Consider the following 109,379-nt stretch of genomic DNA (forward strand, 5'->3'; position numbering starts at 1 on the left):
CGAAGGTCATCCTGAAGCGGGCGCTCGAGGGCGCCGCGGCGGCAGGACGGCGGGGGAACACCCCGTTGCTGGACGTGGAGGATTGGGCTCAAGCCCCCTGCGAAGCGTCAACTCGAATCGCTCCGGAGCGGCTCGATGCCGCCGCGGAGCGACCGGAAATCCCCGTCTCTTCAGGGCGGGGAAGATGTTAAGGAAAGGCTCGGCGCGGAGACACCGCTCTTCCGCGGCGACTGGCTCGTCGGGTTCTTCTTTCCGGGTGACGCCGCGCCGGAGAGTTTCAAGCTCTCCGACGATAAGGTAAACGGGCGCCCGCGATCATTCCCAACCGCCGAACAAAGGCCGGGAAGGCGATCCACGTCGAGATGCAAACCCTCAGGATGATCGGCTGGGAACAGTTCGCCGAGATGTTCGGCGGGCGGCATGTCGTGGAGAACGAGACCGGCCCCACTGGTGGCCGCTACGTTCGCGGCCCGCTTTACACCGAGGTCGGGAGCGAGACCCTCTTCGGGTTTCCGAAGGGCGTGGCGCGCGACAGATGCACGATCGATCTGGCGGCGCTCGAGGCGGTCCCCCTGTCGCAGATCATCGCGGCTATCGAAGCCATCGAGGCCGAGGACGCAGATCCGGCCCCGGAACCGGCCGGAAACTGAAAGCGGCCGATGCGAGCCTCCCGCGAATACCGAAAATGGATCAACCACCTGCGGCGGCGGTTCGGCAAGGCGTCCGGGGTCATCCCGGGCGCCCTGCTCGACTGCCCGGCGATGGAGCGCAAGCGGTCCGGCGCCAAGGCCGCCGCGCGCTCCGGCAGGACCGGCCGTCCGGCCGCCAGGACGGCGGATGCCGAGGACTGATCAGGCCAGCGCCGGCTCGTCGTCGACGGAAGCCTCGAAGCGGATCTTCACATCGTCGAGCTGATACATGTAGGCGAGGGTCGGTACGCGCGGCGTGATCTCGGTCACCGTGACGCCCGCCTCGTCGATCTCGAACCTCGCCGATCCGAGGGCGTCGGCGCCGGCCGGCAGGTGCTGCGAGCCATTCATTGCGCCGAAAAGGCGCGCGCAGTCGAGCATCTGCGCCTCGTCCAGGTCGCGGTCGGAGGTGACCGTCAGCTTGTCGCCATAGCCAAAACCGCCATTGGCGTTATCGCCGTGCCTCAGAACCTTGAACGCGACCGTGCTGGCGGCATCGAGGATCCGCCGCGCCACGATGCGCGGATTCTCCTCATCGACAAAGGGATCCTTCGGCCCGGCGCCGAGGAGATCCTGGATCACCCTAAACACGCCGCCCTGGCTGCGACCGGAAACAAAGGTCATTTTCTGCACGATAGATCCTTTCTGGTGGCATGGATTGTCTTTCATCCATTTATCCGGTTGGCGCGAAAAAAAACCATCAGACCCTAAGGCGCCGGCGGCAGAATAGAACGCTTATTTGATGGTCGCGCGGAAAACGATCTGCGCGGACCCGCCTGCCTGGAGCGCATTGACGATGCCGGTGATCCTGTCGCCGGCCACCGAGACGCTGTCGAACCCGGCCGAGCTCAGAACCGCCACGAAATCGATATCCGCGGGCAGCATGTCGACGACGGTGAAGCCCACCGCATCGACCGCGCCGTTGTTCGCGCTGGAGACCGTGATCCGGTACTCGATGCATGTTCCCGGAAGCGCCGCGTGGGTGCCGGGCAGCGCCGCGCCGGAAGCGCAATCGAACGGAAAGTGATGGTCACTGACCGCGACACCGGTCTTGCTGCTCGTGATCACCGGCATGACCGGATCGTAGATATCTGCAACCGTCACGCTCAGGGTCTGGTTCACCACGAGGCCACCGGCATCGGTGGCCCGTACCGTGACCACGTAGACCCGGTCGAGGTTGCTGTCGGTGGGGTTCTCGTAATCCGGCGCGGCGATGAACGTGAGCACGCCCGTCGCCGGGTTGATCGTGAACTTGCCGGCGTCGGTGCCGCCGCTGATCGACCAGGTCACCGGCTTGTTGGCGGTATAGGTCGTCACCGCGGTCTGGTTCTCGTTGACCGTGATCGCCGCGGCCGTCGCCCCGGCGACCCCGCCCGGCCCGGTGATCACCGGCTCGAGGACATCTGCAACCGTCACGCTCAGGGTCTGGTATGAATAGAAGCCGCCCGGCTCTGTCGCCCTGATGGTCACCACATAGACCTGGTCGAGGTTGCTGTCGGTGGGGTTCTCGTAATCCGGTGCGGCAATGAACGTGAGCACGCCCGTCGCCGGGTTGATCGTGAACTTGCCGGCGTCGGTGCCGCCGGTGATCGACCAGGTCACCGGCTTGTTGGCCGTATAGGTCGTGACCGCGGTCTGGTTCTCGTTGACCGTGATCGCCGCGGCCGTCGCCCCGGCGACCCCGCCCGGCCCGGTGAGGACCGGCGCGGTCGACTGGAACTGCGCGAGATAGGAGTTGAGGCCGCTGACCAGCCCGGAGGCCGAGGCGTTGCCGGAGACGTTGGACCCGTCCGTGTAGAAAAGCGTGGAACCGATGACCTGGGCGCCGAAGTTGCTCGACGGACCAATCTGGTAGGTCCCGCCCGGATAGGTGATGGTGACGACCGGGTTGGTCGAGGTGGGAATGTAGCCGAAATACTGGATGGTGCCCTTGTCGGTGATCCGCCAGTTGAGCGCGCCGGGGATATTCAGGGAGGTGCCGTCCGGCCGGTAGAGGCGAAGGATGCCCGACAGGTCGTTGCCCTGTACGCCACCGAACTGACCGGTGGTCGACTGCTGCTCGAATGTCGCCCGGGCAAAGCCGAGGGTCGAGAAGAGCACGATATTGTCGGCCTTGCTGGTGTTCTGGCCGACAGCCCCAACGAAGCCGTCCATGAACGGCACCGAGACGGTCTGCGCCACCGCGGGGAAGGCCAGGATGAGCGCCAGGGAGACCTGGATGGCAAGGAGGGCGCGCCGCAACCACGATGCCGATGCCGCGACGGGTCCGCGGGCTTCACCGGCACGCGGGCGGGGGGCTTCGGGTTCCTGCATGTTCATCACGAGTTTTTTCTGAAGGCCGGGGTTGAGACAAGGGTGCCGGGAGTATGCGAAAAACATACCTGATGATTGCCCGTCAGTCCAGCCTCGGCAGCGCCGCCGGCGCCGGCCCCGCGGCAGGACAGGCGATCCGCCGCGCGATTGTCGCCGGACGCTCGAGGCCCTGCGCGGCATAGGCGCGATGGAAGGCCGGCCGGGTCGCCTCGCGCTCGCCATCGACGTCGATCAGCCGGCGCATCGCGAGACAGCCCTGGACGAAGCCGAGCCAGCGCGAGAGCTTGTCGAGAGGGAGTGCCAAGGCCTCCACCTCGCCCTGCCGGCAAAGCCAGGCAAGGTTGTCGAGCGAGAGGCGCGGATCGGCCGCGAATGGATCCCCTGTCCGATCCGTCGCCGCGATCACGCCGCCATAGCGGCGGAAGAGGTCGCGCGTGACCTCGCGCAGCATCGGCGCATCCGGAATCAAGGGAGACCCGGCTGCGCCGCCGCCTCATCCACCTCCGCTCGCGCCGTGACCCGGTCGAGATACCTGTTCCAGGCGTCGCGGGACGAGGCGGCGGCGCAGGAAACATCTTCCTCTCCGACGAAGATCCGGTAGTGCCGGACACCACCGTTACTCGACAGCCGGCACGAGGCGTTCGGAACAAGAGCGAGCACCTGATCCTTCGCTTCCATGTATCCTTCGCCGGGACCTTTCTGGAACATGGCGCGTCCTACGCGACCCCGGTCGAGCCGAAGCCGCCGGTGCCGCGCATTGTCTCGTCGAGGCTCTCTGCCACCTCGAACACGCCCTGAACGGCGGGTGCAACGATCATCTGCGCGATCCGGTCTCCGGTGCGGATCTCGAAAGGCTCGGAGCCGAGGTTGACGAGGATGACCCCGAGGGGACCCCGGTAGTCGCTGTCGATCGTTCCCGGTCCGTTGAGCACCGTGACGCCATGCTTCAGCGCGAGGCCGGAGCGCGGACGGATCTGCACCTCCCAGCCTTCCGGGATCGCGAGACGCAGGCCGGTCGCCACGAGGCAGCGCGCTCCCGGCACGATCACCTGCGAAACATACCCGTCCGGCATCACCGCCCGGATATCTGCGCCCGCAGCACCCGGCGTCTCGTAGGCCGGGATTTGCGCGGCGGGATGGTCCTTCACGAAAAGGATCTTCGGTTTCATTGAGGTCTAACTCCTACGTGGGCTTCCCGCACACATCCGCAGCGCCTGCGGCCAGTCCTGGCGCCTTTCGCGGACCCTTCTATCATGGATAATTCAGTCATGTAATATGTTTTTCGCATTGTTGATTTACCGTCGCCCTCCGGAGGCGCGCGGCCCGCCAGGCTCCACCGGGAACCTCCTCCGTGTCGCGTCAGGCATCAAGGAAGCGGCTCGGGCCATCTGAAGTCTATGGTCGCCCGGGTATATTGACCGGTGGCGAAAAACCTCTCGCAAGCTTTCGTAGCGTCATGTAGGAAGCGTCACGAATCAAAAGGTTCCCTTCCGCACATGACACGCGACGAACTCATCTCGGCCCTCTCAGGCCGCCCGGCCATTCTGTGCGCCACCCATCCCAAGCATGGCCGTCTGGACGCCTGGCCGGTGCTGTCTCTCGATGGCCATACACTCTATGTCGCGCCGCTCGGCGCCTTCGCGACTGACGCGTTCTGGATCTATCGTGGCAGGGACGACTTCGTCGGCCGCGGCCGCTCTGGAAGCTGGGACGATCTCGGCCGGGAGATCGCCTGGGCGGTCGAGGGTGGGGCGAAACTCTGGCCGGACGTGACACCCACGCCAGCGGAAACCATCATGCGCCCTGCAGCGGGACCGGACGTCGAGACGCGGCCCGCAATCCTTCACTGATAACCGCGAGCCGGATCCGCTCTTACCGACAAATCGCTTCCGGGGGTGGCAGATCACTCCTGAGGACCGAACGGACAACCAGGAATTCCATGAAATCATCCTCGAAAATCGAAAGCGGATTCGAGCGCCTGGCCGAACTTGCGCCCGCCGGCTACGGCGCTGGCTTTCACATCAGCTATGCCTCTCCGCTCCTGACCCGGTGGTCCTACCCGAAGAGATGGGTCGACCTCTATACTGAACGGGTCTATGCGCTGCGCGATCCGACAACCCTGTGGGGAGTTGCCACTCAGGGTGCCACGCGCTGGAGCGAGATTCGCCTGCCTGATCCGTTCGGCATCATGAGAGAGGCCGCAAGCTACGGGCTGAACTTCGGCGCCACGATCTCCTGCGGCCCGGTCAGGTCGCGGAGCATCGTCAGCGTCGCGCGAAGCGACCGCGAACTGACCTGCGAGGAGATCCGGAACGCCGAGGTGATCGTCCAGGAGCTGCATCTCGAATGCGTCCCGCCCGAGGCGCTGACGCCGCCGCAGAAGGATGTTCTTCATCTCCTGGCGCTGGGTATCTCGCCGCAAGAGGGCGCAAGCCGCCTGCGGATCTCGGAAAGGAGCTTCAATTCCCGCCTCTCCGGCGTGAAGTCGGCCCTCCTCGCGAGAACAGCCCCGGAAGCCGTCCAGCGCGCCGCGGATTACGGGCTCATCGACTGAGCGATCCGCAGGCCTGGCGGCCACATCAGGCCGCCAGCCGCACCGACACCCCGCTGCTTCCCCCGCCCTGCCGCTGGACCCGCACCTGGACCGGGATCCGGTCCTTCATCGCCTCGACATGGCTGATCACGCCGATCGTCCGGCCCTGGCTTTGCAGGGTTTCGAGCGCGTCGATCGCGATGTCGAGGCTCTCAGCATCGAGAGAGCCGAATCCCTCGTCGATGAAAAGCGTCGCCGCGAGGCCGCCGTGGCTGCCCATGCGCGACAGCGCGAGCGCCAGCGCGAGCGAAACGAGGAATCGCTCACCACCCGAAAGGCTCCGCGTCGAACGGATCTCGTCACCCATGTCCCGGTCGATCACATGCAGCGCCAGGTCCTCGCCGCCCTGGACCAACCGGTAGCGCGGCTTCAGATCGGCGAGGTGCTGATTGGCACGTTCGACGAGCATCGCCAAAGTCACGCCCTGGGCGATCTGGGCGAACTTGCCGCCGCTCCGCGACCCGACCGCCTCGTTTACCGCCGCCCAGGTGTCGCATTCGCCCCGGGCCGTGAGGATCTCCGCCTCGAGCCCGGCCAGCCGCGCGCGAGTCGCGTCGTCGCCGGCAACCTGACCGGCGATGGCGCCGATCCGCTCGCGGCGCGCCGATTGCGCGGTCTCGGCGGTGGCGGCCTCGGCCTCGAGCGTGGCGGCATCCTTTTCCGGCACCCCCGCTTCCCGCGCCGCCACGAGATCCTCCGCCCTCTGGGCAAGAGCCGCGGCCGCGGTGGTCACCGCATCGTCGAGCGCCTTGAGCCCGGCCCGAAGGCGCGCGGCCTCCCCGGATCCCCTGGCGAGAAGCCCGGCAAGCTCGTCCGCATCGAGACCGGCCTCCGAGAGCTTGCCGTGGAGCACCCTTTCCGCCTCATCCCTGGCCAAGGCGGCCTTTTCCTGCTGCTCCCTGGCGGAGGTGACGCGTTCGACCGCGGCAGACGCCCGGCTTTTCGCCTCGGAAAGCGCGCCAGCGCTATCGTCCTTGGCCGTCTGGGCGGCAAGCCGCGTCTCGTTCCAGCGGCTGCGGTGCGCATCGGTCGCCTCGCCGCCGAGCAGGCCCGCGCGTTCGAGCTTCAGGGCTTCGAGCGCGTCCTGCCGCGTCTTGTTCGCGCGCGCCATCTCCTCAACCGCGTCCGCCTGCCCCGACAGGGTCGCCTTCAGGACGCCGATCCGCGGCTTGAGGTCGGCGATCTTCCCATCCAGGTCCTTCAGGTCGGCGCTGAGCCGCCGCCACCGGTCGACAATGGCCTGCAGCTTCGCTCCGAGCGCCACGGCATCGGCATCGAGATCGGACGGGGCATGCCCGCCGGCGCCGAGCGCCGGCGCGATCTCGAGGTCGATCGCCGCGATGCGCCGGACAGCATTTTCCGCCTCTTGCGCCGCGAGCGCGGCCGATCGCTCGAGCCCGGCGATCGCGCCAGCCTCTCCCTCCCTTTGCCTGGCCCTCTCCTCGATAGTCCTGGACAGCCCCCCGGCCCCGGACCGCCTGGCCTCGATCGACCGGCGGAGCCCCGCGGCCTCGCCGATCAGCGCCTGGATCTCTCCGCGCCGGATCTCGAGCCGCGCGAGCAGCGAACCGAGCGCCTCCCGGGCCCCTTCCGGGCCCGCCGGGAGGAGGTCTGCGAGCCTCGTCTTCGCGATCCCGCCTGCAGCTTCCGACCAGGCCACCCTTGCCGCGTCCTGGCGCAGGCGCGCCGCCTCGATCGTCTCTTTCGCACGGACTACCCCGGCCCGGGCCGCCGCCGCCGCTCCCCTGGCCTCCGTCTGTGCCTGGCGGGCGGTCTCGAGGGCGCGGCGCTCGAGGTCGAGGCGGGCGCGCAGGTCGCGCGCCATCCCCGCAAGCGCGTCGTCGGAGTGGACCGGGTGGTCGAGCGATCCGCAGACCGGGCAGGGCTCGCCATCGGCGAGCTGGCGGCGAAGCCTCTGCGCCGCCTCGGACACCGCGGCCTCGGCCCGGTCGACCGGCTCGGCGAGCGCGGTCACGGCCGCCGTCGCACGGTCGATCTCCCGGCTGGCCGTCTCCTCGACCCCGGTGGCCGCCTCGAACTCGCCGGCGGCCTTGCCGCGCGCGGCCTCGGCCCTGCCGAGATCGCCGGTGGCGCTTTCGAGTTCGTCCGCGGCGCGCGACATCTCCTTCACGCCAGCCACCGCCTCGACCAGGCGGGACATGCGGTCCTGGGGATCGTCACGCTCGATGTCCACGAGCCTCGCCCCCTCCTTTCCGGCCTCCTCCTCAAGCCCGGCGATGGTGGCGCGGTCCTTCGCGTCGAGCGCGTCAAGCCCTTCGATGCCGGCCTTCTTCACGCCTGCCTCGGCGAGATCGGACGCGGCCTTGCCGCGCGCCGCCTTCTCCGCCGCCCTGAGGTCAACGCGCTCGCCGATGCGGGTGCGGACGGTTTCCCAGGACGCGGCCAGATCACCCGCGCCTGGCGCCTCCTCAAGCTTCTCCAGGACGCTCCTCCGCGCCGCCTCGGCCTGGTTGAGATCGGCGTCGAGACCGGTGAGCGCCAGCTCGGTCGCTTTCCGGCGTTTCTCGGCGGCCTCGAGGGATTGCGCCGCCGTCAGCGCCTCCGCCCCGGCATCCCGGATCCGTCCGTCGAGCGCGGTGGCTTTCGACCAGACCGGTCCGAACGCCTTGAAGGCCTCCTCGGCCTCCCGGTGCGCGGTCATGGCAGCGTTCCAGGCCTTCTCCGTATCGGTCACGCAACTCGCGGCCTTGACCTCGGCATCAGCCGCCCGGGTGACGGCCGCATCGGCCTCCTTGAGCGCGCGGACCGCGGCCTGCACCCGCTCATGGTCGGACCCGAGCGGCAGGGCGGTCTCGAGGCGGGCGAGAAGCCGGCGGTCCGGCTCGGCCGCCCCTTGCGCGTCCCGCGCCTTTCGGTCCGCTTCCGCGGCGCCGGCCTTGCGGCGCTCAGCCTCCGCGATTTCCCGGTGGCGCTGAAGATCGGCGCCGAGCGCCCTGAGCAGGGAGGCGGCCTCGGCGGCTTGGCGCTCGAGGTCGGCGCTTTCACGGCCGAGTTCGGCGCGCTCGGCATCCGACATGATCCGGTGCTCGCCGCGGCGGGCTTCGAGCGTGGCGAGAACGGCCCTGGCCGCCTCGTGGCGCTCGAAGATCCGCTTCGAGATCTCTCGGTAGATCCCGGTGCCGGTCACCTTCTCGAGGAGCGCGGCGCGGTCGGCGGTATTGGCACGCAGGAAGGCGTCGAAATCGCCCTGCGCGAGCAGCACGGTGCGGCGGAACTCGTCATAGGTGAGACCGGTCAGGCCGGCGATCCGGGCGTTCACCGTGTTGATCTGGGTCTCGAGAACCTGGCCGTCCTCGATCCGCATCAGGGACCGGTCGACATTCTGCAACCTGCCGTCCGCCCTGCCCCGTGCGCGCCGCGCGCCCCAGCTTGCCCGGTAGGAGATCCCGTCGGGGGCCAGGAAGTCGACCTCGGCGGAGCCCGCCGTCGCGCCGCGGCGCAGGATGGCGCGGGCGTCGCGCGACTTGATCGCCTCCCCGCCGGAATCGGGAACGTCGTCATTGACGCCGCCGATCGAGAGCCGCGGACAGTCACCGTAGAGCGCCAGACACATCGCGTCGAGGATCGTCGACTTTCCCGATCCGGTCTCGCCGGTGATCGCAAAGAGCCCTGCCGAGCGCAGCGGCTCGCAGGTGAGGTCGATCTCGAAGCTGTCGGCGAGGCTCGCGAGGTTCTGGCCGCGGATGGCGAGGATCTGCATGTATGTCAGGCTCCGTTGATCGTGTCGCGGAAGGCGGAAAGGTGGCGGGCCTCGGGATCGCTGCCGTTTACCTTGCGGAAGGCGGCGACGAAGAGGTCCTCGGGGTTCGTCTCGTCGAGCGTCAGAAGCGACTGCGCGGCCGCGCCCTCCTCGAGCGCCCGCTGGATCCGGATGCCGCCCTGGCGCACCGGGTATTCGGCGAGGAGCCGCTCGGCCTCTGACAGGAGCACGCTCGCCGGGCCCTCCGCCTGCAGCGTGGCGTAGACGAAGGGCTGGAGATCCTTCGGCAGGCCGGGATCGAGATCGAGACCGGCCAGCGCCTCCTCGAAGGCCCCGAGCCCGATGGCGCCGCTCGCGGGCAGGCGATGGAACGCGGCCGGGCGCGGGATCGCCACGTGGCGCGCCGCGATCCCGTCCGCGTCGAGATCGAGGATCGTCACGCCGTGATCGTAGCCGATCTCGGACGAAGAGAGCGGAAAGCAGGAGCCGGAATAGCGGATGCGCCCGCCGTCGAGAGACTGGGGGCCGTGCAGGTGGCCAAGTGCGACATAAGCGAAGCTGGCGGGAAAGACATCAGCCGGAAGCGCATGCTCGCCGCCGATGAGGATACGGCGTTCCGCCCCCTCGCTCTCGGTCCCGCCGGCGCAATGGAGATGGCCGGTCGCGATGACCGGCAGGCCGTCCGCGACGGCGTCAGCGGCCGCCGCGATCCCGGCATGAAAGGCGCGTGCCGCGGCGACGACCGGCGAGACGCCGGTCTCCTCACCGGCGAAGGACAGGCCCGGAAGGTCGGCCGCCCTGAGAAACGGGATCGCGAGGACATGGGCGCGGACATCGCCTTTGGCATCGCGGATGGGAACCAGGTGATGACCGATGTCGATCTCGCCATCGATGCGCCGGACGGTGCCAACGACATGGACGTCGAGGCTCCGGAGAATGGCGCTCGGCGCCTCGAGCCGGCCAGCGGGGTCATGATTGCCGGCGGTGATGACCGTGACGAGCGAGGGCCGGCGCTCGCGAAACGCGCGCAGGGCCTCGTAGAGAAGCCTTTGCGCCTCGCCCGAGGGGTTGATCCCGTCGAAGATGTCGCCGGCGACGATGAGGACGTCGATCTCCTCCTCGCCGATCAGCTCCGCGAGACGGCCAAGCCAGGCCCGGTGCTCGGCGTCGCGCGGCCAGCCGTTCAGCGAATGGCCGAGATGCCAGTCGGCCGTGTGCAGGATGCGCATGATATCCCCCGTTCAACCTGCAGGGCTGAAAGTCCGCCCGCGAAAAACAATCGGCTTCCCGATATCGTTAGCGGCATCCGGCCCACTCGGCCAGAGCTCTCGTCGCGGTTCGGGCCGCAGCGGGGTTTGATGTTGAGATTGTCCCGCCAATTTGCGAAAATCCTATTGCATGATGGGGTATCCTGTCTAGTATATGGAAATCTTTTTTCGCATAGGTCCCCACGATGAGCAACGACAGGAACCTGGTGGTCTCCAGCGGCCAACGAATGAACCGCATCGAGCGTCCCGAGGAGATCATCGACCCCGGCACCTGGTGGCGGGTTGCCGAGCCCGCAAAGCCCGCGTCAGATGCCGGCGAGGCGCTCCTGGGGGCCTGGAGTAGTGCGAAAACCGTTACTGAATCGATCCGCTCCAAGCAATGGGCGGAAGGCCAGTCCGAGCCGGATCACGGGCTCGTCCTGCTCCTGAAGGAGGTCCGCGAGGTCGATGGCGAAATCCATACGCTGGTTTTCGAGGGTCATCCCGGCTGGCGGCATGCGGGCAACATCCGGATGCTGCGGCAGGACTTCGCGCTCTGCATGATCCATGAGCCCGATGGGGCGGAGATGCGGAAATCCGAGGAGGACCGCCTCATGGGCCGGATCGAGCTTCTCACCCATGACATGGCCCGACCGCCCGCAGAGGCGGAGGTGCAGGCCATCGTCGCGCGCAAGGAGGCCGAGGAGGAAGAGAAGGCCGCCCGCGAGCGCCAGCGCATGATCGGCAAGACCGGCCCCGACCCTGATGACGCGAAGCCGGAGATGGGAACCGCGGCCGGAATCGACGCGGACCGCGCCTCCCTTGTGCCGGCAGCCCTCCTGCCCTCGCGCGACCTGCAGATGGCCGAGCGTGTGGTAAAGACCCAGATGCGGATCGCGGAGGCGCATTCCGAGCTGATGCAGGCCAAGGTCGAGAAGGTGAGGCGCGGCATGGATGTCGTGACCCGTTTCCAGGAGGAGAAGGTCGCCACCGCGCTCGCGGGGATCTCGAAGCAGCGCAAGTTCGCCGAGACGATGCTCGGCAGCGTCCATACGATGAAGCTCTGGCTGGGAGAGGGTGTCGGCATCTCGAAGATGACCGATGGCGCCGGCGCGGCCAGGGACGAGAAGATCCGCTTCATGCAGCAGCTCCTCTATCTCGACGAGGAGATCTTCGTCGAGGATATGCTCGGCCGGGGCTTCGATGCCGGTGATCTCGCCGACCTGCCCCGCCTGCTGACCGCCAACCCGGAAATGGTGAGCCGCATGCTGCCCTACGAGCGCTGCGTGGCGATCACCAGGGTGCGGCGCAAGGAGCGGCAATTCGAGATGCCGACCAACATGGCCGGTGTCTTAGAGATCTTTGCGAAAAGCAAGGCCGACAAGCTCATCCAGATCTTCGTGCGCGACGGCGAGCGGGTGACGATGATCACCGCGGACGACGAGACCTCCGGTGCCCGGCGCCTCTTCCCCTCGACAGCCGAGATCGACGGGATCTTCACCTCGAACGACTGGAACGATCGCGGCCGCACGATCGACATGCGCGACATTCGCTACACCGACAGCCGCGAGAAGCATGACCAGCGCGCCCTCTTCTACAAGCGCTTCCTGCTGATCCTCTGGGGCGCTCATGAGCGTGAAGGCGTGTTTGGAAGCCTGCCGGATGGCATGAACTGGCTGACCGAGGAGACCCACCGGGCCCGGTTCGACTTCATCCATGACGAGGAATACGGGATCGGCGACGGTTCCCTGCCTGTCCGCGACTGGATCGCCGGCCACAACGCCCGGATCCGCGCGGGGAGCCGTGTCGTTGCGACCTGGAGCGAGCTGATCAGCGAGGAGACGGCTCCGGGCGCCTATTCGAACCACGTCCTTCATCAGAGGGAGCGGAACCGGGCGCCGCTCGCGAATGTCGAGATCGTGACGGTCCAGCGCAAGGGCGACGAGCTCACCTCGGTCTGCCAGACAGAGGCGCGTTACAACTGGGAGCACGAGGGCAAGACCTTCAACGTCAACGTCCGCCTCTGCGACCGGGTCGGAGATCCGCGCGCCCTGCAGGGCGACGGCCTCATCTGCATCGACCACATGACGAGCCGCGAGATGGAGGCCTATGCCAACGGCCGCCGCCACCGGGAGAGCTACGCATCCTGGCTTGGCCAGATCAAGCTCGCCATTCCCGAGGTCCGCGCCAGGGAGCGCCTCGAGGAGGCCCTCGTCAACCGCATCCGGTCACGGATCACCGGGCTCGACGCCGCGACCCTGGCGTGCCTTCCCGCCGTCGCCCACGAGGCCATCCTGGCCGCGGGGTGGGAGATGCCGGATGCGGCACGGGACGCGAAGCTCGTGATGCAGGCGCAGATCCTGGCACGGCTGGACGGGACCGAGACCGGCGAAGATATCCAGGTCCGGCTGAGGGCGAATGGCGAGATCCTGCGCCTGCGTCCCGCGCCGGTCCTCTTCGGCGGGCGCGTCATCGAGCCGTTCTGGATCCAGGAGGGCTTCACGATGCGGGCGGGCGGCGGACTGGTCTCGAAGTCTAGCCGCATCATCACCGCCGCCGCCACCCCGGATGCGGGCGACATCCTGGTTGCCAGCCGCGCCGACAGCGCCATGATGGCCGGGTACTGGAAGCGTGGCGGGCACGGGCTGCCGGGCCTCGCCGACCGGGCTCTCGTCGAAGATCTGCAAAGCCCCGAAAGGATCGCCTCCAGCCTCGAGTTCCTCAGCCAGGCCGAACGGCCGACAGAGGCGGTGGTCGCGGCCTGGCTGAGGAGCGTCATCCACCATAACCGGTACACCAGAAGCGTCGAGATTCCGCTCCTGCGCACGGTGATCGGCGTCGCCGTCATCCCGAACGACGACCGTCTCGGCACCGACAGCCTGCAGGTCGTATGCGCGACCGTGGACCCGGTCTACCATGCCTGGCTGACAGGCCATCACGCCGCCGTCGATGACTTCCTGAACAAGCTCTACAAGCACCCCGCAACGGCGCGCGGGCGTCTCGAGGAGCGGCGCACCGCCGGCCACAGGTCGGCGACGGTCTGGTTCTCGCTGGACAGCGGGAGCGGCGGCCTCAAGATGCTCCATGACGCCGCCCTGAAGGGGCATATGTCCGAACAGCGGTGGATCCGCTTCGACGATGTCGAGGTGACGTTGCGCGGCGATAGCGTGCGGGTGATCCCCTCGCCCGGGCCTGGCCTCGCGGCGGGTATCTCGCAGGCTCTGCTCCAGAGCCTGGCGTCCTACCGCTACCGGCCGACCGAGGCCGATCTCGAGCAGAGTCTCGCCCGCTACGCGACGGTCGATCTGCGGATCGATCCGCGCGTCGAGGCGGCGGCGCTGCGCCTTGTCGGGATGATGGAGGGCGCGGAACCCGGCCGGGATCTGCCGCAGCCCTGATAAGTCGCCGGCGTTCCGAGGGACGCCGGCGACTTCGATCAGGTCTTGAATATCGCGCTCTATCAGGCGCTTGCTCTACCTGGCAGAGATATGATCTGGTCAATCCCGCCGGTGCAAGCCCACCCCTTCTTCGGGGGGGGTGGGGCTCGACCTGGCGATCGCGCGCCATTTCGGGCCGCGGTTGTTTCGAGCAGGAGACCCGGAATGACAGATCGCTTCGTCCTTGCCCACTTGAAAGCCTTTCGGGCCAGGGCTGCGATTGGCGCGTGGACGGCGCAGGCACCTGAGGCCTGGGCGACCAGTGTCGGCATTCCGGCATTGTCCCCGTCCTTTTCCAGCAAAACCATGACGAGGGCCGTTCTGAAATCCGCCTCCACGGACGAAAGCGTGAGTGATCGCGACCTTCTTTGGGGGGTCTTGGCATGGGGAAAGATGCGTCGCGACGCGGCAAGAAGGCTTGCGAAGAACGAGGCGGCGTGGACCGAGGTGGTGAACCGCCTCAGGAACGGCGGATTGACGCGGGCGGAAAGCTACAGGCTCTGTTCTGACGCCGTCGCGCGCATGCCGGCGGGTGGCATCGGGCCCGCGTACTATACCAAGCTGATCTTCTTCGCCAACCCGCGCCACGATGGGTACATCATGGATCAATGGACCTCGCGTTCGGTGAACCTTCTCGTGTCCGGCGATCCGGTCGTTCGGATGAGAACGAAGACCCACGTCGATCCGCGCAACGATGATCTGGTATTCGAAACATACTGCCAGATTGTCGAAGACCTGTCCGGGAAACTGACCGGCAAGACCGCAGAGGAAACGGAGCAATGCCTGTTCTCGGAAGGTGGCAGAAATCGGCAACCGTGGCGAGACTATGTGATGTCGCACGGCTGATTTCTTCCCGCCTTGAAGGACAGGACCTCAGTCCGATCCGAGATGGCGTCTCCAGGCGGCCTCGAGCCTGTCGCGCAGCGCCGCCTCTCCGCCATGAGCCGCCACGGTTTCCGGCCTGATCCTGCTGATGTTCCGAAGATCGATCCCTGCCGCCCAGCAGGCGAGGCGATCCCGCGCGGCCGCTGCCTCGGCGCGCTCCGCCTCGAGCATCTCCTCCGAGCAATAAGCAACCACGATCAGGCGCTCCCCGGAGCGCCCGCCAGCGCCGCGGCGATCTCGGGGCGCGCCACCGTCCGCCCGCACCGTCCGTTGCAGATGGGGCAGGGCTTGAAGCGGATGGGTGAGACCGAGGCCAGCCGGTGGCCACTCCCCGAGCAGGCCCAGCAGACATGGATGACGACGGGGCGCGCGGCGCCTTGGAGCGTGACGGAAGAGCCCTTGATCCTCACGGCATGACCTCCGCCGCCGCGCCGCCAAGCTCCACGTTGCATTCCGCCAGCGCCCGGGTCAGGAGCGCCGGGGCGGCGCCGCGCTCATGGAGCATCATGGCGAGGATCGCGATGTCGAGGAAATTACCCTCGTTGCCCTTCGGCAGGTGCCCGACCAGCATGGTCGCGAGGCGCTCGGGAGGACAGAGCTCCGGCATATGCCAGCCGTCGCGGCCCTTCTCGCGCGAGCGCGCGAGCTTCTCGCGCATCGCCTCGGTGAAGCGCGCAAGCGCGGCCTCGTCGACCTCCTTCTGGTTCGCGATCATGGCGCCCTCGATTTGCGAAAAAGCATTTCTGGCAATCTCGCATGGGACGAGGCGTTCAGCAATACGTTTTTTCGCATACCTACCAGAGGAAGCGTGTGTCGAGCACCGTGGCGAAGGTCTCGACGGCGACCGCGTGATGATTGAGCCCGTCGCCGTGGTAGGCCGAGAGCCCGGCCTTCGGCCCCGACAGCATCGGAAGCGCGGCCCAGGTGCCGGCGAGGCAGTTCCCGAGCGGGACGATCCCGGCCTCCGGGTCGTAAAAGCCGCAATCCCGCATCAGGATCCGAGCGAGGTAGGTCTGGATCTCCTCGTCGAAGAGGAGATCGCGGCCGATCCCATGCTCCTCGACGAGTCGAAGGAGCGTCTCGCGGATGAACTGGTAGCGGCCGACGGCGGTCGAGCGCGTCCCCTGGTCGAGGAGACCCTGCTGGAAGTCGAGGACCTCGGAGATGGTCATCCCGGTCAGGACCTCGTCCGGAATCGCCGGAGCGTAGTCCGAGACTGTGCCGTAGCCGCGGTAGCCTTCGCGGTTGCCGATGAGGTTGAGGAAATCGACATCATTGGCGGCGAAGCGGCCATCCCCGGCGGCCACGCCGGCGGGGGAAGCGGCCAGGAATGCCGCTGCAAGGAGGACCGCGCGGATCATCCTTCCTCCGGAAAACGGTAAATCATTGCGTTGGTCTCCGGCGCTCCGTTATGCGGCATGTGGCGAGAATAGGAGGCGGCGGAGCGCCAAGCAAGGAATGTTGCGAAAATTATTCGCATTGTGTCAACGCGACGTCCGACCCGGCCAGACCGATCCCGGGCCATGCGGACGCCGCGGCCAAGAGCGTAACGCCATTTTCCGGATTTTCATGTTTATCGAACAACCCTGTAACACCCATATCGTTATTTATCAATGATTTGAGCGGAGCGTAACGCTGTAACGGGTGTAACGCCGGAGGAGAATATATAGCTCTCTCCCTCTTCCTCTCTCTCGGGAACAGTCCCTCTATCATACTATACCTATATTCACGTGTTACATATAAAGACACTTGTCTTTAGAGGATCATTTTCAATGACTTGCGAGCGTTACTTCATCCGTAACAGCATGTAACGCCGTTACGGCGCTGATTTTCTTATATTTTCATTTTTCGCGCAATTGATCTGCGCTCGAATCCGCGCCTCCCTGCATGGCGCCAGCCACCGGGGCGCCACCACGGATAAAGAAATTACCCGGCATTTACAGTTATGTAACAGACTTATTGCAAAGATCGAGCCGATCCTGCCGCGGTCGTCGCCGAATCGTGACGTTTCGCGTTTTCGCAGACCCATCCTATGCTCGCGGGATCCGGCAATCCGCCGGTTCATGATCGAGGTAAAGCGAAATGCAGGGATTCATGCGCTCGGTGCGTGCGAAGTCCAGAATGGCGGCCTGGGCGACCGGCGTGCTTGCAACCGGCGCCCTCGCGGCCTATGCGGCCGCGGTCGGTGCGGTCGAGCGGATGAACGCGGACAGCATCGCCGAGTTTCACGCCACCGTCTCCGGCCCTGCGATGATCCTGGCCGGGGCGCGGATCGAAGGGGCCGTCAGCGCGCTTCCGACCCTCAGCGACGCGACCCTTCACATGCAGGCGGCGCTCGCGCGCCAGATCGTGGAGCGGACCGAAGCCATCGCGGTCTCGCGGCCGCGGATCGAGCAGGCGCGCGCCGGCGGCGCCAGGGACGCGGTGGAGTTCGGCTACTCGGATGCCGATATCCAGGACATGATCCTCTCCGTCAACTCGCTCAAGGAGGACCTCCTCGAGATCCGGGCCGAGACCTCGATCACGCTCGTCTCCGCCGGCCTCGACCCCGCGACCGCCATCCAGGTCACCGACCGGTCGATCGCGGTGGGCGTGCAGTCAGCCCAGACCGGCCGGGACGAGGTGATCGCCGGCCTGTCGGGCTACGTGGGCTCTGACGAGGTGGCCGCCAAGTGCATCTCCGGCGGGGAGGACTGTCATGACACGACGGTCACGACGGCTTTGAGGACCATGCTGTCGACCGCCTACCTGGTCGATGTGGCGCTGCTCCACGAGATCAATGCGGCGCGGCTCGCCGCGACCGCCGTTGACCGGGACGATTTCGAGGACCTGGATTTCGAGGGCCTGGAGATCGCCGGCGAAGATCTTCCGGAACCCGCGCCAGGGCTCGACCTCTGAAAGCCACCTCGCGGTTTCCGCAAACCTTCGGCATCTGCCGATCTATGGCGCGAATTCGGGATCCCGTCCGCGCGCATCGCGCCGCGGCAATCTCGGCCTCCGTTGCGGGACGGTGGCAGGCGTAGCGCACCGGTCGTCCGGCGCGTTCCGCCCGGCCCGAAGGCCGGGCGAATGGTGACGCGGGACACCTTCGGCGCGCAGGCCCGGCCTCAGAAGCCGTAGCTGACCTTGAGGCCGGCACCGAGGCCGCTGTTGCCGCGGAAGTCTCCGCCGACAACCATGGTCGTCGCATCGCCGACATCGACATAAGTCATCCCGCCGGTGATCGTCATGCCGCCGCGCATGTAGCTCGCGGCGACCCCGATGCTTCGGTAGCCGTCGGTGGGCGCCAGGTTGCCCATGAGAGCGCCCGATGCCGGCTCATAGCCGAACGTCACCGCGCCAGCCCAGTTTTCGCTGAAGCGGCGGCCGATCCCGAGGTTGTAGGTGACGGTATCCTTCTCGATGTCGGAGATGGCGTATCCCGTCGCCGCGAGGAACGCCGGCGGCGTGATGTCGAAAACCGACCAGTCGACCCATCGAACCGAGCCAAAGAGAAGCGTGTCACGCGCAATGCCGGTCTGGAACTCGAGATTGACCGATTGCGGGATCTCGGTTTCGAAGGCCGTGGGTGTCGGCGAGAAGGTCTCCTGGGCGCGCAGCTGGTGCCTGATCGCGGAATTGTAGGTCAGCGCGACCCGCGCCGCGATCTCCGGCTTTTCCCAGCCGACGCCGAGCACGTAGCCGATCTCGCGATCTGTCCTGGTCGTCATCCCGTATCCAAAGAGCGGGATCGATACCTCCCCCTGGACCGGCTGCGCCCTGAGACCGCCATGAACCGAATAGCCCTCCGCGATCTTGAAACGCAGGAGCGCCGTCAGCGCGAGCGCATCGAGATCGGCGGTCGATCCGGCAAGCGGATAGGGCGCGGCGCCGGCCGGGTAGGCCACGTTCACCCCGACCGGCTCGTCGAGGATCACGGCCATGTCGAGCCGGGTGCTCAGGGCCTCCTTGTAGCCGAACGCGAAGGTGCCGTATCCCTTGGCCATGTCGCCGCTCGTGACGGCGCCGCCGGCGACCGTTCCGCTCACGTCGGGATTGAAAGCCCCCATGGAAAACTCGACATGGCTGCCCTTCTCGAACAGGATTGCCACCGATTGTGTCGAGCGCTCGATACCGCCCGCATGCGCGGACAGGGTACCCGCTAAAAGGGCGCTCACCGCGCCAAAAGCCCGCTTCATTGTTATTGTCCTTGTGGAGTTGCCGTCGACCGTTGACCTTGGGTCAACCTCGGTCGGGCCCGCGATTTGTCCGAGTTTCTCGCGCACGTCAAGCGGTAGACCGCCGCGGACGATCGCTCATCCGCGAAATCAGGCGGCGAACTCCGGATCCGGCTCGCCGGCGTCGTGTGCTGCGGCCTCGCGCCTTGCGGCCTCGGCGGCGATCTCGGCCTCCGTCGCCGGCCGGTGATAGGCGTAGCGCACCGGCCGCCCCACGAGTTCCGCCCTGCCCGATTTTACGAGCTTCGCCGCCCCGGCAAAGACCGCTCCGAGCTGCACGACGGTCACGAGACCCGTCTCCGTCTCGAGCAGATGCCCTACGGCGACACTGTCGGCGGCGACCAGGAGGCGTGGCGTGGGCACCGCGGATGCCGCGGCCTGGCGCAGATGCCGGTCTGGACCGAGGATCCGATCGACCTCTTCCAGCGCCCTCCGGACCGCGTCGGTCCGCCAAGCATCCATGAGCCAGCCGCCGGACGGCCCGTCGTAGTGGGCGCTCCGGTACTGGCGCAGGCGGTCGACCGCCTCCCGATTGAACGGGAACCTGAGGACGTAGTGCCGCCCGACCTTCACGGCCAGGACATCCGGCGCGATCTCGATGCGCTCGGGCAGTTCTTCGGGTCTCGCGGTGGTCTCGGGCATCGGGCACCTCCTCGGGGGAGCCTAATCGGCGCCCGCGAAAATGCGAAACCCGCCCGTTGCCGGGCGGGTCTCATCCGGCGCTGCCGGCATCAGCGGCGCGCAAGCCAGGCCGCCGCTTCGGAGTCCGCACTCTTGGCGGCGAGATCGTGGATCATCCCGCGGCTCAGGCCGATGTCGTTCAGTTCGCGGTCGCCCAGCCGGGCGAGATCGCAGAACGTGGCCGTAAAGACCCGGCGGCGGATAAACGCGGCGCAGATCCGGTCGAAGAGATTCGGGCGGCGGCGGGCGCGCCCGATGGCGATCGTGGTCATCTTGTGCTCCTGTCTGGAAGAGAGGGATATCTACCATGAGAATGCGGAAAACTGAATGAAATAAGGGCCATTGGAGTTGCAGACCCGGGCTGACGCCAGCGCATATGTTCATTTTTCGCATTTTTTCATCCGGATCGCATTTTCCCCCTTTTCAGATTCGCAAAGCTCGTTTAAGTTCATCCTCACAGATCGACCGGAGATGATCCGGGCCGCTTGTTGGAAACCAGGTCTCGACGGGTGTCGGGCCGCAGGATGGAAAGGAGGATGCCAAGTGAAACGCCTGACAGCGAACATCATGACGATGCGCAGCCTCCGGGCCAATCCGTGGCATGGCATTGCGTCGCCTTGCGTCAATTCGCAGGGATATGATCCGCGCGGGTCCTTTGAGGGGACCGCGACCCAACATCCGGCAGCTGGGGCCCTGATGGCCTGACGATCAGCAGAACGCCGGAACGGACCGCCCCTGACGGGGAGATCCACCAAAATCCGGCGATCAGCACCTTCCCAAGAGAAGAGCATGCGGAGAGCCGGTCAGCCCGGGGAAGATCCCCATTCAGGCTGCGCTCTTTGACATCGCTGGCGGATGACCCTGTTTCCGGTAGAGTATGAGCTTCACGGCTTAACTCGATGATCCGGTTGCCAAATTCAGGGTCTCAAGGTTCGAGGGCCCGCATCGCGGATCCCTTCGGACAATCGTGTGAGGCCCCAGGACCGGCAAACCGGCCGGTCCCGGGGCACCTCGCGGAATTCCCGTATCGCCTTCCGGCGAGGCGCCGCGGCGCTTCTCCCGAATGCGGTGAGATCAAAAGGCGGTCGCGGACTGGCGAACGGTGAGACACCAAAAGCATAAAGGGCCCGCCGCCGCATTCGACACTTCCCGGGGTGTAGCGCAGCCAGGTAGCGCGCCAGTTTTGGGTACTGGATGTCGGAGGTTCGAATCCTCTCGCCCCGACCAGTCAACCTTTTGGATCGCAAGGAAAATCGATCATGGGTAAACGAGACGCTAAGGGGTCGCTGGCCCCACGAAACGGCCATGTCGCCACGATGATCCTTCGCAAGAAGGGCGCGCATGGCAAGACGGTGAAGGCGCTCCGCCGCGAGGCGCGGGTAACCTTCCTGAAACAGGTCTCGAGCGTTCATCCGAACGGCGCCGCGGCGCCCTTCCGGCGAGCGCTCGGGATCCCGAGCGAGATGTCTGCCTTGGAAGGATCGGCGGCCCGCGGAGGGCCGGTTCGTTCCAGCGGGCGAAGCCGGCGCGCTGGAACGCGCCGGCGGGACCGGTCCTTCTTGGCCAGACATCGCCTCGATACCGTTTGCGGTCATGTGAATAATGTATTTCACATTCATTTTTCGTAACGGCTTCGGGACCGGTTTTCTTTCCTTACGCCTTGCTTCTTCGGGGTGTGGCGCAGCCTGGTAGCGCACCTGGTTCGGGACCAGGGGGCCGGAGGTTCAAATCCTCTCATCCCGACCAAGGCGTAAGGAAAGAAAATTCGACCTTCCGGTGGACGGTCGAAAGACCCCGAAAGCCATCGGCAGATGGCGGGGCCGGAGGGTCAAGTCCTCCTGCCCATCGAATGGAGTTGTAGCTCAGATGGTTAGAGCGCCGGCCTGTCACGCCGGAGGCCGCGGGTTCAAGTCCCGTCAACTTCGCCAATCCTGCTGGTCGAGCGCTTCGGGCGTTCCCGGCGCTGCTTTCCCGCCCTGGCGACGGAGCATGGCGCAGCCTGGTAGCGCGCCTGTCTGGGGGACAGGAGGCCGTGGGTTCAAATCCCGCTGCTCCGACCAGGCGAGGGAAGCGGAACGGTCCAGACAACACGCGCCGCGGTCACGGCGCATGCGGGCATGGTATAGTGGTTCGTGCCTCAGCCTTCCAAGCTGATGACGCGGGTTCGATTCCCGCTGCCCGCTCCAGAAACACACGCGTCGGTAGCTCAGCCGGTAGAGCACCGGATTGAAGATCCGGGTGTCGCAGGTTCAATTCCTGCCCGTCGCACCAGATGCCGCGCCAAGGCGCGCCGGGTCCGGCCCCCGTTCAAAAGGTCGACGAAACACAGTGCGGGTGTGGTGAAATCGGTAGACACCCCGGATTTAGGTTCCGGTGCCGCAAGGCGTGGGGGTTCAAGTCCCTCCACCCGCACCAGGTTGCTCGCGTAGCTCAGTGGATGAGAGCGTCGCGCTACGAACGCGAAGGCCGGAGGTTCGAATCCTTCCGCGAGCGCCAATCCCCTCCTGCCCGGGGTAATGGGCAGGTCATGGTGGCGGGACGGGACGGTAACGTGACGGACTGCAACTCCGTAGCCCCGAGAAGGGACCCGGTTCGACTCCGGGCGCCACCTCCAACCTACCCGGCGCGGCTCCGAGAAGGATGCCCCGGGAGCGGATCAAAGATTACGCCGGCAGTGAGCCCGGCCGCCACCATGGGGGCGGCTGGAACCGAAGCTCCGACATCGCGCATGTTCCGGGTCGCTCCGGCTGCCGGCTCCAGTTTACGGGCCCTTAGCTCATCCGGGAGAGCGCCTGCCTTGCAAGCAGGAGGCGGTCGGTTCAAGTCCGACAGGGTCCACCAATTCGCGGCCGAGGCCGCAGGAGACGTTCGTCGCTTCGGCCGGGCCCGGCCGAGGGTCCAGCCCGGGACTGCAGCCCGGGAGAGATGGATAGCGGCGAGAGAGCGTAGCTCAGATGGTAGAGCATCCTTAAGGAGGGTCGCGGGTTCGAGCCCCGCCGCTCAGGCAATTCCAGACGACATCGGGCGCTTCTCCGGGCAGGTGGCAGAGCGGTCGATTGCAGCGGTCTTGAAAACCGCCGGGCCCGAGAGGGCTCCGTGGGTTCGAACCCCACCCTGCCCGCCATTTCCCGGCCGCCCCGGACGATGGACGCTTAGCTCAGCTGGTTAGAGCACCTGACTTTTAATCAGGGGGTCCTGGGTTCGAGTCCCAGAGCGTTCACCACCTTTCACCCCCGCCGACGGGGTCCAGTACCGCTTTAGCTCAATGGGAGAGCATCGCGTTGTGGCCGCGAGGATCCAGGTTCAACTCCTGGGGGCGGGACCATTTCACCTCACATCCGAGCCGCCCCGAGGGGGCGTCTTCGATGCGCGGTGGAGCAGTTGGTCAGCTCGGATGGCTCATAACCATCAGGTCGCGGGTTCGAGTCCCGCCTGCGCAACCACTATCGAGGCTCTGAGTCATGTTGGTGACGGGGTGCTTGCCTGAGTCCGGCAGACCGGATCCGCGAGCGTCCAAGGTCATGGCCAGGGGATCAGCCGGCGCCCGCGAGGGCAGCGGGGTATCACCGCCCTGCCGGCACCAGTTCTGCTGCAACCCGCCAGATGTGCCGGGTTGCGGCGAAACCGTCCGTTGGCCCGTGGCGGTATAGCAAGTCCCTCCGGACCGGAGGGGGTCACCGGCCGGGTTCCAACCCGGGCCAGGCTAACGGGTCGCCAATTCAACATCTTCCCCGCGCTGAAAAGACGGGGATTGCCGGCTTCATGGGGCCATAGCTCAGCCGGGAGAGCGCCTGCATGGCATGCAGGAGGGCTTTCGACGGTTTGCCATCGGCAAATGAAGGCTCCGGTGGAGCGTTCAAGGAAGAAGGCGCGCCGGCCATGCCGACGCAGGAAGGGTTCGATCCCCCCGGCTCCACCAATCACGGGAATGGCCCTTCGGGGCGGATCCCGGTGCCGCTGTCTGAAGGGAATACCCGGTAAGCGGCGGAAGCCCCGGACAAGCCCGGCATCGCACCGATGCCGGGCGGGGCACCTTTCCGATGCCGAACCCATCTTCGGCATCCGACACGATCTCCCTCCCGCCGCCCCCAGGGTGTTCGGGATGTTTCCCAGTAGCTCAGTTGGTAGAGCATCCGGCTGTTAACCGGAGTGTCGCAGGTTCGAGCCCTGCCTGGGGAGCCAACAATGAAACGATCCCCAGGATCGTTTCAGTCTTTCCCCGGGCGGGCGGGACACGGCGGGGAGCCGGATGCGCAACGCGCACCGGCGACCATGCCGCCGTCTCGAGCCTGTTCGGGGGTTTGATTTCCGCCATCCGGACCGGCTCCGGGCGCGGACTGCCCTTGTAGCTCAGCCGGTAGAGCAGCGGTTTTGTAAACCGAAGGTCGGCGGTTCGATCCCGTCCGGGGGCGCCAGTTTCAGATCCAGAGCAGGAGTGACAACCTTCAATGTCGAAAACGGATATCCCATTCACCCGCGCTACGAGCGCGTGAAGACGGACGGATGCCATCACGGCAGCCGGACCGCCCGGGCTTCGGCCGCTGAGCCGGATCAGCGGCCATCCACCTTACGCGGAGCGGGGGCAGGATGGTAATGCAGCGGATTGCTAATCCGTAGGGCCCGCAAGGGCTCACCGGGTTCGATTCCCGGTCGCTCCGCCAGTTTTCGGACCATCGGTCCTGTAGGGGTGTAGCTCAGCTGGTAGAGCGCCGGTCTCCAAAACCGGATGTCGCGGGTTCGAATCCTGTCGCCCCTGCCAATTCACCGGCCGCCTCGCGGGGCGGTCATCCTCCTGTCCCGGCCGCCAGCCGGACCAGGCTAATCGAAGTCGGGAAAGGAGTATCATCATGCTGACTTTCGAGGATGTGATCGAAGAGCATCGCAAGGCCGTCGGCGCCGACAAGGTTCACGTGAGCCTCGGCGACGAGGCGACGCCGGAGGGTCTGCGCGACGTGCTCGCGAAGACCCGGGTAATCGGTTCGCGCTACGCGGCCTATACCGACGCCGAGAAAGCGGAAGCCGAGGTCGCGCGGCTGCGCGACGAGCTTCGCAAGATCCGGGTCATGACCGGCAATGCCGAGTTGAGCCCCGACGAGCGGCTCGACAAGATCTTCTTCCTGGCCGACATGGTTCCGGACGTCGATCTCGACAAGGACATCGCCTGGATGGAGGCCGAGCGCCGCCGCAAGGGGATCGCCCTTCCCTATCCCGAAACGGCCTGAGGGCCGGACGGAAAACTCCGGCCCGGGGAAACCCGGACCGGATTGCCCCTATCGCGTTTTCCCGTGGGCCGGTGGCATGAGTGGTTGATGGCACCGGACTGTAAATCCGGCTCCGAAAGGACGCGCTGGTTCGAATCCAGCCCGACCCACCAGAAAGCGCGATCTCGTCTCGTAGCTCAGCGGTAGAGCGGACGGCTGATAACCGTCAGGCCGGAAGTTCGATTCTTCCCGGGACGACCATGCTACGCACGGCGGCAGCGACATGCCGTCAGATGCCCGGGTGGTGAAACTGGCAGACACACCATCTTGAGGGGGTGGCGGCTTCGCGCCGTGCGGGTTCAAGTCCCGCCCCGGGCACCAGGTATCTGCGCGCGATCCCTTCGAACGGGGCGCGCGCTCCGCGCAGCCATGGCTGCGCCATGGCTCCGGGCGCGGCGAGCCGGCAAATCGCGGCGCAACCCATTTCGGACCGCATCTCATGGAGGGATGGCAGAGCGGTCGATTGCACCGTCTTGGAAAGGCGGCGGACCTTCACGGGTCCCGCGGGTTCAAATCCCGCTCCCTCCGCCAGTTTCGATCAGCAGCATTCAGCCATGAAGGAGATCCAGATGAGCCTGCTCGAGAAGATCCGCGCCGACGCCCTTGCCGCACGCAAGGCGAAGGCGCCCGAGGCAGGGGTCCTGGTCACGCTGAAGGGCGAGATCGACACGAAGACGAAGCTCTTCAACCCGGCCCGCGAGATGACCGATGACGAGGTCGTCGCGGTCGTGAAGAAGTTCCTCAAGGGCATCGAGGAGACGATCGTGGCGCTCGAGGGCGGCCGCAACCCCGACGCTCTCGCGAAGGTCATCGCGGAAAAACGGGTCCTCGAGGGCCTTCTTCCGGCCCAGATGACGGCGCCGGACATCGAGGCCTTCGCCAGGGCGAGGATTGCCGCCGGCGCCGATCTCGGCGCGGTCATGGCGGCCCTGAAGGCGGAGCATTCAGGCCTCTATGACGGCAAGCTCGCCTCCGGCATCGTTCGCGGCCTCCTGGCCGCGGCGGCATGAAATCTCCCGCCTGATGGCCAGGCGGATCCGGGAGCGGAAGACAGGTCTTTGGCGTGACAGCACATCGAGGACCCCGGAAAATGCTGCAGTGGCTCAGTGGTAGAGCACGTCCTTGGTAAGGACGGGGTCGCGGGTTCGATCCCCGCCTGCAGCACCAATTCGAAGGAAAGCCTGCGATGAAGGCGATCCTTTTCACCAGGCGGTGGTAGGCATCCTTCAGGAAGTGGTGGCTCGGAAGAGAGGATCAACATGTTCAAAAGTCAAGGCCGCATACCCGTCACAAACGAGACCGTCCTGAACATGGTCTCCAATCATGACGGTTTTCACCTGAGCTACAACCCGATGGTCCGCGACTACGGATGCCAGACCACGGCTATCGTGCTTGGCAATCATGCCTTGTTCTTCGTGCTGAATGGCGATCACAGGAATCCGCTCTCCCAGGCCGTGGAACGGGGCGGGAAGCAGGCGGTCATCGATTACTTCATCGAGAATGTCGGTCAGGCCAATAGTCTCAGCGACCATACCCATATCTTCAAGGATGCGACCTTTCTTGAAAGAGACAAGTATGCCGCAGAGCATCTCGGCCATGAGAATATCGCCCGTATCAAGCAGGCGCTGAAGGAGCTCGAGGACGCCGGGCCGGAAGCGAGCCCGGAGCCCTGAGCCCGGGTCTTCGCCAAACACGGATATCGGACCGCATCTCATGGAGGGATGGCAGAGCGGTCGATTGCGCCGGTTTCGAAAACCGGAGGACGTGAAAGCGTCCCGTGGGTTCGAACCCCACTCCCTCCGCCAGTTTCCCCTACCGGCCGCGCGCCGGCAAGGAAGGGCTTGGCTCCCTGAGCCGATCAGGGGGCACGATCCTCACGGATCGCTGCGGGCGTAGCTCAGTGGTAGAGCGCCACCTTGCCAAGGTGGATGTCGCGAGTTCGACTCTCGTCGCCCGCTCCAGTTTCCAGGGCCGCAGCCCAGCCGCGCGATCAGCTCGCGGCAACGCTTCGGCCGGCCAGACATGACGCCGGCGCCGCAAGGCGGTCACCGGCATTCCTTCGGGGGCTTAGCTCAGCTGGGAGAGCGCCTGTTTTACACACAGGATGTCGGCGGTTCGATCCCGTCAGCCCCTACCATCAACCGGCCCTTCTCCCACAGGGCAACAGACAGCGCCGGCCGCTCCCGCGGCCGGTCCTCTTGGGGCGTGGCCAAGCGGTAAGGCAGCGGTTTTTGGTACCGCGATACGCAGGTTCGAATCCTGCCGCCCCAGCCAACACCTCCGGGCTCTCCCATGACTGCCCGGATCATGGCCCATTCGTCTATCGGTCAGGACGTCAGGTTTTCAACCTGAAAAGAGGGGTTCGATTCCCCTATGGGCTACCATCTTCCACGGACCTCGCGATGCGCTACGCCTGCTCGGGAGGTTTTTGCCGACCCTGGTTTTCACCTGGAGCCTGTACGCTGACACGAGGCAGCCCAGTCGAGGGAGACGACTTATGACGACAGAAAACCTGTTTGGAAAATTCATGAAACACGGGCCCGGCGAGCACCGGATCGAGGATCTCGCGGCCAACTGTCCCGAGGTCTCGGGCAATATCTCGAAGCTCGCGTCGAGCTTCCTTGCCGAGAAGGGTCTCTCGGACGAGTTCGAGCGCAATCTCTCGAAGCTCGCGTTGCGCCTCATCTCGGCGAAGGGCCTTTCGGACGAGTTCGCGGATCTCCTCGAGACGATCGAGGCGAACGCCGGAAATGCGCCGGCTCCGTGAGCCCCTCATTCTGAGGGCGCGCTGTCGCGGCTCTTGCGGCGCCAACCCATCCGGCCCAGCGTCCGCTCCGGCGCCGGATCATGACGACTTCGCGAATGGGCCTGCGGCTCGGATCGCGATGCCCTGCCCCGACACCGCTTCGGCGATGGGCAGGACCGCCTCGGAAGGCGCTCCCGGTAGCGCGAGGCATGACGCCACCACCAGGTGTGGATGGCGCAGAGGGGCCGTCCTTCGGGGCGGCCCCGAACGCGCGCCCGTAGCTCAGCCGGATAGAGCAGCTGCCTTCTAAGCAGCGGGTCGAAGGTTCGAGTCCTTCCGGGAGCGCCAGGCATTCGTTGCGGCGGCTGGATCAATCCCCCCCAGATCCCCCCGGGGAGCCGGAGCGCGCAGGCTGCGCGGCCGCTCCCGAACCGGGTCCACCCCGCGTGCCCGGAGGGCCGCCGGCGGACCTTCAGGAAACCAGACATCATAAGGAAAAGAACATGGCTCTGGAAATCATGCATATCGATACAAACCGGGTCGAGGGTGTCCTCGACGGCGTCCTGCCCTTCGCGCTCGAGCGTGAGGGCACGAACCTGATCGCCCGCATCAACAGCTGGTCGCGCCGGATCGCGGACCGTTCCATCACCACGATCGCGGAGATGCGCCTCACCGCCTACGAGGCGCTTGCGCGCTACCGCGAGGATCTCGCCCGCGCCTGAAGGGGTATCCGCTCCTTTCGGGCTGGGCACCCGCTGCCCGGGATGTCTCCGGCGGCGGCTCAAGCCACCAAGGCGGCACGAAAGGAGCATATCATGACCTTGGCATACCCGGCACTGGTCCTGAATGCGGACTTCGCGCCCATCTCGACCTTCCCGCTCTCGACCTGGGACTTCGGGAGGACTTTCCGCAACGTCCTGAAGGACCGCGTCATCGTCCTGGAGGAATACGACCACGAGATCCGGGCGCCGCGGCTCACCTACCGCCCGCCCTCGGTCGTGGCGCTGAAGGACTACGTGAAACGCCCGGACAGGGTCCCCTTCACCCGGATGAACCTCTTCCTCCGGGACGGGTTTCGCTGCCAGTATTGCGGCGAGGAGCACGCGCCGAAGGATCTCACCTTCGACCACGTGATCCCGCGCTCGAAGGGCGGCGGCACGAACTGGGAGAACATCGTCGCGGCCTGCGTTCCCTGCAACACGCGCAAGGGGCACCGGCAGGACATGAGGCCTATCGCGCCGCCGAAGCGGCCGTCCGCCCATGCGCTGATGCGCCGGCGCGGCGGTGATCTCGGCCATCTCCACAAGAGCTGGACCGACTATCTCTACTGGAGCGGCGCGCTCCAGAGCGACTGAACGACGGCGGGCGGCGGCGCCGCCCGCCAATGCCCGCGTAGCTCATCCGGATAGAGCGCCGGTTTCCTAAACCGGAGGCGGCAGGTTCGAGTCCTGCCGCGGGCGCCAACGATCTGCCAGGCAAGGAAAATTGCACTTTTCCGGCCCGGCATGCTAGATTTGCGCATCGCATGGCTTCGGCCACGGCGTGACACGACAGGAGCCGGACCGGATGGATTTCCAGACCCGCCAGGCACGATTGACGGAAGAGCGCCGCCGGCTCGCCCTGGCGGCCTGGGAGCACATGCGTGCCATGGCCGCTGCCGCGGGCTTCGATCTGCGGCTGTTCGGCTCCCTCGCCAAGGGGGATTTCATGCTCCACTCGGATCTCGACGTCATGGTGATGGACCGGGCCGGATCCCCAAGACGTGCGATCATGGAATCCATCGCGGCAAGCGCGATGCGCGGAACCGGGATCGCTTGCGATCTTCATTACCGTTCGGATCTTCCAGATGCGATCGCGGAGGAGATGCTGCATGCTGCAGCTTAGGCTTCCGGCCCTTTCCAGCATCCCCAAGAAGCTCGAGGACGCGAATACCGAGATGGGAAACCTCGAGCGGTTTCTGTCCCGCGATCCGTTCAAGGGTGATGACGATGTCATGCGCTGGTCCGCGCTGACGACGGCCGCCACAGCCGTCCACAACGTCTATAACGGCATCGAGGATGCCTTGAAGGTCATCGCGAGGAACGTCGACCGGTTCGTGCCGGAAGGGCCGACCTCGCACCAGGATCTCCTCGATGCGATGCGATCCGCGATCGAGGATGTGCGGCCCGAGGTGATCGGAGACGCGCTTCATGCGGATCTTTCGGAGCTGAAGCAGTTCCGGCATCGGGTCAACCACAACTATGCCTACGATCTCCGGGAGGGGCCGGTGATGGACAATGTCGTCCGCCTGCGGCGCGCCTTCCCCGAGGTCCTCGAGGCCGTCCGGAAGCTCGACGAGCACCTGGCGCCTCCCCCGCCCCCGCCCCCGGCGGCGGGAGATGAGACCCCTCCGGATCCGTTCAGCCGGTAGCGCCCGCGCGGGCGCCACCAGGCCTTGCTGGCGTAGCTCAGATGGGAGAGCGCGCCCCTCGTAAGGGCGAGGTCATCGGTTCGATCCCGATCGCCAGCACCAGTTTGCCCGGATCCTTGGCTCAGCCGGGAGAGCGCCTGGTCGACATCCAGGAGGTCGCCGGTTCGAGCCCGGCAGGATCCACCAGGCTTTCGGCTGGAAGGTCGCGGCAAGTGCTGCGGCCCTTCCGGCCAGCCCCCTCGGGATGACGCGCTTCCGGAGCGCGAACAAGCCCGCGCAATGCGCAAGCTCCTGGCGCCGCGGATCCATGAATCCCGGCTCCGGCCATCGGCGCGGCCGGCATTGCGACCAGTCTTTCTCTCGGCCCGGACGACCGGACGGGCCACGATGTCGATGCGCGGTGCGCCGGAGGTTCAACTCCTCCACTCTGGGAAGGCCTTCCGGATTCAGCGGGTGGGACGGGTTCGATTCCCGTGATCGGCACTATTTTCCTTCGATGCCTCTCCGGCTGGCGCGGGGCATGGTCCCAGGCGATATACAGTTTCGTTTTTTCGCATCCCCGACCGATCATGCCAGGGAAAGCTGAAAAGGACCTTTGGCCATGCAGACGCGCCCCCTCACCCAGCCCCGCAGAGGCATGATCATCCATGCGCCATTCGAAGAAGGGTCAACCAACGGCAATTACGGCACAGTGACGAAGGTCCGGCCGGACGGGTTCGACTACCATGTCCATAACGGGGATTACGACGTCACCGTCGGTCCGAACGGGTCGCTCGCCGTGGAAAGCGGAGGGCCGATCCGCAATAGCGGCTTTTTCGAGATCCTCTCGTTGACCGCGGAGGAGGCGCATCTGACCTATCTCGCCGGCGTGCGCGGCGTGTCGGCGCTGATCGACACCGAAACGGTAGAACTCGACCAGGTTATCGGGCATCTCCCGGAGGAATACCGCCCGGAAGAGGTCAGACTCGAGGAGCACGCAATCGCATTCATCCGCGAGGCTGGCCTCGACAAGCATTTCGCCGGGTGGCTCCTGAAGAAGGAACAGGCGGAGCCCGATCTCGAGGACGAGACCTGTGACCCGGCCTTTTGATGCAAGGCGGGATATGAAGAAACGCCTCCATGTATCCACGGATCCCACGGATCCCGATGCTCGCGAAACCTGTTGGCGCGTCGGCGCGATCCACCGCTGCTGCGAGCGCTACGGCAAGGACCGGGACTGGGCCCGCGAGAAGCTTTCCGAGTTTCTCGGCGAGTATTACGGGGAGCGGCTGTCGACGATCTGGTTCTCGAACCGGCACATGGAGCAGTCGCGCGAGCGATACGCCGAGCATCTCGAGGAGCGCCGTCATCTTGTGGCGGCCGCCGAGACCGCCTGCCCGGCGCCCTGACGGCCGCGCCGCCTTCACCTGCCTCCGTGGCGAAACTGGCAGACGCGCCGGCCTCAAACCCCGGTGCCTGGAACGGCGTGCCGGTTCGAGTCCGGCCGGGGGCACCAATTTCCGAACCAGGAGAACCTGATGAAATCCGACGACGCCTTTCTCGCGGCCCTGGAGCGCGGCGTCGCCGCGCTCGAGCTGCACCGCCCGATCGCGCTCGAACTGCCGGAAGGCGGAATCGTCAACGTGGTCGTTTTCGCGCTCCATGCCGACGACCTTTCCGTCTATCTCCTGCATGGCGATGCCGGGGGGCGTCTCGGCGCCCTGTCCCATCGTCACGAGCTCGAGACCGCGCCGCGCTGCGGCCGCGCGGGCGAGACGCTCCCGGCCTGGGAGAACGGTCCGCGCTACCGCCACCGCAAGGGCGGGGAATACCGGCTTCTGGGCTCGCTGGCGCTCGACCGGCCCGCCGGCCGGATCATGACGGCCCTCTACCGGGCCGAGGCCGACGGCACGCTCTGGCTCCGCGATGCCGCGGAGTTCTTCGATGGGCGCTTTTCTCCGATCTGACCGGCAGCGCGCCATCCCCCGTTTCCGACGGCCTTTCGGCCGTCCTGCCCGGCATCGAAAGCCGGGCCAATGCCCGCATAGCTCAGCGGATGAGAGCGTCGCCCTCCGAAGGCGAAGGCCCCAGGTTCGAGTCCTGGTGCGGGCACCATTTTCAGCCGCGCTGACGGCGCCGGATCCCGGCTGCTGCCGCAGCCGGGTTCCGGCCGCCGCCTGATGCAACACGGGCCGGCGCCAGCTTCGGCTCTTGGCATCCGCACGCATGTTCGCTATCCGTTCTCACCTGGAGCGGAGTTCATGTCCAACCCCACGATCCCGAAATACCAGCTCCGCGTCGGCGACATCGATGCCGCCGATGCGATCGAGGTTCGCTGCATGTGCGGTTCCGGACCCTGGCGGCTCACGCCCCGCTGGCTGAACGACCGGCACGGGCGGCACGAGTTCGTCCGCTGGATCGTCGGTGCCCTCACCTGCCCCGGCTGCGGGGTGCTCGGCGTGATGACCTGGAGCAGGATCCGCGCCCGCCGCTGATCCAGGTCGGCCGCCCGATCACGCCGGATGAGACCTTGCCGAACCATGTCGGCCCGGCCATATCTTCATGGAAGGACAAGGAGAACGAAGATGGGCCGCTCCGAAAAGGGATCCTCGATCCGTCCGATCCACGGCATGGTGACCGTGCGGCAGATTCTCGACGGCTTCCTCGCAGGAAGCGTGACCGATCACGAGGCGATGGATGCGCTCCACATGGAAACCTATGCCGACCTGATCAACGCGCTCGCGGATATCGGCGAGGCGCCGCCGCTACCACCGAAGGCGGAGGTCGAGGCGGAGGTCGAGGCCGCATTGCCGCTGATCAGGAAGCGATTGCAGGAGGTCGCCGATGGCGCTTGAAATCGTGATCCCGGATTCCGGCCCGCTCATGTCGCTCGGCCGGATCGATCGCCTGGATCTCCTCGATCGCTTCAATTGCCCGATCCTGATCACGGACATGGTCGCCGACGAGATCTTGCGTGGCAAGCCCGGTGCTCCGGATGCCAGCGTATTCGAGGCTTGGTTTGCCAAACGCGGGAACCGGATCCAGACGATCGAAACCAGCATCGGGATGATGTGGAAGGCGATACCCGAGGATATTCGCGCGACCCTGAAAAGGGTTCGGGATGCGGGCGAGACCTCGATCTGGCAGTTCTCCAATACGATCCGGGACACCATGGCGGCCGACGACGAGGCTCTGGTTCTGTTCGAGGATGCCGCTGTCAAGAAGATGGACTTCGGACCGCACATCCGGAAGTTGTCAACCTGGAGCTTCCTGATCGCGCTGGAGCGCGCCGGCGTCATCCCTTCGGCCCAAACGCTGCGAAACGATATGATGGCGGCCAACCGCACCATCCCCAGTGATCCTTTCGACCAGCCATCCCCCAAGATGGCCGGGCGGGATGAGGACTGGATCGCCGGCTACGATGCGAGGCCGGACATGGACGATCCCACCCCCTGATCCCGGAGGTCCCCGCCTGGATCGGCAAGCGCCGCCGCCGCGGCGGCCGGCGCTCCGCCCGGCCTCTCCCCCGTGAGCCCGACAATCACGGGGGGCACCCCGTTTCGGTGCGGTAGCTCAGCGGTAGAGCGTCGGTCTCATAATCCGAAAGTCGGCGGTTCGATCCCGCCCCGCACCACCATCACGATATCCGCCAGCGACGTCGAAGGATCTTGAGTTGCGATTCTTTTTCGCATATATGGATTCCAGGTAGGGGCCTGTAGCTCAACGGTCAGAGCTGGGCGCTCATAACGCTTAGGTTGGGGGTTCGATTCCCTCCGGGCCTACCATTTTTGTTTTTGTGGGTCGCGGATCGTGCGGGGTGCTTACTGAGGATCTAGGCGATTGCGTTTGTCAAAGCCATCGGGATATCTCCGTGACAGGCCATTCGGGGCCTCTCTCCCAACCTCCAAACCTGGCATAGAAGACCCGGCACCCATCTCACTCTGAGTATCGCCAATTTTCTTGACTTGGCATTGCGAATGCCACATCATTGTTGCTTATTAGGTCCTATTCACATTAAGTGGGAGGGATAGTGTGATGAGGAAGCTGCTCTTTGGTGGTATTCTGGCAGCCATACTCACGACATCTCACGCCGCACATAGTCAAGACTGCAGAGGAAGCGGGCAGTATCAAAACGCATTATACTGTATCTCAACTGGAGTAAATAATCAGGGAACACCTTACTGGACAAATAACTGCCATCACTTCGTACATCTCCAATACTGTTATGATCGCCGCGGTGACTACTCCTGTCTTTCGAGTGGAAATAAGCCTACCCAGTTTACTGGACTCGGTCCTGGAGATACGTCCTTTAACTGGGATGGGCGCCCAACCACCTACTGGGCCTTCGTCTGCCGATAGTTTTCGCAGATTTTTGTCATGTCTAATTCATTTTGGCTGTACAGCCTGCCAGGTCGACATAGCTGAACAGCGACCGACTCACCTCGCCCGCCTCCGCATCATAGCCCCCGCCTCTGACCTTTTCAGGGTGAGTCACATTCCGAATGCTGAGTCGAGGCCCGACTATTTCAGCACCCTTCTAGTCAGTAAATTGGCATGTTACCCTGATCATGCGAATAATTCCTCGCCACTTGGCGACACTGTGGGGTTGGATCGTATCCCGAGCAGTTCCAGCAACCATTTCGACTTCAACTTTAACCGGCCGCGAAGTTTTGTTGAAAACGTCAAAATATGAGTATCTCTCGGTTCCAGGAACAAAATGTCCTGCATAAATTTCAATCATCGGTCCGCTCTTAGTATAGCAATATGGCCTCGCATTCGCGGTCGTGGCAAACGCTGCCACAGAGAACGCCAATAAAACAAGGAGAATAGCCAGTCCCTTTAACCGCTTCTCCGTCACTATTGCAAAGTAGTGATGCATAAACCGCCCCCAAAGCCAGGGTTGTTCCACAACGATACCCGTTTTTTTCTTTCAAGTCATGCTTGCCGATATCTTTCTAGATTTCTGCCAGCAACACCTTCGCCTGGAGTTCCCCTCCAGTGCCAGCCGTGCATCCTGCTGCATCCTCTCGCCGAAATTCTTCAAGCAGCTCATCCGGGCCTCGACCCGGCTTCGGACATGATAGCCAGCCTATTGCTTTCAGAGCGCCCGGCCCAGATGGCGTGTGGCGCGTAGAATCTCGTTGCGGGGCGAGGCATTGCCCGACATTGGTCCGAGGATAATGCCAAGCGCGGCCGGATAATACCCCTTCCAGGCGCGCCAATTGCGCCGAAGGTGCGTGTCCTTCCTGGCGACCTCCGGCGGGCTTGGGGCCGAATTGCATCGCTTATCGAGACTGCCACCCTCGAAGCCATCGCCGCCGGCCATCCGCAAAGTCGGATCGACGATCTCCTACCGTGGAACTTCAAGCCGTCAAGGTGAACCCTGGTGGCGCGCAGACGCCGCTGCCGATCACGCTGAATCGTACAATCAGACAGATGTATGTTGTGGTCCTTTACGGGCGGGTGCGCCAGGCGTGCCATCCAAGCGTGCCATGTCGACTGGAACAGGCAAATCTACCTTTATCGGAGAGTCGCAGGTTAATTGCAGCGCTCAATCTGGCCTTTCTGCGCCTCATCGACAATTGCTTCGGTTGTGACTGCAATACGCTCAAGGATTTCCTTCTGGCGAATAGTGGCACTTACCATACGTTCGGGCAGGCCGCCCGATTTCATTGCCTTGATCGGCTCGTCCATGTCGGCAGCCGCCTTCCGGTTCACTTCCGTGACCCCGGAATATCTGGAGAGGAGTCTGTTACTGAGTTCGCAATATGCAGTAGCACCATCCGAGCAGGTCTTGCAGGTCGCCGGTCTCTCCAGAATAGGCTTCCGGCCATTCCACATGTCATGGTCAATCCATTCTTCTTCCACACCGCCCTGGATAATTGAAATCTGCTCATTAACTGGGGTTCCGTGCTCTCTATCCCAAGTCGTCGTGAGGTAAAAAGAGACCCGAGCACAACTCTTATCTGTCGTGATTCTGAGGAGTGATTGCGCATTTCCGCTCTCAACAGTAACGTCAGCTTCGCAACCACCAAGTTCTGCGCTGCAATCGCAGCCTATTTGCGACAGCGTGTTAGTCAACTGTTGCCGCTCAGCCTCCATCTGCGCCGCCTGAGCCTCAAGGTTGGCGTTGGTTTCTTCCATGATGGAAATGATCTGCGCCGTGGCGTCATCGACTGATTGCGCGTCGGCTGACCGAGTTATCAGTAGCAAAAAACATACTACCACGGCTGTCGCAGAAAAATGCGCTCCCATCCCGACGAGTGCCAAGGATCTTACGGTGATCAGCTTTCGCCAAATCCGTACAGAGCAGTCCGGTTCCAACAACATTGCCACTTTAGATTACTCCTTATGACCCCAACTAATCGATGTACTTAGAGATTGCTCGATTGATCTAAACATGTTCCGGGCGCTTTCTGAGTGGTTCTCCGACTCAGTTAAGCCACCATCGCTTCGGGCATCGGCTGGTTGAAGTAGGCCTGATCGGGGGTTTTTCCGTCAAGTGATCCATGCGGGCATGACGGCGGGCCGGAGTACGTGCTTCCCCGGGGCGGCCTCCGCGCGATTGCGAGGATCGGCGGCTGCCGGCCTGTCGATGAGCGAGGGGCTCCCGCCCGCGGCGGTTGCGCGCAATGCCGATTGACAACGCATTCGGGTGAAACAATAGATTTGCATATCCTGTCGTTCGACACGCCAGGGCAGAAGGACGGGGTGCTGTTTCCCGTCAAGCCGGGCCGGGATGGAGCCAGGCATCATTTCCGCCCCGTGATCGCGGTGCGGCTTCAAGGAGTGACCGCCATGCGCCGCCTTCCCGTCTATCTCGTCCTCGATGTTTCAGGTTCAATGCACGGGGAGCCCATCGAGGCGGTCCAGAACGGCATGCAGATGCTTGTGAGCACGCTGCGGACGGACCCCTACGCGCTCGAGACGGCCCATATCTCGGTCATCGTGTTCGACGACAAGGCGCGGCAGGTGGTCCCTCTGACGGAACTGATATCCTTCCAGCCCCCAAGCGTGGAGGCCGGGTCGACCACGTCGCTTGGGGACGCCCTCAGGGTCACCAAGGAGTGTATCGCCCGCGAGGTCCGGAAGACGACGGCCGACAGCAAGGGGGACTGGAAGCCTCTCGTCTTCCTGATGACGGACGGCCAGCCGACCGACGACTGGCAGAAGGGTCTGGCCGAATTCCGCACCATCAGGCCCGGCATGGTGATCGCCTGCGCCGCGGGGCCTCAGGCGGACACCTCGGTCCTGAAGCAGATCACGGAGGTGGTCGTTTCCCTCGATACGGCGGACAGCTCCACCATCAGCGCGTTCTTCAAGTGGGTATCCGCCTCAATTTCGACCAGTTCGAAGAAGATTGATCTGTCGAAGTCTGAATCGACCCAGCTCAGCGAGCTGCCGCCGCCGCCGCCCCAGATCACCCTGGTCTGATTATCTTGTGAACGATGGAGTTTGCGTGAGACGTCTTCCGGTTTACCTTCTGCTCGATACGTCAGGGTCCATGCGCGGCGAGCCGATCGAGGCCGTCAATACCGGGATAAGGGTGATGGTCAGCGCGCTGCGCCAGGACCCCCATGCCCTTGAAACGGTATGCGTGAGCATCATCACCTTCGACGCGGACGCGAACGTGGTGGTCCCGCTGACCGCGCTGGATGAGCTGCAGGTCCCGCAGATCTCCACGCCGCAGTCCGGCCCCACCCATCTGGGCCGCGCGCTCGAGACGCTCGGCACGCGGATTCGCCAGGAGATCCGGCGGTCCACCTCGGACCAGAAGGGGGACTGGGCCCCATACCTTTTCGTGATGACGGACGGGAAGCCCTCGGACCTCATGGTTTTCGAGGAGCAGTGTCCCAAGATCCGCTCCATCGGTTTCGCGAGCATCATCGGCTGCGTGGCCGGGCCGAAGGCGCGCAAGGAGGATCTCGCGCCCCTATGCGACCATGTGGTCGCGCTCGACACGATGGACAGCGCGGGGTTCTCCAGCCTTTTCAAATGGGTGACGGCGGCGATCTCCGGGGGGAACCGCTCGATGGGAGCGACCGCCACGGTGAGCTTGCCCCCGCCACCGCCAGAAATCCAGATCGTGGTTTGAGGGGACGATCATGCGGCGCCTTCCGATCTTTCTTCTCGTCGACGTGTCCGAATCCATGGTCGGAGAGCCCCTTTACAAGCTCGAGGAGGGCATCGGGGCCGTCGTGTCCACGCTCCGCAAGGACCCTTACGCGCTCGAGACCGCATACCTGTCCGTCATCGTGTTCGCCGGCCGGCCGCGGACCATCATCCCGCTCACGGAGCTGTTCGCCTTCCACCCGCCCGAGCTCCCGGTGGGCGGGGGGACCGCCCTCGGCGCCGCGCTCGATCATCTGATGAGCGAGATCGACCGGACGGTCGTCACGACCACGCCCGATCGCAAGGGGGACTGGAAGCCCATCGTCTTCCTGCTCACGGACGGGGCCCCGACCGACGACGTCTCCGGCGCCGCGGATCGCTGGAACCGGTCGTATCGGACCCGCGTCAACCTGGTTGCGGTCTCCATCGGGGGCGGTGCGGACCACGCCCTGCTCAAGAGGCTGACCGACGAGGTGATGGTGTTCAACGACGCGGCCCCGGACGCCTTCGCCCGGTTCATCCGCTGGATCTCCATGTCGATCGTGAGCCAGAGCCGCAGCGTAAGCGCGGGACATGGCGACAGGGTGAGCCTCGCCAAGCCGGAGGCGGACCTGATCGTGCCGGTCAGTCCGGGCGGCGGGGCCGGTCCCTTCGATGGCGTCGACGACCGTTTCGCGGTATTCGTCGGGCGCTGCGCGCGAAATCGCCTTCCCTACGTGGTCAAGTTCGAACGCCACCTCGGCCGTTTCGAGACGCAGGACCCGAAACTGGCCAGCCTGCTCGAGACCCGCAGCTATCTGCTCAATACCGCCGTCCCGGTGAAAAACAGCTACTTCGACCTCTCGGAGGAGGGCCGCAGCGGGCATGCGGTGAGCTCGGACCAGCTCGTCGGGCAGCCGCCCTGCCCGCATTGCGGAGCCCGGTTCGGTATGGCGGTCTGCGGGTGTGGAGGGATCCACTGCGTCAGCGGTGAAGGGGCCCAGACCTGTCCCTGGTGCGGCAAGACCGGACAATATGCCGCGGCCGAGGCCGGGTCGGGGTTCGATATCGGCCGGGGGCGTGGATGATGGGGCGCGACGGGAGCGGGTCCGGGATCGGGGACGCGTTGAGGGCGCTTTGCGAAGCGGCGCGTGCCGATGGGCTGAAGGTTCCCGAAGACGGGTTCCGCGGCTTTCATGGTCTCTCCGAGGATCTGCGCCTCCTTCTCGCGCTACTGGACAGGGAGGCGCAGATCGCGCAAGGCGATCCGCTTTCGGGCGGCGACGCCGCGAAAGCTGTGGTGCCTGAACCTGGGCCGGAGATGATCCCGGAGGAAGCCGCGTCAACACCGGCCGCGGAGAACATGGAGGATCGGCGGGCGGGACCGGACCAGGCCGAACCGAAGCGGGCCGCCGGCCAGGAGGCGGCCGACGCGCAAGAGTTGAATGCCGGCGCGGTTGAGCCGTCGCTTCCCGAGACGGCGGCGGGGCCTGACGAAGGGGACCCCGCTTCGAAACGCGAGACGCCGGCCGAGCCGACCGCGGAAGAGCCGGAGGCCGCGACGGCGCGGGTGGCAGACGATGCGCGCGGGCCCGCACCGGATCCGGAGGCGCCGCCGGCCGGAGCGGCCCAGGACCGCTCAGACGATGCCGTCGCGGAGGATCTGGCCGAGGCCCCGCAGCCGGGCGGGGTCCCCGCGATCCCGGGCCAGGGCGGAAAACAGCAAGGGGATGCCGCGGTGACCCCGCTCGAGATCATGAAAAAGACCATTCATCTTCGCAACGCCAAGGTCAACGAGCCCTATTGCGAAGGGGTCGGGATGGCGGGCATCCGCGGCCTTCGGCTTCTGGATGACGGGGGGACCGGGTTGCGCCTCGATGAGGCGACCGGGAACCTCGACGGGGCGATCGCCGCCAGCGGGGATTTCGTGCTGCGGCTTCACGGACTTCTGGACGGGCGCCGCTGCGACATCATCGCCAACCTCGCGGTCATCCCGGACCCGAAATCGCTCTGGGTTTCAAGGGACAGCGACCGGACGGCCCCGTTCTGGAAGCCGGACGAGGACAGCGGGATGAGCCGGGGGGATCTCCTCTGCGTCGCGGCCAGCAAGCGGGGCCGGTCGCACGCGCAGGAGGGGCTTTTCCGCGACGACGACTTCCGGCTCTGGACCGGCGGCCCTGGCGGCTGGAGCATAGCCGTCGTCGCGGACGGGGCCGGTTCGGCGCACTACTCGCGGCGCGGATCGCAACTCGCGGTGAGCGCGATCGTGAAGGAGTTGCCCCGTCTTCTCGATGAGCATCTGACCGGGCAGATCGACGGGCTCGTGACGGAGTGGAAGAGCGGCGTCGACGGGGCGGAGGGCCGGATCCGGACCCAGCTGTACCTGTCCCTTGCGACCGCGGCATTTCGCGCGGCGACGGCGATCAGCGACGAGGCGGCCCTGGTCAGCGAGCGCGCGTCGGCCTTTTCGACGACACTTGTCGTGAGCGTGGCGCGCAAGGGCCCCCATGGCTGGTTCATCGCCGGCTTCTCGATCGGCGACGGCGGCGCGGCGGTCTTCGACCTCCCGTCGCGCACCGTCGTGCCGCTGACGCTCGCGGACAGCGGGGAATTCGCCGGTCAGACCCGGTTCCTGCAAAAGTCGGAGTTCGCGGCCGGCTACGAGGAGGTGTCGAAACGGATCTTCTTCGACGTCCGGGACGAGTTCACCGCGATCTTCGCGATGACCGACGGGATCACCGATCCCAAGTTCCCGACCGATGCCGCCTTCGCGGACGCGGAAGCCTGGGGGGCGTTCTGGGAGAGGGATCTCGCGCAGGGGGTCCTCCTCAGCCGGGACAATTCAGACATGGAACGGGAATTACTGGCCTGGATGGACTTCTGGTCTCCCGGAAATCACGACGACCGCACGCTCGCGATCATGTTGCCTTGAGGAGGGTCCGTTGACGATCGTCAGGCTTACCACGATCGACGGGAAACCCGTCGAGTATCGGGATGAGATCATCGGCCAGGGGGGGATGAAGGACGTCTACTTCAGCCCGGACCGGTCCTATGTGGTGGCCTTCTTTCGGGACCAGCTCGACTACCACGGCAAGGAACGGCTCAAGTCGATCGTGGGGACCTATCGCGACGGGATCTACAATCAAAATGGCGGGGATTACTGGCAGAACCTCTTCTGCTGGCCAACCGGGATCGTCGAAAAGGACGGCCGCTTCGGGGTCGTCGCGCCGGTGTATCAGCCGCACTTCTTCTTCTCACACGGGTCCGTCAATGACGACATGCTCGGGATCAAGGGCAAGGAGAAGGAGGGGAAGTGGTTCGCCAGCGCGTCGAACCGGGCCAAGTTCCTCGCAACGGAAGAAAAGGGGAGCTGGCTTTCCCATCTACAGATCTGCCTGATGATCAGCCGGGCGGTGCGGCGCCTGCATGCGGCGGGGCTCGCGCATTCCGATCTCTCCTACAAGAACGTCCTCGTGGACCCGTCCACCGGGAAGGCGTGCATCATCGATATCGACGGGCTCGTGGTCCCGGGCAAGTACCCGCCGGACGTCGTGGGCACCCCGGACTTCATCGCCCCGGAGGTGATCGCGACCCAACACCTGGACAAGTCCGACCCGAACCGAAAGCTCCCGTCCGCGCTCACCGACCGGCACGCGCTCGCGGTCCTGATCTACATGTACCTGTTTTACCGGCATCCGCTCCGGGGTGGGAAGGTCCATGATCCGGATGCGACCCGGGACGAGGAACTTACGATGGGGGCAAAGGCGCTCTTCATCGAGCATCCGACCGACGCCAGCAACCGTGTCCGGGCGGATCATCTGGGCAAGTTCCAGCTCCCCTGGGGGGATCCGGCCCGGATCCCGCATACCATCTCGGGGCCCTTGCTGACCGAGCTTTTCAGGAAGGCGTTCGTCGACGGGCTGCACCACCCGCAGGACCGACCGACCCCATCCGAGTGGGAGAACGCGCTCGTCCGGACGATGGACCTGATCCAGCCCTGCTCGGCGAAGTGCGAGATGGGGTGGTACGTTTTCGACAACACGACCGCGCCCCGGTGCCCCTGCTGCGGAACCCCCTATCACGGGCAGCTTCCGGTCCTGAACCTCTACTCCAGCCGGCACGCGGGCGCCTATCAGGCGGACAATCACCGGGTGATGGTCTGGGACGGGCAGTCGCTGTTTCCCTGGCATGTGAACCGCCGCGTGTTCCCGAACGAGCACCTGACATCCGACCAGCGCAAGCGGGTCGGCTACTTTCAGAGGCATCAGGGCGAGTGGTTCCTCGTCAACGAGGGCATGCCGCAGATGCACGACGTCACGAAGAAGCAGGACGTCCCGATCGGCGGCAACGTGAAGCTGACCGACGGCGCGCAGTTCCTCCTGTCCCGCGAAGAGGGAGGCCGCCTCATCCATGTTCAGCTCGTGAACGGGTGAGGGCATGCGCTTGCGGTGCCTACTTTCCTCCGGAATGCAGTCGTGAGCGCCTCGGCGGTCTCGTCCGGGCGGAGCCGGGCGATTGCGCTCCTGTTGTGCCCGGTCGGCCTCTTCGGAGCCCATCGCTTCTACCTGGGGCGGTACCGGTCCGGATTGGCCATGCTCCTGGCGGTCCTGCTCGGGGTGTTCGTACCGCAAACCGGAGCGCGGTCCGATCAAACTGCGATGGTCTCGCTCTTTTTTCTCTCGGCCATCATCTGGCTGACGGTGGACCTGATCCGGATCGTGTTTGGCAACCTCACGGACGCGGAGGAACGGCGCCTGGACTGGATTGTCCGGTCCGGCACCCAGATCCCGGAGCGGAGCCGGAAGGTGGCGCTCCTGCTCGGCCTGTTCGGCTTTCTGGGCGCGCACAGGTTCTACACCGGTCAGATCTGGTATGGGCTGCTGCATATCCTGACGCTGGGCGGTTTCGGGGTCCTGTGGGTTCTCGACCTGGTTCTGCTCCTGAGCGGGCGGATCCGGGACAAGGAGCGCCGTCCGCTCCCCTGGGGCCGATCGAACGCCTCCGTCCCGAAGCCGCCGGTGCCCGCGCCGAGCCCGCCCCCCGCGCCGGCCAAACCGCAGGCAGTCCGTCGCCCGCCGCGGAAAGGGGGCGCGCCCGGCCCTTGGGGATCAAAGCCCCCCGCACCGGCGCGAGATCCGACCCCGCCGCCCCTGCCCGCCTCACCTTGGGAGCGGGGCCACCCTCCTGATGGCCCCGTCCCCAAGGCGGTCCGTCCCGCCGTCGAGCGCAGGCTCCCGGTGTATCTCGTGATCGACACCTCCGCCTCGATGCTGGGGGAGCCGATCGAGGCGGTGAACAACGGGATCCGGGTGCTGATCGGGGCGCTGCGGCAGGATCCGCACGCGCTCGAGACGGTTCACATGAGCATTCTGACCGTCGGTACGGAGGTGACGGTGGTCGCGCCGCTGACCCCGGTCGATGAAATCACGGCCCCGCAGATCAGCGCGTCCGGCTCCGGGTCCGCGGATCTCGGCCTCGCCCTGCGGACCCTTGCGGCACGATTGCCGGAGGAGGTCCGGCGCGGAACATCGGAGAGGCGGGGGGACTGGTCGCCCTATCTGTTCCTGATGACGAAGGGTGTGGTGTCGGACGAGCCAGCCTTTCGCGAGGAGATCGCCCGGTTCCGGGAACTGGGCTCCGCCAGCGTCATCGGCTGCCTGACCGGACAGAGCGCGCGCGTGGAGGACATCGCCCCCTTCTGCGATCACGTGGTCGCCCTGGACACGATGGACACCTCCGGGTTCGCCAGCCTGTTTCGCTGGGTCACCACGACGATCGCGAGCCGGGATCGGAGCGTCGAAGGCGCCACCCCCACCCCGCTCCCGCCTCCGCCTCGCGAGATCCGGCTGATCATGTGATCCTCGCCGCCCGCTCGAAGGCATGGTCCGCGTGGTGTCGGTTCACCATCGCTCGAATATGATAAACATACTTTACATTATGCTTCTCTTTGCCCATTTATGTAAACTATATGAAACATATGGTGGCGCAATGGACCTCTTCGACATCAGTGACCGCATCCGAGAGGCGCGCAAGGCGCGCGGGCTGACCCAGGAAGAGCTCGCCGAACGCGCCGGGCTCAGCCGGGTCCGGCTCAACCAGCTCGAGAACGGTGCGGTCTTCGACATGAAGTTCGGCTCGGTCATGTCCGTGCTCGAGGCGCTCGACCTGACGCTCCGGATCGGCACGGCCAATGCCGGCCGGCCGACGCTTGACGACCTCCAACGTGAGCAGGAGGAGGACTCGGCCCCGGGCCTCTGATCGGTTCGTTAAGCCCGTTTAACATTCTTTGGGTTTTCGGGGCTCTATGTAAAAACTGGATAACATCATCTGGGAGCGACGGACATGGATACCTTGCGCGTCTGGGTCAATGACAAGCCGGTCGGCCGGCTCGCGCGGCATGGCCGCGGCTCCAGCTTCGCCTATGACGAGGGCGTCGACCCGGCCGATGCGGTCTCCCTGACCATGCCGGTCCGGGTCGCCTCCTACGACACCGACTACGGCATGCTGCCGGTCTTCGACACCAACCTCCCGGAGGGCGCGCTGCTCGAGCGGGTCCGCAAGGCGATTGCCAAGACCGAGACGGGCCGCGTCGACGCGCTCGACGTCCTTTCGGTCACGGGGGGCAACCAGATCGGCCGGATTCGCATCCTGCCCAATCATGAGCGGCCCGAACGGCGCGTCCGGATCGGCAGCATCGACGAGATCCTCGACCAGAAGGCGAGTGCCGCCCTCATCGCCGAGATCACCGACCGCTACGCGCTGCGGTCAGGCGTCTCCGGCGCCATGCCGAAGGTTCTGGTGCCGGAGACCGGACCTGATGCGGCTGAGGGCCGCCGGACGACACTTCAGACCCGCGAGTACATCCTGAAGTTCGATGACGAGGACTACCCCGGCCTGTCGCTCAACGAGTACCACTGCCTGCAGGCCGCAGGCCGGGCCGGCAACAGGGTCTCGGACGCGCGGCTCAACGCGGACGGGCGGATGCTCTCGGTGCGCCGCTTCGATGAGGATGGCGACGGCAGGATGGGGTTTGAGGATCTTGCCTCGCTCAACGCCAAGACCTCGGAGCGGAAATACGAGGGCAGCATCGAGAAGAGCCTGTTCAAGACCGTTTCCGATTTTTCGGGAAGCGAGGCGCGCCAGAACCTCGAGGAACTCTACCGGCTCGTGGTGACGAATATCGCGCTCCGGAACGGCGACGCTCACCTGAAGAACTTCGCGATCCTCTACGGGGATGCGCAGAACGGCCCGTTCCGCCTGGCGCCGGCCTATGACATCGTCACGACTCGCGTCTGGCTTGCGAACGACCTCATGGCGCTCACGCTCGGTGGCACGAAGCGCTGGCCTGACGCCAAGACGCTGAAGCAGCTCGGCGCCCGGGCCAAGCTTGCGCCGGCGCGCGCCCAGGAGATCATCGGCGAGGTCGCCGCGGCGGTCGCCGGTTATATCCCTGAGATGCGGCGCGACCTCGCGGCGCGCGGTCAGGACGTCCTGGGGGAGGCGCTGGAAGAGCTCTGGCTCGAGGGGCTCGAGACCTCTCTCGGCTGGGCGCCCGCCACGCCCGGGGCGGACCCGGAACCCGAAACCGAGGAACCCGGCCTCTGAGCCAGGCAGACGGGAAAGGGCCTGCGAGCGCCAACTCGGCAGGCCCTTGGGTAGTATTATCGATAGATCTTCGATACGCTGCTTATCCCCAAAGTCTCATCCAGTGTCAATTCGGGATCGAGCGGTGGTGGGCGGATGCGGTCTCGGCAATCAGGCTCGCCTAACCACATGGATTCGCGATGCGAATCCTTGACGGACGTACTATTCGACACTATCGCGCGGCGTCGCCTCCCTGCAAAGGCGCGGACTCATCTCGACAAGGAAGTCGGGACGCTCCGTCACCTGCAGGCTGTCGCCGCAGAGCTGATGCCCCTAAACCGCTTTCGGACCTCGGCAGATCGTGCGCCACAAGGAAAGACCGTGTCCGATGGACACGGCCCGGGATCCGCGACGCTTGCCGCGTGGATGCGTCAGGTCCGATCGCTTCCGGCCTCTGGCCGGCCGACCGGACCGAGATCATTCTTAGCCAGGATCATGGAGCGGCAGCTCGCCGCGCGTGAGCCCATCGAGCTCGGCGCCCTGCTTCGGCCCTGCGAAGAGATGCGCCTGCGCGATCTCCTTCGTGCGGGAGGTGGACGGGAAGACGTGACGCATCGGCCTACTCCTTCTTTGTCGCACCCCCATCATCCGGCATGACAGAGGAAAATCAAAACTGTTTTTTTCGCAATCCACAGCCATACTGCGAAGAGCGGCACCGAAGCAGGGAGCGCAAGGAATTGACTTTCGACCAGATGATCCGGGACCCGAGTCGCGTGCTTCTCGACAAGTCGCTCGACCTCGAGGCGCTCGCGACCCGGGTGGGGCTGGGCATCACCCTCGAGCGCGCAACCGAGCCCTATGCCGAATGGCTCCATGTGCGAAGGGCGGGCCAGCCATACATCTCGATCGTCGACGGCTACGGGACCATGGCCTTCGATGACCGCCTCGGCCGCAGCGGGCGCCGGGAGCAGCGGTTCGAACGCATGGTCTTCGCGGAGGTCCTCGTGACCGCGGCCGAGTTGCAACTCGCCCGGCCGCTGGCCGCCAGCGCTCCGGAATGTGCTCGTACGCCAGGGATCAGGCCGGAATCCGAAGACATGTCCTGGTTCTGATGGCGCCACGGGAGGCGGTGACGCATTATGGTGGAGGCGAAGTCCCCTCCCCGCGCGGGCAACCGACAAAGACAAGCCAGTACATTGGAGAGGCCGATGGCGAAGAGAATATGCGAGATCGATGGCAAACGATATGAGGACACGGGATGGCAGTCCTTTTGTGCGCCTCCTCAACAGGAACGACACCACGAACTGCTGGATTGGCGTGGGTAGCCCCATGGGGCAGCGCGTTCTTCGGGACCTCGATATCGATCCGGCGGCGGATCCGGATCTGGCGCGAATGCTGGGTCAGCAGGAGAACGCCATCGTCGGGAAGGTCGAGGTCGGACCCGAGATGGTGCAGAACTGGGACGTGCATGCATCATTCGATTTCGACTGAGGCGCGGAAACGGACCTGAATTTATCCTTTCGGTTTTTCGCATTCTCCTCCGATCCTCCAGGGGAACGGAAGGAGATGCGTCATGCTGGTCAGGATCGTCGGCGCGGCAGGTCAGAGCCCCTGGGAGGCGTTCCCCACTCTCCAGGCCGCCATCCGCTTCAAGAAGGACCGCCAGCTCGACGCGGGATGGACGATCTCCGACGAGCGTCCGGTCGCCTTCCGCGATCCGCTCCATGACCCGCTCCTCGAGATCGGCATCCTGATCCAGGACGGATTGCGGCCGATCTGGCGCGCAACCCAGTATGACCGGCTTCTCAATCGCGAGACGGCCGGCATGCCGAAAGCCGATTGCGAGGGCCTTGCACGCGAAACCGCTCTCGTGGTGCTCGACCTGCTCGATTATGCCGGCCATGCCGGCTGGCAGGCGCGCTACGGCCAATTCCGGCATGACGGGCGCGAGACGGGGCATGCCTGGCTTCGCCACGAGAGCGGCGTCATCCTCGATCTTGCGGGCGAGCAGTTCGGCATGCAGCCGATCATGGTCGTCGAGCCCGGCAGTCCGCACCGTATACGCTACGATGACGCCTGCGCGGCGGTTTTCGACGTGCTGGCCCTGCGCCGCGCGGACTGGCTCGACCGCTGCGGAAGCGATCTCGTCCGCCGGATCGCGGAGATCCGGCCGGAGATGCCGGCGGCTGCTCGTGATGAGCTCGAACCGGCAGGTCCCTGATCCGGCAGCACCGGACGGGCCGGCAGGAACCTGTGGACAGGCGGGTCTCCCGGCTGGGAATGCGAAATTCGAACAAGTATCATCCGGTCGACAAAGACAAGGCGACACCCATGAGCAAGTTCGACACCCCGATCCCGGCCGGCCTGATGCCGCATATCCTGAAGCTCGCCGAGCGCGACCTCGGCGAGTTGCAGCGCGATCTCGGCATCTCCGCCCAGATGATGCGCGACATGCGCGATGGCGTCCTCGATTTCTCGCCGTTCAAGGCGGGCCGCCTGGCCGAGACCTGCTCGATCAGCCTCGACGACCTGCGCCGCAAGGTCGAGGAAATCGCGCGGCGGCCGATCAGGGTCGAACTCCGGGAGGGGAGCGAGGTCAACCACCCCATCCGCGGCCCGGGCCGGATCGAAGCGCTCACCACGGACCGCGCCGACATCCGCTTCAAGGAGAAGGGCCGCCTGGTGAAGGGCATCTCGCGCCTCGTATTCGCGCCGATCGGCGATGTCGCGGCCTTCCTGGCTGCGCCGGCCGCGCCGGAGGATGAGGCTGCGAAGGAGGCCACGGAGGGGGTGTCCGCGCCGGCCGCCAAAGCGCCCATCGCAAAAGCCCCCGTTACGAAGGCCCCTGGCGCGAAGACCGCGCCAGCGGGCTATCTTCCCGTCGAGGTCGCGGCGCATGTCATCCGCAATTGCGGCCGCAGCCAGCCGAAGGTCGGCGAGGGGCTCGGCGTCAGCTCGGCGATGATCAGCCATTACGTATCGGGACGCTCGAAGGTCCCGCTCGAGCGCAAGGCCGAGCTCGCGGTGGCCTGCGGGCAGGTTCCGGCCTTTCTCGACGAGGTCGTCGCGGCCCACGCCGCCGGAGCCCCGCTGCCGATGCCAGCGGTGGAGCCCGGGCGAGCCCCGAGACCGGCGCGGGCACCCGCGGCGGTGAAACCGCAGCGCCCGAAGGCGGTCGTCAGCGAGGTGAAGCTCCGGGCGGCGCGCCCCGTGGCCGCCGTTCCGGCACCCGTTCCGGCACCCGTTCCGGCACCCGCTCCGGCACCCGCTCCGGGAGCCACACCGGTTCCCGCCAGGACTCCCGAGGCGGAATCCCCCGCCGCCAGCCATGCCCCGGTCCTGCCGGCGCCGGCCGAGGCGCGGATAGAGGCTCTGCTGACACGGGTCGAGACGCTCGAAAAGGGCCTCGCCGAGGTCGTCGCCCTGTTGTCCGCGCCCCCCGCGCCGGCGGCAATCCCTGCAGATGCCGGTGTGGTTGCGGCGGCCGGGGTTGGCCCCGGAGACGCCCCGATCCGCGACCGGATCTTCCGGGCGATCCTGCGCGTGCTCATGGAGGATCCGGCTTGACCGGAAGTGCGAAAACGGAATTAATTCAATCCGACGCCGGCCGCCGGAGATGGAAAGTCTCCCCGGCCGCCGGCACGAGCCGGCGCGTAGCTCAACCGGATAGAGCAGCCGCCTTCTAAGCGGCAGGTTTTGGGGTTCGAGTCCCTCCGCGCCGGCCAGCGCCCACCGATCCGGACGGCTCCGACGGTCTTGCACAGTGGTATGGCAAACCAGCGTCAATTCGCCTATGACGGGATTCGCACGGCAAGATTGCACCTTTCGGCCAGTGATGCGAAAATGTTATGATAGAAAAATTGGTCACACGGCACAGCCGACGGAACGAGGGCAGAAACGCATGACTGAGCATCTCCGGCGGCCCAGCCAGCCGCGGCGGGCCTCCCTCACCGGCGCCCACGGCGAGAACGTGATCGACAGGGCTGCGATCTCGATCGTCAGGGCTGGCAGCAACAGCGTCTGGACCGGTTTTCAGAGCATCCCCGATGCGCTCCGTTTCAAGGCGGAGAACGGGCTCGATCATAGCTGGCGCGTCTCCGACAAGCGGGGATCCGGCCCGGAGGTCTGTCTGGACCACGATCGGCCCGAACCTGTCGCCGACACGATGCTCCTGATCGGATCGATGATCCGCGATCACGCGATGCCGCTTGTCGCGCATCTCGGCCGGGCCTTCCCGGCAGGCGCAGCGCCGTTTCCCGGCCATGATCTCACCGCTTTCGCGGCAACCCTGCTCTTCGAACAGGGCCTTGCCGCAAGCCGGGATCCCGGCCGCTGGACGGCGGTGAAGGGGCGGATCTGGTCGCCGGACGGTGCCCGCACCAGGCGCGGCGGCGCTTGGCTCAGATCCGACGATGGCCATATCCTCGATCTCGCGGCGACCGGCGATCCGTCCGGGCTGGCTTTTGGCCATGCCGAGAGCGAGCCGATGCAGCATTACATCGAGACGGGCTTGCTGCACAGCGGCGCGGATTCGCCGATGGTGCGGATCTGGCGGGCCGAGATCGCCGGCCCGGAGGATGGCGAGACCATCGATACGGTCGGCCTTCGCCTGCAGCGCCTGCGCGACCGTATCGACCACCTGCTTTCCTCCTGTGACGCATTTCCCTCCCGGCAGGGCCCGGACACCCCCGGGGTGTGACGCGCATTTCCATTCGTTTTTTCGCATATGCGGCCGGAGATCCTCCCGATATCGAAGGAGGACCGGGATGGGCGCATCCGGCAATGTCGTCAAGGGACCCTGGCGGGGCCGTGCGGACATGGGCGTGCCGGACGGGACGATCCTCGATTTCGCCGCGGACCGTCTGGGCGGCGCGCCTTTGCGCGTCATCGCGCCCGGGGATCCGGCGGCGGAGATCTATCGCGATGGCCGTCCGGCCGCCATGCCGGATGACGGCGTCCCGGTTTGGGGCGAGGGCATAGCCGAGCGCATCGGCGAGGTGCTGCCGGCACCGGACCCGGAGACCTCACCCTGCCCGTCCTGATCCAGATTTGCGAAAAACCTGTTTGCACTCGGGTAGGCATTACGGGTAATGTCCGACCAAACCATTTTTCGCACTCGGAGATACCGTATGCCGCCGCCCCCTGTCAGGAAGGCCGTCTTTCCGGTGGCTGGACTGGGCACCCGTTTTCTGCCCGCCACCAAGTCTGTCCCCAAGGAGATCCTGACGCTCGTCGACCGGCCGCTCATCCAATATGCGATCGACGAGGCGCGCGAGGCGGGGATCACCGAGTTCATTTTCGTGACCTCGCGCGGCAAGTCGGCGCTCGAGGACTACTTCGACTTGGCCCCCGAGATCGAGCGCAAGCTGATGAAGGCGGGCAAGCAGGATCTGCTTCATCAACTCCGCGCGACCAACATGCCGAGCGGCGCCATCGCCTATGTGCGCCAGAACCAGCCGCTCGGGCTCGGCCATGCGATCTCCTGCGCCCGCCACCTGATCGGCGATGAGCCCTTCGCCGTGATCCTGCCTGACGATGTGATCGCCGCGCAGACCCCCTGCCTCAAGCAGATGGTCGACGCTCACGCGAAGACCGGCGGCAACATGATGGCGGTCATGGATGTGCCGAAGAGCCGCATCTCGTCTTACGGCGTCATCGACCCGGCAAGCGAGGATGGCGACATCATCCTCGCCCGCGGCCTTGTCGAAAAGCCCACAACGGAGGCCGCGCCCTCGACGCTTGCGGTCATCGGCCGCTACATTCTCACCCCTGCGATCCTTTCTAATCTCGACCGTGCCGAGCGCGGCGCGGGCGGTGAGATCCAGCTGACCGACGCGATCGCGAAGGAGGCGGTCGAGGCCGGCAATGTCCGCGGCTTCCGTTTTGACGGCATCCGTTTCGACTGCGGCTCGAAGATCGGCTTCCTCCAGGCGACCGTGGCCTTCGGCCTGTCGCGCCCCGACCTCGCCCCAGACTTCGCCCCCTTCCTCGCCGGCGTCACCGGCATGAGCATCGCAGCAGAATGACCGAACCCCTCACGATCGACAAACTCGCCGACGAGGTCCGCCCGATGGCTGGCCAGGTCTGTCTCCTCTATCGTTCGGAACTCGCCCGCCTGATCGGCGTCGCCGAGGATCGGGATGACCTCTACTATGTCGTCCGGCTCAAGAGCGGCTCCGAGCCCCTGTGGCTCTCCGCGGTTGGCCATATCGACCCTCTCAAAGGGCACGTTCCCGACGAGGTCTACGAGGGCCTGAGTGCCGTGTTTACCCTCAATGGCGCGGCGCCCGAGGAATTCCAGGTCATCCGTCACGATCCGTCCGCGGAGGACAGCGCCTCGCCGATCATGGCCGCCTGATGTTCAGCCGGCTGCGACTTTGCCACCGATGAGGGCGAGCGCCGCATCAAGGCGCTCTTCCGGAACCGCCGCCGCGGCAGCGGCTATGATCCGTCCCGCCTCGTGCGTGGCGAGATCGAGGCCAAGCCGCACGGCATCTGCCTCGGCGACATGTCCGTCGATGCGCAGGTAGGCGCTCCCAAGCCTTTGCTCGGCCATCCGCATCGTGATCTGCTCCTGCGCGGCGAGGACCGTTCCGAGAATCCGGTGCCCGGCCATCCAGCCGAGGATGCCGAGGTTGTCATGCGCCGGCGCCTTGAGGCGAACCGCACCGCTCAGCGCACCGATGCTCAGCATGCGGATCCAGGAAGGCGTGGCGCCATGGGCGAACTCGGCCTCGTGCAGGGCCACGAGATCGGGGGCTGTGGCAAAGACCGCGCCGTCGGCATGGGCCTCGCCACCGACCCGGGCTGTCGGGAACATCATCGGCGCGGCCGATGTTGCCATCGCGACATCGGTGACAAGGGCGCCGGGATGGGAATCCCGCGTGAAGATCACCGGCGCGCCGTCGAGAATCCGCACCGCGGGCAACGCCACCCGGACCGGCAGGTCCGCGAGGCGCATCCCCTCCCCCGTCATCCGCGCGATCGCCTCCCGCAGAGGGGCCGCATCGTATTTCGGACGGGACAGGTGGCGCAGGAGGCTGCGGGCCGAGGCGAGTCCCAGGCCAGGACTTCCGCCGTGCGGAAAGATACGGCGGCCCTCCGTCCGGAAGGCGTGGACCAGGTCGCGCATCGGTACGCCGGCCGCGACGGCGAGGGCTATGACGCCGCCGATCGAGGTGCCTGAGACGATGTCGAAACGGTCGCGCAGCGGCCCGCCGGCTCGCCGCTCCAGCCGTTCGAGGATGATCGCGGTGAAGAGACCCTTGTAGCCGCCGCCCGAGAGGCAGAGGATCCTGAAGGGCCGGATCTCATCGCGATGATCCTTCATGACCTGCCGGTCCCTCCGGCTTTTTTTTCCGCCCTCATCCCGGCACCGGCAGCGCGTCGGCCACCTGGTCGCGCCCCGCGAGGAAAGTGCTCACGCGCTCGTCAATGAGCACGTGCTTGTCGAGGAGCGGCGCGGCGAGACTGAGGCCCGAGACCCGGGTCGCGCGGCTGAGCGCGACGTAGGCCTGACCGGCCTCGAAGATACCGCGGGGATCGACATGGAGCCGGTCGATCGACATGCCCTGCGAGCGGTGAATGGTGATCGCCCAGCCCGGCAGGAGCGGCAACTGATGATAGCCGCCCCGGACATGGCGCTCGAAGGCCTGGCCGTTGCTGCCCGGGAGGAACTCGACGGACTCCCAGAAATGCTGCTTGACCTGGACCTCGGTGCCGTTGTCGAGGCGGACGTGGGCGATGGGCTTGCGGCTGCCGTCGCGCGAGCAGGACAGGAGCGTCCCGGTCGAGCCATTGGCATAGCCCGCCTGCAGGTCGTTGGCGCAGATGATGACCCGCGCGCCGGGCTTGAGGATCAGCTCCTGCGGCACCCGAGCGTCGCGCTCGGCAAACGAGCCGGTCAGCCGCCCCTCGATCCGGTAATGGCCGCCCGGCAGCGCCGCCATGGCGCGGGCATTGATCTCCTGGGCGGCACGGTTGGTCGAGACGAGATGGGTCGCCCCCTCGAGCGGCGGGCAGACGCGGGTGTTGATCCAGTCGAGATCGGGGATCCGGCCCTTGCGCATCTCCTCGAGCCAGCGCGCGAAATCCCGGTCCTCGGACTGGCGGTGGTTGGTGTTGAGCACTTGCGTCTTCAGCCCCGGCCAGTAGCGGGACTGGAAGGCGAACTGGTTACTCTCGCCGTAGAGGTGCGAGATCGCCGGCAGTTCGGTCTCGGTGATCACCGGCGGAAGCTGCGCAAAATCGCCGACGACGATCAGCTGGTAGCCGGCGAAATCCCCGAAGCCGCGCGCGGCGCCGTAGAGCCTGTCCCGGACCGCCTGGAAGGTGTCGATCCTGAGCATCGAGATCTCGTCGATGATGAGGGTCTGGAAGCACTTGATCTTCTGGCGCAGGCGATCCGGCATCCTGAGCTCGTGCGGCCTGTGGATGTTGGCGCCGACCTGGAAGAAGGAATGCACCGTCTGGCCGCCGATGAGCTGCGCCGCCGCGCCGGTGCTCGCCAGCCGCGCGATCGGGCGGCGCGGATGGCGGCGGACGAACTCCTCGATGGTCGCGGACTTGCCGGTGCCAGCGCCGCCGGTGAGGAACAGCGACTCTCCAGCATCCATCCGGCTGAGCGCCTCTTCCTGATCTTCGCTGAACCGCATCGCCTCGCCTCGCGTCCGTTTTTCGCACTTTACGCCAGAGTATCGTGCTGGTAATTGTTTATCAAACACCATTATTCGCATATCGTGCCGGATATGCGTGAAACCTGAAAGAGAGAAAGATGTTCATCACCTTCGAAGGCATCGACGGCTCCGGCAAGTCGACCCAGGCGCGGCGCCTGGCCGAATACTTCCGCGCCGAGGGGCGCGAGGTCGTGCTGACCCGCGAACCCGGCGGCTCGCCCGGCGCCGAGGAGATCCGCCGGCTTCTGGTCGAGGGCGAGCCCGAGCGCTGGTCGGCCGAGACCGAGATCCTGCTCTTTACCGCGGCACGGCGCGACCACCTGGAGCGGACCGTGCTGCCGGCGCTCGAACGCGGCGCAATCGTCATCTCCGACCGCTTCGCGGATTCGACTCGCGTCTACCAGGGGGTCGCGCAGCCGGAGCTGCGCGTCCTTGTCGACAACCTGCATGATCTGATGATCGGCCGCGAGCCGGATCTGACCTTCATTCTCGACATCGACCCCGCCGAGGGCCTGGCGCGCGGCATGCACCGGCTGGCAGGCGCCGCGATCGACGAGTCGCGCTTCGAGAAGCGCGGGCTCCCCTTCCAGGAGAGCCTCCGGGAGGGATTTCTCGGCCTCGCCGCGGAATTTCCGGACCGGTTCCGCGTCATCCCGGCCGAGGGCGGGCCGGAGGAGGTCTTCGGCCGCATTGTCGGGGTGGTCGAGGCGGAGAGCCCCTGCCCCGCCTGACGTCCATCCCGCGGGCCGGTCGCCGCAACGGTTCGGCCCCGCACCGAGAGATTTATCGAAAGAGAGCCAAAGTGTCAGTCAAGGAAGTCCAGCCCCCCGCCATCGCCCTTTCGGGGGTAGCCGCCGCGCGCATGATGGAGCACATGAACCAGTTCTCGTCGGTCCTGATCGGCGCGGGCGACAAGCCGAAGTGCGAGATCGAAGAGAAGCAACTGCGGCTGATCGCGCTCCTCATGCCGGTCGAAAGCGATGCGCTCCGGCTGATCGCGGCGCGCCTGATCACGCACTTCGTCTTCGATCCGGACAGGCTTGCTGACTACAGCCGGCTGCGCCACCACGATATCCTTGCAAGCTACGGCTGGTTCGTTCCGGCCGATCCGGAGGCGAAGATCGACCCGGGACAGGCGGAGGGCTTTTCCGATTTCTGGCTCTTCCGGGCAACGAACGAGATTCTCGACCGGCAGGAGGCGGCCCATGTCCCCGCCATGGCCGGGGCTTTCGCGCAAAACGACTTCCAGGTCTACGCCACCCGCGCCTGGCTGCGGCTGCAGGCCGTCCATTTCGACGTCACCCATCTCGGTCTCGTTTCGGCGATCTCGTATGCGCATTGGGGAGACGACAGGATGGCGAGCAACTACCGCCCTTGGATCGGGACGGAAACGCTCGCCGGCGCGCCTCAGCACTGATGGGAGGTTCGTGATGCAACCGGCCAAGTTCCATCGCGCGGTCGATGCCGCGATCAGGCGCCGCCTCTCGATGGGCGACAATTCGCTCTTCACCGCCGCCCTGGTCCGGCGCATGGAGCGCGAGTGGCGGCGGCGCGTGCGAAGGGAGGGCGACCCCAGGACCGGCGACGAGACCTACGGCTACGCGCATGTCGAGGACCAGCTGTCGTATATCTCCGATCGGTGGTGCTGTGGCATCCGGCTGCGGTGGCTGCTCGATGGGCTGGCGCGCGGTGCTATCTGAAGAGGAATATCCAGCAATGAAACTTTGCCCGGCATGCGCGAAAGCGCTCGGCACGTCCCTCACCTCCTGCCCTTGCGGGTGGAGGAAGCCGACGGATATCGAGCTGGCGTCATCCGTCAGGCGGGAGGCCTCGATCACGGTTGCCCTGGACTTCGCCCTCGATCCGCACCGGGCGAGGACGCAAGCCGCGCAGCTCGGGCTTTCGCTCGAGGTCGCGAAGGCGGATGTCGAGCGCCAGTTCGGCCCCGAAGCGGCCGCGGCATGGCAGAACATCGGTTTCTGGCGCGACGAGTTCGTCAGGCTGGCGCGTGCGTCCGCCGGAGGAGGCGTTTGATGGCCCTGCACTGGAGGCGGCCATTATGTTGGCGGCGCCTATGGTCTGCCAAGTACGCGAGGTGTTGTGGTGGATTTTGCGGCGGCGTCCGCTGTCCGCGGCTCAGGAACCGGGAGTGACGAGCTTGGCCTTGAAAATCGTTGTAACGGCGGAACTTCGGGCGCTGCTTGACCGAGCGGTCGCCTGGGTGGCAGATCAGCCGAAACCCATGCGCGAGCAGTTGCGCGCCTATGCGCGAGATGAAGGAAAAAACGAATGAGCCACCCTGGCACCGGAGCATCGACGGCGCCGCGCCGGACCGCCCTGCGCGACAGGATCCTTGCCGAAGTCAGGGAGGCCTGGAAGGGCCGCGAGATCCGGCCGGACGATCATGCGGCCGCCGCGGAGATCGTGACCTCGCTGAGCGCCTGGATGCTCACGCGGGACGGCCTGAACGCGACGCTGGACCTCTACCGGTCGGTCGACCTGATCAATGCGGTCGGCGCCTGTCCGATCGACATCCGCCGGGAGGCTCTGGAAGAGCTCCGCGACGTATTCGACCGGTTCCGCCGCGCCGATGTGAAACGCATCGATTTCGCGTCACCCCTCCTGCGCCTGGCCCGGGCGGTCGACCGCCGCCAGCAGCTCGGCCGGAACCTCTACGTCACGACATCCGACGGATCGACCTTTGCCGGAGACAACTGGATCTGGTTCCGTTTCTGGGCGCTCAGGGAGGCGCTTCGCGGCGAGGCCGTTTCTCTCGTCCTGCGCAGGTTCGAGAAACTGCGCGATCCTGGCAGCGGCCTCCCCCTGAAGACCGTCTGCGGCGTCTTCGCCGCACCGGAGGGCATTGTACCCATTTCGGGAGACGACATGCGGCGGTCGCACATGACGGACGCCGTGACCGGCAAGCCGCTTCCGAAAGAGCCGAGCCTTGTCTTCAAGGACTTCATCGATATCTTCCCGGAAGAGGAATGGTCGGACGGCTGATCGCAGCGACCGATGATCAGGTTCCCGGAGCGGTTCCGGCGAGGCTTTCGAGATCGGCGCAGAACAATCCCGGCTCGGGCAGCATGTCCTCGACGAGGACGCCGTGGAACGGCGCCAGGGAGAAAGGCTGGTCCTCGCGGCAATCCCCGAGATCGAAGAGGAAGAGCGCGGTTCCGGGTTCGAGCATGACCGCGCGCAGGCAGATCTTCCCGTCCCGGTAGGCGTGGCCGGTCAGGGGCTGCGGCAGGATGCCGATGAAGGGCGCGCCGCTCCCCGGCTCCGGCATCGCCATGCCGATCGCCAGGCCCGCCCGGGTCTCCATCTCGATCGCGACCGGCCCGTCATACCAGGCCAGCGTCCGGCCCATCCGCGCCTCGAGGGGTGCCGCCGCGGCCCAGAGCCCGGCGAGCCCGGCGCAATCGGCAGGCGCGGCCGCCATCCCGTCGATCTCGATCGACATGGCGCCGTTACTGCCGGCCTCGATCCGGTAGCCGAGCGGATAGGGCCCGTTCTCGATCGAGATGCCGCCGATCATGGTCGGGAAGATCCCCGCGTGACGGATAAGCTCGGGATGTCTGCCGACGATCTCCCGCACCGCGTCGAGCGCCACGGGCGCGATCCTCTCGCCGGCGCCGTGGAACCAACCCGGCCGGAGCGCCGCGATCTCGTCGAGGCGCGCCAAGGCGCGTTCGGCCGCGAGCGCCGGGCGGGTCAGGCCGGAGGCCGGAAGATCGGCCATCGTGGCTTCGCTGGTGCCGGTCATAGAAATGTTCCCCTAAGGCTGTCGAGACGCGCCGCCGAAGCGGCCGAAAGGCCGGATCCCGGCTTGGTCTTCCTCAGCGCGGCGAGGAAGACCTGCTCCTGGCAGGTGCCGGACGCCGCCGCGTCGAGAAGGCGCTCGAGGCGGACCACGTCCGCGTCCGAGGACGCCAAGGATCGGGATGAGTTCACCATGCTCGCAATGCTCTATTTTTCGCATTTTTACGCCGCGTAGGTGACAGTTGCAATGCGAGACTTTCGATGAGCTTGGCAACTTTTTTCGCATATCATATTGAAGCGACCGGTTTCCATGTGTACGATCTGCGAAAATCCGTATTCAAGCAGGAGAAACACGCATGTCCTTCGAGACCCAGATCCAGGAGAGCCAGCGGCAGGTGGCCGAGTTCCAAGCCCGCGTCCGGGACGTGTCCGCGGCGATGGATCGCAGCCAGGCGGCCGCGACGCTCGATATCGAGAACGCCACGCTCGAGGAAGTCCACGCCCATTCGGCGACGATGAACGCCAACATCGCCGAGCTGATCATGGGGCTCGACGACGTGACCTCGAAATTCTCGCGGGACTTCGACGAGATGCGTTCGAAGACGACCACCGAGAAGCTCATCGGCTTCTTCGCCAAGGGCAAGTCCGAGGTCATGCGCCAGGAGCGGCTGAAGACCGCCTCGATCGACGACAAGCTGCAGGACCTGATCGGCAAGTCCGACGTGATCGTGAAGCTCCTCGATGGCCAGCTTGCGGTCCTGATCGACCACAAGGGCCGGGTCGAGACGAACCTTACCGAAACGCTTGCCGAGCGCGAAACGGTCGTGGCCGAGCTCGAAACCCTGCGTGCCGACATCCAGGACCTGGATCCGAAGGTCATCGAGATCGAGAACCGCATCAGTGTCGAGCAGGACGCGGCGGCGCGCACCCGGCTCGAGAGTGAGCTTGCCGATCTCAACAAGCGCTACAACGCGATGGTGCAGGACGAGCAGGTGAAGCTCGCGAAATCCCAGACGCTCGAGCGCTACATCGAGAAGGGCAAGACCTGGGTCGACAGCCTGCAGAACCAGGCAGCGACGCAGATGGTGCTGATCAACAAGCTGCAGACCGACACCAAGCAGCGGGTCGTGCTCTACGACGCGCTCACGAAATCCCTCAAGACCGCGCAGCAGCAGGACGTGGCGCACCGGATCAACGAGATCGGCGTGAAGACAGACCAGGAGGCCCAGGCCGCCATGGCAGGGATCGGCTCGGCCACCAACCGCCGCATGGCCGAGATGATGGAGGCCCATGAGGGGCACATGGTCTTCGCGAGGAAGGTGCTCGAGGAGAAGGCCAAGGCCGACGAGCGCTTCGCCCGCCGCTTTGCCGCCATCGTCGAACAGCACGACAAGAACGCCTACGGCGCGTGATGGAGCGGATTGACCTCACCCGCGGCTTCGCGCAGATCGGCGAGGATGCCGATCTGCGCGCCTATCTCGCCCTCATCGCCTCGCTCGCCGACGCGGTTCCGGGCGCGATGGAGGAATGCGCGCACCGCGAGGATCTCATGCCCGAGGAATCCGGGGAGCTCCGTGCCCTGACATGGCTCTGGGTGAATGGCCTCAAGGCCATCTCGCTCAAATACGCGATGGCGGCGCGGTCGGGCGCCGAAGGCGCTTGCCTCACGATCGACCGGACCGGCAGCGGCCTGCCGATCTGGCAGGAGGTCGTGACCATGGCGCAGGAAGCCGAGGCGGCGGAAGCATCGCTCGCGGAAATGCCGTCGGCCGGGGAGATCCGCGCCGCGATGCTGCGCCAGATCCTGCGCGACCAGGTCTCACCGGCCCGCCTGCAGCATGCGATGAGCCAGCGCCTCTACCGCGAAGCCCTCGCCGAGAATCCGGTCCTGCCGCCGAAGACGCGGCTTGCGATCCAGCCCCTTGGCCAGGTGGCCGCTCGCCGGGAACGGTGCCTCCTGAGCTGGGCGATCGTCGACGTCCAGTCAAACCTGCCCGTCATCTACCTGATGGACCTCCACCATCCCGCCGGGCGCCCCCTCGCGCAGGAGGACCCGCGGCTTTTGAAAATCAGGGCGCTGCTTTTCGGCATGTCGGATCCTGATACCGATCTGGCCCTGATCGCGGAGAGCCTCGACGAGGCTTATGCGGATCTTCACCCCAAGCAGCTGCGCCGCTTCGTTCTTGGCCCCTTCCATACGCCCGTTTTCACCGCCTCGAAGTCACCGATCCTCGAGGTCCTGCACGCCACGGGACCCTCGGCAGCAAGGGAATGGGCGCTCGGGATCCGCTGCGAGACGATCAGGGCGGCCCGCGAAACCGTGCAAGCCGGGGTCTTCAGTTCGACCTCCCGGCAGGTCTACGCCGCCCCGGTCAGCCGCCAGTCCTACCTGATGACGCCCCTGCCCTTCCAGATGATCTGCGACAGCGACGGGCCGGACTTCACCGGCATCGCCAAGCATGTCGTCGGCTCCGATGGCCGCGTCACGACCAGGGTCTGACGATCTGCGAAAAGACTTTCACAGGATAGAAAGAACATACCCATGACCCACGACGAGATGGACCTTCCCGAGACCGAGATCCGCCCGCATTACACCGCGGCCTCGGCCGTCCTCTCCGGCCTCAGTCACACGCCGCGCATCGCGAAGCCGGCCGTGAGCGAGCCGCTTCAGGCCCGCTCGCCGGGGATCGGTGCCCGCCCGATGCTGCGCTCGACGACGCCGGGCCTTGCCGCGCGCTCGACCGCGCGCCCTGACGGCGTGCGCCTCATCGAGCGCATCAACGGGATCGGCGGCGACGACCTCGCAGGACCGCTCCAGGCCAGCGCGGTCCGGGCCCTGCGCCGCGCCATCGCCGTCGCCTATGCCGTCGGCGACGCCTTCTCGCAGCGCTCGGGGCTCGCCGAGCTGAAGCGCATGAACAAGGAAGGCCGGGTGCCGCCCGCGCGCGCCGCGGAATTCGGCGAGCTTGTCTCGGCGGAGGCGCTCGCGGTGCTGTCGGTCTTCGCCAACGCCACCGCCTTCCTGCTCGCGCCGCATGCCGGAGAGGCTCAGGTCGAGATCGGGCCGGTCGAGGAGATCCTGACCGACAACGCGCCGCTGGCGATCCAGGGCGCGATCTGGGAGCTCGACCAGGACATCGCCGCCTTCGCCTCCGACGAGACCCGCCTCGTGCCGGTGATCCTCGCCTATTGCGAGGGCCTGATGGCACGGGTGCGCGACCGCGCCGCGACCGCGCCCCGGACCGAGGCCTTCACCGCCGCCGCCTGGCGCGTCGCGGCCGACGATCTCCCGATCGCGGGCTTCGAGCCGGCGCGCAAGGCGCGCGGCACCGTCCTCGCGATGAGCTTCAAGAAGCCCCACGAGGTGATCGGCAACCATATCGCCAAGTCGCAGTCGATGCGGCTCGCGAAGATGCTGATGGCCTATGACTTCGAAAGGAGGCTCAATCCCTTCGCCGAGCTCGGCGGCTTCATCTTCACCTTCATGGGGGACGGCAAGCCGGGGACCGGCAAGACCACGCTGATCCAGATGATGGCCGGGCTTCTCAACGACTATTGCCAGGTGGCAGGCTACCCGTTCCGCTACCAGAACCTCTCGATGGACGGGGTCGACAGCTACCAGGGCAAGTCGGGGCAGAACGCCAAGGCCTTCATCAACTCGGTGATGGATCCCGCGGTGATCGGCTTCGGCACGATCGACGACATCGACCAGATCGCCGGAAAGCGTGGCGACCGGCAGTCCTCGGCGGGCCAGCAGGAGATCACCGCGGTGCTGATGGAGAGCTTCGCGGGGGCCAATACCGTGGTGCGCGGCAACTGCACCTTCGGCATGTTCTCGAACTATCCCGAGAATGTCGACGACGCGCTGCGCCAGCGGGCCGGCGCGCGCTTCCTCGTCGACGGGCCGAAGAGCCGTGAGGATTACATCGACATCCTGTCGCTCCTTCTCGGCAAGAACCATGACATCCCGCTCGGCGAGCACGACCTCTTTGCCGCCCAGGAGATCCAGAAGGCGGTCTCGGCTTCCTACGAGGCGCATTCGCGGCCCCAGGAGCCCGGCCTCCGGAAGGTCTGGGCAGAGATCGAGGCCCGCATGGGGCCGCTCGACACGATTGCCAAGCTCGGATCCTACCTGAAGGCGATCCAGGAGGCGGACGAGCGCTTCACCGGCCGGGCGATCAAGAACATCACCGACGCGGTGAAGGTCCGGGCGATGGATTTCGAATTGCCGGACGAATGGATGGAGACCCCCGATCTCTTCCTGGTGAAGGACTACGCCACCAAGCTCGCGATGATCACCGAGCTTCGCAAGCCGGTGACCGTCGAGATGGTGGTGCAAGAGATCAACCGCTACGCGGATTCGGAGTTCCGCTACGCCGACAAGTCGGACGAGGCGGCGATCGATGCGGCGGTGCGCGACATGACCCGCGCGACCGAGGCGCGGCGCCGCTTCGCGGGGACGGCGGCATGAAGCGGCTCATCGAGAAGGGGCTGATGTTCGGCAATCTCTTCGCGGTCGACAGCCCGACCCTGGTCGCCCGCTACAACCGGGCACTGAAGGAGCTGACCGGGCGCGAGACCGCGCTCGAGGACTTCCATGTCGACATCTCGGGCTACAGCCCCGAGATCGGCCATGAGTTCGGCGACGAGCTCTATCTCAACCACCTCGGCTGCAACCGGCAGTTCATCCTGCTCTCGACCGCGCAGAAGACGGCGCCGCTGCTCAACGCCGAGTTCTCGGTCTCGCGCGAGATCCTGCGCCGCTTCATCGAGGCGAACGAGGCGCAGCTCGCGAGCCTCACCGCCCGTGACGCGGTGGCGGGAGAGCTCGAGAACTCCGTCTACAGGCTCGACATGCCGGACCGGCTTCTCGACCTTCGGCGCATCGAGATCGTCGCGGACACGACCTCGAACCATGTCGCCGAGGCGGCGGAGCTATCGCGCCTCATCGGGCGGTTCGAGACCGAGCCCGGGAGCTGGCGTGACGACGTGCTGATCGCCGAGATGGTGCGCATCGCGCGCAAGACCGGCGACATCACCCGCCATCCGGTGGCCTTCACGGCGACGAATTTCCCGACGCCGGACTTCTGGACCTCGCATTTCGGCGGCGCCTATGTCTTCGCCAGCGCATCCGTGCCGACGGTCATCGCGAGCCGGCCGGGCGCGCTCGCCGGCCTGGCCGCCGCCGCGGTGACCGATCTCACGCGACGCAACGAGGTGGCCGGGTTCCTCACCGCGAACAGCCTTGTCGAGAACCTGTTCTCGGTCCGCCGCGACAAGGCTATCAGGATCCTGCGCCAGAAGATGGACTTCATCCTGATCGGCGCCGCCGCCGAGGCCGGCGTCTTCGCGGGCGGCATCTCGCGGCGTGAAATCGGCGCCTTGCCGCGCCTCCTCGGATCCGCGATCCCGGATGCCTGGCACGGGCTTGCCGAGGTCATGGCCTGGGCCGAGGCTGACGGCCGCTGGCCGGCGATCGACTCCACGCATCCGGCCTGGTTCTACCTGATGCGCGCCGCGCCGGGACCGAACCGCGACCTCGTCAACATGCTCCTGAGCGAGCTTTGCCCACGCGACGTCCAGAAGATGTTCATCTTCCACAAGGCGATGTTCTACCGGACCTATGCGGGCTGGAGCGAAGAGAAGAAGGAGTTCGTCTCCGCCTTTCTCGAGCGCTCCTACCAGATGAACAAGGCCGGCGTCCGGGCCGATCTCTTCGGTGACGGGGCAGAGCCTTCCACGACACCAGGACTGGAGACCATGTCATGATGCAGATCATCCGCTTTGCCGTCCTGATCGTCGCGATCATGTCGCTGCTCTACCCGGTCATCGCGATCTTCTCGCGCTCGCTGGCGCTCGAGGCGCTGGAGCGCAAGTGGGAGGCGTCCCATCCGGGCGTCGTCGGGGTCGAGCGCGACAATTTCCTCGCCGAGGGCATGGCCGCCTACCGCAAGAGCCTGCGCCGCCGGATCGTTCCCTTCGCGGCCCTTCTCCCGGCCGTTGCGGTCGCGGCCATCGCCTATCTCGTCAATCACACCTGAGGATCATTTTCCATGACAATCCTGAAGTTCCTGAAGCTCCTGAAATGGTCCTTGCGGATCGTGGCCTTCCTGTCCGTCGCCGTGGTGCTCCAGTACACCCTGCCGAGCCGCGACATCGTGCTGGTCACGGACACCTACAACCGGATGACGACGATCGGCGACAATGCGATGTTCTACGCCACGCCCGATGTCGGCTCAAACGACCACGAGACCCGCGACATCCGCTTCGTCGAGGCGGCCTATCCGGACGGCAGCGTGATCGTCTACCGCAACGAGGACACCGGCTGGGTCTGGCCGCCCTACTTCAAGTACGACAGCTCGAACCTGCAGGCCGAGGCCTCTCAGCTGCGTTCGACACCGAAGGATCCGACCTGGGTCGCGATCACCCATTACGGCTGGCGGATCCCGTTCTTCTCGATCTACCCGAACGCGGTCGCGGTGACCGCGATCTCCGGGCCCGACGTGAAGCTCTTCCCGTGGGTCAATATCGTCGTCATCGTCATGATCGCGCTCGCGGCCCTCTTCCTGCGCGCCCTGTGGCGGCAGTTCCTCGAGCGCACGATCCTGCCGGTCTTCGGCCAGGCGCGGGCGCAGGTCGAGGCGATCGAGGCGCAGGGCGATGCGGTGGCCGGCGTCGCGCGCCGGCGTTGGTCGCTCTTCTCGGGCTGGCTCGGCACCTGGCGCGGCAAGCCGCGCATGTGACCGGCGCCGCAGCACTTGCACCTTCAACGCCCGGCTGAAGCCGGGCGTTGCCGTTTCAGAGATCAGGGCGCGAAGCGCCGCAGGATCCACCTTGAATCCGGCGGGTGCCCAGCGTGGACCGATTTTCCGGTTGATTGAAGCGTGGACCTGGCGTTCAATCGATAGAGGTTTCCCAGAGGTATCCGGTGCCAGACTTTGACCCCCAGGTTTTGGTCGAGCTCGCCGTTCAGATACTGGATGCCAAGATGGCCAGAATAGAGATACACGACGACCTGCTGGCACAGTATGGCAATGAGCTTGAAGCCGCGACGAAAAACGGGCAGCGACGGCTACAGCTTGAGCGTTTTCTGTTCGCTCCGGGACAACCGCACAGCAACCGGTTGACCGACATCCTCGATCTGATCGATGCGGACCTTGCCACCGCGATCAGCACATCCCTGGAGACCGAAGAAGGTGCATCCCAATCGTCAGACCGCATGGGGCGTCTCCTGAGCGGCACGATAGCCTCGACCGTTGGGTCTGGTGCCGGAGCCGTCACGGTATATGTTATCGGAGCGTCATCTGCTACGTTGTTCGGGCCGGTTCTCCTGGTCACGGCGGTAGTGGGGGCGGTGCTCTGCGGCACGTCCTGGTACTGCCACAGATCCGCCGGGCAGACGAAACGGCAGCACTCGAAGTATGCGCGTGACGCCACCGAGCTGCGTACGATGCTTCGCGCGAGGCGTTAGCGCGACAATATTTGACATGCCGGGCAGAAGAGAGGAGCGATCATGATACACGAACCAACAATCGGGGTTATCGCGATCACGGCTTTTATCGCCATGGCTTTCGCCGTGATCCTGATGGCGGTTCGGCGCGAGATGTCGTGGTTGCGGGAGAGCAATCGCGTCTCACCATTTGTCCTTGCAGCCTTCACCCATCGCGACAGCAAGGTGTTTTGGGCGCCGCCTGTACGTGAGGGCACTTCGATGCCTGAGACTGCTGAAGATGATCGGGATCGGATTAAGAAGGTGATTATGAAAGAACTGACTCGTCGGAGTCTGGTTAAAGTGCCTTTCGGTGACGAGAGGGAGGTTACTTTAAAGAACCCGCCGGTTCGATTGTCACCTATGGGCGATAAAGCCGATGACCTGACATTGATCAAGGGTATTGGTCCGAAACTCAGTTCCATGCTGAATGGTATGGGGTTTTACCACTTCGAGCAGATCGCCGCATGGACCGAGGCAGAAGTCGCTTGGGTCGACCATAATCTGGATGGATTCACGGGTCGCGCATCGCGAGGTAAATGGGTGGCCCAGGCTAAGAAACTCCTCGAGAAGTCGGCGGCGCGACGGAATGACCGAACCGACGCAGCCCAGGAAGGTCGCTGATAGCGCTTCCACCTTCAACGCCCGGCTTCGGCCGGGCGTTGCCGTTTCTGAGATCAGGGCGCGAAGCGCCGCTCAGAGAGATGGGACCGCATCAGCCATGGTCTCGGGCACCCAGCGATGCAGGATCTCCCCCTCGAAATCCTGGACCGAGATGGCAAGCGTCTTCTCCCGGATCTCGTCGATCGACCTGAACCCGAACTGGTGCGGCAAGCGGCCGAGATCCTCATCGCCGACCTCCTCGCCCGCGATGCGGCACCGGCAGATCTCCGCGAGGCGCAGCGCCTCTTCCCGGTCGTCGCGATAGCATGCGACCTCATCGTGATGTTCACCCTCGAAGATCACGTAAACACCGGCAAGGGCTGGAGGATCGGGCGTCGGCCGGTACTCGTAGCTGCCAGGATCGAGGCGGTTGAAGGCGATGGCCATCGGGTTCAGCGCGTCGCGGAACCGCGTGAGAAGATCCGTCGCCGCGCGGGCGCCGTCCGCCAGGCCGGCCATGCGCGACCGGGCGAACCATCCGTTGGCGAGAATGGATTTCACCATCTCGCCGAGACGCGCGGTGTCCGCATCCGGCGCGAAGGTGATCCGGTCGCTGCGCTCATCGGGCTGCGCGATCTCCTCGGGCTCAAGCCGGGTCTCCGGATCGAGCCTGCGGGCAAGCTCCGGGATCACCCGGAAGAGCGCCCACTCGTCGTAGCTATACCGCGGATCGGTGCTGTACGCGCCGCTCGCCCGCATGTCGCGCGCGATCCCGACGATCCGGGCCGCGAGATCCCGGTCGCTCATTGCCACCATCTCCTCGGCCCGGGACAGCGCGGCGCTGTAGTCCTTTCGCGAACGCGGCGAGACAAGTTTCCTGAAATCCAACGACATCCTGCGCTTCTCCTGCCATGAAATATCCCTTCGCAAGTTAAGCGGTCCGACCGAAAACCGGTGCATCAAGTAGCGTCCGGCCCAGCCGGCGCCTCAATGAGCGCGGCGGGCGGCGAAGCGGTTCGCCCGGGCCAGGCGCCGGATCCGGTAGGGATCGGCATCGCCCATGTCGCGGCGCCCTTGCGCCCAGGTGACGGCGAGCTGGGCCGCAATCAGGGCGAGGCCGAGCTTGACGAAGATCCAGGCCTCCGGCCGTCCGGCGCGGACGAGGGTGATGATCGCTGCAAGGATGATCATCCAGACATAGATCCGCACCAGGTTGCCGGCGATGTCGATCAGGGGGCGCAGTGTATCACAACTGCAGGTAATGTTTTTCGCGTATCTCTTCACGGCCGCGGCTCCGGCAGGATCGACGGAGTGCCGTGCTCCCGAAGCGCGCGCCGGAGCCTGTCGATCTCGCGGCGGAACTCCAGGTGGAGCTCCTGATACCTTTCGGTCCAGCAAGCGCTGACGACGCGCTCGGCGCCGGCGGCGTAGTTTGCCACGGCATCCGCATCCCAGGCATCAAGGGTCGATGCCATGTCCCGGATATTGGAGATCTGGTCGGCAAGCTTGATCAGCCGGGCGCTCGGCGAGGCATCCTTCATGCGTGCCGCCTGGGCGGCCTTATAGGGCCGGTTCGATCCGCGGCGGACCTGACCCTTGTGGCCGCGGGAGGCGAACTCCAGGGCAGAGAGGAACCATGGCGCGGTTTCGAGATCTTCCAACGGATTCTTCGGCAATCTCTACTCCATTTTTCGCAATTCTATGCATGGAGCGGGAAAGCCGCAACGGGCCGGGCGCGATGCGCCCGGCCCGTCCACAGGTTCGGTCCCGAAGGTTAGCGCAGCCGGTAGCCGTTACCGGTGTCCGCAAGCCCGATCCGGATGCCGTCCCGGCAGGGCCCGGAGAACAGGGCGCCGGCCGCCAGGTCGCGGGCGACGCCGGCGATCTCGCGGCGGATCGCCTCGGGCTGGCCGAGCCGCGCGGCGTGCTCGATCGCCGCCTGGTCGAAGACCAGCGAGACACCCATCTCGCGGAAGCTCGCGGCCAGCGCCTCGATCTCGCGCAGCACGACCTTGACCGCGCCGTCCCGGCCTGGCTTGCCGAGGCCGATCACGCAGCCGATCGCCGCAAGGAGATCCTTGCGGAACGCCTTCTCGAGCATCTCGCGCATCCGCGCCTCGAGATCGCCGTCGCGGCCGAATCCGATCCGAGACTGTGCCAACTCCTGGCCGGTCGAGAAGGTCACGAAGACCCAGGCGCCGCGCAACGACAGGAGCCGCCCGTCCGCGCCGCGGAAGGTCCCGGTGGCGATGGCCTGGCTCAGGAGTTCCTGCACCGAGGGATCGGAGCGGTCGAGATCCTCGAGGAAGAGCACCATGTCGCGATGCGCGTCCGCCGCCTCGACGAGGCTGCCGCCACGTTCGCTGCCCGGGCCGCCCTGCAGGCCGACGAGGTGCGAGAGCGCGCCGCGGTCGCCGAGTTGCGTCATGTCGATCCGGACGAGCGGAAGCCGCATCGCCTCGGCGAAGGCGGAGACGATGCGGGCCTTGCCCGCGCCATGCGGCCCGGCCAGCAGGATCGAGGCGCGGGTGCCGGACGAGGCGAGGTTGAGCGCCGCGGCCCGCGTCTCTGCGGCGAGTCTGCCGAGCGCCTCGTGATGGTCGCCGATCATGGACCTCAGCGCCGCCTCGAGTCCGGCGAGACGCGCCATTTCCTGCGGATCCGGCATCTTCGGGCGCCGGAGGCCGAGGCGGTCGGCCGCGGCATGGACATGCGGAACCGTGAGGGTCATGCCGCCGACCCGGTGTCCGGCGCGTTCCTCGACCGCCACCACGCAGGCGGTGTCGAGCAGGTCGAAGGCCTTGTCCGGGAACCGCCGGTCGGGCTGGTAGAGATCGGTGACCCGGCAGATCTCGCCGATCACCTCCGGCGCGGCCGAGAGACCGTGGTGGTCGAGATAGGTCCAGCCGGCGCCGTTGAGGATCGCCGCGGTCTCGGCACGGTCCGGTTCGCGGATCCTGAGCGTATCGAAGCGCCGCATCAGGGCGGCGTCCTGGCGGATCTGGCGCATCTCCGCGGAGGTCGTCGCCCCGATCACGGTGATGTCGCCGCGCGCCAGCGCCGGCTTGAACATGTTGGCCCCGTCCATGCCGCGGCCATAGGTCGACCCGGAGCCGACAAGCATGTGGATCTCGTCGATGAAGAGGATCGCTCTTTCCGCCCGCATCCGCTCCAGGAGGTGCTTCATCCGTGCCTCGAAGTCGCCGCGGAACTTGGTCCCGGCCACGAGATCGGGCATCGAAAGCTCGTAGAAGGGCCGGTCGGCGAGCTGACGCTCGATGAGCGCGTCGCGCAGCCGCAGCGCGACACCTTCGGCGATCGCGGTCTTTCCGACACCGGCATCACCGTAAAGGATGATGCTGCTCTTGCGGCGCCGGCGCAGTACCGAGATGACCGTGTCGATCTCGGCGTCGCGGCCGAGCACAGGATCGATCTCGCCGCGCGCGGCCATGCCGCCAAGGTCGCGCAGCGTCGCCGCGACGGCCTCCTCGATCTCGGCGTCGGATTTGCTCTGCTTGGCGGTCTTCTGCTCGCGGCCGACCGTCTGGCGCCCCGCATCACCGCCCTGCTGCTCGGCCCGCGCGGCGGTGTGCCTGGCGATCATGTCCGAAAGCTTGCCGCTGCCTTCGGGCGGGCCGAAGATGTCGGGATCGCTGAAGCTGTCTGGCGGCGGCAGGAAGGCTTCGTCCGGATCTTCCGCCGCGGCTGTCCGGCCCGGGGTCTCGATACCGTAGAACTCATCCTCTCCGAAGGTGATATCCTCGATGAACGAGGTATCCTCCACCCCCATGAGCAGCGAGGCCGCGCCGCATTCCGCGATCGCGGTCTCGGCCAGCATGCTGCCGTCGACCGCCTCGATGGCGCTGACGAAGAGATCCGCCAAGGCGTCGCTCGCCCCGCAGTCCGGATGGCTGCTGCGGAACTCCCGCATGCGCCCGATGACCTTCATGACCCCCTCGCAGAGGTCGGGCGGGGCCGGGTGGGCGGAAGAGAACTCGGCATGCTCGCGAAAGGCGCGGGCAAGGGCGCCGCGGCAGGCGTCAGGATCGCCGCCGCCGGATCGGATCATGGACCGGAAGCCGGGCTCGGCCAAAAGCTCATGGATCAGGTGCTCGACCCCCATGACGCGGAAGCGGAAGCGCGCGGCCAGCTGGTGGGCGCGTGCGAAAAAGCGTATATGCTCCGGATATTCGGCCAGGTCTGGAAACCGAGGATCGAGCCCGTCGAAGGCGCAGGACGACGACATGTCCATGACTTCTCCCTTCCTGTCGCATTTCCATATGCATAGCCCAGGCAAGGGAGAAATAGAAGATCGATTTTCCGGAATATTCACTCTATGCGGCGAGAATGTGGCACCGCCATCCCCCGGTGGCGCCGGCGATTACCTCAACGCCGGTAGGCGGGCGCATCCCGGGCCGGATCGAGCGCGTCGGCATAGCCCGCGGCGGCCGCCACGACCTCCGGTCCCGCGCCGAGCGCGTCCAGCGCCCGCAGGAGTTCCGGCATCCGGTCCGTCTCGAACGCGTCCGGATCGATATCGTCGGGCGCTGCAAGCCAGGCCGCCTCCGGATCGCCGCGATGGACCAGGGCATCCGCGATCGCCATCTCGGGCCGCAGCATGCGCCGGCCATCCGCTTCGATGCTCCAGTCGCGCAACACCGCGAAGTGCCGGTCGTCGCGGCGCAGGATCCTCACCTGTCCCAGTCCGGCGGTCTCCGCGATCTCCCCCTCCGGCAGGATGATCTCCGTCAACCGGTGGATCTGCGTCGTCCAGCCCTGAAGCCAGAGCGCGGATCCTCCCGCGAGGAGCCCGTCTTCGGTCAGGCTCAAAGGCCGCATTCGGCATCCCTCGACATGTCCGAGACGAGATCCCGTCCAAGCTCGAAAGCGGGCCGGAACGCGCCGAAGAGCGCATCGAGGTGGCCGTCAGCCCGCATCCGCGCATGATCCTCCGTCGAGAACCAGCGCGCCATATCCGCATCGAAGGCGGCGCGGTCGGTCCCCGCATCGTGTACGAAGTCCCGCTCGAGGCCGTCTCGGATCTCGTCGGGGCGCCGCCCATAGATCCCCATGCTGGCCGCGAGCGCCGCGGCGCGGTCCGCATCGGCCGGGACCATGGGCGCGATGAAACCGAGATCGTGGATGTCGCGCTGCTTCAGGACCGGCCGCTGCGCCAGCGCGACGATCTTGTCGGCCCAGATCGAGACCGGCGCGGCGCCGGCGATCGGCGACCGGGAGGTGAACCCGCGGACCGCCGGAACCCGGGGCGCCGCGAGATAGGCCGCCAGCCGCTCCTCCGGGCAGGTGTAGAACTCGACCTTGATGCGGATCGCCCCGAGCTTTTCGGGGTGTTCCCAGCGGACGTTGAGGCGCTCGACCGTCCCGGTCCGGTCCGGATCCCCGCTACCCTTCACGCTCAGCCCCACCGTCGCGCCCGGCGTGGTCAGCGAGGACTGCATCTGCAGGGCCGCGCCGATTTCCCGGGCCCGGCCGAAGAGCCGTGACACCGCCTCCGGGGTCGCCATGAAATCGAGATCCTCCGACCAGCGCGGAGAGCCGTGCAGGAGCGAGATCGCGGTCCCGCCATGAAAGACGAGGCCCGGGGCCTCGCCCTGGAGCCGGCCGATCTGCTCGAGGACGCGGAGCTGCAGGCTTTCCGCGATAGCGATGCGCTCGTCATTGGTCAGATCGCTGCGCCTGATCCTGCTGGTCTTGTCCGCCACCATTCATCCATCTTTCATCGTGTTTGGCCGGGATGCCGGGATCGCTCCCGGCATCATCCATGTCCCTGAGGCATATCACAAGATCGCCGCCGCTCCGCCACGGCCGCCTCAGGGCTCCACCCCGAGGGTCCCCGCGATGCGCTCGTGGATCGCGGGGCGGTTTGCGGCCAGCCAGGTCATGATCGGGACCTCATCGGTTTCGACCGAGAAGCCCACAGGCTCCCGCATGAAGCCCATCGTCGGATTGAGCGAGAGATAGGCGAAGAGCCGCGACGCGGTCGGATCGCCGAAATGCTTGAGCCCGCGGGCGACCCACTCCGAGGCTTCGCTGAAGGACCAACCCTCGGCTTCGAGCCCCTCGATGTCGTGGGTCTCGGCATTGGCGAGCCAGGGGCGGATGTCGACATTGGCGGAGATGGCGCGGTCTTCGGAGTTGAGCCGGCCCAGGACCGGCGGGCTCAGCGCATCCTCGGCGCGCACCCAGACCGCGTCCTGCGGCAGCCTCATGTTCGCGGCGTGGCTGGTCTCGACCAGGTCCTCGGTGCGGATCCGCCCATCTTCGGGAATTTCCGCCCAGCCGCCATCGGCCTGGCGGACGGTGCGGGGCGCGTCGATCTTCACCATGCACCAAAGGTCGATCTCGCGGCTCTCCAGCGGCAGCGAGATCGCCGCCTTCAGGAGCTCGGGATCCCTCTCGAATTCCGCGACCCTCGCGCGCAGGATCTCGAGGAGGTGCGCGCCGGTGACATCGCCCCCCTCCTTGTCGACAGACACCCCGACCTTCAGGGGAAGTGTGAAGACATGCGTGTAGCCCATTTTGTTTCCCGTCTTGTTTCCGGTTTAGCTCAGGCCGAGGGTTCGTCGCTCTCGGCCTGGGCCGCGAGCCACTCCTCGTGATTGGCCTCCATCTCGGCATGGAAGGGCGGCAGGTAGCCGAGGTCCCAGCTCACGGCCTCCATCTCGCGGATGAAGGTGGCGATGTCGCGCGGATCGGTCGGTACCTCCTCGGTGAGCCCGATGTCGTCGATGAGGTGAACCGGGTGATCCTTGTCCGGATCCCATCTCGGCCTGGTGGCGGCCATCCCGGCGCGCAGATCCGCATAGCGCTGACGCTCTGCCGTATCGATGCGGTTCACCACCGGGGCCGCCTCATCCGAGGCGAGAATGGCGTCGATGACCTCGATCTCCCGGACGTAGAAGCTCTTCTGGAGGTCTGGAAGGCCGACCTGGCCCGGAATGAACTCGAGGCGATCGTCGGCATCCCCTCCGATCGCCGCCATGGCGATCCGGTCATGACCCTCAAGTGTGATCGCGCCCGCAAAGACGACGCGCCGGCGGACCTTGTAGTTGTCGCCGTCGCAGTAGAGGTACTCGATCCCCGTATTGTGCGGATCGTGAGGATCCATCGTCTTTCCGGAAACTTCGTTCGCCATGGTCGCTGCCCATCGATCTGCCGTTCCGTCCAGGATAGTCGCCTGTGCGAAAATTCGAAAGCCGTAACGATATCATGGATATTCTTTCTTCTTTCGGCCGGCCCGGCGATTTGTCGCCGGATCCACACTCCCCCGACCCGGGCGGCGGCGCTACATCCGGAGAGCCAACCAGCCAAAGGAGTTAACATGGCGAAATACAGCGGCAAGGCCCACAGCAAGCACGAGAACGACACCCATTCCCGCCAGCTCGACCGCACGCAGCCCGACTACTGGCAAAGCCGGGGTTACGCGGGATTTCCGGACAAGGGCCGGCGCTGACCGGGATCCCGGGACTATGCAGGCGCCTGTTTCCAGACGGGCGCCAGTCTCGCCCGGAATTCCGGGCTGCGCAGGACCTCCCAGTCATCGAACGGCATCATCGGATCGAAGCCGGGGAGATCCGGCGCGGCCTCCGCGCAGAGGCGATGGAGCTTCTGCAGCGATCGCGCGAAGTACCCGAGGACCGTATAGTCCTCCTCAATCTCCGCACCGATCTTCTTCGACGCCACGAGATTGCGCGTCATCGCCGCGCACCGCTCGAAGGATGGAATCGTCCTTGCGGCCCGGAAGGCCCTGCCCTCCGGGCGCCGCGTATCGGGGTCGGTGCCGAAATCGGCGAGTGCGGCATCGAAGAACCCGTCGAGGGTCTCGAAGCCGGCCTGGACCCTCATGTCGTCCATCCAGTACCGCACCGCCCGGATCTCGCCGCTCTCCTCGTCACGGGAACGGATGAATTCATCCATGAACAGGGAGAACCCCTCGTCGTCCTTGTCCACGACATGGGCCGAGAGGAGGGCGAGAAGGCTGAGGGCATGGAGCGGAAGGAGCCGGGATGGGGCCGGATCGTTCGTCCCGCGGCGGAGTTCGCCGAGAAACCAGCGCATGGTCTCCAGCTCGCCCCAGCCGAGCAATTCCAGGCTTTCGATGATCCTTTTGGTTTCTCCGGCCGCCTGCATGGTCCGGAGCGCCACGGAGGCGCGGTCCAGCCGGATCATCAGGGATGACAAGGCCGGGGACTCCCCGCTGCCATTCAATGCCCATGCGAGGCCGCCCCAGCCATCGTCATCCCGGAAGAACTCCGGAACCGGCTCGGACAGGACCCTGCCAAGGCCCGGAACGCTACCCTCGATCCTGGGCAGGAGATCGCGAAACGCGCGGGCGCGCGACACCGGCCGCACATCGGTCAGTCCGCGCAGGAGAACCTGGTGCTGCGCGGCATTGCCGCCCGCGCCTGGCATGCGCTTGTCCAGGATCAGGCTCGGCAGATAGACATCGAGGCGGTTCAGGATCTCGTGCGGGTATTGCGGCAGGAGCATGGGGATCCTCCGGGGGCGAAACGCCATGCTGCATTATCCCGCCGGAAGATCAAGCGGCAGCGCGATGATCTTCAGCCGGGCTCGATGGGTGCGTCTCCGGTGTCGTAGTTCGGTTTTTCAGGCGCCGGTCCCGCGGCGGACTTGCGCAGATGGGCGCGCAGGACGCGCCGCGCCTCGCGGATCTCGGCGGCATCGAAGGCGCCGGAGATGGCGATCATGTCCGCGCGCGCGATCGGGACGCATCGCCCGCCCCTGGCGGCCGAGCCCTCCGCAACCCTGTCGATCGGCATCGTGCCACGGATGTCGTGGGCGAGACCCGCAGCCGGATCGGCGGCGAAGGCGTGGTGCAGGTCGCCGTTTTCGTCGCGCAAACCCCAGAGCTCGAGCCCGGTCGCCCGGACAAGTTCGTCCGCGAGCACCCAGCACCGGCCGCGCAGGTAGCGGCGCCGGACATGCTCCGGCGCGGTCGAGACGAAGCGGCGCGGCATCATCAGAGTCCAGGCGTGTCGTCACGGAAATCGACGATCCCGGCCATCACTTCAGTGATGGCGTCGTTCAGCGCGTCAGCGTCAACCTCTTCCGCGGTCAGGCCGAAACAGGCCAACGCCCGATGCGTCGCCTCGTCGGCAGCATCATCCACGCCTTTGGCGTCCTGCGGCGTCGCGGCCATGTCGAAACCTGGGGTCTTGGCTGGGAATACGTGATCCTCGTCAATCAGATCTCGCATCACCTCCTCGATGCCATCATTAAGCTGCTCCAGCGTGGCGGGATGGAACCGATTGATCTTGTCGGCTTCCATGCCGTAGGCCGAGAGGGCCGCATGGGTGGCGTTATCCAACGCGTCGTCGAAGTTCTTCCTGAAGTCGCTCATGTCGCTCTCCTCATAGTTCGAATTCATCTCCCTCGTCCGGCTCATCCTCGTCCGGCTCGTTATCGTTCTCCGGCCGATGGCCGTAGACGATCTCGTGGGCCCGTTCGACCCCGTCGCGATCGTCTTCCTCGGCCACGACGAGAAGGCCTGGCTCCTCGGTCGCGAAGAAGACCGAGGTCTCGGTGTCCTCGTCGAACCCCGCGCCGTCGAGCATCAACGCGGGAAACCGCGCGGCCAGGGCCTTCAGGAAGGGGATAGGCACATCGTTCACGGTGTCGAAGCGGACCGAGAGCGCGCCCTCCGCATCGAGCCTGAAGAGCCCCTCCTCCGCGTCACAGCGCGTCCCCCAGTGCTTCTCGCGCCAGGGCAGCCAGTTGAAGTGGCCTGTCTCCTCGTAGGCCCGGATGGCGATGCGCCCCGCCTCGATGGCCTCGGGAAACCGCGCTTCGCCTTCGGCAAGAAGATCGGCATCCTGGAGGCCGTCGAGCCCGTGGCGCTTCAGGATCGCGGCGCGGGTCCTGGCCATCTCCGGCGGCATGAGGTCCTCGAAGGGATCCATGCCGGCCAGGAGCCGGATGTAGTCGCTATCCGGACCCGAAAGGATCGCGAGGCCAAGTTCTTGGCCTTCCGTCTCTCCCGTCGCCGCCAGGCTCTGGGGTTCCGGCGTGACACCGCCGAAAGCAAAGGGGAGCCAGGCGCCGTAGCCAGGCTCCCCTTCTTCTAGACGCCTGCGCGCCTCTCCCGGCTCGAGACCGGTGAGAAGAGCGAGGATCTCCTCGAGGCGTGCCTCCGCGAGGCCGCCGGAGCCCGAGGAGATCGTGACCCGGTTGGAGACGAGGTTGCCCATCAGGGTTCCATTCCGTCGTCATCTTCGGGCTCGCCGTCCTCCGCGAGGGTGGGGAAATCCGCCACGAGGCGGTCCCAGACAGCATCCATTGCGACCCCGAAGGCCTCCTCGGGATCGAATTTCTGCGATTCCGCGTAGATCGCGGACTGGATGCCGGCATCCGGCACATCCTCCAGCCCGGGCTCGGTCTGGCCAAAGGTGTCGCGGACATCCGCCACCGAGATGCTCAGGAAACCGACATAGGCGCCCGTCGCCTGTTCGAGGACGATCTGGGCGTGCTGGATGACATGCGGGTTCGGGATTTCGGCGACCTTGGCCGCGACCGCCCGCGCATGTGCGATCCGGTGCTCGTCATGCGGCGCCGAAAGCAGCGCCTCGCAGTCCGCAAGCGGCAGCTCCCAGGAGCCGAAGACCTCGGGGCGTCCGGGGCCTTCGGTCCGCCAGTCACTGACCTTGAAGCCGTTGTTGGTGATCGCATCATCCGTGTTGATGGCCATCAGGACACCCTCGCCATCCGGCAGGATCGCGATCTCGCTGTCATCGGCATGACCGCGCGCGCGCCCGGATTCGATCCTGCGCATCAGCTCCGCGGCGCGGGCCTCGGCGACGAGGTCGAAGACATGGAAGCGCGGAACGCCGAGCTCGCCCAGGTCATCGAGGAGCTCGTCGAAGTTGTCCGCAGTGATCAGTTCGGCCATCTCGCCCTCCTGGACCGACATGGCCAGGTTGGCCGGCCCCTCCCCGTCCAGGTCCGAGCGGCGAAGGAAAAGCGGAATCAGGATATGCTTTTCAGATGACATAACGGACCTCTCATGGCGATTTTCGCAAGAGTAGGGCCTGGCACCGAAAATCCAAACGGGGGAGAGCGGCGGCGATCCCGCCGCCGCTACCGCCTGCGCGACCTACTTGACCGCCGAGCGGAGCCAGCCATCGACGAAGGGCCCGTTATGGGTCTCTAGCGTGACGGTCATGTCGTGCATGAGATTTCCGCTCAGCTCGGGCGTTACGCGCGCGTGGCCCTCGTAAGAGCGCAGACCCTGGAAGAGCTCCACGATCTGGGCGAAGGGCGCCTCCTCGGTCTCCTGTCCCCAGAGGAACCGGCAGCCGACCGCGCGCAGATCGCCATTCGCGATCTCGAAGACGCCCTCCTCGCCATCCGCCAGGATGAGCCGGTCGAACTCGTCGGCCGCGACGCGGCCGATCGCCATCAGCGAGACGGCGCCGGCCAGCCCGCTCGTATCGGAGGGGAATTCGACGACATCGAGCCAGAGGTCGCGGTCCCGAAGCTCGCTGCGGAACTTCATGCCGTTCGCCATCGGCGAGGCGTTCATGAAGGCGTCGAGGCCGGCTGCGGGCACCGCAAAGGCGGTCAGGTCGCCATCCGCCGGAACATGGCCCGCGACGCCCGAGCAGTCCGCATCCGCCAGGACGGAGGACGCGAGCGGAACGGACATGACCGCAGCGGCGGCCAGGATGGCGGACAGGCGGACGAAGACGGGATACGGCATGCGAAAACTCCTTTTGATGACAAACTTTTTCGCAACGCATTTCGGTGACGTCAAGCGAAAAATCGCGGCGGAGGCCGGAAACGAAAACGCCGCCCCGAAGGGCGGCGTATCATGCGATTCCCGAGGGAATTACATGCCCGGGCCGGCCGGCTCCTCTTCCTTCGCCTTCTCGGCGGCGCGCTCGGCCATTTCCGCGCCCATCTGGCCGAAATAGGCATAGGCGAACGACTTGCCGTCCTTGTCGAAGGTCGCGCCGATGAAGTTCACCTCGTGGGACGCGCCATCCTTCTCGACCTTGCCGCCCAGGTCGACGCTGCCGGCCTCGACGAGGACGCGGGAGGCGTCGCGATCGGCGGCGCGGGCACGGCCGGCCTCAGCGCGGCCGGCCTTGGCGGCCTCGAGCTCTTCGGGGGATTTCTTGGCCGTGGGCTCGCCCTGCTCGCGGACGGTCGCGACCATGACATGGGCCACGTTGCCCTGGGTGAAGTACGCCGGGCCACGGAAGACATGCGGCTTGTCGGAGCCGGCGACCTCCTTCAGCTTCGTCTGGGCGGCCTCGCTGAACGCCTCGACGATGCTTTCCTTGCCTTCCGCGTTGACCACGAGGGCGCGCAGAGCGTCCTTGTCGTCCTTGGTCTTGAAGGTCTCGAGCGAGCCCGCCTTGATCACACCGACGCGGGTGCTCCAGTCGCGGTCGTCCTTCTTGCCTTCGGGTTTCTCAGCCATGATGTCCTCCGTGGATGGGCTGTTGATGTTCCAGTTCGAAATCTAGGGCAGATCGAAGAAAATTGAGAAACACTTTTCGCATATTCATGGCGCCGGAGCCGCCGGTTCCGGCTCGGCCGCCTCTTCAAGGGCCGGACGGGGCTGCCGTGCGCGCTCCATCAGGATCGCCGCGGCCTTCGGGCTCATCGCCGCGACGAGGTCACGCGCGCCCTTGTCGCGGAAAAGTACCTCCACGGAGGGAGATTTCCCGAAAGAGCCGCCGATGATGTAGCGCCATTCCTCCCAGGCGGCCTGGCGGCGCTCGGGCTCTCTCCATTCCATCCCGATCACGCCTTTCCAGGTCACGACATGGGCATGGTTCTTTTCCTTGCCGAGGCCCTGGGCGCGGACATGCTCGCGCCAGGCGGTCAGTTCCTCGAAGTTGATCCAGGCAGCACCATTCCTGATGGTGCCGAGCCATTCGGCACAGGCTGCCGCGGCATCAGCCGAGGGATCTCCGTTGCCTTTGGAGCGGTGCTGAACGACCGTGAAGTTCTGCCGCGCCTCGGTCTCGGTCTCGCCGCGGATGGCGGAAAGCTCGATCGTGGAATAGCTCTCCTTGCCATCGGGTGACTGCACCGAGAAGATGTGGCAATTCGCCTGGAAGGCCTTGGAGAGATAGAGCCGGCCAACGCAGTGGTTGAGCCGCTCGGATTCGAGCCGCATCAGCCCGAAATTCATCAGCGGCCTCACGACGCAGCCGTTCGAGGCATGGAAGTTGTCGGCGAGCCGCGGGAAGGACTCAACGCCATACCTTTCGAAGCGTCCGGTCAGCGCCGCGCCGTCGTCGACCGCATATCCGGTGGCCGCGTTGAGCGCCGGGATCCGCGAGGCGTAGCGGCGCGCAAGCTCCATCACGCCGGCCGCGACATTCTTCGCCTCGCCAAGAAACACCCGTGACGCGACGCCCGTGGCGGCCGCGAAGAACTCGTTCGAGACCTCCGGGATCTCCTCCGCGGTGCTTTCGATCGAGCTCAGCGCGAGCGGGATGACCGCGGTGCGCGAGAAATCCTCCACCGCCTCCATCGCGTCGATCGTCGTCAGCGCGATGGCCCGGCGGTCGTAGGCCGCCGGCTCGAAGTCGGCGGCCTTTGCGAGCGCGGCATGAAAGGCCACCCAGTCGCCCTTGCAGGCCGAGAGCGTCTTGGCCACCGGCACACCGAGGCCGTTCTCGAGCGGGATCGCGCAGCCCGCGAGGATGTCGTGGAAGATCCGCCAGGAGCGGTCGTCCTGTGGCACCCGGTCGGGCGGCAGGTCGGAAAGGTGCTTCAGCGCGAGATCGAGCGAGACCTCGCCCGAGACGGTGAAGCGGCGAAGCCGGTTCACGCCGAGCGCGTCCTCGCCGCGCGCCTCCTCGCCCTCATTGAACAGCCGCCCGACCGGCAGGCCGACCTTGAGCTGGGAAAGCCGCTTCAGCGCGCCCTTGCCGAGCCCGGTGCGTTCGATGATGAGCGGCTGCAGCGGCTCGCGGCTGTCGACGGCGCGCGCGAGGATCGGGTTGTCGGCGATCATTCCGGCGAGGACCGGGAAAGAGGCCGCCGCCTGCATCCGGTCGCGGGCCGCCTCTCCCGTTGCCGAGGCATACCAGTGGACGGCGCGCGCGCTCGGACGCTCGACCGCGGCGAGCGCCGTACGGGCCGCCTCGATATCTCCAGGCGCCGTTTTCGGAATCGCCTTGAAGACGGAGGAAACCGCGGCGCGAATCCGGGCCGACTCGAAGCCCGAGACCGGCATGCCTACGCGCAGGGCCGGATTGCGGATTGGTGTCAGGTCCCCGCCGCGATCCTTCACCAGGCGATTGGCGATCATCCAGCCCGCCTGGTCCCTGCCGAGAAGGATCACCTCGGGATCGTCATCGGCCCGGCCCGCACTGGCATCTCCCGGACCGCCGGAGAGAAAGGCCTCCCACGCGTTGACCTGGCTCGAGAGCCCGGCCCGGACCTTTGCCCCCTCGATCGCGGCGCGCAGGTTGGAGGCGGCAAGAAACGACCAGAGACCGACCGACCCCACGGTGTCGGGCCGGACCAGGGCACCTCCCATGATCACCGGCCGCACCGTCGGCAGGCCGTCGCCGGACGGTCCGCCGAGATAGCCCGACAGGCGCTGATCCGCCTCGCTCCAGCGCAGCATCATCCATGACGGGTCCTTGCCGTCGCCGGCGAGGAAGATGTCCGCCCCCCCGTCCCGGGGCCTGAATTCGTTCAGAACCCTCATGTCCTACCTCCACTCGATGTTTTCATAGTCCGGTTCCGCGTCCGCCTCGGCTTCGGCGGGATCTGCCGTCAGGACCGGCGCATCAGCACCAGGCGCCTCCGTCTCGGCGTTCTCGGGATCGGCAATGACTTCGGGTTCCGCCTCCTCCGGCTCCTCGCCGCTAAACTGGCGCACGGGATGGCCGCTTGCCGCGTCGAGGTCGATCACAGCCTGGTTGACGAGGCCGCGATACTTGCCGTCGGTCAGCATCATCGACTCGCCGAGACGCTCCAGGATCGCGATCGCACGCTCCTTGCCCTGGCGGCCGTCAAGCCGGAACTCGACGAGATGCACGCTCTTGGCGCCCTGGCGGCGATAGGCCCGGTCTGGCGTATCCTCGAAACTCGGCAGCGGCCGCCCGTACATCAGATCATAAAGACCGGGCCTGGCGGCGAAGAAATGCCGGGTGCTCTTGCGCAGCGGCATCATGTCGAGCTTGAATGTCCGCTGCGTGATCGAGATGACCATGTCCGCGTACAGGCGTTCCCCCGGGACGCGGTCGTTCATCACGCCGCCCCAGATCTTCATCATGCGAGGCTCGTCGGAGGTCTCGGGCGCCTCCATGTGGCGGTAGGCGATCTCGGCTGCGATCCGGCCGCCGCTGACCGGCACCGGCAGCTTCTCCAGGTCGACCTTGGCGCGGGCAACGACGATGCCGCGATGGACATGGTTTTCCATGTCGCGGTAGAGCGAGACGGTGCCGAGATCGTGGCGCGTCGCCTCGTTGATCGCCTGGAGGATATTGCCCGAGAGCACCTGGACCGGCAGCCTGCGGGTCAAGAGGCCCTCGCGGTCGAACTCCTCGAGATAGGATTCCTCGAAGCTCTCCGAGAGACCCGGGCGGAAGAAGATCCGCTCATGGTCCATCGAGGAGATACGCGAGATCGAGGTGGTCTCGGGGTTCGCCATGCCAGGCGAGATCGTCTTGATCTTGTAGGCCGACGGGATGTCGTAGAACGCGGGGTTCGTCGGCGGCACAAGGCCCACGATCGTGCGGGTGATGAGCGCGTTCGGGTCGAACTCGGACGGGTAGCGGATCGAAACGCCGGGTTTCATGTTCTCGAGGAGCCAGGCAAGGTCGGTGAAGCGTTCATGGCGCACCTTGAAGCGCGACCCCATCGCCTGCGGGTTTTCGAGCGCGGCCTCCATGGAGATCCCCTCCGGAAGGTAGGGACGCATCAGCAGCGGCAGGTTCTGGTGGATCCGTTCGGCCCAGGGGGCAAAGCCGTCCGCGCCATAGAGCCGGCGGCAAGCCTCGACAGCGGTGACAAGCTTGTCGCCGTTCCAGGCCTCCTCGTTGAAGTGATGGATGCCGGTCGAGATGTAGAGCGGAGAGAGGAAGGCCGAGGTGTCGAGATCGTTCTCTTCGCTTTCCATGCCCGAATAGAGCGTCGTCGCCCTGATCTCGACCTGGCCGTCGAGCTGTTTCGGGCGCAAGGGGTTCGCGTTGCGGCTCTCGAGCTCTTCGATGATCGCGTCGAACTCCATGCGGATCCGGCTCACGAGGTCGTCCTGCTCGAGCGCGGTGAGCACGATCGAGCGGGCGAGGACCTTGTTCGAGAGCGAGTCGATGCCGGAGGTCGCGGTGCCCGATCCGGTGTCGACCGCGTCGTTGCCCTGGCCCTGGTTCTGGTTGCTCGGGTCCTCGGCGAACTCGGGGAAGCCGAGCCGGCGCGCCAGCGACGGCATCGCGAGAAGCACGTTGCGCGTCGCCTCGTCGCCGACCCGATTGAGGAGATCCGGCACATCGTCGAGCAGGAGGGGATGCGCGCGGTTGCCGTCGACCGAGGCGCCGAGAGAGCGGAGCTTTCGGTTGCGCTGCTGCAGGATCCGCATTTCCGGCGTGAGGCCGGTCATCACCGATACCACGCGCGGGTTCGCGACCTGACCGTAGCGGTTGCCGCGGCCCTGGCTCTGGACATACTTGATCACGTCGATCGGGGCCTCGAGCTCGATCATGGTGCGCGGCCGCTGGTCGGCGAACTTGGGCGAGGCGTGGTAGGAGCCGCCCGTGGCGCCGGCCGAGTTGTAGATCAGGACATCGAGGCCGCCCGCGTTGAACGCGTCGATCGTGTCGCGGCGGTTCCGGCCCTGCCGGCGCTGGATCTGGTTGTCGCGGTAGCACAGCGTCCGGCCCGAGATCTCGCCCACCGTCACCCCGTTCTGCTCGAGGCGCTCGACGAGCGCGTCGACCGGGGAGACCGGCAGGTTGTCCGGGATCTCGCCGATCTGGCGGTCGATCATCTCGAAGGTCCGCGCGACATCCGGATAGACCTCACGCGCATCCCTGGTCTCGCCGTCCACCTTGATGCGGTACATGCCCTCGTGAATCCGGCGGATCTGGTCCTTCAGCGTGAGGCCTTGCGCATTGCGCATCGCTTCTTCGGAGACCTTGCCGTCGGCGCCGCGAGACATCTCCTGCAGGAGGCCGACATTCGTCGAGTGGAAGGTGATCAGCGGCTTGCGGCCCTCCTGGATTTCCTGCAGCGCCACGTCGACCACCTGGTCGATCTTGATCGCGTTCATGGTGATCCGCGCGAGGTTCGCGAGCGGCGAGCCGAGCGCGATCGAATACTGGTTCATCTCGTTGGTGCGCGCCCGCGCCGCCTGGGCGGAGAGGCCGCGGGCGATGAGGGCGTTGTATTGCGCGGTCTGGCGGCGGCCGAGATGCTCGCCGATCTGCGAGGAGCACTCGATCATCAGCTCGACCGCAGGTGAGAAGCGGTTCATGATCTCCTGGTAGCGCAGCATGCGCTCGTCATCGGGAAGCGAGACCCGGAACTCGATGTTCGACAGGTCGTGGTCGCGGCGCAGCAGTACGCCGTCTTCGGCGAGCATCGTCGCGAAGGCCTCCTGGGCGACCTCGCCTCCCGAGGCCATGTTGTCGAGGAGCTCGTCGAGGCGGCCGTCCCCGGCCTGCGGCAGGAGCGGCTTGTAGAGGTTCATGCCAGACGGATCGCGCGACGGGGTCGCGGTGCCGTAGATCACGTTTTCCGGCCCCACCTGGGCAATCGCGGCACGGATGTTGCGGCCCTGCTGCGAGTTCGGGTTCAGCGCGTTATGCGCCTCGTCGAGGACGAGGAGCGTGCGCGCGTCGAGCGCGTTCGCCAGCCAGATCGAGGAGGGGTCATCCTCCTTCGAGCGGAACTGGGAATAGGTGGTGATGACGACGTTGTAATCCTCGGGCCAGGCTTCGCCGTTGAAGATCGCCTTGCGAACCGAGGCTGGCGGCGAGACGATCTCGCGGGAGATCTCGAGGCCTGTGACCGGATCGATCGTGACATCGGTCATGTGGCTGCCGGAGGTGAGGAAGAGTACCCGGATCTCTGGCCAGGCTCCCACGTCCTTGAGGTCGCGGCAGACGTCGGGAATGTTGATCTGCGCGGATTCCGTGAAGTAGAGCACCCGGTTCCCGGCATCGGCGCGGATATGCTCGCGCGTCATGGCCGCGAGGCTTCGGCCCTTGCCGACGCCGGTCTGGTCGCCGAGCAGAAAGCCGCGGCCGCGATCGCGCGCGTTCAGCCGCATCGCCACGGTATCGACCTGCTCGGCGGTCAGGATATCGCCGAGGCCGTCGAGGCTCTGGCCGAGTGCCGAGGCCACGACGGCATCGACGCCGCCGCGGTCATCCATGTCGCGACGCACCCGGTCGAGCGCCTTTGTGGTCGCGCCCTCGAGCGCCACCGGGATCATCGTGAAGGGTTCCTTGACCTGCGACAGCGGCTGGTACGGCTTCTGGCGGATATTCTCTTCCCGCCCATCCTCCGCCTCCGGCCCGGCTTCCTCGACCCCGTCATGGAAGTCGCGGATCCGCGAGCGCGAGCGCGCGATCTCGCGCTCGAGGTTCATCAGGTCGTCGGTGGTCACGACCTTGAAGGTCCGCAGCGCCGCCTGCGGCAGCGCGTCGAGCGGCTCGGGGCGGCGCTCGCCGATGAAGACGAACAGGCTGGGATCGCCGTCCTGCACCCCGTCGGCAACCGCCGAGCCGATCTCGGCCACCGCCTCGAGCGCGTAGTTCCGCCCGATATCGGAGCGCAGGCGCTCGAAGGTGTCGGCGGTGACAGAGCCAGGAACGCGCAGGATCGTCCGCCCGTCGGCGGCGCGGCGCGCGAGCACGTTTGCGGCGTAGGCGCCGATCCCGTCCGCGGCGATGCCGCCGAGATCATGAACCTGCAGCGCCGCGCCTTCGCGGAAGATCCGCGGCATGGCGATCTTCATATCGTCGGAGCCGCGGAAATCGACGGCGTTCTGGCCGCGGGTCGCGCGGCGCATGAAGGCGACCATCGCCGGAGACGGCGAGAGCGCCTCGCCGTCGCCGGAACGGCGCGACAGCACGAAGCCGGTCGCCGAGGCAACGCGCATGGCGGCGATGAACTTGTCGCGCGAGGCATCGTTCTCGACGGCGATCGCGGAGATCTCGCGCAGCATGTGCTCGCGGATCAGGCCCATCGCCGTCTCGCGGTCGATGTCGAGCCGACCGTGCGGCCCCTCCTCGAGCGCCGCGTCGGCCACCCGCTCGAAATCGGCCGTGTGGAGCGTGCCGCGGCCCGCCATCACGACGAGGCTCGAGGCGATCGCCTCGAGATCCTCGCGGCGCCCGGCGCGCAGGAAGAGCGTTGGCTTCTCGCCTTCCTGCTCATGGACGAAGTCCGCGCGCCCGTCGTCGTGATTGACCTTTCGGAAGAAGCGGCCGGAATTGTCCCGCACCACCTCCTCGCCGCGCAGGTTGAGGCCGATCGTGCGGATGCTCTCCGGATCTGGCTGGATGCGCTGCGGCTTGGCGGCAGCCACCGCGGCCGGGGCGCGGTCGGAAAGGTTGATGGTCCACTTGTCGGACAGAAGATCGTCGCGTTTCAGCGCAATCATGGAGCCGCCGAGGCCCTCGGACAGGACCCGCGCGGAGAAGGGGATGTTGCCGTCAGGAAACAGCATGCGCAGCGTGCCGCGGGTCTTGAGCTCCGTGAAACCGAACCCGAGCGCCTTTTCCCGGACCGTTTCTCCAGCCTCGCCCGGCCCGGTCCGAAGCAGGAGCCCCTTGGCGCCGCCCGGCACCAGGACCCGCCGCAGGATGGCCGAGTTCTCGGCAAACCCGACCCAGGCGACCATGTCCTGGGGTTTCGTGCCGCGGTCATTCTCAGTGGCCATGACGTGATCCTTCGTTGGACTGTTCAATTGTTCTACTCGTCATTTTTTCGCACTCCGACATGAAAACGACAAGCAAGACCCGACGAGATGAAAGCGGTCCGGATCCGATTTTGCGAATAATTAATACATCACGATACGATCATGAGCCGGCGCCCGATCCGCAGGGGGCGGGCGGCCCAGGGTTGGCGATCCTCTGAAAAGCGAAAAGGCCGCCCGAAGGCGGCCTTTCCGGTTTCAGGTTTTCGCGCGGATCAGTTGAGCGGCTCGTCGGCGATGCCAGCGAGCAGATCGTCGATCCCGGCCTCATCCTCCGCCGACATGGCGGCGGCAGCCGGGGTCTCCGCGGCGGCGTCAGCGGCCTTTTCCTCGGCCTTCGGTGCGGCGGCGGCGGTTTCCTTCGCCTCGTTCGCGACCGCGGGCGAGCCGACGACGGCGCGGACCGCCTCGGTCAGCTCGACGTTGTAGGCCTGGCGAACCTCCTTGCAGCACTCGAGCGCCGGATAGGGCGAACCGAAGCGGTAGGCCTCATGCGTCTTGGCCGCGAAGAAGCTGTCGCCGCCCTCGTAGCGCTGCATGTGAACGGCGGCCAGGTTCCAGGTCTTGGTCTCGTGCGTCTTCAGATCGACGCCGTTCGCCTTGAAGAAGTCCTTCAGGTCGATGTCGGAGACGGCGCGCCAGCCATCCTTGTGATAGGCGGCCTTGGCATCCTCGGCGGCGGTCGCGAGGAAGGCGTCCTTCAGCCGCTCGGCATATTCCTTCGGGATGTCGAGATTGCCATCGCGGTCCTTGCGGGCCAGGGCGCCGGCCAGCCGCACGCCGATCGAGGGGGCCTCGTAGGCGTAGGGGTTGACCGTCATGATCCGGGCCTGCTTGCCCTTGCCGTCGGCATTCGCCTTCTCGACCAGCTTCTTGGTCTCGTCGGCCGAGGTTGCGCCGAGATAGACACTCCGCAGCGGCACGATGGTCATGCCCTTGTCGGCCAGGAGCGTGGAGAAGAGTGCCTTGGTCTCATCGTTCATTTCGTCGATGAGCTTCTGGGCGAACTCGGCCGGATCCTGGCTGACATAGCCCGCTTCGGTCTTCGTGCGCGGCATGAAGTATTCCTTCGAGAAGAAGCCCTCGGAGGTTTCGATGACCAGCGCCGCGCCGGTGGAGCCAAAGGCCTCGGCCAAGGTGTCGCGCATCTCGTCGAGGCTCGCGACCTTCTTCTCGGCATGGATGTCGATCACGTGCAGGCTGATGATCGGCTTGCCGTCCTTGTTGGTCTGTCCTTTGTCGATGTAGGAGACCATCTGGTCGATCAGCACATGGTGATCGTCACCCGGGTGCTTGATCCAGGCATTGGTCCACTTCGCCTTGTAGCTGCCGTCCCTTTCGGCGGAAACGCCGTCGAAGCGCAGGATGCCGCCCACCGGGGTGTAGGAGCTGGTCTGGGCCTTGGCCGGCTTCGAGAAGTCCTCGACCTTCTTGTTGCCGGGGTTGATGTCACCTTCCTGCCCTGCGATCGGACCGTTCAGGAATTTCACCTTGATGGTCTTGTCACCATAGGAGATCACCTCGCCCACCAGGTTCGCCGTGCCGAACAGCGTGCGCGGCGTGTTCTTCTGCATCGACTGGGTCAGGGCCTTGAGCAGTTTCGACATGTGTTTTCCTTTTCACATCAGTAGATGTCCTGACCGGAAAATCATTCCCCGGTCGACGCACCCATATTTCGGGCGCTGTCCAGAAAATCGCAATGCGAAAAATAGTACTTCGTTATATTTTTCACGCCGTTGCCTTCCTCCGCGCCCCACCCTTCGCCATCATGGAATCGATGAAGGCCGAACACTGCCGGCCATCCGTCTCCGCGGCCACCGGCAGCCTGGCACCGTTTTCCTCGGCAAGCTTGCGCGCGAAGGCGAGCTGCTTCTCGGACGGCGGGCGTGGACCGGATGAGGGTTTCACGCCGTCGATCCAGGCCGAGAGAGCGCGGCCCGAGGCGCGCGCCTCGGCGGGGATCTCCTTCCCGGTCTCCCGGGCGATGCGCTCGGCGAAGGCGATCTGCTTTTCGGAAGGCGGACAGGTGCCGCCCTGCCCCTGCGGCGCGTTCGGGTCGCGCTTCGGCAGATGCTCCTCGAGGAAGGACCGGCAGACCGAGGCGTCCGTGAGGCATTTCGGCGGCAGCTTGATCCCCTTGCGCTCGCAGATCGTCTTCGCGGCCGCGGCCATCTTCTCGGTCGGCTTCGGGCTCTTGCCGATCGCGATCGACACCGCGCCGGCATTGGCCTTGATCCGGTCGATCTCCTTCTGGGTCTCGCCAAGGATCTTCAGGACCGCCTGCTCGGCCGAGAGCTTGCCCTTCTCGACCATGTCGAAGATCGTCTCCCACATCGCGGTCCGGGCCGGGTCGACGACGTTCGGACAGACCGCGACAAGCGTCTGGTAGAGCTTCATGCCGCCTTCCGAGGGCATCAGCGACTTGCCCTTCATGACGATCTGGCCCTGGGTGAGGAGGCCCTTGACGACATCGCCGCGCGTCGCCGGCGTGCCGATGCCCTTGGCCTCCTTGAGCCGCGTCCGCATCGCCGGATCCTCGACCAGGCGCCAGGCCTCCTGCATGACCTTGATGAGCGAGCCTTCGGTGTAACGGGCGGGCGGCTTGGTGGTCACGGTCCGGAGCGCGGCCGAGACCACCTTGCCGGTCTCGCCGTTCTTCACCTCGGGAAGGTCCGGCTCCTCGTCGGCATCCTTCAGTCCGAGCCCCCCGAGGATCGCCTTCCAGCCCGGCACCAGGGGCACCCGGCCCGAGGCGCGGAAATCCCAGTCATGCCCCTTCCAGGGGAAGGTCATGTCGATCGTGGTCTGGCGGTATTCGTAGTCCGGGGCGAGCGCCGCGAGATACTGGCGCGCGATCATGTCGAAGAGCTTCGCCTCGTCATCGGAGAGCGAGGGGACCGCGCGGGCGAATTCGGACGCCGTGTTGACGTTCGGGATGATCGCGTAGTGCGACATGCCCTCGAGCGCCTTGTCGGAGAAATGCCCGGACTTGCCGCGCCGGGCCTCGGGCTTGGCGAGAAGGCCGGCATGCTGGCCATAGCCGCCGAGCCGGAGAAGGGCGGGCACGAGCGTCGGGATGTCGGCGATGTTGTTCTCCGGCAGATACTTGGCCTCGCCGCGGGGATAGGTGATCAGCGTGCGCTCCGAATAGAGCTTCTGGGCGACCGAGAGCGTCTTCTCGCCGCCCCAGCCGAAGCGCGCGGAGGCGGCCGACTGCAGCGCGGTGAGATCGAAGAGCTTCGGCGGGCCCTGACGCTTCTTCTCGGCCTTAGAGCGCAAGAGGCCCGAATATCCCTCGACCGCGGAGCGGAGCCCATCGGCGATCTCGCGCTTCAGGATCCGGCCGACCATGGATTCGGCCTCCTGGAGCGCTGCCTCGTCGGCCATGAGTTCCTCGGCCTCCTCCTCGGCCGTCTGTTCCTCCTTCACCAGCGATTTCGGCAGCCGCCCGCAGGTCAGTGTCAACTGGCCAGCCGCGACGCGCGTCAGCGCGTCGATCTCGTACATGTCCTGGGGCTTGAAGGTCTCGATCTCCAGTTCGCGCTTGCAGACAATGCCGAGAACCGGGGTCTTGACGCGTCCGATGCCGATCGCGCCCTTTGTGCCGGGCTGTTTCAGCGTCACCGTCGCGGTGCGGGTCAGCGACAGGTTCGAGGTCTGGTCGGCCTGCTCGCGGGCCTGGCCCGACATGTAGAGGCCGCGAAACTCGGAATTCGGCCTGAGCTTCGCGAAGGCGTCCTGCAGCGACTTCGGATCCTCGGCATTGAAGATGCAGCGCTGGACCTGGCCGCGGAAGCCGATGAACTCGACGATCTCGTCGCCGATCAGCTGGCCCTCGCGGTCGCAGTCCGTGGCGATGATGATCCGCTCGGCGCCGCGGGCGGCTGCGCGGATCGCATCGAGATACTTCTTCGTGTTCGTGACCGGCTTCTTTTCGTAGAACTTCCCCGGCCAGAGAAGTTCGGCCGACCATTCCTTCCAGTCCTCGCGGACATCGTCGGGCTCCTTGAGGGTGAGGATGTGACCCACGGCGGGCAGCACCTCGCCGTAGCGCGACCCGATCGCCGCGCGGATCGCCTTCGCCTGGGATGGCTTTTCGCAGATGACGAGAGATGAACCCATGGTTCCTCCGATTGCCCCCCCCCGGATCAGAAGGAGGGTTCCATTTCTGTTTTCGCATTTTTATACGAGGAAACCGGCCGGGTGCAATCGTCGATGAACCCGGCATCGAAACCGGCGGATATCTCCGCTGTGGACTCCGCGTCCTGGCCGCGGATCGCCTGGGCGTAGCGCAGATCCATGAGCCCCTCGATCAGCGCGTCCCGCATGTCGGTTCCAAGGAGGAGATGCAGGGTGGCGGCGCGGCGGAAGGCGAGGCCTGGGCTCATCGCGCCATCGGGATGGATCGAACCGAGCAGGTTCTGCCGGCGGCCGGGAAGGCTGCCTCCGAACTCGTCGAGAAAGGCCGCCTCGGCGGCCCAGGCCATGCGCAGATGCGCGAGAAGATCGCGCCCGGTCCGGACCGTCGCGCCGCAGGCGGCGAGCCGCTCCGCCCGCTCAGGCCATATCTCGCGGATCGTTGCGGCAACGGCGTCGCGAAAGGCCCGGACGAGATCGAGATCGGAGATGCCGGGCGCCGGGAACCGCCCCGCCAGTTCCGGCAGCCGGCTCGCGCCGGCGCCGGGTGGCTGCGCGACGGGCCCGGCTCCGGCCCGCTCGAGGACGGTTTTCGGCGAGGCCAGGAGCTCGGCCTCGAGATCGACGAGATGCTCCAAGCCGCGCTCGGAGAGATCGCCGACACCGATCGCGAAGGCGCCGGGCGAAAGCGGGGTCCCGGAGAGCCAGGAACCGAGGCTGCGCTCGTCGCCCTCCGGCCCCGGCCCGGGAACGAGGAGACCGAGGTAGTCCGACGGGAGGTCGGCCATGACGACCGCGTCATCGCGCGGGTAGAGCGTGAGGTCGGGCGCGGCCGCCGCGGGGGGCGCGGCGCGGGTGGTTTCCGGCGCGGATCGCGCCTCCGTATTTGCGCTTTTCGCGCTTCCCGGTGCGATCATCGGATCTGCCGGGGTCGCGGCGGGTGCCGCGTTCCTGGACGAGGCCATAACCGCATCGGTCAGGAGGCCGGTGATGAAGTCCCTCTTGTCGCGGTAGTCGGGAAGCATGTCGAGGCGCAAGCGGCAGCCGGTCAGCAGGTTGCGCAGTGCCGCGTCATCGGTGCCGGGCGCATCCTTCAATCCGAATTTCGCAGCCGCGGCCGCGTGCAGCCTGGCGCGAACCGCGGTATCCGTGATCGCAGCGATCATGTCTTCGAAGCGCATCGCATTGAAGGACGCGGCGACCCGCTCGGCCACGTCTTCGCGGGTTTCCGCGCTCATGGCTCAAACTCGAAACGGCCGGCGCGGGGAGGCTCGGCGGCGGAGCGCCGGAGGGCCCCCGCGCCGATCAGCTTGCGGATGGGGGTGACCGTGACCATATCGCCCCCGTGGCAGATGACGGTGCGGCACAGCAGCTTCTCGTCGTCACCGGTCATATGCCAACCTTCGATGAGAATATCCTGGCCTGGCGCAATCAGCCGGCGCGCGAAGTCCTCCAGATCCGATCTGGAGGCCTCGAGGCCATCCCTGTCGACGAGATAGCCAAGAACGCCCGGCCCCTGCGCGGTGATCACGAAGCCGTCGCGCGTGCCGCGCGCGGAATACGCGGCCCCCTCGTCCCGGGCCACATGGAGGTTGTACTTGAGCATGCGCCGGAGGAAGTCCGTACCGTTGATTCCCTTGACGGGACCGATGGTGATGAGTCCATCCATCATCTGAGCGGAGGCTTCAGGATTGCTTTCCATCGTGATCCTCAAAATGGCAATTCTGGCTGGGTCACCGGTGTCCTGCAACCGACTTGCGGATTTACCTGAGCCACTAGTGCAGATTCTGGCTTCGCGCCAGCCTGTTTTTCGCGTTCCTGCGGTTTTGTCACCTTCATGCCGCGAAAGCCGATCGTGTTGATTGCACGCTCGTCGGTCTCCATCTTCTGGATGAGCGAAAGCCCCATCTTCACGTCAAGCGAGTTCGGCACGAAGAGATAGCCGATATCGCAGGCCTGCTCCTGGCCGATGCGCCAGATCCGGTCCTCGATCTGGACCATGTTGGACGGCGACCAGTCGGGCTCGACCACCCGCATGCGCGCGGAGGCGGTCAGCGTGATGCCTGTCGCGCCCGCGAGCGACATGATGAAGAGCCGGGCATTCGGATCCTCCTGGAACTCGTCGATGCGGCTCTGGCGCTTGCTGTTGGAGACCGAGCCATCGTAGACCCGCACCGCGCCGGGAAGCTCCTGCCCGGCGAGTGCCGCGATCGTCGCGATGACCTCCTTGTGATGGGCGAAGACCACGGTCTTGCGGCGCTGATCCTCCGAAAGTTCGCGATCCTCGAGAAGCTCGTCGACGATGAACCGTGCGGCATGCGGCGCCTTCAGCACGCCGAGGTTGCGGCGCACGCGGGCAATTTCGGAGAAATGCGGGCTGTCGAACGACAGGCCCGCGATCACATCGATGATCTCGCGCGCCTCGCGGCTTTCCCCGCGGCGTATCGTTCCGCCGCTGATCCGGGTGTGGATCTCCTCGAGATCGGCCTCCGCCTGCTTGAGGATCTCGAGATCCTCCTTCGAGAGCCGGAACGGCATCTCGATCGGGGTGCGGAACTTCGGCGGCAGATCGGTGTCACGCTTCAGCCGGCGGATGAAGGAGCCCGAGCCGCGCAGCCGGAGCTGAAGTTCGAGCTCGCGCTGCGGCTTGCCGGGCATCGGGATGATGATCTCGCGCTCGCCGCGCCCGTATTTCGACGGCATCTTCTTCTTGATCAGGACCGGCGGCTCGTAGCGGTTGAGAAAGGCCTGGCGCGCCTCGGGGCCCCTGCCCCAGATGTCTGGACGGCTCGAGGTCAGGAGCGGCCAGAGCTCGGAGACCCGGTTCGGCTTCGGCGTGCCGGTGAGATGGACGATCTGGCCGCCCTTCGTCATCGGGACCGGGCCGAGCCCCTCGATGCTGTCGAGATCGCCAAGGATGGCCTGGGTGCGCTGCGCCTCGAGGTTCTTCAGGTTGTGGGCCTCGTCGGTGACCACCAGGTCCCAGGCGATGCCGCGGATCGTCTCGATATGGCGCTTGGCGATGTCATAGTTGATCACCACGACATCGGTATCCGGGAACGTGCTGCCCTCGGCATGCCCCACGCTCAGGGATGTGTCGATCTTCCATTTCTCGATTTCACGGACCCATTTCAGCCGCATGTTGGCCTGGCAGAAGAAGATCGCCCGCCTCACATCCGGCCGCCCGTTGAGGATGCCGATACCCTGTATGGTTTTTCCCAACCCCATATCATCGGCGATGATCGCCGATTGACCCGTGTCGATGACCTGCTGGATGCCGCTCTTCTGGAAGTCGAGATAGTCGAGTCCTTCGGGTGCCGGAATCGAGAATCCGGACGGCGCTTCCTGCGTTTTGCTTTTCGCGATGTTCTTCTGGGCCGCGCCGAGATGCTCGCGCATCTTCACCTTGACCGGCGGGGGCATGAACGTCTCGAGGTTGGCGGCGATGAAGGGGTCTCGGGTCCGGTAGGGGCGGCTGCCGAACCTGGCTTCGAGCGCCGGGCTCACCTTGTCGATCGCCAGCCAGCCCGCGCCCTCGAGGAGCTGGCGGCGGTCATAGTCATCCTCGCTGCAATTGGCGATGAAATCCTTCGAGCCGGCGCTGATCGCGAGTGCCAGGTCACCGGCCGGGCGGGTCTTCGGGGCGCCGAGGAAATGCTCGAGCCCGTCCTCTGCGACACGTTCGGATCTCGCAGCCTTCAGCATCTTCTCGAGGTCGGTCTTGAGGGCGCAGCCGTATTTCTCGCGCAGAACGGCCGCGAGATAGAGCGGCGGCGCGCCGATGGCGGGGCGCGACGACCAGACCGAGAAGTCGCCCTCCTCGTTCATCGCATTGAGCCCCTGCAGGAACAGGAACTTCTCGAGTGCGGGGTTGAAAAGCTCGACCGGTCCGCTGACCACGATGTTCCAGCTCGGAAGATCCCCTTCGAATTTCTTGTCTTTCTTCTTCAGGTTGACGGTGATGGGCATCGGCTTCTCCGAGGTATTTTCCCATTTTATATGCGCGGACCTTGAAAACGCCAAGACACGCCAGGATGCGAATGCCGAAACCCCCGATTGCCATGTTGCCCGTCATCCCTTGCCGGCCGGGACACATCACGCCACCTGTCCGAAAGCGCACCGCACCCTGTCCGAAAGGACAAATTGACACGACCGGGGGGCTGTATTGAACACGAAAAAGGCACAAATCGCATCAGGCGGATGGGCGAGATCTCACCGGGAATCGCCGCAAAAGTCGAATTTTCCGGATAATTATGGCCATGAAGCGAAAATACTGTGGACAATCTTCGCAATCCGTGGTGAACAGGAATTGCGAGCGGGAAGTCAATCCGGCCGCCAACCCGCACCAAGCGGGAGATCAGGAGATTGCATGGGCATTACCGGCCGAACTGTCGGCGCGGAACCCATGAACAGCTTGACGGTCCGCCAACAGGGCGCGGACAGGATGCAGGAAAGGAACAGAGGAATGTCCTCTCAAGGTGACATCGCCCAGAAGGGCCGCACGAAAAGCAAGCGGTCCGGAACTGGAAAATCCATAAGCGAGACCTCGGCGGAGGTTACGTTCGCGGTGGAAGATATCACTCCCGAACGTGCTTCCGAGTTGCTCGAGAGGGCGCGCAACGCGGTCGCGGACAAGAAGGCGGTCGAGACCTACGCCCAGGCGATGAAAAACGGCGCCTGGATTCTCAATGGTCAGCCGATCATCCTCGATCAGGACGGCCGGGTGATCGACGGCGTCCAGCGGCTCAACGCCTGCATCAAGGCGGACACGCCCTTCCAGACCATCATCGCGCGCAATGTCCGCTCCGACACGCTCCACACGATCGACCAGCACCGGCGCCGGTCCTACCAGGGCGTCCTCGAAAGCCGCGGCATCAAGGTAGCCGGCGCGATCGTCCGCACCATGTCCAAGCTCATCCGCATCGAGAACGGAACGCTCGGCCGCGAGAACCTGCCGATCAGCTGGTCGCGCTACGACCGCGTGCTCGCTGCCAACCCCGAACTGCTCGACGCGATCGAAATCGCAGATGAGAGCCGCGGAAGCGCGCTGCACTCCACCGCGCGGCCGGTCCTGGCCTTCATGGCGATCCGTGCCGGCAAGCGTGACGAGCTGATGGCATTCCTGCGCGAGCTTTCGATCGAGCATACGCTCGGCCTTGACAGCCCGCCGCGCGTTCTGGCGCAGCAGCTGATCCTTGGCCGTCAGCAGGACAACCCTTACGGGGTCGACGGTGCCCTGGCGGTCTCGATCCTGGCCTTCAACGACTTCGCCGCGGGCAAGAAGGCCACGAGCTTCTATTACTGGAAGCCCGATCTCGGCGACACCCCGCTCAACGACGACGGCAGCCCGCTGAGCCGCAAGGCGATCCGCGAGCATGCGCCGGCGAACCTCGGCCTGCCGGTGATGAACGGCTTTCCCGGCCTGCGCGAGGGTCGTTTCGACATCTCCGCGCCCGTCGACGAGTTCGGCGGCCGGACCAGCGAAGAGATCGCCGAGGCCGCACGCACCGATGCCGGCAAGGAGCAGGTGCGCATGGTCGTCCTCACGCCCGAGAGGGCGCGGGAATGGCTGCAGTTCAACACCGGCAACCGAAAGATCCAGCCCACCCATGTCGAGACGATCGCGCGCGACATCGAGAAGGGCCACTGGATGGTCAACGCCCAGCCGATCTGTTTCACCGCCGATCCGGAAAATCCCTCGGGCGAGGAGCCGGTCCGGCTGCTGAACGGCCAGCACCGGCTGCGCGCCTGCATCATGTCCGGGATCCCGATCGAGGTTCCGATCGCGATCAACATCCCCGAGGAGGCCTTCGCCACCTTCGACACCCATGCCAAGCGCACCATGCGCCGTATGGGCGACCGGGTCGACGACCGGGTCCTGGCCGCGGCCGCGAAATTCCAGTGGAAGCAGGACAACGGTCTGCCGCTCACGGGGCGCGGAAGCCCCTCGGCGACCGAGATCCTGCAGACTCTCGACGAGCATCCCGGGCTCGCCTCCGGGTTCTCCCGCTCCCGCCGCAAGGAGATGACCAAGCTCGGATCGGCCGGCGTGATGACCTATTTCATCTACCGGGTCATGAGCGAACAGGCCGAGTGGGCGGAAGAGTTCCTCGACGGCATCGAGACCGGCGCGGATGTTCCGAGGGGCAGCCCGATCTTGTCCCTGCGCAACATGGCGATCAACCGGCGCGGCGAACTGAGCCGCAAGGACACGCTCGACATGCTCATCGACCACTGGAACGCCTTCAAGGTCTGGAAGAGGAAACAGATCGCAATGGCTGAGGAAGACGATCAGCCATCCATGCTCTGACGGCCTCATTGTAAGAGGTGGCCGTTGTGACGAGCGCGGGGCGGGGAGGAAACTCCCCGCCCCTTTTGTTCTGGCCGGACCGGCTGACCGGGTGGCTTACAATGGCGGCAAGATTTGCGAAAAAAATTGCGTTGTCTCGCCTTGCTCATGTTTGCGAAAATCGGTATCTTTCAATTCATGACAATCATTTTCCGGACACACTCATGAAGCACGAACGATCGATCCTGAAATGCGTCACCCCGAAAGATTACCGTGAGGTGATCGAGGGGTTGATGGAGAATGAGGGATGGTCCGCCGAAAAAACCGGTGGCAACCATATCCGGCTAACACATCCGGAAGCTGCGCGCCCCATCTTCGCCTCCGGCACCACCTCCGACGTCCGATCCGGCCGAAACCTGCAATCCGAGTGCCGTCGCGCGCTGCGTGACGGAAGGAATACGGCGGCACAGATCGTGACACCAGCCCTCGTCCCCATGCCGGAACCGGCGACATTCCAGGTGGTGCGCAAGAAGCCGCGCTGGGATCCCGTGAAGCGCGGCCTGCGCACCGCGGCGCCGGCAGGCACCGGCATCGTGACCGGCCGGGACATCCTGCGAGGTGCAACGACGCCGATCACGACATCCGAAAAACCGAACAGCATCACGAACGCACCCAAGGAGATTGCCATGTCGCTCGTCGAGACCCCCTGCCGCAACGAAGCGGCCGCCCCTGTGTCCGCCCCTGTGTCCGCCCCTGTGGCCGCCGCGGCGCCGGTCGCCGCGAAACCCGCCAAGGCCGACCCGATCGAGGCGCCGGTCGCCGTGACGCCGGCCGAAACGCCGCGCAAGGCTGCCAGGCCGGCCCCGGCCCTGGCGCCGATTGAGACGACCGGCGGCCTGACGCAGATCCCCGCCGACATCCTCGGCATCGCGCTGCGCCTCGTGCGCGGCGAGCTCCGCGCCGTGACCGTCACCCCTGACATGGTCGGCCGCACGCTCGTGCTCGACGGCGCGGCCTTCATCCTCGACGGCGCGTTGCCCGATCTCCGGGCCGTACCCGCGCCGGCGCCCGTCGTCGCATCTGGCGCCGAGCCTGCCGCCGCAGCGGCCGGGGATACCGGCAGCGAGAAGCGTCGTGCCAAGCCGGAAATGGTCGGCAAGATTCTTGCGACGATGAAGGAGTTCCCCGGCGAGTGGATGGGCGTATCCACGATCACCGGCCTTGCCGGTCATGACGTCAAGACCGATGGCCGCGGCATCGAGAAGACCATCCGGATCACGCTTGACGAACTCGTCGCGGACGGGCAGCTCGAGATGGCGGAAGAGCCCTGGGGGCAGCGCCGGAAGATCACTTTCCGCTTCAAGGCCTGATCCGATGGATCCAGGGGCGCCTTCGGGCGCCCTTTTCCTTTTCAGGTTTTCGGATTATCGCACGATACTCGCGTGAAGGACGCCCGCCCCCGGCGGGCGTCTCGCCATATCATGACCCGGATGCGAAAGAGCACAGCCATGCCGCGCCAACCCCTGACGCCCAAGCAGATCGTCGAACAGGAATTCGAGAGCCTGAAGGCGCTCGTCAGGAATCTCCTCGTCGAGAACCGGAATCTCAAGCCCCGAGAGGACGCGCGCGGCTGGCCGGCCGAGGCCTACTATTTCGCGGCCTACCCCAAGACCGCCGACTATGTCTCAGGCCCGCTCAAGCGGCAGGCGGAGTGCATTCTCGAGCGGCTCGAGAACGCCTCCCGGCTCTGCGCGGAGATGGCGGCCGATCTGCAATCCTTGCGCCTCACCCTCGCCGACCGGCGCCGCCAGGCCGCTGACCTCGCCTTCGAGGCCCATGACTTCGGCTGCGAGGTCGAGGGGTACGGTGGCTGGGTCGCGCTTGACGACAGCATGGTCAGGTCGGTCTTCCTGTCGTCCGGTCTCCACACCCGGCCAGCAGCCGACGTCACCTTCATCGTGACCTTCCGCGAGAACACCTCCTTCATCGAGGCCTCACGCATTCCCGAAAGTGAACCCCAACCCGCAGAACCCGTGGGGATGGAGATCTGAAATGGCCGCGCTCTACTACCGCCTGACGAACACCACCGACCCCGAGGAACGCCTCGAGGATGCCTGCCTGTGGAAGGCGATGCACGACCAGTACGGCGACGGGATCACGCTCCTGCCCGACGGGGCGCGCGCGCCCAGGGAGGGCATGATGTTCGGCCGCACCCGGCATTTCGAGCCCTTCGCCGCGCTCGCGGCCGGGCCCAACCTCGACTATTGGAGGGATCCCGGCTTCCTGGCCGGCATCTCCCGCGAGTTTCACCTTTGCGACCTCGAGGAAGCGGAGGAGCGGGTGCGTCTCTTGCATGAGAGCGGCCGGGACGCCTTCGTGAAGGCCTGCGAGCAGAAGCTCATGACGCTGCGGATCCCGGTGGGCGAGAGTTTCGGCGCGGCGATCGGCGACATGGTCTGGTCCTTCATCGACAAGCCGGACTCGCTCCTGGTTCAGGAATACGTGGCGATGCGGAACGAGCGCCGCTTCGTCGTCATCGACCGCAAGATCGTCACCCATTCCCCGGTCGCCTGGCATCTCACGCCCTTGTCGCGCGCCCATGCGATCGAGGGCGCAGGGCTGCCGATCGACGATCTGCATTACGACAGCCCGCGCGTGACGACCGCGCGGTTCGACCCGCATCTCACGAGGAGGATGATCGCGCATGTCGAGCGCGTCGCTGCCGGGATGAGCCGGCCGCATGCCATCGTCGACGTGGCCGAGCTTTGCGACAAGCGGATCGAGACGATCGAGTTCAACCCCTGCCAGCCCGGCATGTTCGGGCTCTACGCCTGCGATCCCCGGGCAATCGCCGAAGCGAGCCAGGCCCTCCTGCCGGACGATCTCCTCCGCGAGGTCGAGCGGCGGCGCGCGGAAGAGGATCCGTTCCCGGTGCCGGAAGAGGAAACCGCGGGCCGGCCGGCCATGGCCCGGTTTCCGCACCTTTTCGCCGATCCCGGCGCGGTCTCCAGCGAGGTCTCCAGGGCGATCGCCGACCTCGATTTCGAGGACGAGCCCACGGGCCCCTGATCAAGGCGAAAGGGGCCCTCGGGGCCCCTTTCGATTATGACCGGAACGCCCGGGAAGGCCGGCTTTCGGGATCAGGCCCGGAGCGCCATGCCGAGCGCCTTGGCGGCCCCGGGGGAGAGCGGCCCGGTGACGCAGGCCTCGCCGATCCCGGCGGAGGCGCAGAAGGCATTGAGGGCGGCGATCGTCTCTCCGGTCAGCCGGCCGCTCGCCGCGCCTCAGTAATGACCGAGCCTGGCCATCTCGCCCTGCAATACGCGGACATAGGCGTTCGGGTTGACGCGGCGCAGGTCCATCAGCGCATCCGCGAAGTCGCGGCCCTGAAGATCCGCCACATCGGCCGCGATCGCGTCCAGATCGGCGCGGCTCCGCGCGCTCGCGGCCTGGCCGAGAATCCCGTGCCGGGCGATCTGGGCGGGATCGAGCATGTCGCCATGACGCGAGACGACGGAGGCTGCCTCCTCCTGCGCACCGTCGCTGCGGCCCGAAAGCTCATGCCAGTAGCCGAAGAGCCGCCGGGCCGCGATGGTGTCCCCGACGGCGGCGGCCTTCTCGACAAGATCGACCGCGCCGGGCCGCAGCGAAGCGAGGTCGGGATTGGCCTCGTCGAGGCGGGCAGGAAGGCCGAGCACGGCGAGCGCCGCGCCGCCGGAGCCCGCCTCGATCCCGGCGCGCGCCAGCGCAACCCCCTCGGCGGGGCTCGAGAGTTCCCCGAAGGCGCCGGTCAGGTGGCCGCGCACGAGATCGGCCGCGGCCGCCTCGGCCTCGTCCTCACGCCCGGAGAGCGCGGCCTCGAAGTGGGATAGCGCGGCCGCGGCATCGGCCTCGACGATTGCGCCGTCGCGAAGAAGCCGCGCGAGGCGGATATTGGCCCAGGGCTTGCCGGAAGCAATCGCCATCCGGTAAGCCTCCACGGCGCCATCGCCATCGACCGCGCCGCCGATGCCAGCGGCACGCAGGTCGCCGAGCGCCATCCAGCCCGGGAAATTCTCCGCCACCGAAGCGTCTTCGAGAATCGTGCGCGCCCGGACAGGGTCATGGTTCGCCACCTCCTCGCGCAGCAGCGATTGCGCGATGCGGCTGCCAGCAAAGACGTCACCTGCCGCATAGGCCGCCTCGTCGAGGGCGAGGGCCACGGCCTCATCCCGGAACGGGCCGTCCTCGGCGCGGCGGATCCTGGACAGCGCCTGGATTGCGGGAAGGTGGCCAGCATCGGCGGCTGGCTGGAGGATCCCGATTGCGGCGGCAAGGTCGTCACGCTCGATATAGGCGTTGCCGAGGATGACCGCCGCCTTGACGTCACCGGCGTTCGCGATCGCGATGAGTTCGGCCTCGGCGGCATCGCGCGCATCGCCGCCGGCGGACATCACGGCGCCACGGAGCTTGCCGTAGTTGGCCGTGGCGATGTCCGCTGAAGCCATGGTCCCTGTCGCGGCCAGGAGGACAATCGAAGCAAGCAGGGTCGAGGGTACGCGGGGCATATGGGTTCCTTCATGAAGTTGCGCCGATCGGGCCATGGTCCGGGACAAACCGACTATGTGATTGATTTTCGCATTTTAGCCGCCGAACCGCCAGACACAAGACTCGAAGCGGAAAAACTGCCGCATCGGCTGTTCGACCTTCGTATTTTCGCGCGGCTCGCGGATGTTGCGTTGAACGAAAGCGAGGAGCTCTTCCATGTACCTGAGGCTTGGCGAGGTCCTCCATGTCGGATCGCTCGATCCCGCGAGCCGCACGGCGCGCGCCTCGCTCGAGGGGCCCTGCCTTTCGGTCTCGGTCGATCCCGAGGACTGGGGCCATATCGCGCGCGTCTCTGGCCCGACCTGGACGCTCGTCCGTCCGGGCGCGCTCTGGCTCGACGCCTGCGGCCTCGGCGACGCCGAAAAGGCGCGGATCCGCGACTGGGCGAAGACCGCGGGCCTTGCCGAGGAGACGACCGCCTGGCGGGCCTGGCAATACGACGACGAGGCCGATGACTGGCGCTACATGACGCTGCCGACCCGCGAGGCGGCGGAGGCCGAATGCCAGGACATGGATCCCGACGGCGTGCCTTCGGATAACGGCGAGCTTGTCGAGCCGGTCGCGGCACTCCGGCTGACGCAAGCCGCCATGGCAAGGCTAGAGCGGTGGCACGACCCGCTCGACGGCGAGGCCGGCGCCCTCATCCTCTACGCGATGGAGGTGCTCGAGCCGGACCACCCCGATCTCGTCGGGATCTGGTGGAACGAGATCCACGATCCGCTTTCGCTCTCCTGCCCGCGCGGCGGCGTCCTGCCGGCCCGGCTCGACGAGTTCGATATCCGCGACGAATACGGAAATCTCCCGCCCTTCCGGCGCGAGGAGGATCCGCAGCCATGACTCGCCGCAAGTTCTACTCGACCTGCGTCGACTGGCCGAAGGAGCGGATGCTTGCCAAGGCGTTCCTCGACGAGAACGGTGAGGAGATCACCCGCGCGGCCTTTCTCGGACTCGTCGACCCGCGCCAGATGCGCGCGCTCGAGACGCACCTCGGCTACGACATCCACCTGAAGATGGAAGCGGACTACCATGTCCGCTATTTCCGCGAACCGGTGACCGGCATCCCGTTCTTCGTCCATTCGGCGATCGAGCATGTCTTCGCGCGAAAGGACGAGATCGATGCGCTCGAGGCGGCGGAGACGGACCGGCTCTGCGAGCCGAAGCCGCTGGCGATCCTGGCGCTCATCCACCCGGGCCGCCTCATCGGTCAGGACCCGCAGGATCCGGACTTCGAGGGGGACGCCTTCGACGAGGCGATCGGACGGATCATCGCGCATGATGGCGGAATCGTCATTCTCGACGACGAGAGCTTCCGCGGCATCCCGGCCGGCGATCGCCTGACGCTCCGGCGTGCCCTCACACACGCCGGGATCGGGCATGGCGTGGCGCTGCATGTATGGGCTGCGGAGGACGGATCCGCCGCGCCGCAGGATTGGGAGGGCTTCGGCGACGCCGAGCCCGATCCCGGCCTCGAGTTCGGCGCGATGATCGCTGATCTCGTGGCCCAGACCGGCGAGCGCGGCGAGATCGAGATGATCGGCGCGGTGCCGGAACCCGCCCCGGAGCCCTGCCACCTCACTTGATCGCGACGGCCTCCAGGCCGGCTCTCGGGCCAGGTCTCGCGAAGTGTCCCGATCGGATCGACGGCGATGCGGCGGCCCTCGGCTGTTCATTATCCGCGAAGAATTTTCGCACCCCTGCCCTATGCTGCCCCGGGCAGCATACTGACAACGAGGCGGACGATGACGAGAGCGGCAGGCGGACGGAAACCGGTCCACAAGATCACCCTGGTCGAAAAGCCGGGCCGGCACCTGATGGAGCGCACGCCGCGCTACGACGTGATGCTGAACGGCGCGCGCTGGGGCGAGCTCTACTTCAACATGACCGGCTATGTCGGCCACCTGCCGACCGTCCAGGGCGGCAGGATGGATATCGGCGAGCGGCCGATCTCGGCTTTCCGGAAAGAGGCCGCGACCCTCAACCGCGAGGCTGAGCGCACGATCGAGGTCGCCGACGCCGACAGCCGGCGCATCGCGATCACCCGACCCTCCTGCGACAACCGCATGATCTTCGCGATCAGCATGATCGACGGCGAGCATCCCCGGGCGCATCTCCTGAACCGCCGGGAATACGATCATGCGATGGCGCTCTTCGGCGGCGCCGATGTGGGCCTCGGCTTCTTCCAGGAACATCCCTTCCCGGATGGCGAGACCACCGCCCTCGTCGAGCCCGGCGACGGCTGGATTCTCGAGGAGTTCCCGGACCTGCCGATCCGGAAGATGTCGGATTTCGAGGCGGGCCTCCATCGCCGCCGCATCGACCGGGTCTTCGATACCGTCGACGACGAGATCAAGCTCGTCGTCGCGACGCTGCCCGGCGGATCGGACGCGCTCCCTGGCTACGTGACGCGCCAGAGCCTCGATTTCGGCCGCCATGTCTTCGGAGACGGGCTGCGGGCGGGCGACCTCGCCTATGCCGGCGTCGCCGCGCTCGCGGATCCGGAGGACCGCGCCGCGCTCGCGGCGGCGTTTCCGGATCTCGACCTGCCCGAACCTGATCTTTCAGACGAACAATCTGGCCTGGAGCCCTGATCATGACGCGTTTCCTTCACTGGTCCGACCTTCATCGCGAGATGTCGGAGGCGGCCTTCCCGACGCCCTCGGCCGACTGCCCGGCCGGATCCGTCGATGCGGTCCTGATCGCTGGCGATCTCAACGCCCGCGGCGCCCATCTCGACGACGCCATGCGCATCCAGGAGGCCTGGGAGGCGCCCGTGATCATGATCTGGGGCAACCATGAGACCTACCGGTCGGTCTACCAGGACCAGCGCGCGGCCGAGCTCGACCGTCTCGAGGCCCTCCGAGGCCAAGGGTACGACATCCGCGTCCTGCACCAGGGCGAGACCTTCATCGGCGACACGAGGATCCTTGGCGCGACGCTCTGGACCGACTTCGACATTCTCGGCCAGCAGGAAAAGATGATGTTTGGCGCCGAGTATATCATGAGGGACTACAGCCGCGTCGAGTGGCGCGAGCAGGATGGCGGGCTTCGCAACCTGCGCGCGTCCGACACCGTCGCCATGCATGCGAGCGACCGGGCCTGGCTCCTCGGCGCCCTGGCCACCCCCCATGTTGGCCGGACCCTCGTCATGACCCACCACCTGCCGGCTCCGGAACTGCTCGCGCACGAGGCCAAGAAGGGCGGTTACGCACCTGGCTATGTCTCGGACATGCGCCGTGACTTCCTCGGCCTCAAGATCGACGCCTGGGTTACCGGCCACACGCACTGGGCGCGCCGCGGCACGCTGCAGGGCGCCTTCGGTCCGATCGCCTTCACCGCCAACATGATGGGTTATGAGGGCCAGGGCACGAATTTCGAGCCCTACCGGATCCTCGACATGGACCAGCCGGCACTCGGCCTCGAGCCGATCTGCATCGACGACCCCGTTCTTCGTCGGAATTGCGAGGACTTGCCTTCCGCCGACATGACCAACCCTCAGTTTTGAAGTGAGAACCTGACATGAAGATTCCTGAATACTCGAAAGGCCAGGAGCCGGTTCTGAAAGCCACGATCCGGGTGACCGTGCTCGCCCAGGAAACCGATCCGGTCGCCTTCGGCGACGCGCTGTCTTCGATGAGCCTCGAGGATATCGGCCGGGAAATCGACGTGGGCCTCTGGATCGGCGAAAGCCAGGTCATCGCCCTTCAGGCGCTCCCCGAGGACCGCGTCGTCCCGGAGCTCGTGGCGATGCACAACGATGGCGAATTCTTCAACTGCGACGAGGATGCGCGCTTCGAGGCGCCGGACCGCAAGCCCGAGCCGGAGGGCCAGATCCTCAGGGCGCAGGTCGCCCAGGGCTGGTCCTCGGAGACCATGGCCATGCTGCAGTCCCGCTTCCTCGATGAGGTCGGCCTGAAGCAGGAATTCGCGGACTGGCTCGATGACCGGGCCGCCGAGGAAAACGACGCAGCACCCGGACCGGGCGCCTGACCCTCCCGCCGGGAAACGGAAAAGGACTGGATGATGACCGAGCAACCCGACACCGGCACCGGCGGGACGCAAGCGCCCTGCAAGGACGGAGGCGTCCCGATCAGCCTCGGCGAGATCGAAACCCTCCACTACTACGACTGCCCGCGCATTTTCGTGTTCGAGCACGACGGCGCCCCGCGCCTGGCCAACAGCAGCGACGAGACCGACGTCGAGGCGATCTACCAGGTCTCGTCGCCCGCGCCCGATCTCCTGGACCGCCTGCGCGCCAACGAGGCGGATCTGCGCGACGCCATGGCGGCGGGGCCCTTCTTCACCCTCAGCTGGGGCGCCGAGGTGCGCATCGCGCCCGCCGGTGAGCCCGACTGGCTCCCCGAGCCCGGCGTGAAGCTGAGATGCGAGCACGATGTCGGGGTCGAGCCCTGACGCGGATTTCGCGGCGCCCGCCGGCCGGGGGCCGCGGGACACCGACAAATCTGAACGGCGGAGGATGACATGCCGCGAATGATCGACACGGCGAGAGCCTACTACCAGAACCTCGTGACCTCATTGAAGGAACCGCCAGCCTTCGCCAGCGATCCTCTCGCGGACCGCATCCGGCGGATCCGGCGGGACTCGGCGGACGTCGTCGAAGCGATCGGCATGGCGCAGAAGTTCCGTCTCGAGTTCGAGGCGGCCGAGATGCTCTCGAACCTCCTCCAGGAGATGGGTGACGGGATCTTCCCGATGTTCAAGGGTGCGCGGTTGCCGTTCCCCTTGCTCTGGATCGAGCGCGACATCCCCGGATCCACGCAGCAGCAGGCCGCCCTCATCCATCAGCGCGAGGATGGTATCACGGTCCGATTCATGAACCGGGACGACCGGCACTTCGCGCCCGCCCTTTCGGTCATGACCTTCGCGCCAGAGGGAGGCGGCTGGAAGCATGACACGCCGCATTTCGAGCAGGCGATCGCCGCCTGCGAGCCTGGCGCCCGCGCGGATTTTCATGCGGCGAAAGCCGAGCACGAAGAGATGAACATCCTCCACTTCGGCCTGGCGGTCGCGATGTCGGAGATGCTCTCCCACCGCGGCATGCTCGAGGTGGACGAGGAGAGCGGCCAGAGCCGCGCCGAGCGCCGCCGGGCGATGCGCGAGGGCGAAGATCTCCCGGCCACCCGGATTTCGCGCATCTCGCTCGGGGAGTTCGGCCGCGGCCAGCACCTGGCGATGCGCGAGGCGGACGGCAAGGACCAGACGCGCCGGCGCGCGCATTGGGTGCGGGGCCATTTCATGCGCAACCGCGCGGGCGGCGTGAGCTGGCGGATGCCCCATATCCGCGGCGCGGGCCCCGTGATCGGCCAGGAGCGAAGGATCGCGGCGCCGGAGGCCGTGGCGCGGACCGATGCTCCTGGCGAGGACGGGCCCGGCTTCTGAAGACGTGGTCCGCCCATCCACAGTCTTCCGCACGCATTTGCGAATAACGGATTGTTGGATTGGCCCGGGCCGGTTATCTTGCTGCCAGGCCGGGATCCGGCCGGCAGACCCCGGAGGAAGCCCGAGAATGAGAATCGAGACCATCCTGCTCCCGCTTCTGATGATCGCCGCCGGCGGCCTGCCCCTTCTCGCCGGCCGCCTCTCACCCGAAGCGATCGCGCCCTGGGTCACGGTCGCCGCGCTCGTGCCGATGGCTGTCTGCCTCAGGGTTCTGAAAGCCCGCGCATCGCCCAGCCGCGGCCGTCATGGCTCGGGGGTCTCAAGATCGGCCATCGCATCCTCGGCAAGCTCTTCGACGCTCTTGCAGGGCAGGCCGAGAACTTCCCGGCAGGAGACGATCCGGCGCTCGAGCTCATCGCTCTGATCGGTCAGGTAGTCGAGGTCGGTCTGCGCGGCATGGACCCCTTCGACGATATCCTCGACCGAGTCCGGCTCCATCTCATCGGCGATCTCTCTAACGCAGCGCTCGTTCCAGGTCTCGAGCCCGGCGATCGCGCGGATCGGGTTCTCCCCGACATGGACGACCGCCGGTTGCCAGATCATCTCGTCCTCGGCGCCAAGCACGCCCTCGCGCAGGCGCGTATCGATCGCCGCTCCGAGGCTCGCCGCGATCGCCTCGATCGGCGTCACATGCTCCTCGATCTCCACCTCGACGAACAGGGTGATCTTCTTGGACATCGGTCTCTCCTGGTGCTGTTTCTTGCGATTTTCGTAACGGGTTCAGGGTGCGGGCGCCTCGGCCAGCGCGGGCGCGGGAAGCGCGAGGGTGGCGATCCGTTCCGACAGCGCCAGCGCGAAGGCGGCCGGATCGTCATGGGCCACTGAGACCCCGCGCGGATAGTCGGCGTCCATCCGCTGCCGTTCAGCCTCCGCCGCGCTAAAGAAGAGATTGACCGCCCCGAGGGTCACGCCCTCCTCGCGCGTCACCTCGTCGACGATCTTGCGAAGATGCCGGCGCAGGCAGTCCGGCGCGTTCGCTTGCAGGGTCGAGTCATCGAGCGGGTACCCATCGGACACGACGAGGATCGCGCGCCTGGCATGGGGCTGCTGCAGGATCCGCTCGAGCGCCCATTCGAGCGCCTCGCCGTCGATATTCTCCTTTGGAAGATTGAATTCGGCGAGGATCATCGGCGCGTCGCGGTTCTCCGCCCAGGGCTCGTCCGCCCCCTTCAGGACGATATGGAGAAGGTCGTTCAGGCGCCCCGGCTCTTTCGGCCGGCCGGCCATGATCCAGTCCTCGCGCGAGCGTCCACCCTTCCAGTTCCGGGTTGTGAAGCCGAGGATCTCGAAGTCGATCCCGGCCGCGTCGAGCCGGTCGCCGACCTGGCGCAGGCTTTCGATGATGCCGGACCTGATGCCCTGCCCGTGCATCGAGCCGGACATGTCGACAAGGAGCGTGAGGAAGGTGTCGGCCCCCGACGCGTCCGCGAGCCGGGCGTCGAGCCCGTCGAAGGCGCGATCGAAATTCTCCGGCAGGCAGGTCTTGCCGATCGTCTCGACGGCCTCCTTCATCTCGTGCCGCCTTTCGGGCGTCAACAGGTGCGTCCAGTGACAGGTGAGGTCATGTCTGGTAGTGAAGCGGCGGTAGTCGGACATCCGGATTCTTCCCGTTGAACGCATTATGGTCAGCATGGCGAATATGTGCGAAAATTGATACATGGGCAAAGGCAAATAATTTTCCCAACCCTGTTTGAAATCACTTTTTCGCATCTTCGAAATCCATTATCCTTGCCCGGAAACCGAGGACGCGCCATGAAGATCCTGTTCAAGATCCTGTTCTTCCCCGTCCGGCTCCTGTGGCGAGCGACCGCGCCGCGGCGCTTCCCGCACGGCCGTCCTTTCGATATGCGCCATCCGCTCGTGATCGACGGAGATACGCTCCATCACGACGGCCGCAAGATCCGGATCTGGGGGATCGATGCCCCGGAAATGGGAGAGGCGGGCGGGGCCGCGGCCAAGGGCCGGCTCGAGAGCCTTCTGAGCCGGCGCCAGGTCCATGCGGTGCCGCGCGATACCGACGTCTATGGCCGGATCGTGGCGCAGCTGTTCTGCGGCCGCGGCGACATCGGCCAGGCCATGGTGGCCTCGGGCTACGCGATCTCGCGCAACCGGGCCTATGATCGCGACGAGAAAAGGGCGCGCAAGGCGAAGGCGGGTCTCTGGAAGCGGGGCGGAATCGCCGATCCTGCCATCCATCGCCGCGCCGCGGCCTGAAGGAGGTGCCGTGGGAAGCGATATCGACATCCCGCAAGTCCTGAACGCCCATGTCGTCGGAAAGTCCGCGCCGAACGCGGTCTATGTCGGCCGGCCTTCGCCCTTCGGTAACCCGTTCTCGATCGGCAAGGACGGCACCCGCGAGGAGGTGATCGCGAAATACGTGGCCTGGCTGCACCAGAACCCGGATTTCGTCGCCCGGGCCCGGCGCGAGCTGAAGGGCCGCGATCTCATCTGCTGGTGCGCGCCGCGCGCCTGCCATGGCCATATCCTGCGCGATCTCGCGCTCGGCCGCGACCTGCCGCCGATCGAGGCGCCACGCCAGCGGCGTCTGCTCTGATCCTTGCGGCCGCCCGCGTGGCCGCGCTAAGGATGC

At 66.0% G+C, this 109,379-nt stretch carries 112 protein-coding genes, 37 tRNA genes and 1 pseudogene; 103 read left to right on the forward strand and 47 right to left on the reverse strand.

The features are described 5' to 3' along the window. From OM960_RS15025 to OM960_RS15035, 3 genes are all read left to right on the forward strand, one after another. On the forward strand, positions 1-191 hold a 191-nt coding region (locus tag OM960_RS15025; protein ID WP_264772523.1), incomplete at its 5' end, for a hypothetical protein. A 171-nt stretch (positions 192-362) separates the two neighbouring features. Next, positions 363-650, forward strand: a complete 288-nt coding sequence (locus OM960_RS15030) for a hypothetical protein (RefSeq protein ID WP_264772524.1) — start codon at positions 363-365, stop codon at positions 648-650. 9 nt (positions 651-659) lie between these two features. Beyond that, entirely contained in the window at positions 660-851 is a 192-nt protein-coding gene (locus OM960_RS15035; RefSeq protein WP_264772525.1) for a hypothetical protein, read from the forward strand. Here the strand turns inward: OM960_RS15035 and OM960_RS15040 are convergent, their stop codons facing one another. The 5 genes from OM960_RS15040 to dut all read right to left on the reverse strand — a co-directional run bounded on the left by OM960_RS15040 (position 852) and on the right by dut (position 4,171). Next, positions 852-1,313 (reverse strand): hypothetical protein, encoded by a 462-nt coding sequence (locus tag OM960_RS15040; protein WP_264772526.1) that lies wholly within the window; start codon positions 1,311-1,313, stop codon positions 852-854. Between the two features lie 111 nt (positions 1,314-1,424). Continuing rightward, a complete protein-coding gene (locus OM960_RS15045) occupies positions 1,425-3,008 on the reverse strand; it encodes a hypothetical protein (protein ID WP_264772527.1) in 1,584 nt (527 codons plus the stop codon). 76 nt (positions 3,009-3,084) lie between these two features. Further along, positions 3,085-3,453, reverse strand: a complete 369-nt coding sequence (locus tag OM960_RS15050) for a hypothetical protein (RefSeq protein WP_264772528.1) — start codon at positions 3,451-3,453, stop codon at positions 3,085-3,087. Positions 3,454-3,467: 14 nt separating this feature from the next. Beyond that, a complete protein-coding gene (locus OM960_RS15055) occupies positions 3,468-3,710 on the reverse strand; it encodes a hypothetical protein (RefSeq protein WP_264772529.1) in 243 nt (80 codons plus the stop codon). A gap of 8 nt (positions 3,711-3,718) precedes the next feature. Further along, a complete protein-coding gene (gene dut / locus OM960_RS15060; protein ID WP_264772530.1) occupies positions 3,719-4,171 on the reverse strand; it encodes a dUTP diphosphatase in 453 nt (150 codons plus the stop codon). A gap of 327 nt (positions 4,172-4,498) precedes the next feature. Between dut and OM960_RS15065 the strand changes: the two genes are divergently transcribed. Together OM960_RS15065 and OM960_RS15070 are read left to right on the forward strand one after the other, a co-directional pair. Continuing rightward, complete coding sequence (locus OM960_RS15065; RefSeq protein WP_264772531.1) at positions 4,499-4,852, forward strand: hypothetical protein; 354 nt, start codon at positions 4,499-4,501, stop codon at positions 4,850-4,852. Between the two features lie 89 nt (positions 4,853-4,941). After that, positions 4,942-5,556 carry an autoinducer binding domain-containing protein gene (locus tag OM960_RS15070; RefSeq protein WP_264772532.1) on the forward strand — a complete coding sequence of 205 codons (615 nt, stop codon included), beginning with the start codon at positions 4,942-4,944 and terminating at the stop codon, positions 5,554-5,556. Positions 5,557-5,581: 25 nt separating this feature from the next. On the opposite strand, the gene OM960_RS15075 is transcribed toward OM960_RS15070, so the two are convergent. Then, positions 5,582-9,316, reverse strand: coding sequence for an AAA family ATPase (locus OM960_RS15075; protein ID WP_264772533.1), 3,735 nt, complete (start codon positions 9,314-9,316; stop codon positions 5,582-5,584). 5 nt (positions 9,317-9,321) lie between these two features. Then, positions 9,322-10,545 (reverse strand): exonuclease SbcCD subunit D, encoded by a 1,224-nt coding sequence (locus OM960_RS15080; protein WP_264772534.1) that lies wholly within the window; start codon positions 10,543-10,545, stop codon positions 9,322-9,324. A 224-nt stretch (positions 10,546-10,769) separates the two neighbouring features. Here OM960_RS15080 and OM960_RS15085 point away from each other — a divergent pair, with 224 nt between their 5' ends. Both OM960_RS15085 and OM960_RS15090 read left to right on the forward strand, forming a co-directional pair. Then, the gene (locus OM960_RS15085) at positions 10,770-13,961 is read left to right on the forward strand and encodes a hypothetical protein (protein ID WP_264772535.1); all 3,192 of its coding nucleotides are present in this window, start codon (positions 10,770-10,772) and stop codon (positions 13,959-13,961) included. A 204-nt stretch (positions 13,962-14,165) separates the two neighbouring features. Beyond that, a complete protein-coding gene (locus tag OM960_RS15090; RefSeq protein ID WP_264772536.1) occupies positions 14,166-14,846 on the forward strand; it encodes an 8-oxoguanine DNA glycosylase OGG fold protein in 681 nt (226 codons plus the stop codon). A gap of 27 nt (positions 14,847-14,873) precedes the next feature. On the opposite strand, the gene OM960_RS15095 is transcribed toward OM960_RS15090, so the two are convergent. From OM960_RS15095 to OM960_RS15110, 4 genes are all read right to left on the reverse strand, one after another. Further along, the gene (locus OM960_RS15095) at positions 14,874-15,080 is read right to left on the reverse strand and encodes a hypothetical protein (RefSeq protein ID WP_264772537.1); all 207 of its coding nucleotides are present in this window, start codon (positions 15,078-15,080) and stop codon (positions 14,874-14,876) included. A gap of 2 nt (positions 15,081-15,082) precedes the next feature. Continuing rightward, the gene (locus OM960_RS15100) at positions 15,083-15,295 is read right to left on the reverse strand and encodes a hypothetical protein (protein WP_264772538.1); all 213 of its coding nucleotides are present in this window, start codon (positions 15,293-15,295) and stop codon (positions 15,083-15,085) included. Continuing rightward, entirely contained in the window at positions 15,292-15,600 is a 309-nt protein-coding gene (locus tag OM960_RS15105) for a hypothetical protein (protein WP_264772539.1), read from the reverse strand. The genes OM960_RS15100 and OM960_RS15105 overlap by 4 nt, the downstream gene beginning before the upstream one ends. Positions 15,601-15,679: 79 nt before the next feature. Then, positions 15,680-16,246, reverse strand: a complete 567-nt coding sequence (locus tag OM960_RS15110; RefSeq protein WP_264772540.1) for a lysozyme family protein — start codon at positions 16,244-16,246, stop codon at positions 15,680-15,682. Between the two features lie 733 nt (positions 16,247-16,979). Between OM960_RS15110 and OM960_RS15115 the strand changes: the two genes are divergently transcribed. Continuing rightward, positions 16,980-17,783, forward strand: coding sequence for a hypothetical protein (locus tag OM960_RS15115; RefSeq protein WP_264772541.1), 804 nt, complete (start codon positions 16,980-16,982; stop codon positions 17,781-17,783). 209 nt (positions 17,784-17,992) lie between these two features. On the opposite strand, the gene OM960_RS15120 is transcribed toward OM960_RS15115, so the two are convergent. From OM960_RS15120 to OM960_RS15130, 3 genes are all read right to left on the reverse strand, one after another. After that, positions 17,993-19,063 (reverse strand): hypothetical protein, encoded by a 1,071-nt coding sequence (locus tag OM960_RS15120; RefSeq protein WP_264772542.1) that lies wholly within the window; start codon positions 19,061-19,063, stop codon positions 17,993-17,995. Between the two features lie 129 nt (positions 19,064-19,192). Then, positions 19,193-19,744, reverse strand: a complete 552-nt coding sequence (locus OM960_RS15125; protein ID WP_264772543.1) for a hypothetical protein — start codon at positions 19,742-19,744, stop codon at positions 19,193-19,195. 89 nt (positions 19,745-19,833) lie between these two features. Then, positions 19,834-20,055, reverse strand: coding sequence for a DUF1127 domain-containing protein (locus tag OM960_RS15130; RefSeq protein WP_264772544.1), 222 nt, complete (start codon positions 20,053-20,055; stop codon positions 19,834-19,836). 878 nt (positions 20,056-20,933) lie between these two features. On the opposite strand from OM960_RS15130, the gene OM960_RS15135 reads away from it, so the two are divergent. From OM960_RS15135 to OM960_RS15380, 50 genes are all read left to right on the forward strand, one after another. Further along, positions 20,934-21,010: transfer RNA gene (locus OM960_RS15135), tRNA-Pro, on the forward strand. A gap of 442 nt (positions 21,011-21,452) precedes the next feature. Continuing rightward, positions 21,453-21,529: transfer RNA gene (locus OM960_RS15140), tRNA-Pro, on the forward strand. A 105-nt stretch (positions 21,530-21,634) separates the two neighbouring features. After that, positions 21,635-21,711: transfer RNA gene (locus OM960_RS15145), tRNA-Asp, on the forward strand. Positions 21,712-21,766: 55 nt separating this feature from the next. Then, positions 21,767-21,843: transfer RNA gene (locus OM960_RS15150), tRNA-Pro, on the forward strand. A 51-nt stretch (positions 21,844-21,894) separates the two neighbouring features. After that, positions 21,895-21,969, forward strand: a tRNA-Gly gene (locus OM960_RS15155). A gap of 9 nt (positions 21,970-21,978) precedes the next feature. Next, positions 21,979-22,054: transfer RNA gene (locus tag OM960_RS15160), tRNA-Phe, on the forward strand. 59 nt (positions 22,055-22,113) lie between these two features. Further along, positions 22,114-22,198, forward strand: a tRNA-Leu gene (locus OM960_RS15165). Positions 22,199-22,202: 4 nt separating this feature from the next. Continuing rightward, a tRNA-Arg gene (locus tag OM960_RS15170) sits at positions 22,203-22,279 on the forward strand. Between the two features lie 33 nt (positions 22,280-22,312). After that, positions 22,313-22,397, forward strand: a tRNA-Cys gene (locus OM960_RS15175). 151 nt (positions 22,398-22,548) lie between these two features. Further along, positions 22,549-22,624 (forward strand) — tRNA-Ala (locus OM960_RS15180). A gap of 193 nt (positions 22,625-22,817) precedes the next feature. Further along, positions 22,818-22,907, forward strand: a tRNA-Ser gene (locus tag OM960_RS15185). A 22-nt stretch (positions 22,908-22,929) separates the two neighbouring features. Beyond that, a tRNA-Lys gene (locus tag OM960_RS15190) sits at positions 22,930-23,006 on the forward strand. A gap of 28 nt (positions 23,007-23,034) precedes the next feature. Then, positions 23,035-23,108: transfer RNA gene (locus OM960_RS15195), tRNA-His, on the forward strand. A 41-nt stretch (positions 23,109-23,149) separates the two neighbouring features. Then, positions 23,150-23,226 (forward strand) — tRNA-Met (locus tag OM960_RS15200). Between the two features lie 663 nt (positions 23,227-23,889). Beyond that, a tRNA-Asn gene (locus tag OM960_RS15205) sits at positions 23,890-23,965 on the forward strand. Positions 23,966-24,122: 157 nt separating this feature from the next. Then, positions 24,123-24,198: transfer RNA gene (locus OM960_RS15210), tRNA-Thr, on the forward strand. 158 nt (positions 24,199-24,356) lie between these two features. Beyond that, positions 24,357-24,444, forward strand: a tRNA-Ser gene (locus tag OM960_RS15215). Positions 24,445-24,466: 22 nt separating this feature from the next. Beyond that, positions 24,467-24,542: transfer RNA gene (locus tag OM960_RS15220), tRNA-Trp, on the forward strand. 88 nt (positions 24,543-24,630) lie between these two features. Next, entirely contained in the window at positions 24,631-25,005 is a 375-nt protein-coding gene (locus OM960_RS15225) for a hypothetical protein (RefSeq protein WP_264772545.1), read from the forward strand. 65 nt (positions 25,006-25,070) lie between these two features. After that, positions 25,071-25,157, forward strand: a tRNA-Tyr gene (locus tag OM960_RS15230). Between the two features lie 13 nt (positions 25,158-25,170). Then, a tRNA-Ile gene (locus tag OM960_RS15235) sits at positions 25,171-25,245 on the forward strand. 34 nt (positions 25,246-25,279) lie between these two features. After that, positions 25,280-25,365, forward strand: a tRNA-Leu gene (locus OM960_RS15240). A 120-nt stretch (positions 25,366-25,485) separates the two neighbouring features. Then, a tRNA-Ser gene (locus OM960_RS15245) sits at positions 25,486-25,575 on the forward strand. 38 nt (positions 25,576-25,613) lie between these two features. Further along, a complete protein-coding gene (locus tag OM960_RS15250) occupies positions 25,614-26,054 on the forward strand; it encodes a GatB/YqeY domain-containing protein (protein ID WP_264772546.1) in 441 nt (146 codons plus the stop codon). Positions 26,055-26,136: 82 nt separating this feature from the next. Continuing rightward, positions 26,137-26,211, forward strand: a tRNA-Thr gene (locus tag OM960_RS15255). A 92-nt stretch (positions 26,212-26,303) separates the two neighbouring features. After that, positions 26,304-26,717 (forward strand): hypothetical protein, encoded by a 414-nt coding sequence (locus OM960_RS15260; protein WP_264772547.1) that lies wholly within the window; start codon positions 26,304-26,306, stop codon positions 26,715-26,717. Positions 26,718-26,759: 42 nt separating this feature from the next. Next, positions 26,760-26,849, forward strand: a tRNA-Ser gene (locus OM960_RS15265). Between the two features lie 81 nt (positions 26,850-26,930). After that, a tRNA-Gly gene (locus OM960_RS15270) sits at positions 26,931-27,005 on the forward strand. A 100-nt stretch (positions 27,006-27,105) separates the two neighbouring features. Next, positions 27,106-27,181: transfer RNA gene (locus OM960_RS15275), tRNA-Val, on the forward strand. 62 nt (positions 27,182-27,243) lie between these two features. Beyond that, positions 27,244-27,318: transfer RNA gene (locus OM960_RS15280), tRNA-Gln, on the forward strand. A 35-nt stretch (positions 27,319-27,353) separates the two neighbouring features. Further along, positions 27,354-27,428 (forward strand) — tRNA-Glu (locus tag OM960_RS15285). A gap of 143 nt (positions 27,429-27,571) precedes the next feature. After that, the gene (locus OM960_RS15290) at positions 27,572-27,811 is read left to right on the forward strand and encodes a hypothetical protein (RefSeq protein WP_264772548.1); all 240 of its coding nucleotides are present in this window, start codon (positions 27,572-27,574) and stop codon (positions 27,809-27,811) included. Positions 27,812-28,061: 250 nt separating this feature from the next. After that, a tRNA-Arg gene (locus OM960_RS15295) sits at positions 28,062-28,138 on the forward strand. A 155-nt stretch (positions 28,139-28,293) separates the two neighbouring features. Further along, positions 28,294-28,512, forward strand: a complete 219-nt coding sequence (locus OM960_RS15300; RefSeq protein WP_264772549.1) for a hypothetical protein — start codon at positions 28,294-28,296, stop codon at positions 28,510-28,512. A 93-nt stretch (positions 28,513-28,605) separates the two neighbouring features. Continuing rightward, complete coding sequence (locus tag OM960_RS15305) at positions 28,606-29,145, forward strand: HNH endonuclease (protein WP_264772550.1); 540 nt, start codon at positions 28,606-28,608, stop codon at positions 29,143-29,145. A gap of 31 nt (positions 29,146-29,176) precedes the next feature. Further along, positions 29,177-29,253 (forward strand) — tRNA-Arg (locus tag OM960_RS15310). Between the two features lie 103 nt (positions 29,254-29,356). Then, positions 29,357-29,674, forward strand: coding sequence for a nucleotidyltransferase domain-containing protein (locus OM960_RS15315; RefSeq protein ID WP_264772551.1), 318 nt, complete (start codon positions 29,357-29,359; stop codon positions 29,672-29,674). Next, on the forward strand, positions 29,661-30,200 hold the full coding sequence (locus OM960_RS15320) for a ribonuclease toxin HepT-like protein (protein WP_264772552.1): 540 nt from the start codon (positions 29,661-29,663) through the stop codon (positions 30,198-30,200). Before OM960_RS15315 ends, OM960_RS15320 begins: the two co-directional genes overlap by 14 nt. Before the next feature lie 26 nt (positions 30,201-30,226). Next, a tRNA-Thr gene (locus OM960_RS15325) sits at positions 30,227-30,302 on the forward strand. Positions 30,303-30,310: 8 nt separating this feature from the next. Further along, a tRNA-Val gene (locus tag OM960_RS15330) sits at positions 30,311-30,386 on the forward strand. 415 nt (positions 30,387-30,801) lie between these two features. Continuing rightward, positions 30,802-31,290: a hypothetical protein gene (locus OM960_RS15335; RefSeq protein ID WP_264772553.1), complete on the forward strand. Its 489-nt coding sequence runs from the start codon at positions 30,802-30,804 to the stop codon at positions 31,288-31,290. 13 nt (positions 31,291-31,303) lie between these two features. Further along, on the forward strand, positions 31,304-31,588 hold the full coding sequence (locus OM960_RS15340) for a hypothetical protein (protein WP_264772554.1): 285 nt from the start codon (positions 31,304-31,306) through the stop codon (positions 31,586-31,588). Between the two features lie 20 nt (positions 31,589-31,608). After that, positions 31,609-31,695, forward strand: a tRNA-Leu gene (locus tag OM960_RS15345). Positions 31,696-31,717: 22 nt separating this feature from the next. Continuing rightward, a complete protein-coding gene (locus OM960_RS15350; protein WP_264772555.1) occupies positions 31,718-32,146 on the forward strand; it encodes a DUF1653 domain-containing protein in 429 nt (142 codons plus the stop codon). A 71-nt stretch (positions 32,147-32,217) separates the two neighbouring features. Next, positions 32,218-32,294 (forward strand) — tRNA-Arg (locus OM960_RS15355). 146 nt (positions 32,295-32,440) lie between these two features. Next, positions 32,441-32,674, forward strand: a complete 234-nt coding sequence (locus OM960_RS15360; RefSeq protein WP_264772556.1) for a hypothetical protein — start codon at positions 32,441-32,443, stop codon at positions 32,672-32,674. A 90-nt stretch (positions 32,675-32,764) separates the two neighbouring features. After that, positions 32,765-33,034, forward strand: coding sequence for a hypothetical protein (locus OM960_RS15365; protein ID WP_264772557.1), 270 nt, complete (start codon positions 32,765-32,767; stop codon positions 33,032-33,034). Further along, positions 33,024-33,635 (forward strand): PIN domain-containing protein, encoded by a 612-nt coding sequence (locus OM960_RS15370; RefSeq protein WP_264772558.1) that lies wholly within the window; start codon positions 33,024-33,026, stop codon positions 33,633-33,635. The genes OM960_RS15365 and OM960_RS15370 overlap by 11 nt, the downstream gene beginning before the upstream one ends. 106 nt (positions 33,636-33,741) lie before the next feature. Next, positions 33,742-33,816, forward strand: a tRNA-Met gene (locus OM960_RS15375). Between the two features lie 72 nt (positions 33,817-33,888). Beyond that, positions 33,889-33,964 (forward strand) — tRNA-Ile (locus OM960_RS15380). A gap of 1,235 nt (positions 33,965-35,199) precedes the next feature. Here OM960_RS15380 and OM960_RS25650 read toward each other — a convergent pair. Both OM960_RS25650 and OM960_RS15390 read right to left on the reverse strand, forming a co-directional pair. After that, positions 35,200-35,412 (reverse strand): annotated as a pseudogene (locus OM960_RS25650) (hypothetical protein); the annotation flags it as partial. 305 nt (positions 35,413-35,717) lie between these two features. Beyond that, positions 35,718-36,449 carry a hypothetical protein gene (locus tag OM960_RS15390; RefSeq protein ID WP_264772559.1) on the reverse strand — a complete coding sequence of 244 codons (732 nt, stop codon included), beginning with the start codon at positions 36,447-36,449 and terminating at the stop codon, positions 35,718-35,720. A 399-nt stretch (positions 36,450-36,848) separates the two neighbouring features. Between OM960_RS15390 and OM960_RS15395 the strand changes: the two genes are divergently transcribed. From OM960_RS15395 to OM960_RS15430, 8 genes are all read left to right on the forward strand, one after another. Further along, a complete protein-coding gene (locus tag OM960_RS15395; RefSeq protein ID WP_264772560.1) occupies positions 36,849-37,613 on the forward strand; it encodes a vWA domain-containing protein in 765 nt (254 codons plus the stop codon). Positions 37,614-37,638: 25 nt separating this feature from the next. Continuing rightward, positions 37,639-38,274 carry a vWA domain-containing protein gene (locus tag OM960_RS15400; RefSeq protein WP_264772561.1) on the forward strand — a complete coding sequence of 212 codons (636 nt, stop codon included), beginning with the start codon at positions 37,639-37,641 and terminating at the stop codon, positions 38,272-38,274. Between the two features lie 10 nt (positions 38,275-38,284). Further along, positions 38,285-39,358, forward strand: coding sequence for a TerY-C metal binding domain-containing protein (locus OM960_RS15405; protein ID WP_264772562.1), 1,074 nt, complete (start codon positions 38,285-38,287; stop codon positions 39,356-39,358). Beyond that, positions 39,355-41,202: a PP2C family serine/threonine-protein phosphatase gene (locus OM960_RS15410; RefSeq protein WP_264772563.1), complete on the forward strand. Its 1,848-nt coding sequence runs from the start codon at positions 39,355-39,357 to the stop codon at positions 41,200-41,202. The genes OM960_RS15405 and OM960_RS15410 overlap by 4 nt, the downstream gene beginning before the upstream one ends. A gap of 10 nt (positions 41,203-41,212) precedes the next feature. Further along, the gene (locus OM960_RS15415) at positions 41,213-42,703 is read left to right on the forward strand and encodes a helix-hairpin-helix domain-containing protein (RefSeq protein WP_264772564.1); all 1,491 of its coding nucleotides are present in this window, start codon (positions 41,213-41,215) and stop codon (positions 42,701-42,703) included. Between the two features lie 42 nt (positions 42,704-42,745). After that, positions 42,746-44,128: an NINE protein gene (locus OM960_RS15420; RefSeq protein ID WP_264772565.1), complete on the forward strand. Its 1,383-nt coding sequence runs from the start codon at positions 42,746-42,748 to the stop codon at positions 44,126-44,128. Positions 44,129-44,258: 130 nt separating this feature from the next. Beyond that, entirely contained in the window at positions 44,259-44,528 is a 270-nt protein-coding gene (locus OM960_RS15425) for a helix-turn-helix domain-containing protein (RefSeq protein WP_264772566.1), read from the forward strand. Between the two features lie 84 nt (positions 44,529-44,612). Next, positions 44,613-45,875, forward strand: coding sequence for a type II toxin-antitoxin system HipA family toxin (locus tag OM960_RS15430; protein ID WP_264772567.1), 1,263 nt, complete (start codon positions 44,613-44,615; stop codon positions 45,873-45,875). Positions 45,876-46,337: 462 nt separating this feature from the next. On the opposite strand, the gene OM960_RS15435 is transcribed toward OM960_RS15430, so the two are convergent. Then, complete coding sequence (locus tag OM960_RS15435; protein ID WP_264772568.1) at positions 46,338-46,469, reverse strand: hypothetical protein; 132 nt, start codon at positions 46,467-46,469, stop codon at positions 46,338-46,340. A gap of 122 nt (positions 46,470-46,591) precedes the next feature. On the opposite strand from OM960_RS15435, the gene OM960_RS15440 reads away from it, so the two are divergent. From OM960_RS15440 to OM960_RS15480, 9 genes are all read left to right on the forward strand, one after another. After that, the gene (locus OM960_RS15440) at positions 46,592-46,966 is read left to right on the forward strand and encodes a hypothetical protein (RefSeq protein WP_264772569.1); all 375 of its coding nucleotides are present in this window, start codon (positions 46,592-46,594) and stop codon (positions 46,964-46,966) included. A 121-nt stretch (positions 46,967-47,087) separates the two neighbouring features. After that, the gene (locus tag OM960_RS15445) at positions 47,088-47,345 is read left to right on the forward strand and encodes a hypothetical protein (RefSeq protein WP_264772570.1); all 258 of its coding nucleotides are present in this window, start codon (positions 47,088-47,090) and stop codon (positions 47,343-47,345) included. Between the two features lie 82 nt (positions 47,346-47,427). Continuing rightward, positions 47,428-48,075, forward strand: coding sequence for a hypothetical protein (locus tag OM960_RS15450; protein WP_264772571.1), 648 nt, complete (start codon positions 47,428-47,430; stop codon positions 48,073-48,075). A gap of 110 nt (positions 48,076-48,185) precedes the next feature. Further along, a complete protein-coding gene (locus tag OM960_RS15455) occupies positions 48,186-49,421 on the forward strand; it encodes a helix-turn-helix domain-containing protein (RefSeq protein WP_264772572.1) in 1,236 nt (411 codons plus the stop codon). 80 nt (positions 49,422-49,501) lie between these two features. Further along, a tRNA-Arg gene (locus OM960_RS15460) sits at positions 49,502-49,579 on the forward strand. 176 nt (positions 49,580-49,755) lie between these two features. Beyond that, complete coding sequence (locus OM960_RS15465; protein ID WP_264772573.1) at positions 49,756-50,553, forward strand: hypothetical protein; 798 nt, start codon at positions 49,756-49,758, stop codon at positions 50,551-50,553. Between the two features lie 67 nt (positions 50,554-50,620). Then, entirely contained in the window at positions 50,621-50,896 is a 276-nt protein-coding gene (locus OM960_RS15470; RefSeq protein ID WP_264772574.1) for a hypothetical protein, read from the forward strand. An 87-nt stretch (positions 50,897-50,983) separates the two neighbouring features. Then, the gene (gene galU / locus OM960_RS15475; protein ID WP_264772575.1) at positions 50,984-51,880 is read left to right on the forward strand and encodes a UTP--glucose-1-phosphate uridylyltransferase GalU; all 897 of its coding nucleotides are present in this window, start codon (positions 50,984-50,986) and stop codon (positions 51,878-51,880) included. Beyond that, on the forward strand, positions 51,877-52,212 hold the full coding sequence (locus tag OM960_RS15480; protein WP_264772576.1) for a hypothetical protein: 336 nt from the start codon (positions 51,877-51,879) through the stop codon (positions 52,210-52,212). The genes galU and OM960_RS15480 overlap by 4 nt, the downstream gene beginning before the upstream one ends. Before the next feature lie 3 nt (positions 52,213-52,215). Here the strand turns inward: OM960_RS15480 and OM960_RS15485 are convergent, their stop codons facing one another. Together OM960_RS15485 and OM960_RS15490 are read right to left on the reverse strand one after the other, a co-directional pair. After that, positions 52,216-53,184, reverse strand: coding sequence for a CBASS cGAMP-activated phospholipase (locus OM960_RS15485; protein WP_264772577.1), 969 nt, complete (start codon positions 53,182-53,184; stop codon positions 52,216-52,218). Positions 53,185-53,218: 34 nt separating this feature from the next. Beyond that, on the reverse strand, positions 53,219-54,508 hold the full coding sequence (locus OM960_RS15490) for an ATP-dependent DNA helicase (RefSeq protein WP_264772578.1): 1,290 nt from the start codon (positions 54,506-54,508) through the stop codon (positions 53,219-53,221). Between the two features lie 119 nt (positions 54,509-54,627). Between OM960_RS15490 and tmk the strand changes: the two genes are divergently transcribed. From tmk to OM960_RS15520, 6 genes are all read left to right on the forward strand, one after another. After that, positions 54,628-55,260 (forward strand): dTMP kinase, encoded by a 633-nt coding sequence (gene tmk, locus OM960_RS15495; RefSeq protein ID WP_264772579.1) that lies wholly within the window; start codon positions 54,628-54,630, stop codon positions 55,258-55,260. A gap of 71 nt (positions 55,261-55,331) precedes the next feature. After that, positions 55,332-55,946, forward strand: coding sequence for a hypothetical protein (locus tag OM960_RS15500; protein ID WP_264772580.1), 615 nt, complete (start codon positions 55,332-55,334; stop codon positions 55,944-55,946). Positions 55,947-55,959: 13 nt separating this feature from the next. After that, entirely contained in the window at positions 55,960-56,229 is a 270-nt protein-coding gene (locus tag OM960_RS15505; protein WP_264772581.1) for a hypothetical protein, read from the forward strand. Further along, complete coding sequence (locus tag OM960_RS15510; RefSeq protein ID WP_264772582.1) at positions 56,204-56,563, forward strand: hypothetical protein; 360 nt, start codon at positions 56,204-56,206, stop codon at positions 56,561-56,563. The genes OM960_RS15505 and OM960_RS15510 overlap by 26 nt, the downstream gene beginning before the upstream one ends. Positions 56,564-56,678: 115 nt before the next feature. Beyond that, positions 56,679-56,822, forward strand: coding sequence for a hypothetical protein (locus OM960_RS15515; protein WP_264772583.1), 144 nt, complete (start codon positions 56,679-56,681; stop codon positions 56,820-56,822). After that, positions 56,819-57,532 carry a hypothetical protein gene (locus tag OM960_RS15520; RefSeq protein ID WP_264772584.1) on the forward strand — a complete coding sequence of 238 codons (714 nt, stop codon included), beginning with the start codon at positions 56,819-56,821 and terminating at the stop codon, positions 57,530-57,532. The genes OM960_RS15515 and OM960_RS15520 overlap by 4 nt, the downstream gene beginning before the upstream one ends. 16 nt (positions 57,533-57,548) lie before the next feature. Here the strand turns inward: OM960_RS15520 and OM960_RS15525 are convergent, their stop codons facing one another. Both OM960_RS15525 and OM960_RS15530 read right to left on the reverse strand, forming a co-directional pair. Next, positions 57,549-58,295 carry a hypothetical protein gene (locus tag OM960_RS15525; RefSeq protein WP_264772585.1) on the reverse strand — a complete coding sequence of 249 codons (747 nt, stop codon included), beginning with the start codon at positions 58,293-58,295 and terminating at the stop codon, positions 57,549-57,551. Continuing rightward, on the reverse strand, positions 58,292-58,483 hold the full coding sequence (locus OM960_RS15530; RefSeq protein ID WP_264772586.1) for a hypothetical protein: 192 nt from the start codon (positions 58,481-58,483) through the stop codon (positions 58,292-58,294). Before OM960_RS15530 ends, OM960_RS15525 begins: the two co-directional genes overlap by 4 nt. A gap of 164 nt (positions 58,484-58,647) precedes the next feature. Here OM960_RS15530 and OM960_RS15535 point away from each other — a divergent pair, with 164 nt between their 5' ends. The 8 genes from OM960_RS15535 (at position 58,648) to OM960_RS25555 (ending at position 66,404) form a co-directional block, all read left to right on the forward strand. After that, complete coding sequence (locus tag OM960_RS15535; protein ID WP_264772587.1) at positions 58,648-59,703, forward strand: hypothetical protein; 1,056 nt, start codon at positions 58,648-58,650, stop codon at positions 59,701-59,703. After that, entirely contained in the window at positions 59,703-60,791 is a 1,089-nt protein-coding gene (locus OM960_RS15540) for a hypothetical protein (RefSeq protein ID WP_264772588.1), read from the forward strand. The genes OM960_RS15535 and OM960_RS15540 overlap by 1 nt, the downstream gene beginning before the upstream one ends. A 36-nt stretch (positions 60,792-60,827) precedes the next feature. After that, complete coding sequence (locus tag OM960_RS15545) at positions 60,828-62,762, forward strand: AAA family ATPase (protein ID WP_264772669.1); 1,935 nt, start codon at positions 60,828-60,830, stop codon at positions 62,760-62,762. Next, a complete protein-coding gene (locus tag OM960_RS15550; RefSeq protein ID WP_264772589.1) occupies positions 62,759-64,060 on the forward strand; it encodes a DUF6638 family protein in 1,302 nt (433 codons plus the stop codon). Before OM960_RS15545 ends, OM960_RS15550 begins: the two co-directional genes overlap by 4 nt. After that, complete coding sequence (locus tag OM960_RS15555; protein WP_264772590.1) at positions 64,057-64,332, forward strand: hypothetical protein; 276 nt, start codon at positions 64,057-64,059, stop codon at positions 64,330-64,332. The genes OM960_RS15550 and OM960_RS15555 overlap by 4 nt, the downstream gene beginning before the upstream one ends. Positions 64,333-64,344: 12 nt before the next feature. Continuing rightward, positions 64,345-65,034 (forward strand): DUF1523 family protein, encoded by a 690-nt coding sequence (locus OM960_RS15560; RefSeq protein WP_264772591.1) that lies wholly within the window; start codon positions 64,345-64,347, stop codon positions 65,032-65,034. A gap of 209 nt (positions 65,035-65,243) precedes the next feature. Then, the gene (locus tag OM960_RS15565; RefSeq protein WP_264772592.1) at positions 65,244-65,762 is read left to right on the forward strand and encodes a hypothetical protein; all 519 of its coding nucleotides are present in this window, start codon (positions 65,244-65,246) and stop codon (positions 65,760-65,762) included. Positions 65,763-65,804: 42 nt separating this feature from the next. Beyond that, a complete protein-coding gene (locus OM960_RS25555) occupies positions 65,805-66,404 on the forward strand; it encodes a helix-hairpin-helix domain-containing protein (protein WP_354003562.1) in 600 nt (199 codons plus the stop codon). Between the two features lie 72 nt (positions 66,405-66,476). Here the strand turns inward: OM960_RS25555 and OM960_RS15575 are convergent, their stop codons facing one another. The 8 genes from OM960_RS15575 to OM960_RS15610 form a co-directional block, all read right to left on the reverse strand. Continuing rightward, complete coding sequence (locus tag OM960_RS15575; RefSeq protein WP_264772593.1) at positions 66,477-67,277, reverse strand: hypothetical protein; 801 nt, start codon at positions 67,275-67,277, stop codon at positions 66,477-66,479. Positions 67,278-67,370: 93 nt separating this feature from the next. Beyond that, entirely contained in the window at positions 67,371-67,667 is a 297-nt protein-coding gene (locus tag OM960_RS15580) for a hypothetical protein (protein WP_264772594.1), read from the reverse strand. Beyond that, positions 67,664-68,044, reverse strand: a complete 381-nt coding sequence (locus OM960_RS15585) for a hypothetical protein (protein ID WP_264772595.1) — start codon at positions 68,042-68,044, stop codon at positions 67,664-67,666. Before OM960_RS15585 ends, OM960_RS15580 begins: the two co-directional genes overlap by 4 nt. 113 nt (positions 68,045-68,157) lie before the next feature. Then, entirely contained in the window at positions 68,158-70,635 is a 2,478-nt protein-coding gene (locus OM960_RS15590; protein WP_264772596.1) for an AAA family ATPase, read from the reverse strand. Between the two features lie 134 nt (positions 70,636-70,769). Beyond that, positions 70,770-71,222: a hypothetical protein gene (locus tag OM960_RS15595; RefSeq protein ID WP_264772597.1), complete on the reverse strand. Its 453-nt coding sequence runs from the start codon at positions 71,220-71,222 to the stop codon at positions 70,770-70,772. Then, positions 71,210-72,106: a nucleotidyl transferase AbiEii/AbiGii toxin family protein gene (locus OM960_RS15600; protein WP_264772598.1), complete on the reverse strand. Its 897-nt coding sequence runs from the start codon at positions 72,104-72,106 to the stop codon at positions 71,210-71,212. Before OM960_RS15600 ends, OM960_RS15595 begins: the two co-directional genes overlap by 13 nt. 108 nt (positions 72,107-72,214) lie before the next feature. Then, positions 72,215-72,922, reverse strand: a complete 708-nt coding sequence (locus OM960_RS15605) for a hypothetical protein (protein ID WP_264772599.1) — start codon at positions 72,920-72,922, stop codon at positions 72,215-72,217. 29 nt (positions 72,923-72,951) lie between these two features. Further along, positions 72,952-73,512, reverse strand: coding sequence for a hypothetical protein (locus tag OM960_RS15610; protein WP_264772600.1), 561 nt, complete (start codon positions 73,510-73,512; stop codon positions 72,952-72,954). 213 nt (positions 73,513-73,725) lie between these two features. On the opposite strand from OM960_RS15610, the gene OM960_RS15615 reads away from it, so the two are divergent. Then, positions 73,726-73,857, forward strand: a complete 132-nt coding sequence (locus OM960_RS15615; protein ID WP_264772601.1) for a hypothetical protein — start codon at positions 73,726-73,728, stop codon at positions 73,855-73,857. A gap of 14 nt (positions 73,858-73,871) precedes the next feature. On the opposite strand, the gene OM960_RS15620 is transcribed toward OM960_RS15615, so the two are convergent. The 14 genes from OM960_RS15620 to OM960_RS15685 all read right to left on the reverse strand — a co-directional run bounded on the left by OM960_RS15620 (position 73,872) and on the right by OM960_RS15685 (position 94,425). Continuing rightward, positions 73,872-74,894 carry a hypothetical protein gene (locus OM960_RS15620; RefSeq protein ID WP_264772602.1) on the reverse strand — a complete coding sequence of 341 codons (1,023 nt, stop codon included), beginning with the start codon at positions 74,892-74,894 and terminating at the stop codon, positions 73,872-73,874. A 71-nt stretch (positions 74,895-74,965) separates the two neighbouring features. Continuing rightward, entirely contained in the window at positions 74,966-75,382 is a 417-nt protein-coding gene (locus tag OM960_RS15625) for a hypothetical protein (protein ID WP_264772603.1), read from the reverse strand. 2 nt (positions 75,383-75,384) lie between these two features. After that, positions 75,385-75,765: a hypothetical protein gene (locus OM960_RS15630; RefSeq protein WP_264772604.1), complete on the reverse strand. Its 381-nt coding sequence runs from the start codon at positions 75,763-75,765 to the stop codon at positions 75,385-75,387. A 10-nt stretch (positions 75,766-75,775) separates the two neighbouring features. Then, complete coding sequence (locus OM960_RS15635; protein WP_264772605.1) at positions 75,776-76,612, reverse strand: hypothetical protein; 837 nt, start codon at positions 76,610-76,612, stop codon at positions 75,776-75,778. Then, positions 76,612-77,412, reverse strand: a complete 801-nt coding sequence (locus OM960_RS15640) for a hypothetical protein (protein ID WP_264772606.1) — start codon at positions 77,410-77,412, stop codon at positions 76,612-76,614. Before OM960_RS15640 ends, OM960_RS15635 begins: the two co-directional genes overlap by 1 nt. A gap of 102 nt (positions 77,413-77,514) precedes the next feature. Further along, entirely contained in the window at positions 77,515-78,120 is a 606-nt protein-coding gene (locus OM960_RS15645; protein WP_264772607.1) for a hypothetical protein, read from the reverse strand. Between the two features lie 129 nt (positions 78,121-78,249). Next, positions 78,250-78,846, reverse strand: a complete 597-nt coding sequence (locus OM960_RS15650) for a hypothetical protein (protein WP_264772608.1) — start codon at positions 78,844-78,846, stop codon at positions 78,250-78,252. A gap of 84 nt (positions 78,847-78,930) precedes the next feature. Continuing rightward, on the reverse strand, positions 78,931-81,099 hold the full coding sequence (locus tag OM960_RS15655; RefSeq protein WP_264772609.1) for a PcfJ domain-containing protein: 2,169 nt from the start codon (positions 81,097-81,099) through the stop codon (positions 78,931-78,933). Positions 81,100-81,102: 3 nt separating this feature from the next. Then, on the reverse strand, positions 81,103-86,283 hold the full coding sequence (locus OM960_RS15660) for a strawberry notch C-terminal domain-containing protein (RefSeq protein WP_264772610.1): 5,181 nt from the start codon (positions 86,281-86,283) through the stop codon (positions 81,103-81,105). Between the two features lie 251 nt (positions 86,284-86,534). Further along, positions 86,535-87,926 (reverse strand): hypothetical protein, encoded by a 1,392-nt coding sequence (locus tag OM960_RS15665; RefSeq protein ID WP_264772611.1) that lies wholly within the window; start codon positions 87,924-87,926, stop codon positions 86,535-86,537. Positions 87,927-88,047: 121 nt separating this feature from the next. Next, positions 88,048-90,441, reverse strand: coding sequence for a DNA topoisomerase (locus OM960_RS15670; RefSeq protein WP_264772612.1), 2,394 nt, complete (start codon positions 90,439-90,441; stop codon positions 88,048-88,050). A gap of 26 nt (positions 90,442-90,467) precedes the next feature. Further along, on the reverse strand, positions 90,468-91,694 hold the full coding sequence (locus OM960_RS15675) for a hypothetical protein (protein WP_264772613.1): 1,227 nt from the start codon (positions 91,692-91,694) through the stop codon (positions 90,468-90,470). Then, positions 91,691-92,206: a hypothetical protein gene (locus OM960_RS15680; RefSeq protein WP_264772614.1), complete on the reverse strand. Its 516-nt coding sequence runs from the start codon at positions 92,204-92,206 to the stop codon at positions 91,691-91,693. Before OM960_RS15680 ends, OM960_RS15675 begins: the two co-directional genes overlap by 4 nt. Beyond that, positions 92,167-94,425, reverse strand: a complete 2,259-nt coding sequence (locus OM960_RS15685; protein WP_264772615.1) for a DEAD/DEAH box helicase — start codon at positions 94,423-94,425, stop codon at positions 92,167-92,169. The genes OM960_RS15680 and OM960_RS15685 overlap by 40 nt, the downstream gene beginning before the upstream one ends. A gap of 496 nt (positions 94,426-94,921) precedes the next feature. On the opposite strand from OM960_RS15685, the gene OM960_RS15690 reads away from it, so the two are divergent. The 4 genes from OM960_RS15690 (at position 94,922) to OM960_RS15705 (ending at position 99,814) form a co-directional block, all read left to right on the forward strand. Continuing rightward, positions 94,922-96,766 (forward strand): ParB N-terminal domain-containing protein, encoded by a 1,845-nt coding sequence (locus OM960_RS15690; RefSeq protein WP_264772616.1) that lies wholly within the window; start codon positions 94,922-94,924, stop codon positions 96,764-96,766. A gap of 101 nt (positions 96,767-96,867) precedes the next feature. Further along, positions 96,868-98,115, forward strand: a complete 1,248-nt coding sequence (locus tag OM960_RS15695; RefSeq protein ID WP_264772617.1) for a hypothetical protein — start codon at positions 96,868-96,870, stop codon at positions 98,113-98,115. A gap of 138 nt (positions 98,116-98,253) precedes the next feature. Further along, a complete protein-coding gene (locus OM960_RS15700) occupies positions 98,254-98,796 on the forward strand; it encodes a hypothetical protein (protein ID WP_264772618.1) in 543 nt (180 codons plus the stop codon). A gap of 1 nt (position 98,797) precedes the next feature. Next, a complete protein-coding gene (locus OM960_RS15705) occupies positions 98,798-99,814 on the forward strand; it encodes a hypothetical protein (RefSeq protein ID WP_264772619.1) in 1,017 nt (338 codons plus the stop codon). Positions 99,815-100,029: 215 nt separating this feature from the next. Here OM960_RS15705 and OM960_RS15710 read toward each other — a convergent pair whose 3' ends face one another. Both OM960_RS15710 and OM960_RS15715 read right to left on the reverse strand, forming a co-directional pair. Next, positions 100,030-101,232, reverse strand: coding sequence for a tetratricopeptide repeat protein (locus OM960_RS15710; RefSeq protein ID WP_264772620.1), 1,203 nt, complete (start codon positions 101,230-101,232; stop codon positions 100,030-100,032). 135 nt (positions 101,233-101,367) lie between these two features. Further along, positions 101,368-101,490 carry a hypothetical protein gene (locus OM960_RS15715; protein ID WP_264772621.1) on the reverse strand — a complete coding sequence of 41 codons (123 nt, stop codon included), beginning with the start codon at positions 101,488-101,490 and terminating at the stop codon, positions 101,368-101,370. Between OM960_RS15715 and OM960_RS15720 the strand changes: the two genes are divergently transcribed. The 7 genes from OM960_RS15720 to OM960_RS15750 all read left to right on the forward strand — a co-directional run bounded on the left by OM960_RS15720 (position 101,489) and on the right by OM960_RS15750 (position 106,729). Beyond that, a complete protein-coding gene (locus tag OM960_RS15720; protein WP_264772622.1) occupies positions 101,489-102,169 on the forward strand; it encodes a hypothetical protein in 681 nt (226 codons plus the stop codon). The two genes, OM960_RS15715 and OM960_RS15720, sit on opposite strands and share 2 nt — an antisense overlap. Continuing rightward, positions 102,166-102,912, forward strand: coding sequence for a hypothetical protein (locus tag OM960_RS15725; protein WP_264772623.1), 747 nt, complete (start codon positions 102,166-102,168; stop codon positions 102,910-102,912). Before OM960_RS15720 ends, OM960_RS15725 begins: the two co-directional genes overlap by 4 nt. A gap of 159 nt (positions 102,913-103,071) precedes the next feature. Further along, positions 103,072-103,920, forward strand: a complete 849-nt coding sequence (locus tag OM960_RS15730; RefSeq protein ID WP_264772624.1) for a hypothetical protein — start codon at positions 103,072-103,074, stop codon at positions 103,918-103,920. A gap of 2 nt (positions 103,921-103,922) precedes the next feature. Further along, positions 103,923-104,834 (forward strand): metallophosphoesterase, encoded by a 912-nt coding sequence (locus OM960_RS15735; protein WP_264772625.1) that lies wholly within the window; start codon positions 103,923-103,925, stop codon positions 104,832-104,834. Between the two features lie 14 nt (positions 104,835-104,848). Then, positions 104,849-105,319: a hypothetical protein gene (locus tag OM960_RS15740; RefSeq protein WP_264772626.1), complete on the forward strand. Its 471-nt coding sequence runs from the start codon at positions 104,849-104,851 to the stop codon at positions 105,317-105,319. A 33-nt stretch (positions 105,320-105,352) separates the two neighbouring features. Next, positions 105,353-105,742, forward strand: coding sequence for a hypothetical protein (locus tag OM960_RS15745; RefSeq protein ID WP_264772627.1), 390 nt, complete (start codon positions 105,353-105,355; stop codon positions 105,740-105,742). A 69-nt stretch (positions 105,743-105,811) separates the two neighbouring features. Then, positions 105,812-106,729, forward strand: coding sequence for a hypothetical protein (locus tag OM960_RS15750; RefSeq protein ID WP_264772628.1), 918 nt, complete (start codon positions 105,812-105,814; stop codon positions 106,727-106,729). A gap of 303 nt (positions 106,730-107,032) precedes the next feature. On the opposite strand, the gene OM960_RS15755 is transcribed toward OM960_RS15750, so the two are convergent. Together OM960_RS15755 and OM960_RS15760 are read right to left on the reverse strand one after the other, a co-directional pair. Then, positions 107,033-107,467 carry a hypothetical protein gene (locus OM960_RS15755; protein WP_264772629.1) on the reverse strand — a complete coding sequence of 145 codons (435 nt, stop codon included), beginning with the start codon at positions 107,465-107,467 and terminating at the stop codon, positions 107,033-107,035. Positions 107,468-107,509: 42 nt separating this feature from the next. Continuing rightward, a complete protein-coding gene (locus OM960_RS15760; protein WP_264772630.1) occupies positions 107,510-108,385 on the reverse strand; it encodes a cobaltochelatase CobT-related protein in 876 nt (291 codons plus the stop codon). Between the two features lie 156 nt (positions 108,386-108,541). Between OM960_RS15760 and OM960_RS15765 the strand changes: the two genes are divergently transcribed. Together OM960_RS15765 and OM960_RS15770 are read left to right on the forward strand one after the other, a co-directional pair. Then, positions 108,542-109,003: a thermonuclease family protein gene (locus OM960_RS15765; RefSeq protein ID WP_264772631.1), complete on the forward strand. Its 462-nt coding sequence runs from the start codon at positions 108,542-108,544 to the stop codon at positions 109,001-109,003. A 10-nt stretch (positions 109,004-109,013) separates the two neighbouring features. After that, positions 109,014-109,343: a DUF4326 domain-containing protein gene (locus tag OM960_RS15770; RefSeq protein WP_264772632.1), complete on the forward strand. Its 330-nt coding sequence runs from the start codon at positions 109,014-109,016 to the stop codon at positions 109,341-109,343. Positions 109,344-109,379 lie beyond the last annotated feature (36 nt).

Origin of the sequence: Defluviimonas salinarum (assembly GCF_026013545.1) — a bacterium.
GTDB classification, from domain to species: Bacteria; Pseudomonadota; Alphaproteobacteria; order Rhodobacterales; family Rhodobacteraceae; genus Albidovulum; species Albidovulum salinarum.

What these genes read in the sequence shown, in the direction of transcription:
- OM960_RS15350 (WP_264772555.1), top strand. Translation starts at nt 31,718, where the DNA reads ATGAAATCCGACGACGCCTTTCTCGCGGCCCTGGAGCGCGGCGTCGCC.
- OM960_RS15615 (WP_264772601.1), top strand. Translation starts at nt 73,726, where the DNA reads ATGGCGAAATACAGCGGCAAGGCCCACAGCAAGCACGAGAACGACACC.
- OM960_RS15505 (WP_264772581.1), top strand. Translation starts at nt 55,960, where the DNA reads ATGCAACCGGCCAAGTTCCATCGCGCGGTCGATGCCGCGATCAGGCGC.
- OM960_RS15670 (WP_264772612.1), bottom strand. Translation starts at nt 90,441, where the DNA reads ATGGGTTCATCTCTCGTCATCTGCGAAAAGCCATCCCAGGCGAAGGCG.
- OM960_RS15370 (WP_264772558.1), top strand. Translation starts at nt 33,024, where the DNA reads ATGGCGCTTGAAATCGTGATCCCGGATTCCGGCCCGCTCATGTCGCTC.
- OM960_RS15595 (WP_264772597.1), bottom strand. Translation starts at nt 71,222, where the DNA reads ATGCGGCCTTTGAGCCTGACCGAAGACGGGCTCCTCGCGGGAGGATCC.
- OM960_RS15110 (WP_264772540.1), bottom strand. Translation starts at nt 16,246, where the DNA reads ATGATCCGCGCGGTCCTCCTTGCAGCGGCATTCCTGGCCGCTTCCCCC.
- OM960_RS15745 (WP_264772627.1), top strand. Translation starts at nt 105,353, where the DNA reads ATGACCGAGCAACCCGACACCGGCACCGGCGGGACGCAAGCGCCCTGC.
- OM960_RS15655 (WP_264772609.1), bottom strand. Translation starts at nt 81,099, where the DNA reads ATGAGGGTTCTGAACGAATTCAGGCCCCGGGACGGGGGGGCGGACATC.
- OM960_RS15305 (WP_264772550.1), top strand. Translation starts at nt 28,606, where the DNA reads ATGACCTTGGCATACCCGGCACTGGTCCTGAATGCGGACTTCGCGCCC.
- OM960_RS15630 (WP_264772604.1), bottom strand. Translation starts at nt 75,765, where the DNA reads ATGAGCGACTTCAGGAAGAACTTCGACGACGCGTTGGATAACGCCACC.
- OM960_RS15405 (WP_264772562.1), top strand. Translation starts at nt 38,285, where the DNA reads ATGCGGCGCCTTCCGATCTTTCTTCTCGTCGACGTGTCCGAATCCATG.
- galU (WP_264772575.1), top strand. Translation starts at nt 50,984, where the DNA reads ATGCCGCCGCCCCCTGTCAGGAAGGCCGTCTTTCCGGTGGCTGGACTG.
- OM960_RS15115 (WP_264772541.1), top strand. Translation starts at nt 16,980, where the DNA reads ATGCGCTCGGTGCGTGCGAAGTCCAGAATGGCGGCCTGGGCGACCGGC.
- OM960_RS15575 (WP_264772593.1), bottom strand. Translation starts at nt 67,277, where the DNA reads ATGTCGTTGGATTTCAGGAAACTTGTCTCGCCGCGTTCGCGAAAGGAC.
- OM960_RS15465 (WP_264772573.1), top strand. Translation starts at nt 49,756, where the DNA reads ATGACTGAGCATCTCCGGCGGCCCAGCCAGCCGCGGCGGGCCTCCCTC.
- OM960_RS15560 (WP_264772591.1), top strand. Translation starts at nt 64,345, where the DNA reads ATGACAATCCTGAAGTTCCTGAAGCTCCTGAAATGGTCCTTGCGGATC.
- OM960_RS15610 (WP_264772600.1), bottom strand. Translation starts at nt 73,512, where the DNA reads ATGGATCCTCACGATCCGCACAATACGGGGATCGAGTACCTCTACTGC.
- OM960_RS15590 (WP_264772596.1), bottom strand. Translation starts at nt 70,635, where the DNA reads ATGGACATGTCGTCGTCCTGCGCCTTCGACGGGCTCGATCCTCGGTTT.
- OM960_RS15080 (WP_264772534.1), bottom strand. Translation starts at nt 10,545, where the DNA reads ATGCGCATCCTGCACACGGCCGACTGGCATCTCGGCCATTCGCTGAAC.
- OM960_RS15070 (WP_264772532.1), top strand. Translation starts at nt 4,942, where the DNA reads ATGAAATCATCCTCGAAAATCGAAAGCGGATTCGAGCGCCTGGCCGAA.
- OM960_RS15510 (WP_264772582.1), top strand. Translation starts at nt 56,204, where the DNA reads ATGGGCTGGCGCGCGGTGCTATCTGAAGAGGAATATCCAGCAATGAAA.
- OM960_RS15035 (WP_264772525.1), top strand. Translation starts at nt 660, where the DNA reads ATGCGAGCCTCCCGCGAATACCGAAAATGGATCAACCACCTGCGGCGG.
- OM960_RS15430 (WP_264772567.1), top strand. Translation starts at nt 44,613, where the DNA reads ATGGATACCTTGCGCGTCTGGGTCAATGACAAGCCGGTCGGCCGGCTC.
- OM960_RS15485 (WP_264772577.1), bottom strand. Translation starts at nt 53,184, where the DNA reads ATGAAGGATCATCGCGATGAGATCCGGCCCTTCAGGATCCTCTGCCTC.
- tmk (WP_264772579.1), top strand. Translation starts at nt 54,628, where the DNA reads ATGTTCATCACCTTCGAAGGCATCGACGGCTCCGGCAAGTCGACCCAG.
- OM960_RS15335 (WP_264772553.1), top strand. Translation starts at nt 30,802, where the DNA reads ATGCAGACGCGCCCCCTCACCCAGCCCCGCAGAGGCATGATCATCCAT.
- OM960_RS15125 (WP_264772543.1), bottom strand. Translation starts at nt 19,744, where the DNA reads ATGCCCGAGACCACCGCGAGACCCGAAGAACTGCCCGAGCGCATCGAG.
- OM960_RS15730 (WP_264772624.1), top strand. Translation starts at nt 103,072, where the DNA reads ATGACGAGAGCGGCAGGCGGACGGAAACCGGTCCACAAGATCACCCTG.
- OM960_RS15640 (WP_264772606.1), bottom strand. Translation starts at nt 77,412, where the DNA reads ATGTCATCTGAAAAGCATATCCTGATTCCGCTTTTCCTTCGCCGCTCG.
- OM960_RS15765 (WP_264772631.1), top strand. Translation starts at nt 108,542, where the DNA reads ATGAAGATCCTGTTCAAGATCCTGTTCTTCCCCGTCCGGCTCCTGTGG.
- OM960_RS15045 (WP_264772527.1), bottom strand. Translation starts at nt 3,008, where the DNA reads ATGAACATGCAGGAACCCGAAGCCCCCCGCCCGCGTGCCGGTGAAGCC.
- OM960_RS15660 (WP_264772610.1), bottom strand. Translation starts at nt 86,283, where the DNA reads ATGGCCACTGAGAATGACCGCGGCACGAAACCCCAGGACATGGTCGCC.
- OM960_RS15250 (WP_264772546.1), top strand. Translation starts at nt 25,614, where the DNA reads ATGAGCCTGCTCGAGAAGATCCGCGCCGACGCCCTTGCCGCACGCAAG.
- OM960_RS15445 (WP_264772570.1), top strand. Translation starts at nt 47,088, where the DNA reads ATGGCAAACGATATGAGGACACGGGATGGCAGTCCTTTTGTGCGCCTC.
- OM960_RS15425 (WP_264772566.1), top strand. Translation starts at nt 44,259, where the DNA reads ATGGACCTCTTCGACATCAGTGACCGCATCCGAGAGGCGCGCAAGGCG.
- OM960_RS15480 (WP_264772576.1), top strand. Translation starts at nt 51,877, where the DNA reads ATGACCGAACCCCTCACGATCGACAAACTCGCCGACGAGGTCCGCCCG.
- OM960_RS15450 (WP_264772571.1), top strand. Translation starts at nt 47,428, where the DNA reads ATGCTGGTCAGGATCGTCGGCGCGGCAGGTCAGAGCCCCTGGGAGGCG.
- OM960_RS15105 (WP_264772539.1), bottom strand. Translation starts at nt 15,600, where the DNA reads ATGATCGCGAACCAGAAGGAGGTCGACGAGGCCGCGCTTGCGCGCTTC.
- dut (WP_264772530.1), bottom strand. Translation starts at nt 4,171, where the DNA reads ATGAAACCGAAGATCCTTTTCGTGAAGGACCATCCCGCCGCGCAAATC.
- OM960_RS15290 (WP_264772548.1), top strand. Translation starts at nt 27,572, where the DNA reads ATGAAACACGGGCCCGGCGAGCACCGGATCGAGGATCTCGCGGCCAAC.
- OM960_RS15225 (WP_264772545.1), top strand. Translation starts at nt 24,631, where the DNA reads ATGCTGACTTTCGAGGATGTGATCGAAGAGCATCGCAAGGCCGTCGGC.
- OM960_RS15700 (WP_264772618.1), top strand. Translation starts at nt 98,254, where the DNA reads ATGCCGCGCCAACCCCTGACGCCCAAGCAGATCGTCGAACAGGAATTC.
- OM960_RS15120 (WP_264772542.1), bottom strand. Translation starts at nt 19,063, where the DNA reads ATGAAGCGGGCTTTTGGCGCGGTGAGCGCCCTTTTAGCGGGTACCCTG.
- OM960_RS15075 (WP_264772533.1), bottom strand. Translation starts at nt 9,316, where the DNA reads ATGCAGATCCTCGCCATCCGCGGCCAGAACCTCGCGAGCCTCGCCGAC.
- OM960_RS15645 (WP_264772607.1), bottom strand. Translation starts at nt 78,120, where the DNA reads ATGCCGTATCCCGTCTTCGTCCGCCTGTCCGCCATCCTGGCCGCCGCT.
- OM960_RS15690 (WP_264772616.1), top strand. Translation starts at nt 94,922, where the DNA reads ATGTCCTCTCAAGGTGACATCGCCCAGAAGGGCCGCACGAAAAGCAAG.
- OM960_RS15470 (WP_264772574.1), top strand. Translation starts at nt 50,621, where the DNA reads ATGGGCGCATCCGGCAATGTCGTCAAGGGACCCTGGCGGGGCCGTGCG.
- OM960_RS15635 (WP_264772605.1), bottom strand. Translation starts at nt 76,612, where the DNA reads ATGGGCAACCTCGTCTCCAACCGGGTCACGATCTCCTCGGGCTCCGGC.
- OM960_RS15320 (WP_264772552.1), top strand. Translation starts at nt 29,661, where the DNA reads ATGCTGCAGCTTAGGCTTCCGGCCCTTTCCAGCATCCCCAAGAAGCTC.
- OM960_RS15260 (WP_264772547.1), top strand. Translation starts at nt 26,304, where the DNA reads ATGTTCAAAAGTCAAGGCCGCATACCCGTCACAAACGAGACCGTCCTG.
- OM960_RS15550 (WP_264772589.1), top strand. Translation starts at nt 62,759, where the DNA reads ATGAAGCGGCTCATCGAGAAGGGGCTGATGTTCGGCAATCTCTTCGCG.
- OM960_RS15040 (WP_264772526.1), bottom strand. Translation starts at nt 1,313, where the DNA reads ATGACCTTTGTTTCCGGTCGCAGCCAGGGCGGCGTGTTTAGGGTGATC.
- OM960_RS15050 (WP_264772528.1), bottom strand. Translation starts at nt 3,453, where the DNA reads ATGCTGCGCGAGGTCACGCGCGACCTCTTCCGCCGCTATGGCGGCGTG.
- OM960_RS15535 (WP_264772587.1), top strand. Translation starts at nt 58,648, where the DNA reads ATGTCCTTCGAGACCCAGATCCAGGAGAGCCAGCGGCAGGTGGCCGAG.
- OM960_RS15340 (WP_264772554.1), top strand. Translation starts at nt 31,304, where the DNA reads ATGAAGAAACGCCTCCATGTATCCACGGATCCCACGGATCCCGATGCT.
- OM960_RS15055 (WP_264772529.1), bottom strand. Translation starts at nt 3,710, where the DNA reads ATGTTCCAGAAAGGTCCCGGCGAAGGATACATGGAAGCGAAGGATCAG.
- OM960_RS15555 (WP_264772590.1), top strand. Translation starts at nt 64,057, where the DNA reads ATGATGCAGATCATCCGCTTTGCCGTCCTGATCGTCGCGATCATGTCG.
- OM960_RS15360 (WP_264772556.1), top strand. Translation starts at nt 32,441, where the DNA reads ATGTCCAACCCCACGATCCCGAAATACCAGCTCCGCGTCGGCGACATC.
- OM960_RS15365 (WP_264772557.1), top strand. Translation starts at nt 32,765, where the DNA reads ATGGGCCGCTCCGAAAAGGGATCCTCGATCCGTCCGATCCACGGCATG.
- OM960_RS15315 (WP_264772551.1), top strand. Translation starts at nt 29,357, where the DNA reads ATGGATTTCCAGACCCGCCAGGCACGATTGACGGAAGAGCGCCGCCGG.
- OM960_RS15065 (WP_264772531.1), top strand. Translation starts at nt 4,499, where the DNA reads ATGACACGCGACGAACTCATCTCGGCCCTCTCAGGCCGCCCGGCCATT.
- OM960_RS15520 (WP_264772584.1), top strand. Translation starts at nt 56,819, where the DNA reads ATGAGCCACCCTGGCACCGGAGCATCGACGGCGCCGCGCCGGACCGCC.
- OM960_RS15665 (WP_264772611.1), bottom strand. Translation starts at nt 87,926, where the DNA reads ATGTCGAAACTGCTCAAGGCCCTGACCCAGTCGATGCAGAAGAACACG.
- OM960_RS15725 (WP_264772623.1), top strand. Translation starts at nt 102,166, where the DNA reads ATGACTCGCCGCAAGTTCTACTCGACCTGCGTCGACTGGCCGAAGGAG.
- OM960_RS15490 (WP_264772578.1), bottom strand. Translation starts at nt 54,508, where the DNA reads ATGCGGTTCAGCGAAGATCAGGAAGAGGCGCTCAGCCGGATGGATGCT.
- OM960_RS15625 (WP_264772603.1), bottom strand. Translation starts at nt 75,382, where the DNA reads ATGCCGCGCCGCTTCGTCTCGACCGCGCCGGAGCATGTCCGGCGCCGC.
- OM960_RS15695 (WP_264772617.1), top strand. Translation starts at nt 96,868, where the DNA reads ATGGCGGCAAGATTTGCGAAAAAAATTGCGTTGTCTCGCCTTGCTCAT.
- OM960_RS15525 (WP_264772585.1), bottom strand. Translation starts at nt 58,295, where the DNA reads ATGACCGGCACCAGCGAAGCCACGATGGCCGATCTTCCGGCCTCCGGC.
- OM960_RS25555 (WP_354003562.1), top strand. Translation starts at nt 65,805, where the DNA reads ATGATACACGAACCAACAATCGGGGTTATCGCGATCACGGCTTTTATC.
- OM960_RS15755 (WP_264772629.1), bottom strand. Translation starts at nt 107,467, where the DNA reads ATGTCCAAGAAGATCACCCTGTTCGTCGAGGTGGAGATCGAGGAGCAT.
- OM960_RS15620 (WP_264772602.1), bottom strand. Translation starts at nt 74,894, where the DNA reads ATGCTCCTGCCGCAATACCCGCACGAGATCCTGAACCGCCTCGATGTC.
- OM960_RS15735 (WP_264772625.1), top strand. Translation starts at nt 103,923, where the DNA reads ATGACGCGTTTCCTTCACTGGTCCGACCTTCATCGCGAGATGTCGGAG.
- OM960_RS15675 (WP_264772613.1), bottom strand. Translation starts at nt 91,694, where the DNA reads ATGAGCGCGGAAACCCGCGAAGACGTGGCCGAGCGGGTCGCCGCGTCC.
- OM960_RS15715 (WP_264772621.1), bottom strand. Translation starts at nt 101,490, where the DNA reads ATGGAAGAGCTCCTCGCTTTCGTTCAACGCAACATCCGCGAGCCGCGC.
- OM960_RS15685 (WP_264772615.1), bottom strand. Translation starts at nt 94,425, where the DNA reads ATGCCCATCACCGTCAACCTGAAGAAGAAAGACAAGAAATTCGAAGGG.
- OM960_RS15030 (WP_264772524.1), top strand. Translation starts at nt 363, where the DNA reads ATGCAAACCCTCAGGATGATCGGCTGGGAACAGTTCGCCGAGATGTTC.
- OM960_RS15650 (WP_264772608.1), bottom strand. Translation starts at nt 78,846, where the DNA reads ATGGCTGAGAAACCCGAAGGCAAGAAGGACGACCGCGACTGGAGCACC.
- OM960_RS15605 (WP_264772599.1), bottom strand. Translation starts at nt 72,922, where the DNA reads ATGGGCTACACGCATGTCTTCACACTTCCCCTGAAGGTCGGGGTGTCT.
- OM960_RS15130 (WP_264772544.1), bottom strand. Translation starts at nt 20,055, where the DNA reads ATGACCACGATCGCCATCGGGCGCGCCCGCCGCCGCCCGAATCTCTTC.
- OM960_RS15090 (WP_264772536.1), top strand. Translation starts at nt 14,166, where the DNA reads ATGACAGATCGCTTCGTCCTTGCCCACTTGAAAGCCTTTCGGGCCAGG.
- OM960_RS15435 (WP_264772568.1), bottom strand. Translation starts at nt 46,469, where the DNA reads ATGCGTCACGTCTTCCCGTCCACCTCCCGCACGAAGGAGATCGCGCAG.
- OM960_RS15300 (WP_264772549.1), top strand. Translation starts at nt 28,294, where the DNA reads ATGGCTCTGGAAATCATGCATATCGATACAAACCGGGTCGAGGGTGTC.
- OM960_RS15740 (WP_264772626.1), top strand. Translation starts at nt 104,849, where the DNA reads ATGAAGATTCCTGAATACTCGAAAGGCCAGGAGCCGGTTCTGAAAGCC.
- OM960_RS15455 (WP_264772572.1), top strand. Translation starts at nt 48,186, where the DNA reads ATGAGCAAGTTCGACACCCCGATCCCGGCCGGCCTGATGCCGCATATC.
- OM960_RS15750 (WP_264772628.1), top strand. Translation starts at nt 105,812, where the DNA reads ATGCCGCGAATGATCGACACGGCGAGAGCCTACTACCAGAACCTCGTG.
- OM960_RS15720 (WP_264772622.1), top strand. Translation starts at nt 101,489, where the DNA reads ATGTACCTGAGGCTTGGCGAGGTCCTCCATGTCGGATCGCTCGATCCC.
- OM960_RS15710 (WP_264772620.1), bottom strand. Translation starts at nt 101,232, where the DNA reads ATGGCTTCAGCGGACATCGCCACGGCCAACTACGGCAAGCTCCGTGGC.
- OM960_RS15760 (WP_264772630.1), bottom strand. Translation starts at nt 108,385, where the DNA reads ATGTCCGACTACCGCCGCTTCACTACCAGACATGACCTCACCTGTCAC.
- OM960_RS15410 (WP_264772563.1), top strand. Translation starts at nt 39,355, where the DNA reads ATGATGGGGCGCGACGGGAGCGGGTCCGGGATCGGGGACGCGTTGAGG.
- OM960_RS15085 (WP_264772535.1), top strand. Translation starts at nt 10,770, where the DNA reads ATGAGCAACGACAGGAACCTGGTGGTCTCCAGCGGCCAACGAATGAAC.
- OM960_RS15705 (WP_264772619.1), top strand. Translation starts at nt 98,798, where the DNA reads ATGGCCGCGCTCTACTACCGCCTGACGAACACCACCGACCCCGAGGAA.
- OM960_RS15540 (WP_264772588.1), top strand. Translation starts at nt 59,703, where the DNA reads ATGGAGCGGATTGACCTCACCCGCGGCTTCGCGCAGATCGGCGAGGAT.